Source organism: Microbispora sp. H13382, assembly GCF_014161445.1.
Taxonomy (GTDB): domain Bacteria; phylum Actinomycetota; class Actinomycetes; order Streptosporangiales; family Streptosporangiaceae; genus Microbispora.
The window spans coordinates 112,715-203,423 of the sequence record NZ_JABBXA010000016.1; the positions used below are offsets into that span (position 1 = coordinate 112,715).

At 72.2% G+C, this 90,709-nt stretch carries 84 protein-coding genes (1 of these 84 only partly in view); 51 read left to right on the forward strand and 33 right to left on the reverse strand.

Annotation, left to right across the window (positions count from 1 at the left end; translation table 11 throughout):
* The 5 genes from HHX41_RS27675 to HHX41_RS27695 form a co-directional block, all read right to left on the reverse strand.
* A protein-coding gene (locus tag HHX41_RS27675) for an FtsX-like permease family protein (protein ID WP_182908313.1) crosses the window boundary here: on the reverse strand, window positions 1–776 show its beginning. The gene continues 1,855 nt to the left of window position 1, outside the view; 776 of the gene's 2,631 nt are visible here — the first part of the coding sequence; its start codon is at window positions 774–776; the stop codon falls past the left edge of the window.
* A complete protein-coding gene (locus tag HHX41_RS27680) occupies window positions 773–1,606 on the reverse strand; it encodes an ABC transporter ATP-binding protein (protein ID WP_182908314.1) in 834 nt (277 codons plus the stop codon). The genes HHX41_RS27675 and HHX41_RS27680 overlap by 4 nt, the downstream gene beginning before the upstream one ends.
* Window positions 1,603–2,139 carry a PadR family transcriptional regulator gene (locus tag HHX41_RS27685; protein ID WP_182908315.1) on the reverse strand — a complete coding sequence of 179 codons (537 nt, stop codon included), beginning with the start codon at window positions 2,137–2,139 and terminating at the stop codon, window positions 1,603–1,605. Before HHX41_RS27685 ends, HHX41_RS27680 begins: the two co-directional genes overlap by 4 nt.
* A gap of 108 nt (window positions 2,140–2,247) precedes the next feature.
* A complete protein-coding gene (locus HHX41_RS27690) occupies window positions 2,248–2,454 on the reverse strand; it encodes a hypothetical protein (protein ID WP_169985145.1) in 207 nt (68 codons plus the stop codon).
* Window positions 2,444–4,381, reverse strand: a complete 1,938-nt coding sequence (locus tag HHX41_RS27695; protein ID WP_182908316.1) for a PspC domain-containing protein — start codon at window positions 4,379–4,381, stop codon at window positions 2,444–2,446. Before HHX41_RS27695 ends, HHX41_RS27690 begins: the two co-directional genes overlap by 11 nt.
* 143 nt (window positions 4,382–4,524) lie before the next feature.
* On the opposite strand from HHX41_RS27695, the gene HHX41_RS27700 reads away from it, so the two are divergent.
* The 6 genes from HHX41_RS27700 (at window position 4,525) to HHX41_RS27725 (ending at window position 9,712) form a co-directional block, all read left to right on the forward strand.
* A complete protein-coding gene (locus HHX41_RS27700; RefSeq protein WP_396795277.1) occupies window positions 4,525–5,700 on the forward strand; it encodes a PspC domain-containing protein in 1,176 nt (391 codons plus the stop codon).
* Entirely contained in the window at window positions 5,697–6,335 is a 639-nt protein-coding gene (locus tag HHX41_RS27705; RefSeq protein WP_169985309.1) for a response regulator transcription factor, read from the forward strand. Before HHX41_RS27700 ends, HHX41_RS27705 begins: the two co-directional genes overlap by 4 nt.
* Before the next feature lie 43 nt (window positions 6,336–6,378).
* Complete coding sequence (locus HHX41_RS27710; RefSeq protein WP_182908318.1) at window positions 6,379–7,839, forward strand: glutamate-cysteine ligase family protein; 1,461 nt, start codon at window positions 6,379–6,381, stop codon at window positions 7,837–7,839.
* Window positions 7,840–7,910: 71 nt separating this feature from the next.
* Window positions 7,911–8,600, forward strand: coding sequence for a neutral zinc metallopeptidase (locus tag HHX41_RS27715; RefSeq protein ID WP_169985313.1), 690 nt, complete (start codon window positions 7,911–7,913; stop codon window positions 8,598–8,600).
* A gap of 97 nt (window positions 8,601–8,697) precedes the next feature.
* Complete coding sequence (locus HHX41_RS27720) at window positions 8,698–9,450, forward strand: type II CAAX prenyl endopeptidase Rce1 family protein (RefSeq protein WP_182908319.1); 753 nt, start codon at window positions 8,698–8,700, stop codon at window positions 9,448–9,450.
* Between the two features lie 73 nt (window positions 9,451–9,523).
* Window positions 9,524–9,712 (forward strand): hypothetical protein, encoded by a 189-nt coding sequence (locus HHX41_RS27725; protein WP_182908320.1) that lies wholly within the window; start codon window positions 9,524–9,526, stop codon window positions 9,710–9,712.
* A 177-nt stretch (window positions 9,713–9,889) separates the two neighbouring features.
* Here the strand turns inward: HHX41_RS27725 and HHX41_RS27730 are convergent, their stop codons facing one another.
* From HHX41_RS27730 to HHX41_RS27745, 4 genes are all read right to left on the reverse strand, one after another.
* Window positions 9,890–10,714 carry a response regulator transcription factor gene (locus HHX41_RS27730; RefSeq protein WP_182908321.1) on the reverse strand — a complete coding sequence of 275 codons (825 nt, stop codon included), beginning with the start codon at window positions 10,712–10,714 and terminating at the stop codon, window positions 9,890–9,892.
* Window positions 10,711–11,901: a sensor histidine kinase gene (locus tag HHX41_RS41995; protein ID WP_182908322.1), complete on the reverse strand. Its 1,191-nt coding sequence runs from the start codon at window positions 11,899–11,901 to the stop codon at window positions 10,711–10,713. Before HHX41_RS41995 ends, HHX41_RS27730 begins: the two co-directional genes overlap by 4 nt.
* Window positions 11,902–11,910: 9 nt before the next feature.
* Window positions 11,911–12,405, reverse strand: coding sequence for a DUF1453 domain-containing protein (locus HHX41_RS27740; protein WP_169985323.1), 495 nt, complete (start codon window positions 12,403–12,405; stop codon window positions 11,911–11,913).
* Window positions 12,406–12,672: 267 nt separating this feature from the next.
* Window positions 12,673–13,407, reverse strand: a complete 735-nt coding sequence (locus HHX41_RS27745) for a PIG-L deacetylase family protein (RefSeq protein ID WP_169985325.1) — start codon at window positions 13,405–13,407, stop codon at window positions 12,673–12,675.
* Window positions 13,408–13,456: 49 nt separating this feature from the next.
* Here HHX41_RS27745 and pcrA point away from each other — a divergent pair, with 49 nt between their 5' ends.
* The gene (pcrA, locus tag HHX41_RS27750) at window positions 13,457–15,730 is read left to right on the forward strand and encodes a DNA helicase PcrA (protein ID WP_182908323.1); all 2,274 of its coding nucleotides are present in this window, start codon (window positions 13,457–13,459) and stop codon (window positions 15,728–15,730) included.
* 196 nt (window positions 15,731–15,926) lie between these two features.
* On the opposite strand, the gene HHX41_RS27755 is transcribed toward pcrA, so the two are convergent.
* Window positions 15,927–16,832: a hypothetical protein gene (locus HHX41_RS27755; protein ID WP_182908324.1), complete on the reverse strand. Its 906-nt coding sequence runs from the start codon at window positions 16,830–16,832 to the stop codon at window positions 15,927–15,929.
* Window positions 16,833–17,005: 173 nt separating this feature from the next.
* On the opposite strand from HHX41_RS27755, the gene HHX41_RS27760 reads away from it, so the two are divergent.
* From HHX41_RS27760 to HHX41_RS27780, 5 genes are all read left to right on the forward strand, one after another.
* Complete coding sequence (locus tag HHX41_RS27760; RefSeq protein ID WP_182908325.1) at window positions 17,006–17,452, forward strand: MarR family transcriptional regulator; 447 nt, start codon at window positions 17,006–17,008, stop codon at window positions 17,450–17,452.
* 76 nt (window positions 17,453–17,528) lie between these two features.
* Window positions 17,529–17,930 (forward strand): cobalamin B12-binding domain-containing protein, encoded by a 402-nt coding sequence (locus tag HHX41_RS27765; protein ID WP_169985333.1) that lies wholly within the window; start codon window positions 17,529–17,531, stop codon window positions 17,928–17,930.
* A gap of 157 nt (window positions 17,931–18,087) precedes the next feature.
* Window positions 18,088–19,269, forward strand: coding sequence for an ADP-forming succinate--CoA ligase subunit beta (gene sucC / locus HHX41_RS27770; protein WP_169985335.1), 1,182 nt, complete (start codon window positions 18,088–18,090; stop codon window positions 19,267–19,269).
* On the forward strand, window positions 19,269–20,141 hold the full coding sequence (sucD, locus tag HHX41_RS27775) for a succinate--CoA ligase subunit alpha (protein WP_169985337.1): 873 nt from the start codon (window positions 19,269–19,271) through the stop codon (window positions 20,139–20,141). The genes sucC and sucD overlap by 1 nt, the downstream gene beginning before the upstream one ends.
* Window positions 20,142–20,453: 312 nt before the next feature.
* Entirely contained in the window at window positions 20,454–22,118 is a 1,665-nt protein-coding gene (locus HHX41_RS27780) for a DUF6350 family protein (RefSeq protein ID WP_182908326.1), read from the forward strand.
* Here HHX41_RS27780 and HHX41_RS27785 read toward each other — a convergent pair.
* The 4 genes from HHX41_RS27785 to HHX41_RS27800 all read right to left on the reverse strand — a co-directional run bounded on the left by HHX41_RS27785 (window position 22,097) and on the right by HHX41_RS27800 (window position 26,282).
* On the reverse strand, window positions 22,097–22,492 hold the full coding sequence (locus HHX41_RS27785; RefSeq protein ID WP_182908327.1) for a MerR family transcriptional regulator: 396 nt from the start codon (window positions 22,490–22,492) through the stop codon (window positions 22,097–22,099). The genes HHX41_RS27780 and HHX41_RS27785 overlap by 22 nt on opposite strands.
* A gap of 11 nt (window positions 22,493–22,503) precedes the next feature.
* Window positions 22,504–23,526, reverse strand: coding sequence for an NADP-dependent oxidoreductase (locus HHX41_RS27790; protein ID WP_182908328.1), 1,023 nt, complete (start codon window positions 23,524–23,526; stop codon window positions 22,504–22,506).
* 103 nt (window positions 23,527–23,629) lie between these two features.
* Window positions 23,630–25,063 carry an APC family permease gene (locus HHX41_RS27795; RefSeq protein ID WP_211592642.1) on the reverse strand — a complete coding sequence of 478 codons (1,434 nt, stop codon included), beginning with the start codon at window positions 25,061–25,063 and terminating at the stop codon, window positions 23,630–23,632.
* 121 nt (window positions 25,064–25,184) lie between these two features.
* Window positions 25,185–26,282 (reverse strand): alcohol dehydrogenase catalytic domain-containing protein, encoded by a 1,098-nt coding sequence (locus tag HHX41_RS27800; protein WP_169985345.1) that lies wholly within the window; start codon window positions 26,280–26,282, stop codon window positions 25,185–25,187.
* A gap of 229 nt (window positions 26,283–26,511) precedes the next feature.
* Between HHX41_RS27800 and HHX41_RS27805 the strand changes: the two genes are divergently transcribed.
* Entirely contained in the window at window positions 26,512–27,990 is a 1,479-nt protein-coding gene (locus tag HHX41_RS27805) for a PucR family transcriptional regulator (protein WP_169985347.1), read from the forward strand.
* Between the two features lie 57 nt (window positions 27,991–28,047).
* Here the strand turns inward: HHX41_RS27805 and HHX41_RS27810 are convergent, their stop codons facing one another.
* Window positions 28,048–28,452 (reverse strand): hypothetical protein, encoded by a 405-nt coding sequence (locus HHX41_RS27810; RefSeq protein WP_182908329.1) that lies wholly within the window; start codon window positions 28,450–28,452, stop codon window positions 28,048–28,050.
* A 167-nt stretch (window positions 28,453–28,619) separates the two neighbouring features.
* Between HHX41_RS27810 and purN the strand changes: the two genes are divergently transcribed.
* From purN to HHX41_RS27830, 4 genes are all read left to right on the forward strand, one after another.
* A complete protein-coding gene (gene purN / locus HHX41_RS27815) occupies window positions 28,620–29,276 on the forward strand; it encodes a phosphoribosylglycinamide formyltransferase (RefSeq protein WP_169985461.1) in 657 nt (218 codons plus the stop codon).
* Window positions 29,273–30,814, forward strand: a complete 1,542-nt coding sequence (purH, locus tag HHX41_RS27820) for a bifunctional phosphoribosylaminoimidazolecarboxamide formyltransferase/IMP cyclohydrolase (RefSeq protein WP_182908330.1) — start codon at window positions 29,273–29,275, stop codon at window positions 30,812–30,814. Before purN ends, purH begins: the two co-directional genes overlap by 4 nt.
* Window positions 30,815–30,956: 142 nt before the next feature.
* Window positions 30,957–31,106 carry a hypothetical protein gene (locus tag HHX41_RS27825; protein WP_182908366.1) on the forward strand — a complete coding sequence of 50 codons (150 nt, stop codon included), beginning with the start codon at window positions 30,957–30,959 and terminating at the stop codon, window positions 31,104–31,106.
* A 26-nt stretch (window positions 31,107–31,132) separates the two neighbouring features.
* Window positions 31,133–31,978, forward strand: coding sequence for a bifunctional methylenetetrahydrofolate dehydrogenase/methenyltetrahydrofolate cyclohydrolase (locus HHX41_RS27830; RefSeq protein WP_169985355.1), 846 nt, complete (start codon window positions 31,133–31,135; stop codon window positions 31,976–31,978).
* A gap of 98 nt (window positions 31,979–32,076) precedes the next feature.
* Here HHX41_RS27830 and HHX41_RS27835 read toward each other — a convergent pair whose 3' ends face one another.
* Window positions 32,077–32,319, reverse strand: coding sequence for a hypothetical protein (locus tag HHX41_RS27835; RefSeq protein ID WP_169985357.1), 243 nt, complete (start codon window positions 32,317–32,319; stop codon window positions 32,077–32,079).
* 258 nt (window positions 32,320–32,577) lie between these two features.
* Between HHX41_RS27835 and HHX41_RS27840 the strand changes: the two genes are divergently transcribed.
* On the forward strand, window positions 32,578–34,416 hold the full coding sequence (locus HHX41_RS27840) for a phosphatidylglycerol lysyltransferase domain-containing protein (RefSeq protein WP_220504469.1): 1,839 nt from the start codon (window positions 32,578–32,580) through the stop codon (window positions 34,414–34,416).
* Window positions 34,417–34,473: 57 nt separating this feature from the next.
* Here HHX41_RS27840 and HHX41_RS27845 read toward each other — a convergent pair whose 3' ends face one another.
* Together HHX41_RS27845 and HHX41_RS27850 are read right to left on the reverse strand one after the other, a co-directional pair.
* Entirely contained in the window at window positions 34,474–35,148 is a 675-nt protein-coding gene (locus HHX41_RS27845; protein ID WP_182908332.1) for a hypothetical protein, read from the reverse strand.
* A 214-nt stretch (window positions 35,149–35,362) separates the two neighbouring features.
* A complete protein-coding gene (locus HHX41_RS27850) occupies window positions 35,363–36,025 on the reverse strand; it encodes an FHA domain-containing protein (protein WP_169985363.1) in 663 nt (220 codons plus the stop codon).
* A gap of 181 nt (window positions 36,026–36,206) precedes the next feature.
* On the opposite strand from HHX41_RS27850, the gene HHX41_RS27855 reads away from it, so the two are divergent.
* From HHX41_RS27855 to HHX41_RS27870, 4 genes are all read left to right on the forward strand, one after another.
* The gene (locus tag HHX41_RS27855) at window positions 36,207–37,328 is read left to right on the forward strand and encodes a citrate/2-methylcitrate synthase (RefSeq protein WP_169985365.1); all 1,122 of its coding nucleotides are present in this window, start codon (window positions 36,207–36,209) and stop codon (window positions 37,326–37,328) included.
* Window positions 37,329–37,370: 42 nt separating this feature from the next.
* On the forward strand, window positions 37,371–37,655 hold the full coding sequence (locus tag HHX41_RS27860) for a DUF3017 domain-containing protein (RefSeq protein WP_169985367.1): 285 nt from the start codon (window positions 37,371–37,373) through the stop codon (window positions 37,653–37,655).
* Window positions 37,656–37,762: 107 nt separating this feature from the next.
* Window positions 37,763–38,980, forward strand: a complete 1,218-nt coding sequence (locus HHX41_RS27865) for an NADP-dependent isocitrate dehydrogenase (protein ID WP_169985369.1) — start codon at window positions 37,763–37,765, stop codon at window positions 38,978–38,980.
* 189 nt (window positions 38,981–39,169) lie between these two features.
* Window positions 39,170–41,332 carry a serine/threonine-protein kinase gene (locus HHX41_RS27870; protein ID WP_182908333.1) on the forward strand — a complete coding sequence of 721 codons (2,163 nt, stop codon included), beginning with the start codon at window positions 39,170–39,172 and terminating at the stop codon, window positions 41,330–41,332.
* Window positions 41,333–41,354: 22 nt separating this feature from the next.
* On the opposite strand, the gene HHX41_RS27875 is transcribed toward HHX41_RS27870, so the two are convergent.
* Complete coding sequence (locus HHX41_RS27875) at window positions 41,355–41,891, reverse strand: PadR family transcriptional regulator (RefSeq protein ID WP_182908334.1); 537 nt, start codon at window positions 41,889–41,891, stop codon at window positions 41,355–41,357.
* A gap of 55 nt (window positions 41,892–41,946) precedes the next feature.
* On the opposite strand from HHX41_RS27875, the gene HHX41_RS27880 reads away from it, so the two are divergent.
* Both HHX41_RS27880 and HHX41_RS27885 read left to right on the forward strand, forming a co-directional pair.
* Window positions 41,947–43,374 carry an MDR family MFS transporter gene (locus HHX41_RS27880; RefSeq protein WP_259401358.1) on the forward strand — a complete coding sequence of 476 codons (1,428 nt, stop codon included), beginning with the start codon at window positions 41,947–41,949 and terminating at the stop codon, window positions 43,372–43,374.
* Window positions 43,375–43,504: 130 nt separating this feature from the next.
* Window positions 43,505–44,380 carry a CARDB domain-containing protein gene (locus HHX41_RS27885; RefSeq protein WP_169985377.1) on the forward strand — a complete coding sequence of 292 codons (876 nt, stop codon included), beginning with the start codon at window positions 43,505–43,507 and terminating at the stop codon, window positions 44,378–44,380.
* Window positions 44,381–44,409: 29 nt separating this feature from the next.
* On the opposite strand, the gene galE is transcribed toward HHX41_RS27885, so the two are convergent.
* A complete protein-coding gene (galE, locus tag HHX41_RS27890; RefSeq protein ID WP_182908336.1) occupies window positions 44,410–45,363 on the reverse strand; it encodes a UDP-glucose 4-epimerase GalE in 954 nt (317 codons plus the stop codon).
* 157 nt (window positions 45,364–45,520) lie between these two features.
* Between galE and HHX41_RS27895 the strand changes: the two genes are divergently transcribed.
* The 3 genes from HHX41_RS27895 (at window position 45,521) to HHX41_RS27905 (ending at window position 48,965) form a co-directional block, all read left to right on the forward strand.
* Complete coding sequence (locus tag HHX41_RS27895) at window positions 45,521–46,834, forward strand: hemolysin family protein (RefSeq protein WP_249350532.1); 1,314 nt, start codon at window positions 45,521–45,523, stop codon at window positions 46,832–46,834.
* A gap of 53 nt (window positions 46,835–46,887) precedes the next feature.
* Window positions 46,888–47,901, forward strand: coding sequence for a tryptophan--tRNA ligase (trpS, locus tag HHX41_RS27900; RefSeq protein WP_169985380.1), 1,014 nt, complete (start codon window positions 46,888–46,890; stop codon window positions 47,899–47,901).
* A gap of 101 nt (window positions 47,902–48,002) precedes the next feature.
* Window positions 48,003–48,965: a YihY/virulence factor BrkB family protein gene (locus HHX41_RS27905; RefSeq protein ID WP_259401359.1), complete on the forward strand. Its 963-nt coding sequence runs from the start codon at window positions 48,003–48,005 to the stop codon at window positions 48,963–48,965.
* A gap of 63 nt (window positions 48,966–49,028) precedes the next feature.
* Here the strand turns inward: HHX41_RS27905 and HHX41_RS27910 are convergent, their stop codons facing one another.
* Complete coding sequence (locus HHX41_RS27910; protein ID WP_182908337.1) at window positions 49,029–49,634, reverse strand: TetR/AcrR family transcriptional regulator; 606 nt, start codon at window positions 49,632–49,634, stop codon at window positions 49,029–49,031.
* Window positions 49,635–49,757: 123 nt separating this feature from the next.
* Here HHX41_RS27910 and HHX41_RS27915 point away from each other — a divergent pair, with 123 nt between their 5' ends.
* Window positions 49,758–50,621, forward strand: coding sequence for an SDR family oxidoreductase (locus HHX41_RS27915; protein WP_182908338.1), 864 nt, complete (start codon window positions 49,758–49,760; stop codon window positions 50,619–50,621).
* On the opposite strand, the gene HHX41_RS27920 is transcribed toward HHX41_RS27915, so the two are convergent.
* Window positions 50,618–51,889 (reverse strand): D-alanyl-D-alanine carboxypeptidase, encoded by a 1,272-nt coding sequence (locus tag HHX41_RS27920; protein ID WP_182908339.1) that lies wholly within the window; start codon window positions 51,887–51,889, stop codon window positions 50,618–50,620. The two genes, HHX41_RS27915 and HHX41_RS27920, sit on opposite strands and share 4 nt — an antisense overlap.
* Window positions 51,890–51,983: 94 nt before the next feature.
* On the opposite strand from HHX41_RS27920, the gene HHX41_RS27925 reads away from it, so the two are divergent.
* The 11 genes from HHX41_RS27925 to HHX41_RS27975 all read left to right on the forward strand — a co-directional run bounded on the left by HHX41_RS27925 (window position 51,984) and on the right by HHX41_RS27975 (window position 64,465).
* Window positions 51,984–52,184, forward strand: coding sequence for an SCO4848 family membrane protein (locus HHX41_RS27925; RefSeq protein WP_169985388.1), 201 nt, complete (start codon window positions 51,984–51,986; stop codon window positions 52,182–52,184).
* A 66-nt stretch (window positions 52,185–52,250) separates the two neighbouring features.
* Window positions 52,251–53,423: a glutamate--cysteine ligase gene (locus HHX41_RS27930; RefSeq protein WP_169985390.1), complete on the forward strand. Its 1,173-nt coding sequence runs from the start codon at window positions 52,251–52,253 to the stop codon at window positions 53,421–53,423.
* 237 nt (window positions 53,424–53,660) lie between these two features.
* Window positions 53,661–54,902 carry an amidohydrolase gene (locus HHX41_RS27935; protein ID WP_169985392.1) on the forward strand — a complete coding sequence of 414 codons (1,242 nt, stop codon included), beginning with the start codon at window positions 53,661–53,663 and terminating at the stop codon, window positions 54,900–54,902.
* A 37-nt stretch (window positions 54,903–54,939) separates the two neighbouring features.
* Entirely contained in the window at window positions 54,940–56,322 is a 1,383-nt protein-coding gene (locus HHX41_RS27940; protein ID WP_310742204.1) for a protein kinase domain-containing protein, read from the forward strand.
* A 99-nt stretch (window positions 56,323–56,421) separates the two neighbouring features.
* Window positions 56,422–57,450 carry a BMP family protein gene (locus HHX41_RS27945; RefSeq protein WP_182908340.1) on the forward strand — a complete coding sequence of 343 codons (1,029 nt, stop codon included), beginning with the start codon at window positions 56,422–56,424 and terminating at the stop codon, window positions 57,448–57,450.
* A gap of 168 nt (window positions 57,451–57,618) precedes the next feature.
* Complete coding sequence (locus HHX41_RS27950; protein ID WP_259401360.1) at window positions 57,619–58,689, forward strand: BMP family protein; 1,071 nt, start codon at window positions 57,619–57,621, stop codon at window positions 58,687–58,689.
* A gap of 101 nt (window positions 58,690–58,790) precedes the next feature.
* Entirely contained in the window at window positions 58,791–60,326 is a 1,536-nt protein-coding gene (locus HHX41_RS27955) for an ABC transporter ATP-binding protein (protein ID WP_182908364.1), read from the forward strand.
* The gene (locus HHX41_RS27960; RefSeq protein ID WP_169985395.1) at window positions 60,323–61,453 is read left to right on the forward strand and encodes an ABC transporter permease; all 1,131 of its coding nucleotides are present in this window, start codon (window positions 60,323–60,325) and stop codon (window positions 61,451–61,453) included. Before HHX41_RS27955 ends, HHX41_RS27960 begins: the two co-directional genes overlap by 4 nt.
* A 58-nt stretch (window positions 61,454–61,511) precedes the next feature.
* Window positions 61,512–62,783: an ABC transporter permease gene (locus HHX41_RS27965; protein ID WP_169985397.1), complete on the forward strand. Its 1,272-nt coding sequence runs from the start codon at window positions 61,512–61,514 to the stop codon at window positions 62,781–62,783.
* Window positions 62,780–63,169 (forward strand): cytidine deaminase, encoded by a 390-nt coding sequence (locus tag HHX41_RS27970; RefSeq protein ID WP_182908341.1) that lies wholly within the window; start codon window positions 62,780–62,782, stop codon window positions 63,167–63,169. Before HHX41_RS27965 ends, HHX41_RS27970 begins: the two co-directional genes overlap by 4 nt.
* 9 nt (window positions 63,170–63,178) lie before the next feature.
* On the forward strand, window positions 63,179–64,465 hold the full coding sequence (locus tag HHX41_RS27975) for a thymidine phosphorylase (RefSeq protein WP_182908342.1): 1,287 nt from the start codon (window positions 63,179–63,181) through the stop codon (window positions 64,463–64,465).
* Here HHX41_RS27975 and HHX41_RS27980 read toward each other — a convergent pair.
* Window positions 64,443–65,465, reverse strand: a complete 1,023-nt coding sequence (locus HHX41_RS27980; protein ID WP_182908343.1) for a helix-turn-helix transcriptional regulator — start codon at window positions 65,463–65,465, stop codon at window positions 64,443–64,445. The two genes, HHX41_RS27975 and HHX41_RS27980, sit on opposite strands and share 23 nt — an antisense overlap.
* A gap of 58 nt (window positions 65,466–65,523) precedes the next feature.
* Between HHX41_RS27980 and HHX41_RS27985 the strand changes: the two genes are divergently transcribed.
* Window positions 65,524–66,726: an MFS transporter gene (locus HHX41_RS27985; protein ID WP_182908344.1), complete on the forward strand. Its 1,203-nt coding sequence runs from the start codon at window positions 65,524–65,526 to the stop codon at window positions 66,724–66,726.
* Window positions 66,727–66,798: 72 nt separating this feature from the next.
* Complete coding sequence (locus HHX41_RS27990; protein WP_182908345.1) at window positions 66,799–67,617, forward strand: VOC family protein; 819 nt, start codon at window positions 66,799–66,801, stop codon at window positions 67,615–67,617.
* Window positions 67,618–67,635: 18 nt separating this feature from the next.
* On the opposite strand, the gene HHX41_RS27995 is transcribed toward HHX41_RS27990, so the two are convergent.
* Window positions 67,636–68,094, reverse strand: a complete 459-nt coding sequence (locus HHX41_RS27995) for a MarR family transcriptional regulator (RefSeq protein ID WP_310742205.1) — start codon at window positions 68,092–68,094, stop codon at window positions 67,636–67,638.
* A 103-nt stretch (window positions 68,095–68,197) separates the two neighbouring features.
* Here HHX41_RS27995 and HHX41_RS28000 point away from each other — a divergent pair, with 103 nt between their 5' ends.
* Window positions 68,198–69,616 carry an MFS transporter gene (locus HHX41_RS28000; RefSeq protein WP_259401362.1) on the forward strand — a complete coding sequence of 473 codons (1,419 nt, stop codon included), beginning with the start codon at window positions 68,198–68,200 and terminating at the stop codon, window positions 69,614–69,616.
* Between the two features lie 78 nt (window positions 69,617–69,694).
* On the opposite strand, the gene HHX41_RS28005 is transcribed toward HHX41_RS28000, so the two are convergent.
* On the reverse strand, window positions 69,695–71,359 hold the full coding sequence (locus tag HHX41_RS28005) for a hypothetical protein (RefSeq protein WP_182908348.1): 1,665 nt from the start codon (window positions 71,357–71,359) through the stop codon (window positions 69,695–69,697).
* 556 nt (window positions 71,360–71,915) lie between these two features.
* On the opposite strand from HHX41_RS28005, the gene HHX41_RS28010 reads away from it, so the two are divergent.
* From HHX41_RS28010 to HHX41_RS28025, 4 genes are all read left to right on the forward strand, one after another.
* On the forward strand, window positions 71,916–72,269 hold the full coding sequence (locus HHX41_RS28010) for a cupin (protein WP_182908349.1): 354 nt from the start codon (window positions 71,916–71,918) through the stop codon (window positions 72,267–72,269).
* Window positions 72,270–72,351: 82 nt separating this feature from the next.
* Window positions 72,352–73,440, forward strand: a complete 1,089-nt coding sequence (locus HHX41_RS28015) for an adenosine deaminase (RefSeq protein ID WP_169985417.1) — start codon at window positions 72,352–72,354, stop codon at window positions 73,438–73,440.
* Window positions 73,437–74,018, forward strand: a complete 582-nt coding sequence (locus HHX41_RS28020) for a PH domain-containing protein (protein WP_169985419.1) — start codon at window positions 73,437–73,439, stop codon at window positions 74,016–74,018. The genes HHX41_RS28015 and HHX41_RS28020 overlap by 4 nt, the downstream gene beginning before the upstream one ends.
* Window positions 74,019–74,074: 56 nt before the next feature.
* Window positions 74,075–76,243, forward strand: coding sequence for a histidine kinase (locus HHX41_RS28025; RefSeq protein WP_220504470.1), 2,169 nt, complete (start codon window positions 74,075–74,077; stop codon window positions 76,241–76,243).
* On the opposite strand, the gene HHX41_RS28030 is transcribed toward HHX41_RS28025, so the two are convergent.
* Window positions 76,240–76,848: a DNA-binding response regulator gene (locus tag HHX41_RS28030; protein WP_182908350.1), complete on the reverse strand. Its 609-nt coding sequence runs from the start codon at window positions 76,846–76,848 to the stop codon at window positions 76,240–76,242. The genes HHX41_RS28025 and HHX41_RS28030 overlap by 4 nt on opposite strands.
* A 98-nt stretch (window positions 76,849–76,946) precedes the next feature.
* Here HHX41_RS28030 and HHX41_RS28035 point away from each other — a divergent pair, with 98 nt between their 5' ends.
* From HHX41_RS28035 to HHX41_RS28045, 3 genes are read left to right on the forward strand one after another with little or no spacing between them, the layout of a single operon-like run.
* A complete protein-coding gene (locus HHX41_RS28035) occupies window positions 76,947–77,681 on the forward strand; it encodes an ABC transporter ATP-binding protein (protein WP_182908351.1) in 735 nt (244 codons plus the stop codon).
* Entirely contained in the window at window positions 77,678–80,065 is a 2,388-nt protein-coding gene (locus HHX41_RS28040; RefSeq protein WP_182908352.1) for an ABC transporter permease, read from the forward strand. Before HHX41_RS28035 ends, HHX41_RS28040 begins: the two co-directional genes overlap by 4 nt.
* Window positions 80,066–80,100: 35 nt before the next feature.
* Window positions 80,101–80,316 carry an alpha/beta hydrolase gene (locus tag HHX41_RS28045; RefSeq protein ID WP_182908353.1) on the forward strand — a complete coding sequence of 72 codons (216 nt, stop codon included), beginning with the start codon at window positions 80,101–80,103 and terminating at the stop codon, window positions 80,314–80,316.
* Between the two features lies 1 nt (window position 80,317).
* Here HHX41_RS28045 and HHX41_RS28050 read toward each other — a convergent pair whose 3' ends face one another.
* Genes HHX41_RS28050 through HHX41_RS28060 form a run of 3 tightly spaced genes read right to left on the reverse strand, consistent with a single transcriptional unit; the run spans window position 80,318 to window position 83,264 of the window.
* Window positions 80,318–81,952: a phospho-sugar mutase gene (locus HHX41_RS28050; RefSeq protein ID WP_182908354.1), complete on the reverse strand. Its 1,635-nt coding sequence runs from the start codon at window positions 81,950–81,952 to the stop codon at window positions 80,318–80,320.
* A gap of 8 nt (window positions 81,953–81,960) precedes the next feature.
* On the reverse strand, window positions 81,961–82,758 hold the full coding sequence (locus HHX41_RS28055; RefSeq protein WP_396705628.1) for a purine-nucleoside phosphorylase: 798 nt from the start codon (window positions 82,756–82,758) through the stop codon (window positions 81,961–81,963).
* Window positions 82,759–82,811: 53 nt separating this feature from the next.
* On the reverse strand, window positions 82,812–83,264 hold the full coding sequence (locus tag HHX41_RS28060; protein WP_169985433.1) for a gamma-glutamylcyclotransferase: 453 nt from the start codon (window positions 83,262–83,264) through the stop codon (window positions 82,812–82,814).
* Window positions 83,265–83,401: 137 nt separating this feature from the next.
* On the opposite strand from HHX41_RS28060, the gene HHX41_RS28065 reads away from it, so the two are divergent.
* On the forward strand, window positions 83,402–84,796 hold the full coding sequence (locus HHX41_RS28065) for an NAD(P)H-quinone dehydrogenase (protein ID WP_169985435.1): 1,395 nt from the start codon (window positions 83,402–83,404) through the stop codon (window positions 84,794–84,796).
* Between the two features lie 4 nt (window positions 84,797–84,800).
* On the opposite strand, the gene HHX41_RS28070 is transcribed toward HHX41_RS28065, so the two are convergent.
* Window positions 84,801–85,973 (reverse strand): MFS transporter, encoded by a 1,173-nt coding sequence (locus tag HHX41_RS28070; protein ID WP_182908355.1) that lies wholly within the window; start codon window positions 85,971–85,973, stop codon window positions 84,801–84,803.
* A gap of 46 nt (window positions 85,974–86,019) precedes the next feature.
* On the opposite strand from HHX41_RS28070, the gene HHX41_RS28075 reads away from it, so the two are divergent.
* Window positions 86,020–87,048: an ROK family transcriptional regulator gene (locus HHX41_RS28075; RefSeq protein ID WP_169985439.1), complete on the forward strand. Its 1,029-nt coding sequence runs from the start codon at window positions 86,020–86,022 to the stop codon at window positions 87,046–87,048.
* Window positions 87,049–87,121: 73 nt separating this feature from the next.
* On the opposite strand, the gene HHX41_RS28080 is transcribed toward HHX41_RS28075, so the two are convergent.
* The 3 genes from HHX41_RS28080 to HHX41_RS28090 all read right to left on the reverse strand — a co-directional run.
* Window positions 87,122–88,357 (reverse strand): pentapeptide repeat-containing protein, encoded by a 1,236-nt coding sequence (locus HHX41_RS28080; RefSeq protein ID WP_182908356.1) that lies wholly within the window; start codon window positions 88,355–88,357, stop codon window positions 87,122–87,124.
* 272 nt (window positions 88,358–88,629) lie between these two features.
* Complete coding sequence (locus tag HHX41_RS28085; RefSeq protein ID WP_220504488.1) at window positions 88,630–90,006, reverse strand: hypothetical protein; 1,377 nt, start codon at window positions 90,004–90,006, stop codon at window positions 88,630–88,632.
* 269 nt (window positions 90,007–90,275) lie between these two features.
* Window positions 90,276–90,709 (reverse strand): biotin/lipoyl-containing protein (locus HHX41_RS28090; protein ID WP_310742206.1); only part of this gene is annotated, 434 nt, incomplete at its 5' end.

Here is a 90,709-nt window from a genome sequence, read left to right on the forward strand (position 1 = left end):
GGCTCGGCCGCCGAAGCGCGCTCGACCTCCGCCCGGCTGACGACCAGGAGGCCGCGCGCGTTGAGCCGCCGGACGTCGGCCCACGACAGCGGGCGCGGTGCGTCCACGAGCCAGCTGTGCGTCATCTGACCCGGATCGGCGAGTTCGAAGGCGGATTCGGGCAGGCTGCCGGGAAAGGCGACGACGTCGGGCCACATCCCCGTCGTCGCGAACAGGGCGACGCCGACGATCCGCAGCGGCCGCCGGTCCTCCCCGGCGAGGAGCGTCGCGCCCGGCCTCACCTGCGCGTCGAGCTCCGGGGCGGAGATGACGGCCTCGCCGGGAGCGGCGGGAAGCCTGCCCTCGACGAGCCGGAAGGTGCCCAGGGACATCGGGTCGCGCAGATCCACCTGCCGGATGGTGCCCGTCTCGTAGCCTCCGGGGGCGAGATAACGGACGAACTGCTGTGACACCGGAATCAGACGGCTGCCGGGGAGGAGCCCGGCGACCTCCGCCCGCGTGTACGGCGTGACGTCCGTGCGACGCGCCCCGTGGATCTCCCCTCCCCACACGTCCTGGCTGATCCCCTCCAGCCCGTGGGCGCCCTGCACCAGCGCGTCGGCCCGGCCGAGTGGATAGTGCCCGTGCTGCTCGGCGAACATGGTGGCCAGGGCGGTCAGCGCGAAGGTGGCCACGGCGACGGGTAGCGCGAGCATCGCGAGGATCAGCGCGCTGCGTCCCTTGGAGCGCCAGGCGGTGCGGCGGGAGATTCGCAGCGCCGCGCGCAGGCCCCTCATCGGGCGCTCACCGCGCCCAAGCCGCCCGTGCCCTCCGCGTCGTCCGTGCCGCCCAAGCCATCCGCGTCGTCCGTGTCGTCCGTGTCGTCCGTGTCGTCCGTGTCGTCCGCGCCGGACGAGTCGGTGATCCGTCCGTCCCTGAGGAAGACGACGCGGTCGGCCCAGGCCGCGTAGCGGGGTTCGTGCGTGACCAGCAGCACGGCGGCCCCCGCGTCGGCGCGCTGCCGGAGCACCTGGATGATCTCGTCGCCGGTCCGGGTGTCGAGGGCGCCCGTCGGCTCGTCCGCGAGGAGCAGGCGGCGCTCGCCGACGAGCGCCCGGGCGATGGCGGCCCGCTGCCGCTGCCCGCCCGACAGGTCGTCGGGGAACCGGTCGCCCAGGTCCGCGAGGCCGATCTCCTCCAGCACCTCCAGGGCTTCCCGCCTGGCCGTACCGGTCCGGACGCCGTCCAGCTCGCGCGGCAGCGCGACGTTCTCGGCGACCGTCAGCGACGGAATGAGGTTGAGGTCCTGGAAGACGTAGCCGGCGCTCCGGCGGCGCAACTCCGCCAGCTGCCTGGGTGACAGTGTGCGCAGCTCGCGGCCTTCGAGGAGCACGGACCCCTCAGACGGCCGATCGAGCCCGCCCGCGAGGTTGAGCAGGGTGGACTTCCCGGACCCGGACGGGCCCATCACCGCGACCAGCTCGCCGGCGTGGACGTCCAGGCTGACGCCCCGCAGCGCGTGGACGGCCCCGGTCCCCTCGCCGTGGACGCGTACGACACCGGTCAGGCGGACGACCGGGTGGCCGCCCGGTTCGGGTAACCGGCCCGGAGATCGGTTTTCGGTCACGGATTCTCCTCGGAGGGACGGGCGAGGACGGCTTCGCAGTGGTCGAGCCAGCGCTGCTCGGCCTCGGCATGGAAGATCGTCGAGTCGACGACCAGGCGTTGTGCGGCCTCGGCGGAGGCGTCGAGGCTCCGCTTGGCACGGGTGAGCTCCTGCAGGCCCCGCATCGTCGCGGACCGCTGGGCCCGGATGACCGCCGCCACGTCGACGCCGGGCGTGGTGACGGCCATCGCGAGCTTGATGACGAGCTCGTCGCGGGGCCGGTCGGCCCGGGCGACGGGTTTGGCGAACCACCGGCCGAGCTCGTCGCGGCCTTCGGCGGTGATGGCGTACCGGACCCGGCCCTGCTCGTCCTGGCCGCCCTGGTCGTCGCGGGCCACCAAGCCGTCGCGTTCGAGGCGGGACAGCGTCGTGTAGACCTGTCCGATGTTCAGCGGCCAGGTCGTCGCGGTGGACGCCTCGAATTCGGCCCTGAGCTGGTAGCCGTAGCGCGGGCCCCGGCTCAGCAGGGCGAGCAGGCCGTGTCGTACCGACATGAATACTCAGTATGCATACTGAGTATGCCGCTGTCAGCGGATCACCGGGAAATGACGAACGGCCGGGACCGCGCGGACGCGGCACCGGCCGGAAGCGAGATCAGCGGATCAGCGGCGGATGACCTTGGCGAGGATGGCGACGAAGGCCGCGAAGCCCAGCCCTCCGACGAGGATGGGCGCCATGACGACCGCGTCGGGATCAGGGCCGGTCAGGTAGCGGATGCCCATGCCGATGAACAGCAGGCCGCACAGCAGGGACATCCAGTCCGTACGGTGCACCCGGCGCGGGCGCTCGGGCCGGGACTCACGCGGCACGGCGCACCTCCACGTCGCCGAGGCCGGCCTTGACGTGCAGCTCGATCGTGGGCGCGTCGCCCTCGACGGGCGCCTCCGGCTCCAGGATGCGGTCGAACCGCACGTCGGTGCCGTCCTCGACCTTGTGGTCGATCTTCACCTCGCCCAGCTTGGCCGAGCCGTGCACCTCGACGCGGGCGGTCGCCGGGACGATCACCGTGAGCTGTCCCAGCGACACCGAGGCGTCGAACCTGACCCGGCCGCCCGGCTTGAGCGCGACGTCGCTGAGGTCGAGCTTGCCCTCGCCGATCCCCAGCTCGTACGTGCCGGGCGACTGGACGGAGCCGACGGGGTGCCAGACGAAGCTGCCGATCTTGCGGGGGATGCCGTTCATCGTCGAGCTCCCCACCAGTACGAGGGCCACGATCGTCCCGGCGGCGACCAGCCCCGCGCCCCGGCCGAACCACGTCGCCACCAGCAGGCCCGCCCCGATCGTGACGAGGACCGCCCCGCCGACGACCGGTAGGCCGACCGTGCCTGAGCCGGTCCGCTCCATGGTGACCAAGATCCCTCCAACGATCAGGGCGAGGCAGATGGTGAGGCCGCCGACGAACGACCGGGGACGCCTGGGCTTCGCCGGCCGCGGGGGCGGCGGCGTCGGCGGCGTGTAGGGGTCCGGCGCGTAGGGCGAGCCGTAGGGCTGATGAGGCTCCCGCATCGTGTAGGGGCCGTGCGGGGCGAAGGGCTCTCCCGATCCGTATCCGTGGCCCCCGGCTCCGTGCCTGCGCGCGCCGTGCCGGGCGTCCTGGGCGCCGCCGGGGCCGTACGCGCCCTCCCGCGCCTCGCGGGCCAGGTCGGACAGCCGCCGGTAGCCGCCGCCGGCCGGATGCGCGGAGACGGAGGGCCCCGGTGCTCCGGGCGCCCAGCCGTCCGGCGCCCCGTGGCGGTCCGACCCCGGGGCGGCCTGGCCGGGAACGTTCGCGCCGGGGGCGACCTGACCGGGGGCGATCGGGCCGGGGGCGTTCGTGCCGGGCGGGGGCTCCGCGGCCAGACGGGCGACGGATTCGAAGGGCCGGGTCGGCGGGTCGCCGTCGGCGCGCCCCGCCGCGTCCTCGGCGACGGCCTCCTGGACGAGCGTGTCGTCCGCGACCGCCTCCATCACGGTCGTGTCCTTCCCCGCGGGCTCCTTCACAGCGGGGGCCACCGGGTCCGGGACGATCGTGTCGTGGATCGCGGTGTCGTCCGCTGCCGCGCCGGGGCCGGCCGGGCCGGGCTCCGCGGCGTCCGTCACGGGCGCCTGCCCGGCGGCGCCGGGCGGCGTCGGCGCGGGCGTCTCCCGCAGCGGCGTCTCCCGCAGCGGTGTCTCCGGCGTCGGCGCTCCCGCCCCGGGCACGCCGGCCCCGTACGGCTCCCGCGCGGGCGGCGGAGTGAAGGGCGCGAACGGCGCGAAGCCCGGGGCGGCGCGGGTCATGCCGCGCCGTCCGGTCGCCCGGTCGGGCATCGACTTGGCCATGGTCAGCAGGTCGACGCCGCGCGAGTGGGCGGCCATCAGCACGATGGCCAGCAGCGTGCCGACCACGATCGTGCCGCGGTTGATCCCCCCGGAGGCCACGTTGATGATCAGGCCGAACGCGAAGACCGCGGCGAGCAGCGCGAGCACGGTCTCGGCGTCGAACAGCCGCCGGGTCCACTGCTCCAGGTGGCCGGGGCCGCCGCCCGGCTGGCGCATCAGCAGGAACGCCGCGACGTACAGCAGGACGCCGGTGCCGGAGGCGAGGACCAGCACCGCGAAACCGACCCGGAAGAGCACGGGGTCCATGCCCGTGAACCTGCCGAGGCCCGCGCAGACGCCCGTGATCATGCGACCGTCCCGGGAGCGGCTCAGCACCTTCTCGGGCTCGGGCGGGCCGGCGGGGTCGGGAGCGGGGGTCGATGGTGCCTCGGTCATGGTCCCATCCTGGCGTCGCCCGCCGTACCCCTGCCATCGGGGGAACCCCTGACTCGTCCCCGACCCCTCAGGGACGGCGTCAGGGCATGCCCTGATGCGCTCATGGCCGGTGACGTGTGACGATGCTTCCCGAGATGTCTGAGATGCCTAACGCCCCCGCGGCGTTCCCCCGGATGGTCCGGCCCGTGTCGGGCCGGGTGGTCGCGGGCGTCGCCCAGGGCGCCGCCGCCCAGTTGCGGCTCGACCCCGTCGTGCTGCGCCTCGCCTTCGTGCTGCTCACCGTCGTCGACGGGCTGGGCCTCGTGGCGTACGCCGCGCTGTGGATGTTCACCCCCAAGGAGGAGGTGAAGGGCCGCGAGCCGGCCCGCGAATGGGGCCAGCTCGCCGCGTACGGCGTGCTGTGGCTGGCCCTGGCGAGCTTCGGGTGGCTGACGGGCGCCTCCAGCGGCGGGTTCGGCATGTGGCCGATCGCGGTCGGCGGAATCGGCGCGCTGATCCTGTGGCAGCAGGCCGACCCGGGACGGCGGCAGCGGTGGATGTCCGGCGCGGTCAAGCAGGTCAGCACGACCTGGGTGCGCACCGGCATCGGGGCGCTGCTCGTCGTCGTGGGCGCGATCGGCTTCCTGGCCGCGAGCGGCGAGCTGGCCAAGGCCAGGACCGGGCTCGTGTTCACCGCGGTCGTCGTCGGCGGCATGCTGATGATCGCCGCGCCCTGGCTGGCCTCGCTCGTCAAGGAGCTTCAGCGCGAGCGCACCGAGCGCATCAGGCAGGAGGAGCGGGCCGAGGTGGCCGCCCACGTCCACGACTCGGTGCTGCACACGCTCACCCTGATCCAGCGCAACGCCCACGACGCGCGGGAGGTCGCCCGGCTCGCTCGGTCGCAGGAGCGCGAGCTGCGCAACTGGCTGTACCAGCCCAAGCAGGACGCCGACGCCACTCTCGCCGCGGCCGTACGGCGGGTCGCGGCCGAGGAGGAGGACGCCCACGGCGTGCAGATCGAGGTGGTCTGCGTGGGCGACTGCGAGCTGAACGAGGGCCTGGTGGCCCTGCTGCACGCCGCCCGGCAGGCGATGGTCAACGCGTGCAAATACAGTGGGGCTCCGGTCGTCTCCGTCTACGCCGAGGTCGAGCCCGACGAGGTGACGGTGTTCGTCCGGGACCGGGGCAAGGGCTTCGTGCTCGACGACGTCCCCGGGGACCGGATGGGCATCCGCCAGTCGATCATCGGCAGGATGGAGCGCAACGGCGGAAGCGCCCGGGTCAGGACCGAGCCCGGCGACGGAACCGAGGTCATGCTGACGATGAAAAGAGAACCATGAAGACCGTACGCGTGCTGATCGTCGACGACCACCGGCTGTTCCGCTCCGGCGTACGGGCCGAGCTGGGGCCCTCGATCCAGGTGATCGGCGAGGCCGAGGACGTGGAGTCGGCCGTCAAGGCGATCGCCGAGCTGGAGCCCGACGTGGTGCTGCTCGACGTGCACATGCCGGGCGGCGGCGGCCAGGAGGTGCTGCGGCGCGTGCTCGGCTCGGGCTCCCAGGTGCGTTTCCTCGCCCTGTCGGTGTCTGACGCGGCCGAGGACGTGATCGGGGTCATCCGGGGCGGTGCCCGGGGTTATGTGACCAAGACGATCAGCGGCACCGAGCTGACCGACGCGATCATCCGCGTGTCGGAGGGCGACGCGGTGTTCTCGCCGCGGCTGGCCGGCTTCGTCCTCGACGCGTTCGCCTCGACGGAGGCCCCGCCGATCGACCCGGAGCTCGACTCGCTCACCCAGCGGGAGCGTGAGGTGCTGCGGCTGATCGCCCGGGGCTACGCCTACAAGGAGATCGCCAAGGAGCTGTTCATCTCGGTGAAGACCGTCGAGACGCACGTGTCGAGCGTGCTGCGCAAGCTGCAGCTGTCCAACCGCCACGAGCTGTCGCGCTGGGCCACCGCACGACGTCTGGTCTGAACCCGTCTGGTGCGATCGCCCTCCGGCGTGCGACGCTCGGTTAATGGGCCGTGACGTACCCTCCGTCTCCTTCACCCGGGAGGACCGCCGTCGCTACCGGGACAAGGTAAAGCTGTCGCTGGACGTCCTGGACGAGATGCTGCGGGAGTCGCGGTTCGGGTTCGACCGGCCCCAGATGGGTCTGGAGATCGAGCTGAACCTGGTCGACTCCCGGGGCGAGCCGGCGATGAAGAACGCCGAGGTCCTGGCCGCCATCGCGGAGCCCGACTGGGCGACGGAGCTGGGGCAGTTCAACGTCGAGATCAACATCCCGCCGCAGGTGCTGTCCGGCGAGGGCAGCCGCCTGCTGGAGGAGTCCGTACGGCTGCGCCTCAACCGAGCGCAGGAGCGGGCCGCGCGCGTCGGCGGGCAGCTCATGCTGGTCGGCATCCTGCCGACGCTGCGTGAGACCGACGTCAGCGAGGGGACGCTGTCGGCCAACCCCCGCTACAAGCTGCTGAACGAGCAGATCTTCGCCGCCCGGGGTGAGGACCTGCACCTCATGATCGAGGGGGTCGACCGGCTCGACACCTACGCCGACAGCATCACCCCCGAGGCGGCGTGCACGAGCGTGCAGCTCCACCTGCAGGTCAGCCCCGAAACGTTCGCCGACCACTGGAACGCGGCCCAGATCATCGCCGGTCCGCAGGTCGCGGTCGCGGCCAACTCGCCGTACCTGTTCGGCAAGGAGCTGTGGCGCGAGACCAGGATCAGCCTGTTCGAGCAGGCCACCGACACCCGGCCGGAGGAGCTGAAGGCCCAGGGCGTGCGGCCGCGCGTGTGGTTCGGGGAACGGTGGATCACGTCGGTCTTCGACCTGTTCGAGGAGAACGTCCGCTACTTTCCCGCACTGCTGCCCCTGTGCGAGGAGGAGGACCCGAGGCAGGTGCTGGACGAGGGCGGGGTGCCCGAGCTGCACGAACTGCGGCTGCACAACGGCACCGTCTACCGCTGGAACCGGCCCGTCTACGACGTCTCGGACGGCGTCCCCCATCTGCGGGTGGAGAACCGGGTGCTGCCGGCCGGGCCGACGGTGGCCGACATCGCGGCCAACGCCGCCTTCTACTACGGGCTCATGCGCGTGCTTCCCTCGGCCGAGCGGCCCGTGTGGACGCGCATGTCCTTCGCCGCGGCCGAAGACAACCTCCGCAACGCCGCGAGGTACGGCCTCGACGCCCGCCTCTACTGGCCGGGCCTGGGGGAGGTGCCCGCCGCCGAGCTGATCCTGCGCAGGCTGCTGCCGATGGCCTATCACGGGCTCGACCTGTGGGAGGTCGACCCGGTGCAGCGCGACCGGTTGCTCGGCATCATCGAGCGGCGCTGCGTGACGGGCCGTACGGGGGCGGACTGGCAGGTCAGGACGGCCCGCGCGTTAGGCGGCGACCACGAGGCGCTGCGCCGCATGACCCTGCGCTACCTGCAGCACATGCACACCAACGAGCCCGTGCACACCTGGAGTATGTGAAGTTCCCGGATCGGTGACGGGTATCGGCGGCGGCGCAAATTTTTGTCGCCTAAATGGGTATTCAGACGGAAATGACCCGCCGAGTACTCGCCGCCTTCCTGCTAGCAGTGACTCTGCTCGCCTCGTGCGGCACGCTCACCGGTTCCCCGCCCGATCGGGCGCAGCCGGGGAACGCGGCGTCCGGGGGGAGGACGCCGTGCGAGGGCGTCGGCGACGACTTCCCCGGCGACGTCAAGCTCGCCCGGTGCCTCACCGAGTGGTTCTGGTCGCGCCGCTTCCAGGAGAGCGGGGAGACGTACCGCCCGATCACCCGCTTCGTGGCCTACCGGGGGAGCGACGGTCCCGACTGCGGTGGTCAGCCGGCCGTGCCCGAGAACGCCTTCTACTGCCCGTACGGTCACTTCATCGCCTACGACGCGGCCTGGCTGGAGGCGATGTACGACCGGATGGGCGACGGGGCGGTCTACGTCGTGATCCCGCACGAACTGGGACACGCCGTGCAGGCGCAGCTCGTCGACGACTTCCGCTTCAACGTGGAGCGGGAGCTTCAGGCCGACTGCTACGCGGGCGCCTCACTGAGCGGCCTGATCCGCGTGGGGGTGCTGGGCACGGAGCAGGGCGACGAGGAGGAACTGCTCACCAACATCCGGGCGGCGGGCGACCCGACCGACGTCTGGTGGGCGCCGGACGCCCACGGATCGCCCGCGTTGCGCCAGCAGTACTTCGCCCACGGCTACAACGAGGGTGCGGGGACCTGCTGAGGCGGCATGTGGTCAGGCTGGACCGGAAGCAGAACGGGCGGCACCCTGGCAGCATGCCGACCGTCCGGGATCGTCACGGACGACGACTGGAGGACGGGTGAAGCCTGCGCTGGTGGGATGTCTCGGCGTGCTCGCCGCGGCGAACGTGTTGAACAACCGGGTCGCCAGGCGGTGGGCGCCGCTGACCTCGACGGTCGCGACGGGGGCCCTGCTGGCGCTCGCCCGGCGCGAGAGGCTGACCTTGCGGGAGCTGGGCTTCGACCGGGCGCGGCGGGGCGCGATCGCGGGCGCCGCGCTGGCAGGCGTTGTGGCGGCCGGATACGCGGTGGGCGTTGCCCATCCCCGGACCCGGGCGCTGTTCCACGACGAACGGGCGCTGGCGCTGTCGCGCCGCCGCGTGCTGGAGGAGGCCCTGGTCCAGGTGCCTTTCGGGACCGTGCTGCTGGAAGAGGTCGCCTTCCGCGGCGTGCTGCCCGCCCTGCTCGGCCGCTCACTCCCGGCGCGTACGGCCGTCGCCGCCTCGGCCGCGCTGTTCGGGCTGTGGCACGTGCTGCCCGCCATGGACATGGCCCGGGCGAATCCCGCTCTCGGCCGCCTGACCTCGGGCGAGTCAGCGCAGGAGCCCGGCGCCCTCGCGGAGACGGCAAGGCTGGTGGCGGGGACGGTCCTGTCCACCGCCCTGGCCGGAGCCTTCTTCCACGAGCTGCGCCGCCGCGCCGGACTGCTCGCCCCGTCGCTGCTTCACCTGGCGACCAACAGCCTCGGATACGTCGCCGCCCGGCTGGCCAGGCGGATCGGGAAGGCCGCGGAGACCTCCCGACCGGCAGGGGCCGCTGCGCTGCCGCGCTGAGCGGCCTCTGACCGATGCGTCTCGGTGAGCATCGATGGTGGACAAGTCATTGAATTTGTGGAGAGGCCATCATGTGAGGGGGTTTCAGACGGATCACCGCTGGGCCCGGCAGTTCAGGGCCTGGGGCCGGTCCTACCGGCCGATCCGGAGCTTCACGGCCTACATCGGCACCCGCGGACCGAGGTGCGACGGCGCGGCCTCCGACCCCGACAACGCGTTCTACTGCGTGCCGGGCCACTTCATCGCCTACGACGTGAGGTGAGCTCCAGGCCGACTGCCTGGCGGGCGGCACGTTGCGCGGCCTGGTCATGGCAGGTCAGCTCCGATGGGAGCCGGGTGATGTCCAGGCGATCCGCGACCTCTTCGAGGAGCTTGGGGACAAGGACATCCCCTGGACGGATCCGGACGCGCACGGCAGTCCCTGGCTCCGCGTGAGGTACTACTGGAAGCCGTCGTCCGGGTCGGCCAGGCCGGTCCGGTAGGCGTACGCGACCGCCTGGGCCCGGTCCCGGAGACGGGCCTTGGCGAAGAGGTTGTTGATGTGCGTCTTGACCGTGGCCTCGCTGATGAACAGAGCGGCGGCGATCTCGGCGTTCGACAGGCCACGGGCGATGAGCCGCAGGACCTCCGCCTCGCGTGGCGTCAGCCCGTCCGGCGGCGGTTCCCCACCACCCGGCGGCCTCCCGGCACTCGTCGGCCTCCCGGCATCCGGCGATCCCATGGCACCGCGTGGTTCCCCACCACCCGGCGTCCGGCCCGCTCGGGGCGCCTGCCGCGCGTGGCGCGGCGACAGACGCGACCGGGGAGCCGGCGCGGCGGCCGGGCCGGGCGGTTCCGGGGGCGGAGCGGCGACGGTGTTCAGGAGACGGCGCTGCACGCCGGGGTCGAGCTGGGCGTCGCCGTTCATCACCGTGGCCACGGCGCGGGCGATCTCCTCGGCGTCCGCGCTCTTGGTGAGGAAGCCGCGCGCCCCGGCCCGCAGCGCGGCGAAGACCGACTCGTCGTCGGTGTACGTCGTGAGCACCACGACCTGGGTGTCCGGGAAGCCTTCCCGGATTTCGCGGGTGGCCTCCACGCCGTCCATGCGGGGCATGCGCAGGTCCATGAGCACCACGTCGGGCCGTTCGTCCGCGACCAGGCGGAGCGCGGCCTCGCCGTCGGCCGCCGACCCCACCACCTCTATCTCCGGCAGCAGGCCGAGCAGCAGCACGAGCCCGTCGCGCACCACGGCCTGGTCGTCGACCACGAGCACGCGGGCGGTCACGCCGGCACCCGCAGCCTGACCCGGAAGCCGTCCTCCACCTCGCCGGCCTCCAGGGTGCCGCCGAGAAGCTCGGCCCGTTCGCGCATGCCCACGAGACCGTATCCTCCACCCGGCGTTCCCGGCGCGTCACTCGGGGGGTTGACGACCTCCAGCTCGCACTCTCCGCCGCGGAAGTCCAGCCGTACGGCGGCGGGGGAGCCGGGGGCGTGCCGCCGCACGTTGGTAACGGCCTCCTGCGCGGTACGGATCATCGCGAGCTCGATCTCCGGGGGAAGGCGGCGTCGCGGGCCACGGATGTCGAGCGTGCACTCCCTGCCCGTGGCCTCGCGGAACTCCTCGGCGAGCGCGTCCAGCGCGGCGGGGAGCGGCGGGGTGTCGTCCCGCAGCGCCGCGACGGCCCTGCGGGCCTCCTCCAGGCCGTTCTTGGCCAGTTCGCGGGCGCGTTCGACCCGGTCGAGCGCCTCCTGGGACCGGTCGGCGCGCAGCAGCAGCCGGGCGCCCTCCAGATGCACGATCTGCGCGGACAGGGAGTGCGCGAGGATGTCGTGGATCTCCCTGGCGATCCGGGCGCGTTCGGCCAGCACGGCCTCGCCCGCCTGCGCGGCGGTCGCGGCCCTGCGCTGCCTGATCGCGTAGGCGACCGTGAAGACCACGCAGAGCGAGACGCCCAGGCTGACGCCGCGATCGGCCGGTCCGGCGGGGGCCACGGGTGACATGAGGCCCATGGTGACCGCCCCGAGTCCCGTCAGGGCGAGCAGCAGGACCGGCAGCGATCGGCTGAGCGGATGCCGCACGGCCGCCGCTCCGATGGCGAACATGACCACGGCGACGGCCGGGCTGCCGCCCTTCGAGATCGCGTCGAGGACGAGGGCCGGCACGATGGCGAGGCCGAGAAGAACGGCCTGCACGCGCCCCGTGTCCCAGCGGCGCGGGAGCACGGCCGGCCGTAGCCGGAGCACGATCGTCATCGCCAGGACGACGGCGACGGCGGCGGTCAGCACGGTGACGGCGAGCCGCTCGCCCGCCAGGCCGAACCCCGGTGCGGAGGTCGCCTGCCCGCCGATCAGCATCGCGGTGACCGCCGCCAGCAGGCACACGCCGGCGATCGCGTTCCTGCGGTGGGCCTCCGAGCCTTCCCGGCTTCCGCCGGGGTGGCCGGGAGGATGCGAGGGGTCACGTCTGAGCACGTCCCGACGTTAGCGGGCCGTCTGGACACCGGGGACGGCGGTGCCGGGCAGGGCGCTCGCCCGGCGGGCGACCATGAGGAACTGCACGCCGAGGGTCACCCCGATGAACAGGAGCATGGAGCCCTGGGACGAGGTCACGCCGAGGAACGCGGTCAGGAAGATCATCGCGACCCGGACGGCGATGGAACCCACCCACGCGAGCAGCGTCGTAGCGGTGCCCTGCGACCACGCCACGCCGTGCTGGTCGAGCCAGACGCGCGTGGTCGCCGCCCGCAGCGCGCCGAGACCCGCGGCCACGAGGAGCCCCGCGGCGAGCAGGGCGACGGCGAGCACCGGGTGGAGGGGGTCGACGAGCTTGTCCCCGTCGGCGGCGAGTCCGGCCAGGACCATGGCCGCGGAGATGATCAGGCCGACGGGCCTGGCGGCGGGCCGCGGCGTCATCTGCCGGTAGATCACGAGGGCGACCGCGGCGAGGGCGATGACGATGATCTGCGCTGTCTGCATGCGTAAGACGGTAGGAAGAGCGGCCGCGGAGCGGATCGGCGCCAGGGTGGAAAGCGGGGGTGGAGAGCGGGGGTGGAGAGCAGGAGAGAAGCGGGGGTGGGGAGCGCCCATCTCCACCCCCGGGTGGACGTCCCACCCCTTCCCCGTGATCTCGAACTTTGCCGCACGGATGGCCTGTGTCCTGCGCCGGCCCTGTCCATGATCTTGCACTTTCTCCGGCACAGGCCCGCCCACCCGCGCGTTCGTCCCGCGTGATCGTGCGGTTCGTCAGGCGGTGGCGACCCGCTGGAACGCCTCCGCGTACGAGCCCTCGGGGAGGCCCGCGGCGGCGGCGTGGCCGGAGAGCCAGCCCTTGACCATGCCGTCCAGGTCGGGGATGTGCGCGGTCTGACTCTCGTGCGCGCGCAGCGCCGCGATCTTGCGGTCCACGGTGGAGGTGACGTCGACGTAGTGGTTGACGGTCATGCCGCCCGTGAGCCACACCTCGCGGACGGTCCAGGCCTCGAGCCCCTCGTCGGCCAGCAGCTCGGGGAAGGCGTACGGGTTGCGCGCGTCGGGGTAGACCGCGTCGAGGGTGGCGCCGCCTACCGCGCGGTGGTCGGGGTGGCTGGGGCCGAGCCGCTCGTAGTTCCGGTCGGGGCTCGAGGTGATGACCAGGTCGGGCCGCACCTGGCGGATCACCCGGGTGATGTCCCGCCGCAGGCCGAGCGTCTGCTCGACCACGCCGTCCTGGTAGCCCAGGAAGCGCAGGTCGCCGACGCCCACGCACTTGGCCGCGGCGGTCTGCTCGGCGCGGCGCAGCGCCGCCATGCCGCCGTTGTCCACCGCCCGGTCGAATCCGCCCGCGTCGCCATCCGTGACCAGGCAGTACACGACCTCCGCGCCGGAGTCGGTCAGTGTGGCGACCGTTCCCGCGGCGCCGAAGTCGATGTCGTCGGGGTGCGCGACGACCACCAAAACCTTTTTGATTTCCGCCTCGTCCAGCAAGAGCAGCCTCCTCATGGTGTGGCACATCACCTTAAACGTGACTTGCCGGGCGAGTGGGCTCCGGATGTCGGTGCGCGGCCATAACCTAAGGAGAGTGTCCACCCGAGCCGCCACTCATCCATTGCTCGACGGCCTCAACCCGCAGCAGCGGGACGCCGTCACCCACCAGGGCAGTCCGCTGCTGATCGTCGCCGGGGCCGGCTCCGGGAAGACCAGGGTGCTGACGCACCGTGTCGCGTACCTGCTGGCGGAGCGCGGCGTCCAGCCGGGGGAGATCCTGGCGATCACCTTCACCAACAAGGCCGCCCGCGAGATGAAGGAGCGGGTCGACAGGCTCGTCGGGCCGCGGTCCAGGGCCATGTGGGTCATGACGTTCCACAGCGCCTGCGTGCGGATCCTGCGGCGCGAGGCGAAGCGGCTGGGCTTCACCTCCAGCTTCTCGATCTACGACCAGGCCGACTCCCAGCGGCTCATGGCGATGGTGTGCCGCGAGCTCGACCTCGACCCCAAGCGCTATCCGCCGCGGTCCTTCTCGGCGCAGGTCAGCAACTTCAAGAACGAGCTGATCGACTACGAGACGGCGGCCGACCGGGCCTCGACCCATCTGGAGCGCACGCTCGCGGAGGCGTACCGCACCTACCAGCGGCGGCTCACCGAGGCCGGCGCGATGGACTTCGACGACCTGATCATGCTGACGGTCACGCTGTTCCAGCTCTTCCCCGAGGTGGCCGAGCACTACCGGCGGCGGTTCCGGCACGTGATGGTCGACGAGTACCAGGACACCAACCACGCGCAGTACACGCTGATCCGCGAGCTGGTCGGGCGGCCCGAGGTGCGCACCGCCGACGGCGACGTGGTGCGGGAGGGCGTCGAGCCCTCGGAGCTGGTGGTCGTCGGCGACGCCGACCAGTCGATCTACGCCTTCCGCGGCGCGACGATCCGCAACATCCTGGAGTTCGAACGCGACTACCCGGACGCGCGGACGATCCTGCTGGAGCAGAACTACCGCTCCACGCAGACGATCCTGAACGCCGCCAACTCGGTCATCTCCCGCAACGAGGGCCGCAAGCCGAAGAACCTGTGGTCCGACCAGGGCGCGGGGCCGAAGATCATCGGTTACGTCGCCGACAACGAGCACGACGAGGCCATGTTCGTCGCGCAGGAGGTCGACCGGCTTGGCGACGACCACGGGGTTACCCCCGGCGACGTGGCGGTCTTCTACCGCACGAACGCCGCGTCCCGGGTGTTCGAGGAGATCTTCATCCGCACCGGCCTGCCGTACAAGGTCGTGGGCGGGGTGCGGTTCTACGAGCGCAAGGAGGTCAAGGACCTGCTCGCCTACCTGCGGGTCCTGGCCAACCCGAACGACACGGTCTCGCTGCGGCGCATCCTCAACGTGCCCAAGCGCGGCATCGGCGACCGCGCCGAGGCGATGGTCGAGGCGTTCGCCAACCGCGAGCGCATCGCCTTCTGGGAGGCGCTGCGCCGGGCCGACGAGGCGCCGGGAGTGGCCACCCGCTCGCTCAACGCGATCCGCGACTTCGTCACCATGCTGGACGAGCTGCGGGCCAAGGAGCTTCCGCTGTCGGACCTGGCGGAGGAGGTGCTGAGCGCCACCGGCTACCGGACGGAGCTGGAGACCTCGGGCGACCCGCAGGACGAGAGCCGGCTGGAGAACCTCAACGAGCTGATCTCGGTGGCCGCCGAGTTCGAGGAGGCCAACCCGGAGGGCACGCTCGTCGACTTCCTCGAGCAGGTCTCGCTGGTCGCCGACGCCGACCAGATCCCGGACGGCGACGACCACGGCGGGGTGGTCACGCTGATGACCCTGCACACCGCCAAGGGCCTGGAGTTCCCCGTGGTGTTCCTCACGGGCATGGAGGACGGCGTCTTCCCGCACATGCGCTCGCTGAACGACCCGAAGGAGCTGGAAGAGGAGCGCAGGTTGGCGTACGTCGGCATCACCCGGGCCAAGCAACGGCTCTACCTGTCCAGGTCGGCGGTTCGCTCGGCGTGGGGCGCGCCGTCGTTCAACCCCGCCTCGCGCTTCCTGTCGGAGGTTCCGGGCGACCTGGTCGACTGGCGCGGCGACCCCGGCAAGACCGCCTGGTCCGCCGCGACCTCCCGCCCGGCCGCCCGTACGGCTCCCGCGCAGAAGACCGGCGGCCGGCAGATTCCGAACCTGTCGCCGGGCGACCGGGTCACCCACGACACCTTCGGACTCGGCACGGTGGTGGCGGTGGACGGCCAGGCCGAGAAAACGCGGGTGAAGATCGACTTCGGTAGCGAGGGCGAGAAGACCCTGCTGCTCGCCTACGCCCCGATCGACAAGCTCTGATCGGCGAGCTCTGACCCGTTCCCGCTCGCCGCGGGCGCTGCCGGAGGTCTCGGCGGTCGCCGCCTGACCGGGAGACGCGTCCGGCGGGATGGAGCGAAACGGCCGGTCCCGGGTGTGATCACCCGGGACCGGCCGCCTCTGGCCCTGCCGCGCGAGGGGCTCGGCCGCGCGGTTCAGTGCATGATCGTCCGCCGGTTCAGTCGTTGGGCAGGATGACGGGGCCCTGAGTGTCCGGCAGCTCGCTGTCGAGGTCGCTCAGGTTGGCGACCTGGCTCCTCGGCGGCGCCTTGACCGTGACCTTCCTGCCCCAGCCGGCGAACGTGGTGACGTCGGACAGGGTGAAGGTGACGGACTTGCCCTCGGCCTTCGTCTTCAGGTCGGCGGTGGCCGAGGCGCGGCGGACGAGCTGGTCGGAGCCGACCCACAGCTTCCAGGACACCACGGTCTTGCCGGGGTTGGACCCCAGGCTGGCGAGGCTGTACTTCAGGCCCGGGCTGATCTTCATGAGCTGCGCCAAGGTGATGGTGCCGCGGTAGAGCGTGGTCTTCGCGCCGTTGACGCTGCCGCCAGGCCCCTTGGCCTTGGTGGTCGTGAGGACCGTCTTGAGGGTGCGCCAGTCGGTGGCGTTGAAGAAGCCGCCCGTGGTCAGCGAAGAGTCGAACCGCTGGACGGGGACCCGCACCCAGGTCTTGCCCTCCGGGAGCAGATCCGCGTAGACGCCACCGGAGAAGTAGGCGGTCCTGCCGATGACGATCGTGCGGACCGGGTCCTCCGCACCCTTCAGGTCCTCGTCCTTCTCCTTCAGCAGGTCGCTGTACTTGACCTTCTGTGTGCTGTCGGCGGCGACGATGCCGGACCGGCCGAAGGCGTAGCCGCCGTTCGAGGTGACCTTGATGGCGGGGATGCCGAGGATGTTCAGCGTGCTCGTGGAGATGTACCGCACGCCGTGTCCGGCGACGAACTGCTTGCGCAGCGCCGCCGCCGGGTCGGCGGCGGGGGCCGGCGCCTGCGCCGAGGTCTGAGCCTGGGCGGGGGCGGCGACGGCGGGCGCCACGAGCGCGGCCGTCGCGGCGCACGCCAGCGCCATGATTGCTCGCTTCAAAGTGATTCCTCCCGTAAGTGCCCTCATGATCGAAAGGGCAGCCCGGAAATCTTCGCGGCTCATGATCACAAGAAAGTCACGAAAATCCACATTTCCTGTGAGTTTTCAGCTAGTGGGCCGGTATGCGGGCTGATTATTATTTCGCCACGAAATGTTCGTAGCGAAAGGACATCATGGAGGAGAACGCGGCGGTCGAGGAGATATCCCGGCTCTACCCCGCCGTCCACCGGCGTCTGCGCACGTCCGGTCGCCTGCTTCCGGGCCGCGACCTCACCGCCCGAATGGTGTCGGTCCTGCGTCACGTGGTGTCGTACGGACCGCTCACCGTGGGCGACCTGGCCGGGCGTCTGCGGCTGTCGCGGGCCGCGACCACCGAACTCCTCGACCGCGTCGAGAGCCGGGGTCTCGTCGCGCGGACGCGCGACCAGCGTGACCGGCGGCGCGTCTACGTCCGGATCACCGAGGCGGGGCGTGCCGCCGCCGACGGCGCGGGCCGCGACGACGCCGGGCGCGGCGACGACCCGCTCACGGCGGCCGTGCGCACGATGACCCCGCAGGAGAGGCAGGGGCTCGTGGACGGCCTGCGCGCGCTGCTCCGGGAGCGTCCGGCGGGCGGCTGACGAGGGGCCGTTCCGCGGGGAGGCGGCGCGCGGCGGTTACGCTTCGGGCAGCGAGCACCATCTGCGGGAGGTCTTCATGGCAGGCAGGATTCGGGTCGTCGTCGCGAAGCCGGGGCTCGACGGGCACGACCGCGGGGTCAAGGTGGTGGCGCGGGCGCTGCGCGACGCGGGCATGGAAGTCATCTACACGGGGCTGCACCAGACCCCGGAGCAGATCGTCCGTACGGCGATCCAGGAGGACGCGGCGGCCATCGGGCTGTCCATCCTGTCCGGCGCCCACATGACGCTGTTCGCCCGGCTCTTCGAGGTGCTGCGCGAGGAGGAAGCCGAGGACATCGTGGTGTTCGGCGGCGGCATCATCCCCGATGCCGACATCCCCGAACTGCACAAAATGGGAGTCGCCAGGATCTTCACGCCCGGGTCCACGACTCAGGAGATCGTGGAATGGGTCCGTTCGGCGGTTCCAGCCACCGTTTAGGTATTTTGCCCAACCTTGCCGTACTTGAGGGTTGTTGGCAAGGCTCCAGTGGGACCCGCTGACGTGGTCACGCCGCCACGGGGACTAGGCTTCATGCGCGGAAACGCCGGGCGGGACGACGGCGCCCGGCCTCGGACATCAAAAGGGACGGACCCTCGTGGACCTGTTCGAACATCAGGCGAAGGAGCTCTTCGCGGAGTACGGCATCCCGGTGCCGCGCGGAATCGTCGCGCACACCGCGGAGGAGGCGCGGGCGGCTGCCGAGCAGCTCACCGGACGCGTTGTCGTCAAGGCCCAGGTCAAGACCGGCGGGCGCGGCAAGGCCGGTGGCGTGAAGGTGGCCGACGACGTCGCCGACGCGCACGCGAAGGCGGCGCAGATCCTCGGCATGGACATCAAGGGCCACACGGTCCACAAGGTCCTGATCGAGGAGGCCAGCCAGATCGCGGAGGAGTACTACTTCTCCTTCCTCCTCGACCGCGCCAACCGCACCTTCCTCGCCATCTGCTCCGCCTCGGGCGGTATGGACATCGAGGAGGTCGCGCACACCGCGCCGGAGAAGGTGGCGAAGGTGCCGGTCAGCCCGCTGACGGGCGTCGACCGGGCCAGGGCCCGCGAGATCGCGGTGGCCGGCGGCCTGCCGCAGCAGGCGCTGGACGGCGCCGCCGAGCTGATCGAGAAGCTCTGGGCCGTGTTCGTCGACGAGGACGCCTCGCTCGTCGAGGTCAACCCGATGATCCTGTCGGCCGACGGCCAGGTGAAGGCGCTCGACGGCAAGGTCACCCTCGACGACAACGCGAACTTCCGCCAGGCGGAGCACGTCGCGTACGTCGACAAGGCCGCGGAGGACCCGCTGGAGGCCCGGGCCAAGGAGAAGCACCTCAACTACGTCAAGCTGGACGGCAACGTCGGCATCATCGGCAACGGCGCGGGCCTGGTCATGTCCACGCTCGACGTCGTGGCGTACGCGGGTGAGGAGTTCCCCGGACAGCCCAAGCCGGCCAACTTCCTCGACATCGGTGGCGGCGCCTCGGCCGAGGTCATGGCGAACGGCCTGGAGATCATCCTGTCCGACCCGTCCGTGAAGTCGGTCTTCGTGAACGTCTTCGGCGGCATCACCGCCTGCGACGCGGTCGCCAACGGCATCGTCTCGGCCTTCCAGCTCCTGCAGAGCCGGGGCGAGGAAGTGACCCACCCGCTGGTCGTCCGCCTGGACGGCAACAACGCCGCCCTGGGGCGGCAGATCCTGGCCGACGCCGCGCTGCCGCGGGTCGAGCTGGTCGACACGATGGACGAAGCGGCCAAGCGCGCCGCACAGCTCGCCGCGGTAGGTGCGTAATGGCTATCTGGCTCACCGAGAACAGCAAGATCATCGTTCAGGGCATGACCGGCGGTGAGGGCACCAAGCACACCCGCCGCATGCTCGCCGCCGGCGTCAAGGTCGTGGGCGGCGTGAACGCCCGTAAGGCCGGCATCACGCACGAGGGCCTGCCGGTCTTCGGCACGGTCAAGGAGGCCATGGAGCAGACGGGCGCCGACGTGTCCGTCGTCTTCGTGCCCCCGGCCGCCACCAAGGCCGCCGTCCGCGAGGCCATCGACGCCGAGATCCCGCTGTGCGTGGTCATCACCGAGGGCGTGCCGGTCCACGACACGACCGAGTTCTGGGCGTACGCCGTCTCCAAGGGCAACAAGACCCGCATCATCGGCCCGAACTGCCCCGGCATCGCCTCGCCCGGCGCGTCCAACGCGGGCATCATCCCGGCCGACATCACCACCAAGGGCCGCGTCGGCCTGGTGTCGAAGTCGGGCACGCTGACCTACCAGCTCATGTACGAGCTGCGCGACATCGGCTTCTCCACCTGCGTCGGCATCGGCGGCGACCCGGTCATCGGCACGACGCACATCGACGCCCTCCAGGCGTTCCAGGAGGACCCGGAGACCGACGCGATCGTGATGATCGGCGAGATCGGCGGCGACGCCGAGGAGCGCGCCGCGGCCTACATCGACGAGCACGTGACCAAGCCGGTCGTCGCCTATGTGGCCGGGTTCACCGCGCCCGAGGGCAAGACCATGGGCCACGCCGGCGCGATCGTGTCCGGCTCCGCCGGCACCGCCCAGGCCAAGAAGGAGGCCCTGGAGAAGGTCGGCGTCCGCGTCGGCCGCACCCCCAGCGAGACCGCCCGCCTGATGCGCGAGATCATGTCCTCGTGATCTTGTAGTTAGTCGCATGCGGGTCCACTGACCCGCACCACCACCGTTGGCGATCACGCGGTCGCCGGGCGACCGGCGCTCCTGCCGGCGGTTCCGCCATTCGTGACCTTGCACTTCCCGATGAAGTGCAAGGTCACGATGCGTATACGCCCAGGTCGCAGGGGTGTCCGCGGGCTTTCTGCACGATCACGAAGGCACCGTGCCCGGCTCGGGCGGCTGATGTGCGACAAACTGCAAGATCATGGCGAATTTGGATGGGTGGGCGGCGTGGCGGCGTGGAGGAAGGCGGCGGGGCTGGGATGATGCGGTAGCGTGACGGGCCTTCTCGATCAGTTCAGGACCGCTCCCCGCGCCGTGCTCGGCCGGGGCGGCGACGACGAGGAGACCCGCCGTCCGCTCCCCGTCTCCGGCATGCTGGCCGCGGTCGGGACGCTCGGCGTCGGCCTCGCCGTGCTCACCACGGTCACGCTCATCGGCTGGATGGCCGCGCCTCGCGGGCCGTTCGGAGAGGGCCTGCCCGGCGTCTTCCGTACGGCCTGCCAGCTCTGGCTCGCCGCCCACCACGGCGGTTTCGCGATCCCCGGCGGCCGGGTGGGCCTGCTGCCCATCGGGCTGATGATCCTGCCCGGGGCGCTGCTCTACCGGGCCGGCCTGTGGATGGCGCGCGACGCCGACCTGCGGGTGCGGATGCCGGCCCGGCTGCCCAAGGGCACGCCCCGAGACGTCGAGAATGCCCGGCGCCGCGCCCAGCTCGTGCTCATCGCCCAGGCCGGCATCTCGCTGGCCGCGCCGTACGCGCTGCTCGCCGGGGTGATCGCCCTCGTCTCCGGCAACGAGGTCATGCGGCCGTTCCTGGGGGAGGCGCTGGTCAGCCACCTTCTGCTGGCCTTCGTCACGGGGTCGGTGGCCACCGCCCGCACGATCGGGCCGTGGCGGTCGATGCTGCGCCTGCTGCCCGAGCGGCCACGGTCGCTCGTCTCCGGTACGGCCGTCGCGATCTCGCTGATGCTCCTGGCCGGGGCCGTGCTGGTCCTCGGCGCCGTGGTGGTCAACTTCGCCAGGATCCAGCAGATGTCGGAGGTCCTCAGCCCCGGAGTGGTCGGCGGCCTGCTGCTCCTGCTCCTGGAGGTCCTCTACTTCTTCAACGCCGTGATCTGGGGCATGGCCTACATCTCGGGGCCGGGTTTCGCGGTGGGCGCCGGGACGCTGGTCGCGCCCACCGGGGTCAAGCTGAGCGCGGTGCCCATGCTGCCGCTGCTGGGCGCCCTGCCGTCGTCCGGCGCGGCGCCCGCCTGGGTCATGGGCGTGATCGCGGTGCCGTTCGCGGCCGGCGCCGTCGCCGGCGTGGTGACGGCCCGCGTCGCGCCGACCCCGTCGCTGGAGGCCGCGCCCCTGTGGGGGTTCGTCTGCGGCGTCACCACCGGCCTCGTCGCCGGGACGCTCGCCGCGCTGTCGGGCGGCCCGCTCGGCGGGGCGGGCCTGGCCGCCGTCGGGCCGTCTCCCTGGGAGGTGGCGCTGTCGGTCACGCTCGAGGTCGGCGTGGCCGCCGGCATCTCGGCCGGCATCGCCAACTGGTGGCTGATCTCCCGGAGGCCGGCCACCCCGCCCGAGCCGGTGCGGAGGGCCGGCGCCGTGATCGCCAAGGCGGCCGGACGGGTGCGGCCCGCCCGCGGCGCCCATCTGCCGGGTCACTGGCTGGACGCCACCGAGGCGGAGACGCAGCCGATTCCCGTGATCAGGGACGACTGGACCGACGAGCACGCCGCCGCGGCCGCCGAGACGTTCGACGACATGAGCGCGCGGCGGGCCCGGGCCACCTCCCGTGATTCCGGCACTCCGCGCAAGCCCGCGGCCAATCCTCCGCGCAAGCCCGCGGCGATTCCTCCGCCGAAGCCGCGCACGGACATCGTGGACGAATCCGACGATCGCGGGGGGCACGTCATCTACGTCGATCCCTACGCCTGGGACCGCGACTGATCCGTCCCAGGCCGCTCGGCGACGGCCGAGGCGAGGCGGTCCCGCAGGTCCGTCAGGCGGGCGATCTCGGCGTCCAGGGCGGCGATCCGGTGCTGCACGACGCCGCTGCCGCCGGAGCAGCCGGGGCTGCCGTACGGCGGCAGCGTGTCGCCCTCCAGCAGGTCCAGGCGGTCGGCGCAGCGGGCCACGTCCTCGATGGTCAGGCCGAGGGCGAGCAGCTGCCGCACCAGGCGGATGCGGGCGACCTCCCGCGGGCCGTACTCGCGTTGGCCCGTCCGCGTACGCCGGGGTGGCGGGAGCACCCCGCGCTGCTCGTACAGGCGCAACGCGCGTGGGGTGGTCCCGGCCGCCGCCGCCGCGTCGCCGATTCGCACAGGGCCTCCTGCTAGCTCCAGGTCTCCACGACGACCGTTCCCACGTGCCGTCCGTCGAACAACTCGCGCAACGCCAGCGGCGCCCGTTCGATGCCCGCGATTCGGGTGTGCGGGAAGGTGACGGCGCCTGAGCGGAGCCAGGCGCCGAAGCGCTCCGTCCACTCCGCGCCGGTCTCGGCGTCGACGCCGGTGAATCCGCGGACAGTGATGTTCCTGGCGATGAGCTGGAAGGCGTCCAGCTCCACCGGGGCCGTCGTGCCGCCGGCCGCGGCCGACAACTGGGTGGCCAGGGTGCCGACCACGACGACGCGGGCGCCCGGCCGGGCCGCGGCCACCGCGGCCCGGAGCTGCTCGCCTCCGACGGCGTCGACGACCACATCGACGCCGTCGGGCGCCGCCTCGGCCAGCTGTGCGCCGATCGGGCCGCCGTCGCGGAGCACGACCGCGTCGTAGCCGAGCTCGGCGGTCATGCGCCCGGCCTTCGCCGGTGAACCGGTGCTGCCGATCACGCGTGCCGCGCCCAGCCGCCGGGCGATCTGCCCGGCGAGCGACCCGACGGCTCCGGCGCCCCCGGTCACGAAAACGGTCTCACCGGCGCGGAGGCGGGCGATCCGGGTCAGGGCGGCGTACGCGGTGGCGCCCGGCGCCAGATGCGCGGCCGGGTCGGGCAGGGACTCGCCCAGCGGCGCGGACGCGGGGACCGCGGCGTACTCGCGCCAGCCCCGGAAGTGCGCGACCAGGTCGCCCGGACGCAGGCCGCCGTCTCCGCCAGCGGTGACGACCTCGCCGACGGCGGGACCGAACAACGCGTCCCCGGGACGCAGCGGAGGGAAGGGCGTGCCCGGAACGCCTCCGGCGATCAGCGTCCGCAGTGAGGGGAAGACCTGGAACCAGCGGTTGCGCACCAGGACCTCGCCGGCCCCGGGCACGGGAATCGGGACCTCGGCGACGGTCAGGTGCTCGGGGCCGGGGAGGCCGGACGGAACCTCGACGAGCCGGATCTCCCGTGAGACGCGGGGCAGGGTTTCTGGCATTGGGAACTCCCACGGTGTCGGAGAGGACGGCGGCGCGGCCGCACGGCCCCGCGACGTTAACCCCTGACCCGCGCGTCAAAGGCAAGCGGGCACGGCGTGGTCGTCAGGCCATCTCGGCGAAGTCGGTTTCGGTTGTGCCGATGGTCTGGGCGACCGACGGCCGGGCCGCGCGGAGGTAGCCGTACCAGACGAGGGCCACGGCGACGGTGACGAGGAAGGCGAGGACCACGAAGTTCAGCGGCCAGGCCGGCCACGGCACGACGTTGACGTAGAAGACGTACGCCATGCCGACCACCGAGACGACCACGCACGGCCAGATGAGCCGCACCCGCGCGCGCTCCCGCCGCAGGAAGATCGGCGCGGCGAGCGCGACGACGGCGTAGGCCACCATGTAGCCGTACGTGCCGTAGGTGTCGACGTTGACGACGATCTCCATGCCGTCCACGCCGAGCGCGAAGAGCAGCGCGGTCAGTGCGACGGCGATCGGTGCGATCGCGAGGATCGCCCGATGCGGGGTCTGCTGGGTCCGGTGGGTCCGGCCGAGAGAGGCGGGCAGCACGCCCTCCTTGCCCATGACGAAGACGATGCGGCCGATCACGTTGATCGGGGCGACCACGACCGCGAAGAACGACGCCGTGACGCCGAGGCTGAGCACCGGGCGGAACCAGCCGGGCATGCCGACGGCCACCGCGAGCTCGTCCAGCGGGTTGCCGCTGGTGCCCAGGTCGCCCAGCGCGCGGTAGCCCGCGACCTGCGTGTAGGAGGCGAAGATGTACAGCAGGCCGACGCCCGCGGCGCTCCACATGATGGCCCGGGGAATCGCCTTGAACGGGTTGCGCGCCTCGCGGCCGAGGGCGTCGGAGCTGGAGAAGCCGACGAACCCGAGGATCGCCAGCACCATGCCGACCGCGATGCCGTGCGGCGTGGCGCCGTCGAGGGTGAGCTGGCTGCTGTCGAAGACCGGCCCGTCCCCGGCGAACAGCACGATGACCAGCATCACCGTGATGATCGCGATCGAGATGACCTCCAGGACGAGCGAGATGCGCGCCGACATCCGGATGCCCCACACGGTGAACAGCGTGGCGAGGCCGCCGATCACGACCGCGAGCACGACGTTCCACAGCGTGTTGTCGATCGTCAGACCGATCCCGGACAGGAAGGCGTTGAAGTGGTAGACGGCGCCCGCGAGGGAGCCGGACGCGATGCCGAAACACCCGATGATGAGCGTGATGCCGGTGACGTACGCGCCGAGCGGGCCGAGCCCCTGGGCGGCGTAGTTGTACAGCGAGCCGGCCGAGGCCCGGCGCTTGGCGAACTGGGAGATGCAGTAGCCGACGGCGAGGATGACCACGGTGGCGAGGGTGAACGACAGCCAGGACGCGTTGCCGGCACTGGCGAAGATTCCGGCCACGGAGAAGGCGATGACCGCGCTCGGGGCGATGTTGGCGATGGCCTGGGCGACGACCTCGCCGCCCGACATCGCCCCGCGCCGCAGCCCGTGCCCGTGCTGGCGGTGGGAGGCGGTGGTCTGTGTCATGCGGGGGTTCCTTGTACGAACGGGGCCTCGGCGATCCGGGGCCGGCGGCGCGAACGGGCGGCAGGGCCCGGACCCGCTGCGACGGACCCGGGCGCAGGGCGGTGAGTGACGGGGGAGGGGGTCAGGGGACGAGCAGGGTGCGCAGCGCCTCGCCACTGGCCAGGGCGTCCAGGGCGTGGCCGGCCTCGTCGAGCGTCGTGCGCCTACTGACGAGCTGGTCGAGCTGCAGGTGGCCGTCCATGTAGCGGTCGACCAGCGCCGGGATGTCGATGGCCGGGCGGACGCTCCCGTAGTTGGACCCGAGGATTCGCTGGTCGGCCTCGGCCAGGACGAGCGGGTCGAACCGGGCGAGCGTGCCCTTGGGCGGCAGGCCTACGGCCACCGCCGCACCACCCAGGCCGAGCATCTGGATCGCCGACTCCAAAGTGGCCTGGTGGCCGACCGCGTCGAAGGCGTAGTCGACGCCGTCCGGCAGGAGGTCGCGCAGCGCCTCGGGATCGGTCGCGCCGGCGCCGGAGAGCTGGTCGGTGGCCCCGAGCGTCATCGCGAGCGCCGTCTTCTCGGCACGGGTGTCGATCGCGACGATCCGCTCGGCCCCGGCCAGCTTGGCGCCCTGGACGACGGAGAGCCCGACCCCGCCGCAGCCGATGACGGCGACCGTGCTGCCGGGCAGGACGGCGGCCGTGTTGGTCACCGCGCCGACGCCGGTGGCCACCGCGCAGCCGACGAGGGCCACGGTGTCCAGCGGGGCGTCCTCGCGGATCTTGACGGCGCCGGACGCCGGTACCACGGCCTCCTCCGCGAAGGAGGACACCCCGAGGTAGTGGTAGAGGGTCTCCCCGCTCCGGCTCAGCCTGCTGGTGCCGTCCTGGAGGACGCCTCCGGGCGCGACCACGGTCGCCGCGAGCTGGCAGCGCGCCTCGTGCCCGGACCGGCAGTACCGGCATCGCCCGCACGGGGCGACCCAGGACAGGACGACGTGGTCGCCCTCCGCGAGGCTGGTCACCCCCGGGCCGAGCTCGGTCACCACGCCGGAGCCCTCGTGCCCCATCACCAGAGGGAGCGGCACGTCCCATTCGCCGCGGCGTACGTGCAGGTCCGAGCCGCAGACCCCGGCCGCGGCGATCTTCACGCGGACCTCGCCCGGACCCGGAGGGGCGAGCTCCACCTGCTCGACCCGGACGGGCCGGTCGGCGGATTCGAATACCGCGGCGCGCATGCTGCTCCCTTCCTCGGGGCCCGGGGAACAGCCCTGCCGTCACCCGGTGTTACTGAAACAAGGGTTCAGGCTAGGGACGCGGGCGTCGCCGCGGCAGCTGGCCAAATGTCCATCCACCTGCGATCAGTGCGCCGATCCGATACTTCGCGCCCGTCGCGGGCCGATGTCACGGTGACACTGCGTCAGTTCTGCGACGGATGTCGCGTGCTCCGGAGAGAGGAGATGCCGGGTGCTGGAGACGGCGGGCGACATCGCGCAGCGGTTCCGGCTGCGCGTGCCGACGGGGACGACGGGCCTGGATCGCCCCATCCGCTGGACGCACATATCCGAGCTGGCCGATCCGACGCCCTGGCTGCGCGGCGGCGAGATGATCCTCACCCTCGGCCTGGAGCTGGACAGGGCCGGCGACCTGGAGGCGTACGCGGCGAGGCTGGCCGGGGCGGGGGTGGCCGCGCTCGGCTTCGGCATCGGGGTGCGCCACCCGTCCGTCCCGCCGGCGCTGGTCGAAGGCGCCGGGAAGCACGGTATGGCCGTGCTGGAGATCCCCGGCGCCGTGGCGTTTCAGGACATCACCTACCACGTCAACGCCGACCTGCTGCGGACCGGAGCCGCGGAGGCGCGGCTGATCGCCGAGGGCGTCTCCAGCATGACGATGGTGGCGCGCAGCGCCGGGGCGCAGGGGGTCGTGGCGACGCTCGCCGCGCGCATCGAGAGCTGGGCCGTGCTGCTGGACCGGCACGGGAAGATCCACGCGGCCGTGGGCGCCGCACGGGTGCACATCGACGACGCCCGGGCCGCGGCGCTCGGCCAGCGCTCCCGCATCCGGCACCCCGCCCTGACCGTGTACGGCGTGGGCGACCCGGTCCGGCCCCGTGCCCACCTCGTGGTCGCGCCCCGCCCGGACCGGATCACGCTGACCCGGAAGCTGGCGCAGCATGCCGCGCTCCTGCTCGATCTCGCCCTCAACCCCTTGAGCGGTGGCGACACGTGGGGTCTGGCCAGGGCCGACGCGGTGGACGCGCTGATGTCGGGAGACCCCGCGCTCGTCGCGCGGGTGTCGGCCCGCTGGAATCTCCTCGCCGGGAACGTCGCCGTCGCGCTGCTGCGCTCGCGGTCGCGTGCCGTCCCGCTGGAGGACAACGTGCTGGAGTGGTGCGCGGAGCTGGATCTGCCTCCGCTGGTCAGCTCGGAGTCGTCAGTGGTCACCGTGTTGCTGCCGGAGGACGAGCTGGGCCGGTGGACCGCGCGGGTGTCCGACGCGGTCGAGCGGGAGGGCGTCCCGGCGCGGTGCGGCATCGGCGCTCCTCAGCCGCAGGTCTCCGGCCTGCTCAGCCGGCGGCAGGCCGAGCAGGCGCTCGCGGTGGCCGTGGCGGACGCCCGGCCCGTGGTCGAGTTCGCCGGGCTGCCGACCCAGCGGCTGATCCTCCAGCACCTCGATGCGGCCGCGCGCGGGGCGCTCACCTCGCCACTCCTGCCGCTGCTGGAGAACGACTCCACCCTGGTCCTGCTCCGCTCGCTGCGGGTCTTCCTGAGCGAGAACAGCAGCTGGGAAGCGGCGTCCTCGCAGCTCGGCATCCACCGGCACACGCTGCGCCAGCGTATGGCGCGGGTGGAGGAGCTGACCGGGCTGTCCGTCTCCGTGACCGAGGACCGCGTCATAGCCTGGCTCGCGCTCCAGGCGCTCCAGCTCGGCGACGCACCGTCCTAGAGGGTGCGACCTACGGCGCCGGATCCGGGCCGGCGACGGCCGGCAGGACCTGTCGCGTCAGGCGGGGGCGGGGACGCCGGCGGGCCAGGCCACCCCGAGCTTGCGCTCGAACGCCCGCATGAGCTGGTCGGAGCACTCCTGCTGGGCCGTCACCGTCCCCGCGCCCTTGCGGCACTCGGTGTAGGCGTTGAGCTCGTCGGAGAAGTAGAGCTGGAATCCCGTCGTCACCAGCCCGAGGACGAACGCGAGTGACGAGAGCACGACGGCTCCGGTCGCCATCCCGATCCCGCGTCGTGCCCGGTTCAGCAGGCGCAGGTCGTGGATCGCGATGACGATCGCGAAAATCGACAGCGCCAGCCCGGCGGCCGGCAGCATCAGCGTGAACACCAGCGCCATGAGGGCGAGGACCAGAGCCCTGCGCCCTCCGGTCGCAGGGGCCGGCGTCTCTAGGGGTGTAGTCACGGTCTCCTCGCCTCGCGTTCCGCATAGCCCGTCGTCAGTCGTGATGGCCGGCGCCCGATACGCTTTAGCTGCGTTGAGGGACGGCCCTCCACGCTCGACCACTCTCTAAGGAACCATCTCCCGGCAATCACCTGCAAAACGAAGGCAGCTCACGAAGGAGTTCCGTCCTGTCGTTCCGGCTCGTCGTCCTCGTCTCGGGTTCGGGGACCAACCTGCAAGCGTTGCTGGACGCGGCGGCAGACGACGCGTTCGGCGCGACCGTCGTGGCCGTCGGGGCCGACCGTACCGGCATCGAGGGCCTGATCCGGGCCGAGCGTGCCGGCGTACCCACGTTCGTCGAGAGGGTGGGCGACCATCCCGACCGGGAGCGGTGGGACGAGAGTCTGGCCGAGCGCATCGCCGAGCACAAGCCCGACCTGGTGGTCTCCGCCGGGTTCATGAAGATCCTCGGCCCTCGCGTGCTGGGCGCGTTCCCGGTCGTCAACACCCACCCGGCGCTGCTGCCCGCCTTCCCCGGTGCGCACGCGGTGCGTGACGCCCTCGCGTACGGCGTCCGCGTCACCGGCTGCACGGTCCACCTCGTCGACGCGGGCGTGGACACCGGCCCGGTGATCGCCCAGGAGGCGGTGACCGTACGGGAGGGAGACGACGAGGAGTCGCTGCACGAACGCATCAAGGGCGTCGAGCGCGGCCTCCTCGTCGAGACGGTGGGCCGCATGGCCCGCGAGGGCTGGACCCTGACCGGGCGGACCGTCCGCCTTGGGCCGGGACGAGTCGCAGGAGAGGCCGGACACGGCCCGACACCAGGAAGGACGACGAAGTGACCCGCATCGCCATCCGCCGTGCGCTGATCACCGTTTACGACAAGACGGGTCTCGAAGACCTGGCGCGGGGGCTCGAGGCCGCGGGCGTGGAGATCGTGTCGACCGGCGGCACCGCCGCCGCGATCGCCTCCTACGGCGTGCCGGTCACGAAGGTGGAGTCGCTCACCGGATTCCCCGAGTGCCTGGACGGACGGGTCAAGACCCTCCACCCGCGGGTCCATGCCGGGCTGCTCGCCGACGGCGCCAACCCCTCCCACGTCAAGCAGCTGGAAGAGCTGGAGATCGAGGCGTTCCAGCTCGCGGTGGTGAACCTGTATCCCTTCGCCGCCACGGTCGCCTCCGGCGCCTCCGACGCCGAATGCGTCGAGCAGATCGACATCGGCGGTCCCGCCATGATCCGCGCCGCCGCCAAGAACCACGGCACGGTGGCCGTGGTCGTCGATCCCGCGGCGTACGGCGAGGTCCTGGCCGCGGTCGCCGAGGGCGGCTTCACGCTGACCGAGCGCAGGAGGCTGGCCGCCGCGGCGTACGCGCACACCGCCGCCTACGACGTCGCGGTCGCGTCCTGGTTCGCGAACGTGTACGCGTCCGAGGGTGACTGGCCGTCCTTCATGGGCGCGGCGTGGAAGCGCAAGGCCGCGCTGCGGTACGGCGAGAACCCGCACCAGGGAGCGGCCCTCTACACCGGCGGCGAGGACGGCCTGGCCAACGCCGAGCAGCTCCACGGCAAGGAGATGTCCTACAACAACTACGTCGACGCCGACGCGGCCTGGCGGGCCGCCTGGGACTTCGACGAGCCGTGCGTGGCCATCATCAAGCACGCCAACCCCTGCGGCATCGCGGTGGGCGCCGACGTGGCCGAGGCACACCGCAAGGCGCACGAGTGCGACCCGGTCTCCGCGTACGGCGGAGTGATCGCGGTGAACCGCGAGGTGACCCGCGCGCTGGCCGAGCAGATCGCGCCGATCTTCACCGAGGTGGTGGTCGCGCCGTCGTTCGCGGCGGACGCGCTCGAGGTGCTCAGGGAGAAGAAGAACATCCGCCTGCTCGCCTGCCCGCAGGGGCCCTCGAACGCCGCCGAGTATCGCCGCGTCGACGGCGGCCTGCTCGTGCAGACGGTCGACCGGGTGGACGCGCCCGGCGACGACCCCTCCACATGGGAGCTCAGGGCCGGCGAGGCGGCCTCGCCCGAGGTGCTCGCCGACCTGGCCTTCGCCTGGCGGGCCTGCCGTTCGGTGAAGTCCAACGCCATCCTGCTGGCCTCCGGCGGCGCGACCGTCGGCGTCGGCATGGGCCAGGTCAACCGGGTCGACTCGGCCCGGCTGGCGGTGTCCCGGGCGGGTGAGCGCGCGACCGGGTCGGTCGGCGCCTCCGACGCGTACTTCCCGTTCCCGGACGGCCTGCAGGTGCTGGCCGAGGCCGGGGTGAAGGCGATCGTCGAGCCGGGCGGCTCGATCCGCGACGACGCGGTCATCGAGGCGGCCGAGGAGGCGGGCATCACGCTCTACTTCACCGGGACCCGGCACTTCTTCCACTGATAAGTCCGGACGTACCGCCAGGGAGGGGCGGCCACTGGGATGGATGGGGCGAGAACGGCACGATCACCCCTTTGGGGCGGTTAGCCTGAAGCGCTCACCCCACCCTCTTCACGGAGCCCCTTCCATGCCCCTTGATATGATCATGAGCTCCTTCGCGACGATGAACGGCATGTGGAACAGCCCCATCGCGCTGCTGCCCATCGCCGCCCTGGCCGCCTACTTCGGCTGGCGGATCGTAGAGTTCATCCCCTTCACCCGGCGGATCATCGAGCGCCGCGAGGGGGGACAGTAACGCACCTGGAAGGGACGGGAAGTGCCATGACCGCGCTGGTTCTGGACGGCAAGGCGACCGCCGCCAAGATCAAGAGTGAACTGGCGGAGCGGGTGAAGGCCCTGGCGGCCCGGGGAATCACCCCCGGTCTGGGCACGATCCTGGTCGGTGACGACCCCGGCAGCCAAATCTACGTCGGGGGCAAGCACCGCGACTGCGCGGAGGTCGGCATCACCTCCATCCGCAAGGACCTGCCGGAAAGCGCCACCCAGGCGGACGTGGAGGCCGCCGTCGACGAGCTGAACGCCGATCCCGCCTGCACGGGCTACATCGTCCAGCTGCCGCTGCCGCGTCACCTGGACACCCAGGCGCTCATCGAGCGCATGGACCCGGCCAAGGACGCGGACGGTCTCCACCCCGTCAACCTGGGCAGGCTCGTGCACATGGTCGAGGCCCCGCTGCCGTGCACCCCGCGGGGCATCGTGGTCCTCCTCCAGGAGTACGGCGTGCCGCTCAAGGGCGCCGAGGTCGTCGTGGTCGGCCGGGGCATCACGGTGGGTCGGCCGCTGGGCCTGCTCCTCACCCGCCGGACGGAGAACGCCACCGTGACGCTCTGCCACACCGGCACCCAGGACCTGGCCTCCCACGTGCGCCGGGCGGACATCGTCGTCGCGGCGGCCGGGGTGCCCCACCTCGTGACCGCCGAGATGGTCAAGCCCGGCGCGGCCGTGCTCGACGTGGGCGTCTCCAGGGTCGACGGGAAGCTCACCGGCGACGTCGCCCCCGACGTACGCGAGGTCGCGGGCTTCGTCGCCCCCAACCCCGGCGGGGTGGGGCCGATGACCCGGGCCATGCTGCTGGCCAACGTCGTCGAGGCCGCCGAACAGCGCTGATTCACGGATTTTTCGGCGGAGCGTGATCCACCGGACCCGCCCGGCCGGTCCTTCCGCGGCTCCTCGCCGCGGGGCGACGGCCGGGCCGAGTCCGCCGATCACGGGACGTAGAGGTACCAGCGGCCGTTCCGCAGGAAGCAGTACGAGCCCGCGTACACCTTCGTCTGGGGCACGCAGTAGCGCAGGTCCGAATAGGGGCCGTAGACGGCCGACGCGGTGGTGGAAGCGGCGGAGGCCGGCGGTGTCGCCGCGTGCGCGGTGGTGGCGGGGACGGCGAGAGCGGACAGGACGAGAGCGGCACCCGCGGCCGCGCGGCGGAACGCGTTCGTAGTGGAAATCATGGATCGAACAGTAGGAACGGCGCCCCCGCACGGTCGTCAAAGCTGTCCTTGATCCGGGGTCCGCCGCCGGGAGGATTCCGCGGCGCCGGCACCTCCTCTCCTCGGCGCATCGGCCGTCGACCCGGAGAAGAGCCGACCCGGAGAAGAGCCGACCCGGAGAAGAACGCGCGGCGTATGCCGTCGGTCCGCGTCAAGCCCGGTCCAAGGATCGGAATCCCGGCTGCTGGCCCGGCAAACCATGACATATCGTCACTGTGTGTGAGCTATCGGACGCGGAACGCGCATTCTCTGCGGTCTCGGGTCCCGGGGCTGGCGGCCTGGGCCGCGCTGCTGATCGGCATCCTGGACATCGTCAGGGGCCTGGCGCCGGGCCTGCGCGCGAGCAGGATCGGCGTGATCGCGAGCGTCCTGCCGGGCGCCGTCACGACGCTCGCCGAGACGGCGTCGCTGCTGGTCGGAATCCTGTTGATCATGCTCGCCCACGCACTCAGGCGGCGTAAGGCGCGGGCCTGGCGCGCCGTCGTGGTGCTGCTGCCGGTGGACGCCGTGATCGAGGGACTGCGCTGGCGGCATCCGGTCGCCGCGTCGGTGTCGCTGCTCCTGTTCGCGGTGCTGGTCGCCGGCAGAGGGGAGTTCTACGCCCTGTCCGATCCGCGCTCACGCTGGCGGGCGCTGTGGAACCTGCTGGCGCTCGGCGCGTTCGACGTCGCGATCGGGTGGATCCTCGTCGCGTCACATCACCGCACGGTCGTCGGCCGGCCGAGCTTCGGCGACCAGATCCGGCACGTCGTGCTCGGTCTGTTCGGCCTGGAGGGGCCGGTCGTGTTCACGTCCGAGCGCGCCGGCGACCTCGTCTACTTCTCGCTCGCCGGGCTCGGCGCGCTCACCGCCGTCACCACGATCTACCTGGCCCTGCGGCCGGAACGGCCGGTCGCGGCGCTCAGCGAGGACGACGAACGGCGCCTGCGCGCCCTGCTCGACCGGTACGGCCGGCAGGACTCGCTCGGATACTTCGCGCTCCGCAGGGACAAGAGCGTGATCTTCTCGCCCAGCGGCAAGGCCGCCGTCGCCTACCGCGTCGTCGCGGGGGTGATGCTGGCCGGCGGCGACCCGATCGGCGACCCGGAGGCCTGGCCCGGCGCGATCAGGCGGTTTCTGGAGGAGGCCAGGCGGCACGCGTGGGTTCCCGCCGTCATCGGATGCGGCGAGGCGGGTGGCCAGGCGTGGACGAGGGAGGGCGACCTCGACGCGCTGGAGATCGGGGACGAGGCCGTCGTGGACGTGGCCGGCTTCACCCTGGAAGGCCGGGCCCTGCGCAACGTGCGTCAGATGGTCAAGCGGGTGGAGCGCCTCGGCTACACCTGCCGAGTGCGGCGCGCCGGGGACCTGAGCGAGGCGGAGCGCGAGCACATCGGCGACGCGGCCGACCTCTGGCGCGGCACCGAGACCGAGCGGGGCTTCTCGATGGCGCTCGGCCGGTTCGGCGACCCCGCCGACGCCGGCTGCCTGGTGGTCACGGCCCACCGGGCGGCCACGCCGGAGGGCGAACAGACACCGGACGGGGACATCCGGGCCGTCCTGCATTTCGTGCCCTGGGGAGCCGACGGCATCTCCCTCGACCTCATGCGGCGCGACCGCGAGGCGGACCCCGGGCTCAACGAACTGCTGATCGTGCGGGCCCTGCAGGCCGCACCGGACTTCGGCGTGACCAGGGTGTCGCTGAACTTCGCGATGTTCCGCTCCGCGCTGGCGCGGGGGGAGCGGCTGGGGGCGGGACCGGTGCTGCGCGCCTGGCGCGGCGTCCTCGTCTTCCTGTCCCGCTGGTTCCAGATCGAGTCGTTGTACCGCTTCAACGCCAAGTTCCAGCCCGTGTGGGAGCCGCGGTTCCTGGTCTACCCGGCCGCCCGGGATCTGCCGCGCATCGGCGTCGCCGCGCTCCGGGCGGAGGCGTTCCTCACGTCGCCGGGCCTCCGGTGGGCGGGCGGCCTGCTCCGGCGCCGCCGGCGGCAGACTCCCGTTCCCCGCCCCCTCTCCGACGCTGTCGTCGGCGGGAACGGCGGCCCGGACGGCGCGCCGGAGAGCCGCAGAACGGCGTGACCCCACCCGCCGCGGCGGGAACTGAGCCGGCGCCCGTCCGGTGCACGGCCGCCGGGCCTACCGGCAGACGCCGGGAAGGTCGCAGAGCTTGGCGGCCATCGTGCGGGCGTCCTTGATCAGTGGGCGGAACTGGGAGACCGGGAGGCTCTTGGTCACCAGGCCGGTCCTGACATAGACCGCCACCGCGCTGCCCCTGCGGACGATGACCGAGCGGGACCGGTTCTCGAAGAAGAAGCCGCCGACCCGGAGGGCCTCGTCGCCGATGCCGGTGCTCTTCCAGCGGTAGGAGTAGCGGTCGTGGCCGCGGCCTCCCGTGCCGCACCTGGCCAGGTCGTCCCGTACGGATCGCATCGCCGCCTTCGCGGCCCGCTCCGACGGGTAGAGCACGACCTGCTCGCTCCGGTAGACGGTCTCCGCCAGGTAGGTGAACGTACGGCTCGCGCCGCGCCCGTCGTGGGCGGCCCGGTGGCCGCAGGGGTTCACCTCAAGGGGCTTCGTCAGGCTGTCGGTGAGCTTCAGGTGCTCCCACGGCCTGCGTGGACCGTCCACCTTGGCCTCGTCCAGCAGGAACCCCTTGGGCAGCTTCACCGGTGCCGCCGACGCCGCCCGGGCGGCGTCCATCCGCCCCGCACCGTTCCCGGTCACCGCCGCACTCGCCTGCCCCATGCCTGCCACGGTGCCGGTCGCGGTCACCGCCGCGGCCGCCGCCAAAGACACCAGAACTTTGCGCATCGCGCGCCCCCTCGCCAATCGGTCGACGTTCCGTTCGACGGCGGTTTCGCGCTTTTTGTTCGGCACGTTATGCCGCCCACGCTCATATGGGCCCGGGCGGCTGGACACGCGAGGTCAGACCCGCGGCCGTACGTCGGCGCGGGCCGTGGGAACGCTCCAGCCGCAGCCGGGGGTGGGACGGCTTCCACCCTCCGGCGGCGGATGTGGCGCGGCTTCAGGACGCCCGGCGGCCCGCCGGGGTCCGCGGCTGCGGCTGTGGTTCCGGCTCGGCCGGTCCGCCGGCCCGCTGCGGCGGCACGACCGGCGTGGGCCGCACCAGGCCGAGGGCGACGACCTCGTTGGCGAGCCGGGTGCGCCGGTTGGTGCCCTCCGGGATGCGGAACTTCTGGTACAGCCGCAGCAGGTGCTGCTTGACCGCCGCCTCGGTCACCACGAGGTCGTCGGCGATCTCCCGGGCCGTCGCGGGCGCGACGAACGCCTCGTCGGACAGCGCGGGGCGGCACAACGACGTGAGCACGTCGACCTCCCGGCGGGTGAGCTCCGGCGCGGCGGCGCGGCGCAGCTCGACCTCGGGGGCGAGGTCCTCCCGCGGGATCCCGCCGACCCGGGCCCGGGCGGCCCCGAAGGAGACGACGTCGCCGTCGTCCAGAACCCTTCTGGCGATCGGCCTGCCGTTCACCCGTGTGCCGTTGCGGGACAGGCCCAGGTCCACCACGTACAGGTAGGGCCCTCGACGGACGAATTCGGCGTGCAGCCGTGACACGCTCGGATCCGTCAGCCGGATGTCCACGCCCCGGCCGCGGCCGATCGTGGTGACGTCGGGGCGCAGCGGCACCACCTCGCCGCTGTCCTCGATCCGTATGAACGGCCCCTCCACGGCAGTTCCTCCCCAGGTAGCCCGCCGTTACTTTCCCTATAGCTGCGGCTTACCCACCCGTGGCGAGGGGGAATCGCCTTTGCCGCGAGCAGAATCAATCCCGAAATTGGTCTGGACCTTTGAGAGGTGGTTTACCTGCTCACGGGTAGACTTCGCACGGAGATAAGCGGAGGAAACACCTATGGCGGACAAGCCCACCAAAGGCCTCGCCGATGTCGTCGCCGCATCCACAGCGATCAGCGACATCGACGGCAAAGCCGGTCGTCTCTTCTACCGGGGATACGACATCCACGACCTGGCCGGCCGCGCGACGTTCGAAGAGGTGGCCCACCTGCTCCAGCGCGGCACTCTGCCGACCCGCGAGCAGCTCGCCGGTTACGGCGCGGAACTGGTCGCAGGCCGCACCCTGGGCGCGCTCGTCGAGAGCGACATCTCCGAAATCGCGGCGAAACAGGCGCCCATGGAGGCGCTGCGCACGCTGGTCTCGCTGGCCGGCGCCGACGATCCGGACAAGGATTCCAACGCCGCCGACGCCAACCGCCGCAAGGCCGCCAGGCTCACGGCCCAGCAGCCCGTCCTCGTCGCCCGCTACCACGCGGCCAGGACGGGAGCGGACAAGCCGGAGCCCGATCCCGAGCTGAGCACGGCCGCGAACTTCCTGCTGCAGATCACCGGCCGCCGCCCCGAGCGGCGCGAGGTCGAGATCTTCGACACCTGTCTGGTGCTGCACGCCGACCACACGATGAACGCCTCCACCTTCGCCGCCCGTGTCTGCGCCGCGACGCTGTCCGACATGCACTCGGCGATCGTCGCGGCCATCGGCACGCTCAAGGGCCCCCTCCACGGAGGTGCGAACGAGCAGGTCATGCGTACGCTGGAAGCGCTGGACCCTCGCGGCGTCGCCCAGGCCGTGCGGGACAGGCTGGCGGCGGGCGAGAAGATCATGGGATTCGGGCACCGCGTCTACAAGACCGAGGACCCCCGGGCGACGCATCTGCGGCGGATGTCGCAGGAGCTGGCCGAGGCCTCGGGCGACGACACCTACTACCGGATGTCCCGGGAGATGGAGGAGGTCGTCTTCGCGGACAAGCACCTGTACCCGAACGTGGACTTCTACGCGGCGACCGTCTACCACTATCTCGGCATCCCGACGGACCTGTTCACGCCCGTGTTCTCGGTCAGCCGGATGTCCGGGTGGACCGCCCACGTGATCGAGCAGCACGCCGACAACCGGCTGATCCGGCCGGACAGCGAGTACATCGGCGAGCACGACCGGAAGTGGGCGCCCATCGACGAGCGGTGACAGGGAGGCGCCGAGGACCGCAGTGGCAGGCTTGGGAGAGACGTGAGAACGAGTGAGAGCACGGCCTGGGGGCCGTGGCTGCTGGTGGCGGCGGGAGCCGCCGCCGGGCTGGGCGCGATCGGCCTGGGTGCGCCGGCGCCCGCGGGTGGTGCGATCATGGGATTCGGCTTTCTCTTCGGATCCCTGATCCGGGTGACGGTCGCCGAACGCCGGGCGGGCGCGCTCGCGGTGCGCGGCAGGCGGGTGGACGCGCTCACACTGGCGGCGTTCGGCGCGGCGCTCGTCATCGGCTCGCTGCTCATGCTGCTGCGGCTGCACGACTCGTAGGGACACGACCTCGTCGCGGACTTACCACACCCGTCCGATAGCCTCAACGGCCAGTGAGCCTCAAAAAGGACGTGCTGGCCAGTTAATTCAGAAGGGGAACCCCACGCATGCCCAAGATCAAGGTAGCGGGCCCGGTCGTCGAGCTCGACGGCGACGAGATGACCCGGATCATCTGGCAGTTCATCAAGGACCAGCTGATCCTTCCCTACCTCGACGTCGACCTGAAGTACTACGACCTCGGCATTGAGCACCGCGACGCCACCGACGACCAGGTCACGATCGACGCCGCCAACGCCATCAAGCAGCACGGCGTGGGCGTGAAGTGCGCGACCATCACGCCGGACGAGGCCCGGGTCGAGGAGTTCGGCCTGAAGAAGATGTGGAAGTCCCCGAACGGGACCATCCGCAACATCCTCGGCGGTGTCATCTTCCGCGAGCCGATCATCATGTCGAACATCCCGCGGCTCGTGCCCGGCTGGACCAAGCCGATCGTCGTCGGCCGTCACGCCTTCGGCGACCAGTACCGCGCCACCGACCTGAAGATTCCCGGCGAGGGCACGCTGACGCTGACGTTCACGCCGAAGGACGGCAGCGAGCCGATCGAGCTCAACGTCTTCGACTTCCCCGGCTCCGGCGTCGCCCTGGCGATGTACAACCTGGACGAGTCGATCCGCGACTTCGCCCGCGCCTCGATGCGGTACGGCCTCAACCGCGGCTACCCGGTCTACCTGTCGACCAAGAACACGATCCTCAAGGCGTACGACGGCCGGTTCAAGGACATCTTCGCCGAGGTCTACGAGACCGAGTTCAAGGCCGACTTCGAGGCCGCCGGGATCATCTACGAGCACCGCCTGATCGACGACATGGTGGCCGCCTCCCTGAAGTGGGAGGGCGGGTACGTGTGGGCCTGCAAGAACTACGACGGCGACGTCCAGTCGGACACGGTGGCGCAGGGCTTCGGCTCGCTCGGCCTCATGACCAGCGTGCTCATGACCCCCGACGGCCGCACCGTCGAGGCCGAGGCGGCGCACGGCACGGTGACCCGGCACTACCGCCAGCACCAGCAGGGCAAGCCGACCTCCACCAACCCGATCGCCTCGATCTTCGCGTGGACCCGTGGCCTGCAGCACCGCGGCAAGCTCGACAACCAGCCCGAGGTCATCGACTTCGCCGAGAAGCTGGAGCAGGTCTGCGTCGAGACCGTCGAGGGCGGCCAGATGACCAAGGACCTCGCGCTCCTGGTCGGCGGCGACGCCGAGTGGCTGACCACGCAGGACTTCCTCGCGGCGCTCGACGAGAACCTCAAGAAGAAGATGGCGCAGTAACGCCGCTTCGTCGGCGGGGCCGTCCGGAGTCGTTCCGGGCGGCCCCTTTCCCGTTACCTTCGGGTACGGACCGCTCGCCGCTTTGTCACGACTTCCTGACGTCACGGCGCGGTATCAGGCCGCGGAACCGTCGCGCCGGGGCCGTAAAGTTCTGCTGGCCGGTAGTTTGCCGAATCGTGGGGAACGGGGATGCCGCAGATCGCGCCGCTACAACCGGGGGATCCGACCAGGCTCGGTCCCTTCGTGCTGTCCGGCCGTCTGGGCGAGGGCGGGCAGGGCGTGGTCTACCACGGCCAGGACCAGGCCGGCGGACGGGCGGCGGTCAAGCTGCTGCACGTCAAGTTCTCCGGTGACGCGACCGCCAGGTCCCGCTTCGCGCGGGAACTGCGCGCCGCCCAGCGGGTGGCGAGCTTCTGCACCGCCCGGGTGCTGGCGGCCGACCTGGAGGGCGACACGCCGTACATCGCGAGCGAGTTCATCGACGGGCGGTCGCTGCGCGAGACCGTCGAGGCGGACGGGCCGCTGACCGGCTCAAGCCTGGAGCGCCTGGCGGTCGGCACGGCCACCGCGCTCACCGCGATCCACCAGGCGGGCATCGTCCACCGCGACTTCAAACCGGACAACGTGCTGCTGGCCGTCGACGGCCCCCGGGTGGTGGACTTCGGCATCGCCCGCATCCTCGACTCGACCGCCACGATCACCAGCCGGGCGATCGGCACGCCGGCGTACATGGCGCCCGAACAGATCTCCGGCGGCAAGGTCGGGCCCCCGGCCGACGTGTTCTCCTGGGCCGCCACGATCGCGTACGCCGCGACCGGGGACGTCGTGTTCGGCGGGACCTCGATCGCGGTCGTGCTCAACCGCATCCTCAACCACGACATCGACACCCGCATGCTGCCCGAGCCGCTCGGCGGGGTGGTCCGGGCGTGCCTGCGCAAGTCGCCGGACGAGCGGCCGACGGCCGACCAGATCCTGCTGAGCCTGCTGGGCCGTGCGGCGTCGGGCGACGCGTCGGCGGTCGTGCTGTCGGAGGGGGCCGCGCACGCGGCCGACCCGGACGCCACACGGTTCGCGCGCACGGGTCCGGGCCGCGTCCCGGCGACCGGCGCGGGCCCGCTGCCGCCCGGCGGCGTACGAAGTGGGAGCGGCGCACCGGCCGGAACCGGCGCTGGCTCCCTGCCGCCCGGCGGCGTACGAACCGGCAGCGGCGCACCGGCCGGGAACGCCGCGTGGACCGGCGTCGGCGCGTGGACCGGGACGACAGGACAGGCGGGCAGCACCGGGAACGACGTGCCGACCGGGGCGTCCCCGGCGTTCCGCCCGTCTCCCGGCCCCACCGACCCGAGGCCGGTCGGGCTCGGCATGGCGGGCGGCGCCCCAGTAGAAGCCGGGCCAGGAGAAGTCGGGCCAACCGGGGCCGGGCCGGCGCGGCGCCGCCGGAAGGGTCCTCTCATCGGTGCGATCGCGGCCACGCTCGCCGTCGTGGCCGCAGCGGCCGCGATCCTGGCCGCCAGGATCGGTTTCGCGTTCGGCGGCGCGCCCGCGGAGAGCGGCACCGGCGACGCCACCGTCACGTCGCGATCCCCGCGCCCGAGCACGACGTACGCCTCGGTGTACGAGAAGGCGCTGAAGACCAGGCGGCTGACGATCGGCGTGCGGGGAGACGTGCCCGGGGTCGCCCTGCAGCAGTCGAACGGGTTCAGCGGGTTCGACGTGGACGTCGCCACGTCCATCGCCAGAAGCCTCAAGGTCCCCGCGAAGGGGATCACCTTCCGCAGGGTGGGCGTCGGAGACCGGGTGCGGGCGCTGGCCGACGGCACCGTGGACATGGTCGTGGCGACCTACGCCTACGACGACAACCGCGGCGACGCCGTCACCTTCGCCGGGCCGTACTACACGGCCCACGCCGACCTGCTCGTGCTCGCCGGCTCGCGCATCAAGAAGCTGGAGGATCTGGCCGGACGCCGGATGTGCGCGCCCAACGGCAGCAGCATCGCCCGGCTCGTCGCGGACAAGGCGGAGGTCGAGCAGGTCCCGGTGGGCGACTACGCCGAGTGCATGAACCTGCTGACGCGAGGCGAGGTCGACGCGGTCCCCGGCGACGACCTGATCATCGCCGGCTTCGGCAACCGGGTGGCGAGCCTGAAGCTGTCGGTGCTCGGCCTGCGGCTGACCGACCAGCGCTACGCCGTCGGCCTGCCCAGGAAGGACGTGCGCACCTGTAAGGCCGTGGCCGACGCGATCAGCCGTATGTACGACGACGGCACGATGCGCGGCCTGCTGCGCAAGCACTTCGGCAACGTCGACTTCGACCCCGAGCGGGACGCGCCGCCCACGCTCGCCTGTCGCTGAGCCCTCCGCCCGGCGGGGGGAGTCAGGCCCGGCGCCCGATCGCGGCGATGGCGTCGTTCGCCCACTCGAGGGTCGTGCGGGTCTGCCGGATGCCGAGGTCCAGGGCGAGGTTGCCGAACCTGACGCCGGTCGCCCCCTCGGGGACGGGCGACGCGCGCTTGACCGCCCAGAGGGCCTCCAGCTCGGCCAGCTTGTGCTCCACGTACGCCTTCAGCCGCTCCAGGACGGCCAGCGCCTCCCCGGGGTCGAGGAGCGGGAGCAGGAACGCCTGGAGCGCGACCTCGTTGCGGGCCGGACCCGTGGGGTCGTGCCCGACCAGCCAGGCGCGCAGCTCCGTGCGGCCCTCCGGCGTGATCGCGTAGATCTTGCGCCCCCGTGCGCCCTCCGCCTCGACCGTCACCAGCCCGTCCGCGGTCATCTTCGCCAGCTCGGGATAGATCTGGCTGTGCCCGGCCTGCCAGACATGGGCCACCGACTTCTCGAACGCCTTGGTCAGGTCGTAGCCGCTCGCCGAGCCGTATGCCGTCAGAAGACCGAGTAGAGCGATGCGCAGGGACATGCCCCCACTATATATCTGGATTGACATGTCTATCCTTACATGTCACCTTCGACACATGCGATCCAGAAACGGACTCCTCCTGTTCGCCGTGCTCGGCGGCATGTTCCTGGCGATGCTCGACCAGACGATCGTCGGCACCGCGCTGCCGAGGATCACCGCCGAGCTGGGCGGCACCGGCCTCTACACCTGGGTGGTGACCGCCTATCTCCTCACCTCGACCGTCACGGTCCCGCTGTACGGCCGGCTGTCCGACGCGTACGGGCGCAAGCCGCTCCTGCTGATCGGGGTGGTCCTGTTCCTGCTCGGCTCGATCCTGTCCGGGGCGGCGCAGAGCATGGGGCAGCTCATCGCCTTCCGCGGCGTGCAGGGGCTCGGCGCGGGCGCGCTGCTGCCGCTGTCGCTGGCGCTGGTGATCGACCTGTTCCCGCCGGAGCGCAGCGGGCGGGTGCAGGGCGCGCTCGGCGGCGTGATGGCGCTGAGCTACATCGCCGGCCCGTTCCTCGGCGGGCTGTTCACCGACCACGCGAGCTGGCGCTGGGCCTTCTACGTGAACGTCCCGATCGGCGCCGTCCTGGTGGCCATCATCGTGTGGCGGCTGCCGTACCGGCCGGGGCACGGCGGGGCGCGGCCCGACTACCTGGGCATCGCCGTCTTCAGCGCCGCGATCAGCGCGCTGCTCGTCGGCCTGACCGAGAAGGGGGTCGACGGCCACACCTGGACGAGCGGGCCGGTCGCCGGGCCGATCGGCGCGTCGCTGGCGCTGCTCGTGGTGTTCGTCTTCGTCGAGCGGCGGGCCGCCGAGCCGATCGTGCCGCTCCACCTGTTCGCGAACGGCACGTACTCGCTGGTCAACGTCGCGTCGTTCTTCACGGCGTTCTGTATGTACGCCGGGGTGGTGTTCCTGCCGCGCTACTTCCAGGAGGCGCACGGCCTGAGCGCCACCTCCTCCGGGCTGCACATCTACCCGCTGATGCTGGCGATGGTCGTGGGCAGCGCCGTCACCGGCGCCCTGATCTCGCGTACGCGCCGCTACAAGCCGTGGCTGGTGATCGCGCCGTTCTTCCTGGTCGCGGGCACGGCGCTGTGCGCGAACCTCGCGGTCGGCACCTCGACCCCGATGCTTGTCGCCTGGATGGCACTGATCGGGCTCGGGATGGGGCCCATGCTGTCCGGACTCACCGTGGCGATCCAGTCGGCCGTGCCGCCCCGGTACATCGGCACGGCCAGTGCGAACCTGACCTTCTTCCGGCAGATCGGCGGCTCGGTCGCGCTGGCCCTCGCCGGCACGGCGTACACGTCGGTGGTGACGCGGGAGGCGCCGGCGCACGGACTTCCGGCGGCCCACGCCGCCGCGACCGCGACCGTCATCCCCTGGCTCGGGGTCGTGGGGGCGGTCGTCGCCCTCCTCGCGCTCGCGCTGCTGCCACGGGGCGGTGTGCGCGTCGACAGGCCCGCACCCCAGCAGGACCTCGTCGCCGCGTGAGACGGGAAGTGAGGCGGGCGTGACACGGGCGTGGGACTCCAGTTCAGCGACGCCGTGAGCGGCGTGTCGGACGGTGCGCGGGGCACGTCCGGCACGGTTGAATTGATCTCAAGCGTTCGGGGGAGCGGCAGTGGGTCGTAGGGTCGTCACGGGTTTGGTCTGTGTGTTCGTCGCCGGAGCGCCGCAACCGGCGCTCGCCTTCTCCGGGGAGGCGCCCCGGCCGGCGCCGGTGAAGGAACCGTTGCAGAATCCGTGGGGCACGGCCGACCTCGAGGTCGGCATCACCGCCTCGCCGAAGGTGGCGCAGCCGGGGCAGCCGTTGACCTACCACGTCACCGTGCACAACAAGGGGCCGGGGGACGCCGTGCTGCCGACCCTGCGGGTGCGGCTGCCCAGGGACTTCCAGGTCGTCAACGTCGGCGTGGCCGAGTGCGAGCCCGGCGGGGCGCGCAACCGGGTCGTCTGCCGCTCGTCCGACGACGTCCTGCCCGGCGGCTCGGGCGACATGACGATCACAGGGGTGATCGCGCCGGGCGCGCACGGCCCGCTGCGGGCGCGGGCCGACCTGACCTCCGAGGTGATCGACCAGGACGAGACCGACAACACGGCCGAGGCCGTGACCAGGGTCGACGAGGGGGCCGACCTGGCGATGCGGTTCCGCTCCTCGACCCGGTTCGTCCGCCCGGGCCACTGGTTCTCCATACGGGCGGAGGTGCGCAACCGCGGGCCGCGCGTAGTGCGGGACGCGTACGTGTTCTTCCAGCCGCGCGAGGCCCGGCTGGAGTCCGCGAGGGGCGGGCGCTGCCGGGGGAACCGCCAGTTCGTCGGGTGCTCGCTGCCGCCGATCAGGTCGGGGTCGCGCGGGCTGCTCGAACTGGTCTTCCGGGTGCCGTCCCGGGCCTCCCACGCCGTGGCCACGATGGCCACCGTCTATTCACGCCGCTACGGCGACCGCCGCCCGGCCAACAACAAGGCGAGCGTACGGGTGGCCCTGCGCCGCGCCTGAACGCCGCCGGGGCAGGCCGCCATCGGGGCTCAGGCGGGTTTCGCGCAGGCGGTCCAGGCGTCGGCGACCATGTCCCGCAGCGTCGTGTGGACCGGCTTCCAGCCCAGCTCCCGCTGGATCTTCTCCGACGACGCCACCAGGACGGCCGGGTCGCCGGGACGGCGCGGCGCGACGGTCGTCGGGATGGGGTGCCCGGTCACCTCGCGGCAGACGTCCACGACCTCCTTGACCGAGAAGCCCGTGCCGCTGCCGAGGTTGTAGATCCGGTGCTCCCCGGGGGCGCAGGCGTCCAGGGCGAGCAGGTGCGCCCGGGCGAGGTCGGCGACGTGGACGTAGTCGCGGACGCAGGTGCCGTCGGGCGTGGGGTAGTCGGTGCCGAAGACGCCGACCGACTCGCGCTCGCCGAGCGCCACCTTGAGGACGTTGGGGATCAGATGGGTCTCGACCGTGTGCCGCTCGCGGAACTCGCCGTACGCTCCCGCCACGTTGAAGTAACGCAGGCTGACCGCGCCCAGGCCGTACAGCCCGGCGAAGGCGGTGAGCGCGGTGTCCACGGCGAGCTTGGACGCGCCGTAGGGGTTGCCCGGGCGGGTCGGGTCGGTCTCCAGGATGGGCGTGCGCTCCGGCTCGCCGTAGGTGGCGGCGGTGGAGGAGAACACGATCCGGCTCACCCCGGCCTGCCGCATCGCGTCGAGCAGCGCCAGCGTGCCGCCGAGGTTGTGCGACCAGTACAGCCCCGGCTTCTCGACCGACTCGCCCACCAGCGACTTCGCCGCGAAGTGCAGCACGGCGTCGTACCCGTCGGCGAGCACGCCGCCGGCCTCGGTGATCGACGCCTGCACGAACGAGGCTCCGGACGGCACCGCGTCGGCGTGCCCGGTCGACAGGTCGTCGAGCACCGTCACCTGGTGCCCCTCCTCCAGGAGTTGCGCCGCCACGACGCTGCCGATGTACCCGGCTCCACCAGTAACCAGCAGCTTCACTGTTTGCTCCTGTTCGAGCTTGTTGGATTATGTACGTACAGGCCCTAGCTTACGCGCTTCCCATGAGGAGCGGGTTAAATGCCACCAGTACCGCAATCCCAGCAAGTCGCGGGGGTTGCGACGACCGGTCTGGCACGCCTGACACCCGAACGGACTGATGACGTTGAGCAACGTCGCGGTGACCATCGCCCTTGTCCTGATATTCATCCTGATCGGCGGATTCTTCGCCGCGGCCGAGATGGCGATGGTCTCACTGCGGGAGAGCCAGATCCGCCGCCTGAGCCGCGAGGGACGCCGAGGCGCGCGGGTGCAGAAGCTCGCCCGCGACCCCAACCGCTTCCTGTCCGCCATCCAGGTCGGGGTGACCGTGGCGACCGTGCTGTCGGCCGCGCTCGGCGCCGACGCGCTCGGCCCGCGGTTCGCCCCGGTCCTGGAGGCGTGGGGCCTGCGCAAGAGCGTGGCCGCGCCCGTCGCGTTCGTGGCCGTCACGATGTCCATCTCGTACGTGACGCTGGTGCTCGGCGAGCTGGCGCCCAAGCGGCTCGGCCGGCAGCGGGCGGAGAGCCTGTCGCTCATGACCGCCCCGCTGCTCGACCGGATCGCGACGCTGTCGAGGCCGGTGATCTGGCTGCTGTCCAAGTCGACCAACGGCATCGTGCGGCTGCTCGGCGGCAACCCGTCCGCCGACAGGGCGGCCATGACCACCGAGGAGCTGCGCGACATGGTGGTGGGCCACTCGGAGCTCACCCAGGACGAGCGCGACGTGATCGCCGAGGTGTTCGCGGCGGGCAAGCGGCAGCTCAGGGAGGTCATGCTGCCCCGCACGGAGGTCGAGTTCATGGCGGCGGACACCCCGCTCGCCGAGGCGGCCGTGCTCGCCGCCGCCATGCCGCACTCCCGGTTTCCCGTCTACCGCGACACCTACGACGACGTCATCGGGTTCGTCCACGTACGGGACCTGCTCGACCCGGTCCGCACCGGGCGCCTGGAGCCGATCAGCGAGGTCGTGCCGATCCGCCCGGTCAAGCTCGTGCCGGCGAGCAAACGGGTCCTCGCCACGCTCGCGGAGATGCGCGACGAGGGCCACCACCTCGCCATCGTGGTGGACGAGTACGGCGGCACCGACGGCATCGTGACGCTGGAGGACCTGGTCGAGGAGCTCGTGGGCGACATCCGCGACGAGTACGACGAGAGCGGCGACGCCGTACGGATGATCGCCGGGGACGTGGAGGTCGAGGGGCTGGTCAACCTCGACGAGTTCCACGCGCAGACGGGCGTGCGGCTGCCCAGCGGGCCGTACGAGACCCTGGGCGGTTACGTCATGGCCGCCCTCGGCCACCTGCCCCAGCGCGGCGAGGTCGCCGAGGCGCCGGGCGTCAGGCTGACCGTCACCGAGATGGACGGCCGCCGCGTCTCCCGCGTCCGCGTCACCCGCAATCCCCCCGAGGACGCGGCGGCGGCGGCCGGCTGAGCCCCGGGCCGCGTCTGTCGCGGGCAGCCCGCGACTGCTGACAGAATTGCCGTATGGCTCTTGCTCGCGTCCTGTCCGGTATCCAGCCCACCGCAGACTCGTTCCACCTGGGCAACTATCTCGGCGCCATCCGCCAGTACGTCGCGCTGCAGGACACCCATGAGGCCTTCTTCTTCATCGCCGACCTGCACGCGCTGACCGTCGCGCCCAAGCCCGAGGAGCTGCGCCGGCGCACCAGGATCGCCGCCGCCCAGCTGTTCGGCGCGGGGCTCGACCCGGAGCGCGCCGCGGTCTTCGCGCAGAGCCACGTGCGCGAGCACAGCGAGCTCGCCTGGTATCTGATCTGCCAGACCGGCATGGGCGAGGCCGGACGGATGACGCAGTTCAAGGACAAGTCCGCGCGGTACGGCGAGAGCTCGGCCAGCGTCGGCCTGTTCACCTATCCCATCCTCCAGGCGGCCGACATCCTGATCTACCAGGCCGACCAGGTGCCGGTCGGGGTGGACCAGAAGCAGCACCTGGAGCTCAGCCGCGACCTCGCGCAGCGCTTCAACAGCCGCTACGGCCAGACGTTCAAGGTGCCGAGCCCGTACATCCTCAAGGAGGTCGAGAAGATCACCGACCTCCAGGACCCGACCGCGAAGATGTCCAAGTCGTCGTCGAGCCCGCAGGGCATCCTCGACGTGCTCGAGGAGCCGGGCGCCCTGCGCAAGAAGGTCATGCGCGCGGTGACCGACACCGGCAGCGAGGTCGTCGCCGACGAGGAGAACAAGCCGGGCGTCACCAACCTGCTGCGGATCCTGTCCGCGCTGACCGGCACGCCGATCCCCGAGCTGGAGACGCGGTTCGCCGGGCAGGGATACGGCGCCTTCAAGAAGGAGGTCGCCGAGGCCGTCGTCGAGACGTTCTCCCCGATCCGGGAGCGTACGGAGAAGCTGCTGGCCGACGAGGCCGAGCTCGACCGGCTGCTGGTCGCCGGCGCCGCCCGTGCCCGCGCGGTGGCCCGCGAGACGATGGAGCAGGTCCGCGAGCGCCTCGGCCTTCTCCCCACACCGCACTTCGAGTAGACCGCGCCCGAGCGCGGCCACGGCACGGTCACGGCATGGTCACCGCCCCGGGCCGCGTCCGCCGCAGGCATCGGAACGCCCTCTACGGGTAGACAAAGCCGATGAGGATGGCGTTGGTCGACCAGGTCACGCGGCGCGTCGACGCGGTCCGCGCGTGGGGCCGGATGCGGATCGAGCATGACCGGATCCGCTTTTCCTGGCTCGACCACCTCATCCGGACGGTGCAGCGTTACCAGGTGCAGGCGGGGGACCGGCTGGCGGGCGCGATCACCTACTTCGCGTTCCTGTCGTTCTTCCCGGTGATCGCGCTGGCGTTCGCCCTGTTCGGATACGTCGTGACGATCCGCCCGGACGCGCTCGCCACGCTCACCGAGGCCATCAACAGCCAGCTTCCCGGGCTCGCGGACCAGCTCCACATCGACCAGCTCGCCGGGGCCCGGATCCGGGCCGGGGTCATCGGCCTGCTCGGCCTGCTGTACGCCGGGCTGGGCGCCATGGACGCCCTGCGCGGGGCCCTGCGCACCATCTGGATGACCTGCGAGCCGCCGCTCAACTACTTCCTGGGCAAGCTCCGCGACCTCGTCGCGCTCGTGCTCATGGGCCTCGCCATGCTGATCTCGGTGATCGTGAGCGGGTTCGCCACCGGGGCCACGAGCACGGTCGCCGGGTGGCTCGGCCTGGGCTCCTCGCCGCTGGCCGGCGCCGGGGTCTGGGTCGCCGGGATCGCCGGGAGCCTCGTCGCCGATCTGCTGCTCTTCCTGGTCATCCTCGGCTGGGTGGCCAAGCCGTCGCAGCCGTTCCTCGTCGTGCTCAAGGGCGCGCTGCTGGGCGCGGCCGGCTTCGGGGTGCTCAAGCAGCTCGCGGCGCTGATCCTGGCCGCCACCCTGCGCAACCCGGTGTACGGCACGTTCGCGGTCGTCGTGGGGCTGCTGCTGTGGATCAACCTGTCGGCCCGGGTCATCCTCTACGCCGCCGCGTGGACGGCGACGGCCACGCTCGGCCCGCCGCCCGAGCCCACCCCGCTCCCGTCACCGGCGACCACGCCCACGAGCGGCCCCGCCTGACCCCGGTCCTCAGCGGGTCCTCAGCGGGTCCTCAGCGTGTCCTCGCCGCGCCTCAGTGCGTCCTCACCGCGGGCGCAACCCGTTGAGCGCGGTCTCCACGACGCTGTCGGCGTACTCGGGGGTGAGCGGGCCGCTGCGCTGGAGCCACCGGTTGAGCAGCGGTCCCCACAGCATCTCGATGGCGACGTCCAGGTCCAGGTCGCCGGACAGCTGCCCGGCCCGCTGCGCGCTGCGCAGCCGCTGCTTCTTCAGCTCCTTCATCGGCCGGTCGAGCCGTTCCGCGTAGATCGCGGCGAGCGCGGGGTCGTGCAGGATCTCCGTGTTGAGCGCGCGCATCGGCTCGTCGTAGCGCGGGTCGTTCAGCTCGGCCACGGTGGCGCGCAGGACCGTCTTCAGGTCGGCCTCCAGGTCGCCGGTGTCGGGCAGGGCCGCCGAGTCGTCCTCCCCCTCGGAGAGCATGAGGAACGCGTCGAAGAGCACCGCTCCCTTGGAGGGCCACCATCGGTAGATGGTCTGCTTGCCGACCCCGGCCCGGGCGGCGATCCCCTCGATGCTCAGCTTCGCGTAACCGACCTCGCCGACGAGTTCGAACGCCGCGGTGAGGATGGCCCGCCGCGAGGCCTCGCTGCGGCGTCTGGTGCCGGGGGCCGTGGCGTGCTGTGCCGTCATGGCCACGAACCTACCAGAAGCGAGACGAGACGATTCGTCTTGACAAATGCCGGCGGCGGCACGAGGATCAGCGAACAAGACGAGACGTATCGTCTAGCTATCGCAAAATCGATTGGAGCCGCCATGCGTACGCCGACGCCCACAGGCCAGGGACGGGTCTGGTTCATCACCGGAGCGGGACGGGGTCTCGGCCGCGCCTTCGCCCGGGCCGCCTTGGAGACCGGGGACCGGGTGGTCGCCGCGACCAGGACCGTGGCGCCGCTGGCGGACCTGGCCGCCGGCCACGAGGACAGGCTGCTCGTGCTCCCTCTGGACGTCACCGACCGCGCCGCGGTCTTCGCGGCGGTCGCCCGGGCGACCGAGCGCTTCGGCCGGCTCGACGTCGTGGTGAACAACGCCGGCGTCCTGTCCATGGGGATGGTCGAGGAGTTCACCGAGGTCGAGGCCCGAGCGCAGATGGAGACGAACTTCTTCGGCGCGCTGTGGGTCAGTCAGGCCGTCCTGCCCTGTCTGCGCGCCCAGAGGTCCGGGCACATCGTGCAGATCTCCAGTATCGGAGCGCTCGGCGGCTTCCCCACCACGGGGCTGTACAGCGCGAGCAAGTTCGCCCTGGAGGGCATGAGCGAGGCGCTGGCGATGGAGGCCGCGAGGTTCGGGGTCAAGCTCACCATCGTCGAGCCCGGCGGCTACTGGACCGGCCTGTACACCGGCATGACCACGGCCACGCCGCTGCCGGACTACGCCCCTCTGCGGGCCGAGCTGGACAAACAGTGGGCCGAGGGGTCGGTGGACAGCGATCCCCGGCTGGCCGCCGAGGCCGTGCTGAAGCTCGTCGGCAGCGACGACCCCCCGCTGCGGCTGCTGCTGGGCGGCACGGCCTACGACCTGGCCTTCGACGTCTCCCGGCAGCGCATGGAGACATGGGCCCGCTGGGAGGAGGTCAGCCGCGCGGCCGAGCACGCCATCCCCGCCCCTCCCGATCTCTAGTCGGGCGCGTCGCCGGGCGTCCTGCGGCGCCGGCGCAGGCCGTACGCACCGGCGGCGAGGACCACGAGGGCGCCGCCGCCGATCAGCAGGGGAGTGGTCACGCCCGAGCTCTTCGCGGCGGGGTCCTCGCCACGTGCCCTGGCCGCCCCCGCCGTGTCCGCGCCCGGCGTCGGAGAGCCGGGCCGTACGGCCAGGGGGGAGGACGAGGGCTTGGCGTCGGGCACGGGCGCGACCAGCTGGCCCACGGGCGTCACCTTGCCTCTCGCGGCGAAGCCCCAGTCGAGCAGCTTGGAGACCTCCTCCCAGAAGCCGCCGGGGTGATGCATGATCGCGACGATGACGGTGTGGCCGTCGCGCCTGGCCGCGCCCACGAAGCTGCCCAGGGCCTTGGACGTCCAGCCGTTCTTGACGCCGAGCATGCCCTTGTAGCGGCCCAGGAGCCTGTTGTGGTTGGCCATCTCGTAGTAGGCGGGCCGGGGAGACTCGCTGGCCTCGGCGTCGTCGCGGCGCTTCTTCCTGTCCTTCTTGAGGTAGTCCTTGGGCGCGGGGAACTTGGCGACCTTCGTGCTGACGTACTCGCGGAAGTCCGGCATCGCCAGCCCGGCCCGCGCGATCAGCGCGAGGTCGTAGGCCGAACTGCGCTGGCCCGGCTGGTCCAGGCCGTTCGGCGTCTTGGCCACCGTGTCGTACGCCTGGAGCCTGCGGGCCTCCTTGTTCATGTCGGCGAGCGTCTTCTTCAGGCCGCCGTTGGCCTCGGCCAGCGCGACCGCCGCGTCGTTGCCGGAGACCATGAGCAGCGCCCGCATGAGGTCGTCGACCTTGTAGATCGGCTCGGGAACGATGCCGACGGCGCTGCCCTCCACGTTGCAGGCCTCCTCGCTCGGCTTGACCTTGCGGTTCTTGTCGAGCCTGGGGATCAGCGTGACGGCCGTCAGCGTCTTGAGCGTGCTCGCCGGCAGGTAGTGCCCGTGCGGGTCCTTGGCCGCGAGCACCTGGCCGGTCTCGGCGTCGGCGACGACGTACGACGAGGCCTCGGTCTTGGGCGGCGCCTTGACTCCCGCGGGGGCGATGATCCCGTGGCCGGCGAGCAGGTCCCCGCCGACGGTGCCGTTTCCCGTGCCGTTCTCCGCCACGGCCGTGCCGATCTCCCGCGGCGCCAGGTCCGGTACGGCCGGCGCGCCCGCGGCGGGAGGGGCGCCGAGCAGCGCCGTCGTCAGCACACCCGCCGTCGTGACGGTGGCGGCGAGGACACGATGATTCGTCCGCATAGGTGGCTCAGCCTAGCCTCGACTGCCTTCGCATGAAGCGACATATGCCCCATATGCCACAGGGCCACGCGGGGGGTCGCCGATACTGTGAGCCATGACGAGACGTGTATCTGTCTTTCTCGTGGCACTCGCCGCCTTCATGATCTTCGAATGGATCAATCTCGCCTTCAACCTCGCCGACGGGCATGAGACGTCCTTCTACGTCGTCCACGGCGTGCTCGTCGCGGTGAACATCCTCCTGGCACTGGCGCTCGGTGCCGTCGGCGTGCGGGGATGGATGAGGGGTAGGGCCTGATCTGGAAACGACCTTGTCCGATGTGACCTGAGTGTCCACAGGGACCGAACGTGATGGAGGCAAGCTTTGGCGATCGACTTCAATCCCTCGCGTGGCGCGACGCTCGGCGTGGAGTGGGAGCTTCAGCTCGTCGACAGGCACACGCGTCATCTGCGCCAGGACGCCAAAGAGGTGCTCGCCGCGGTGCCCGACCTCAGTGAGGGGCAGCGGCCCAAGGCCATGCACGAGCTCATGCAGTCGCAGATCGAGATCGTCACGGACGTCTGCCACACCGTGGCGGAGGCGGTGCAGGACCTGAAGAAGAGCCTCGGGCGGCTGGCCGAGGCCGTCGAGCCGCGCGGCACCGGGCTCGCCTGCACGGGGACCCACGCGATCAGCGACTGGCGCGACGCGGTCTACGCGCCCAACCAGCGCTACGTGGAGCTGGTCGAGGAGATGCAGTGGCTCGCCTGGCGGATCCAGACGTTCGGCGTGCACGTCCACGTGGGGGTCAAGGAGCGGGACAAGGTCATTCCGATCGTCAACGCCCTCGCGGCGTACCTGCCGCACTTCCTCGCGCTCACCTCCTCCAGCCCCTACTGGGGCGGGCAGGACACCGGGCTGGCGTCGAGCCGGGCCATCGTCTTCGGCTCGCTGCCCACGGCCGGGCCGCCGCACCTGCTCGCGGACTGGGCCGAGTTCGAGGAGTACATGGACACGCTGCTGCGGGCGGGCACGATCCGCAGCATCAAGGAGGTGTGGTGGGACATCCGGCCGCATCCCGACTTCGGCACCATCGAGATCAGGATGTTCGACGGGATCCCGACGCCGCGCGAGGTCGGCATGGTGACCGCGCTGTCCCAGTGCCTCGTGCAGCAGTTCGACCAGCAGCTCGACCGGGGGTACAAGCTGCCGCATCCGGCGGCGTGGGTGGTGCGCGACAACAAGTGGCGCGCCACGCGGTACGGCCTCGACGCGGACGTCATCACCGACGACCACGGCTCCACGGCGCCGGTGCGCGACGTATTGTATGAACTTCAGCGCGAACTCGAACCGGTCGCCGAGCGGCTCGGCTGCGTCGACGAACTGGCGGTCGTGACCGAGGTGCTGGAGCAGGGCAGCTCATCCGAGCGCCAGCGGGCGATCCTCGCCGACGGAGGGACCCTCCAGGACGTGGTCGACGCCACGCTCATCGAGCTCGCGGAGGACAGGTTCGTGACCTCGAACCCCAACCGCGAGATCGGACAATCGGGCAGCTGACTGGGTAGGGCCTGATATGTCCGGCAACAGTGCCCCAGTTCTGGCAACGTGCGGAGGCCGGCGTAAATACTGGGCAATTCGCCGTATCGGAGGGTCGCGGCGTGAAAGGATTGTGATTGAAGGGTCGGTGGAGGCGAGGCGCCCGCTCGACCCTTTTGGGCTTTTTTGTGACTTTTAATGATCATATGGTGATCCGGCGACCCGTGGCGGGACGGCTCGCCGGAGAAGGGAAGTTCCGTGGCCACCTCATCGAAGCTCGCAACGCCGGACGCGGCCGTGCCGGGAAGCAACGACCTGGCCGGGCAACTGGCGGAATTCCTTCGCGGGCACAACGATGAGCTGATCGAGTTCCGGCGCGACGTACACGCGCACCCGGAGATCGCCTTCAGCGAGCATCGCACGACAGAGAAGATCGCTGAGCGGCTGACGGACGCCGGGCTCACCCCGCACCCGCTGTCGCGCGGCACCGGCCTGTGGGTGGACCTCGGCAGGGACGAGGGCCCCACGGTCGCCCTGCGCGCGGACATCGACGCGCTGCCCATGGAGGACGAGAAGGACGTCCCCTACCGGTCCACGAACTCGAACGCGTGCCACGCCTGCGGTCACGACGTGCACACGGCGATCGTCCTCGGCGCGGGGCTGTTCCTGGCGTCGCAGGCCGACGCGGGAGCCCTCCCCGGCCGGGTGCGGCTGATCTTCCAGCCGGCCGAGGAGGTCGCGGGCGGCGCGCTGGAGGTCATGCGCGACGGCGGCCTGAACGAGGTCGACCGCATCTTCGCGGTGCACTGCGACCCGCGTCTCGACGTCGGTCACGTCGGCCTGCGGACCGGCCCGATCACCGGGTCCTGCGACAGCCTGCGCATCCGCGTCGCCGGTCCGGGCGGGCACACCGCCCGGCCGCACCTGACCGTGGACCTCGTCTACGCGCTCAGCAAGATCGTCACCGAGCTGCCGGCCGCGCTGTCACGCCGCGTGGACCCCCGCTCCAGCCTCAGCCTCGTGTGGGGTCAGATCTCCGCGGGCTCGGTGGCCAACGCGATCCCGGACGTCGGGGTCGCCCAGGGCACAGTCAGGTCGCTCGACGAGGAGGCCTGGCACCAGGCTCCCGACCTGGTCAAGGCCCTGCTCGACTCGGTCGCCGGCGCGTACGGCGTGGAGGCCGAGATCGACTACCGGCGCGGCACTCCGCCCACGGTGAACGAGGCCACCAGCATCCAGATGCTGCACGACGCGGTGACCCAGATCGTCGGCGACGGGGCGGCCGTGCCCACGCCGCAGAGCCTCGGCGGCGAGGACTTCTCCTGGTACCTCGAGTCGGTGCCCGGCGCGCTCGCCCGGCTGGGCACCCGCCCGGTGGGGGCCGTCGACGAGGTCGACATCCACCGGCCGCAGTTCGACGTCGACGAGCGGGCGATCGGGATCGGCGTGAAGGTACTCGCCGCCACGGCGCTGACCGCGCTGTGGGGCGGCGCCCGCTGACCCGCGCCCGCCGAACCGGCCGAGTAGTACAGCGCCCGTGCCCGACGCATCCCCCCTGCGCCCGGAAGATCCCCGGCATCTCGGGGACTACCGTCTCACCGGCCGCCTTGGAGTAGGCGGCCAGGGAGTGGTCTTCCTCGGCGCGGCCGGCGCGTCGGGCGGGCCGGTGGCCGTGAAGCTCCTGCACGCGCGGCTCGACGACGTATCCGCCCGGCGCGGGTTCGCCCGGGAGATCGAGGCGGTGCGCCGGGTGGCGCCCTTCTGCACCGCGCAGGTCCTCGACGCCGACCTGGACGGCGACCGGCCGTACATCGTGAGCGAGTACGTCGACGGCCCCTCCCTGCGCGAGCACGTGCGGGCGGCGGGCCCGCGGACGGGCGGCGACCTCGACCGGGTCGCCGTGGGGACGGCCACCGCGCTGGCCGCGATCCACCGGGCGGGGGTCGTCCACCGCGACTTCAAGCCGGGCAACGTGCTCCTCGGCTCCGACGGGCTGCGGGTCGTCGACTTCGGCATCTCCCGCCTTGCCGACGCCACCGCGACGACGGGAGACCCGGTCGGCACCCCGGCCTACATCGCCCCCGAGCAGCTCCAAGGGCGGCCCGCGGGACCGGCGGCGGACCTGTTCTGCTGGGCGCTCACGCTCGTCTACGCGGCGAGCGGCAGGCAGGCCTACACCGGTGACACGCACGCGGCCGTGATGGCCCGCATCCTGTACGGCACGCCGGACCTCGGGCCGCTCACCGGCCTGCTGAAAGACCTCGTCGTGGCGTGCCTGGCCGCGGAACCGGCCGACCGGCCGGACGCGGGACAGGTGCTGAGCGCCCTGCTCGGCCGAGTCCCGGCGCGACCGGGTCCGGCCGCGCCGAATCCTCCCGTGTCCACTGCCACCGAGTCCACTGCCACCGAGCCGGTTCCGGCCGGACCCGAGCGGACGGAGCCCGAGCGGACGGAGCCTGAGCGGACGGAGCCCGACGGGGTGGCGAACGACCGGACCGGCGGACGGCGTCCCGGGCGAGCGCGCGTGGTCGCACTGGCCGCCTCGATCTCCGCGGTCGCCGTCCTCGCCGCGCTGGGCGTCGTGTGGGCGCTGACGGACCGCGGGCCCGGACGCCTCGACGGGACCTGGACAGGCGTCGCCACCCACCCCTCGGCCGGCCGGGTCTTCCCGGTCGAGATCCGTCTCGCCGAGCCGGCGCGGATGCGGTGGGGCGCCGACCTGCACTGCTCCGGCCGTCTCACCCCCGCGGGCGGGTCGGACGCGGTGCTCGTGCTGACCCTCGACCGGGTGAGAGGCGACGCCTGTCATCCGGGAAACGTCACGATCACGTGGCGGGGCGAGAGCGCCGCCGGCTTCGAGGTGACGCGCGAAGGGGAACAGGCCGCCCGCTATTCGGGATCCCTTACCCGCACAAACTAACTCAATTGGGATGAACCTGTCATGAGATGCGGCGCGTTCCCCGCCCTCGTCGAGGGGTATCGCGGACAGTGGGACCACCCTCCTGGTTAGGAGGTCCGATTGCGGGCGTTCCGGGCGGTGACGGCGGGCGCCGTCGCCGCCGCCGTCGCCGCCGCCGCGGGCTGTCACGGCGGGGCGGACGCCGCGCCGCCGCGCACCGGCCCACTGCGGGTCGGGCTCGCGTACGACATCGGCGGACGGGGCGACAAGTCGTACAACGACGCCGCGGCCGCCGGGATCGACGAGGCCGCGCGCAACCTGAGCGGCATGCGGGTGAAGGAGGTGGCGGCCGCGCGGGGCGAGCCCGCCGGCCGGAAGGTGGAGCGGGTGCGGGCGCTCGCCGAGGCCGGGTACGACCCGATCATCGCCGTCGGCTACGCGTACGCTCCGGCGCTGAGGCGGATCGCTCCGCGGTTCCCCCGGACGCGCTTCGCCATCCTGGACGAGCCGTCCGTGTCGGGTCCCAACATCACGAATCTGCTGTTCGCCGAGGAACAGGGCTCGTTCCTGATGGGCGCGGCGGCGGCCATGAAATCACACACCGGCGACGTCGGCTTCGTCGGGGGCAACCGCTCCCCCCTGGTCAGGAAGTTCGAGGCCGGCTACGTCCAGGGTGTGAAGCACGTGAACCGGCGGGCGCGGATCAGGATCGCCTATCTCAGCGGCCCCCACGACCTCCGCGGATTCGAGAGCCCGGCGAAGGCGCGCAGGGCCGCCCGGCGCATGTACCGCGCGGGCGCCGACGTGGTCTACCAGGTGGCCGGGGCCTCGGGGGCCGGGGTGTTCCGGGCGGCGAAGGACGCGGGGGCGTGGGCGATCGGCGTCGACTACGACCAGGCCAAGAGCGCCGACCCCGCGGTGCGCGACGTGATCCTGACCTCGATGATCAAACGGATCGACGTCGCCGTCTACGACTTCCTCGCCGACGTGGCCGATCGGACCGTCACCAGCGGTCCGGTGGTGTACGACCTCAAGCTCGGCGGCGTCGACTACACCCTCACGGGCGGCCACATCACGGACATCCAGCCGCGCCTGGAACAGCTCAAGCAGGAGATCATCCACGGCAGGGTCAAGGTTTCCCCAGGCTGACGCCCCGGTCACGGTGCGGCGTGGGCTCAATAACGGACATGTTGCGGACTGGTGTGCGGGTTTGGTCTATGCAGGTCAAACAACTATCTTCCGTGCAGGGTTGCCGTGCGTTCCTGCGTGCGTGCGACGAGAGTCAGACGGGCGGGGAACGGAAGGGGAGTCACGACCTTGCTCCACAATCGAATCAGCAGACTGGCCGCCGCCACCGCGGGCGGCGCCTTGCTCATGGCCGCCGCCGCGTGTGGAGGTGGTGGCGAAGGCGCCACGACCGAGGCCTCGGCCAGCGCGTCCTCCGCGCCGCCCGCCGCCGCACAGGCCAAGGTCGGCCTGGCGTACGACATCGGCGGCCGCGGCGACGGTTCCTTCAACGACGCGGCCGCGGCCGGCCTGGACAAGGCCGTGTCGGAGCTCAAGGTCGAGAAGAAGGAACTGGAGGCGACCGCGGGCGAGACCGACGCCCAGAAGGAGGAGCGGCTGCGCCTGCTCGCCTCCGGGGGCTTCAACCCGATCATCGCGGTGGGCTTCGCCTACTCCGGTTCCGTGGCGAAGGTCGCCAAGGAGTTCCCCGAGGTCAAGTTCGCCATCGTGGACGACGACGCCGCGAAGGGCGACAACATCACGAACCTGATGTTCGCCGAGGAGCAGGGGTCGTTCCTCGTCGGCGTCGCGGCGGCGCTGAAGTCCGAGAAGGGCAACGTCGGCTTCGTGGGCGGCGTCGACGTGCCGCTGATCCACAAGTTCGAGGCGGGCTTCGAGGCCGGCGCGAAGGCCGTCAAGCCGGACATCAAGATCCAGAGCAAGTACCTCACCCAGCCCCCGGACTTCAGTGGCTTCGGTGACCCGGCCAAGGGCAAGACGGCCGCGCAGGGCATGTACGACGCCGGCGCGGACGTGGTCTACCAGGCGGCCGGCGGTTCCGGCGCGGGCGTCTTCGAGGCGGCCAAGGCCGCGAAGGCGACGGCCATCGGCGTCGACTCCGACCAGGCGGCGCTCCCGGCGTACGCCGGCTTCAAGGACGTGATCATCACCTCGATGATCAAGAAGGTCGACGTGGCGGTCTTCGACTTCCTGAAGAACTACAGCACCGGTGCGGTCAAGTCGGGCCCGTCCGTCTACGACCTCAAGGCGGGCGGCGTGGACTACTCCACGACCGGCGGCAAGATCGACGACATCAAGTCGAAGATCGACGAGTACAAGCAGAAGATCATCAACGGCGAGATCTCGGTCCCGACGTCCTGACCTGCGTAATCGAGGGGCCCGGGGGCACCCGCCCCGGGCCCTTTGCTCTACGCTCACTACCACTTGACCGTCACCGGGCACTCCGCGAGGAGGAGGCCGACATTACCGCCGCGACCGTTACGGAACCCGCAGTAGAGCTCACCGGGATCACCAAGAGGTTCCCGGGAGTCGTCGCCAACAGCGACATCCACCTCCGCGTCGCCAAAGGGCACATCCATGCCATCGTCGGCGAGAACGGCGCGGGGAAGTCCACGCTGATGAAGATCCTGTACGGGATGCAGCGCCCCGACGAGGGTGAGATCCGCGTCGAGGGGAAGCCCGTGGGCTTCCACACCCCCGCCGACGCGATCGACGCGGGCATCGGCATGGTCCACCAGCACTTCATGCTGGCCGACAACCTGACCGTGCTGGAGAACGTGGTCCTGGGCAGCGAGCCGCGCCGCGGCGGCGTCGCCCTCGACTTCGGCGCCGCGCGGAAGAAGATCAAGGAGATCTCCGACGCGTACGGGCTGGGCGTGCGGCCCGACGTGCCGGTCGAGGACCTGGGGGTCGGCGACCGCCAGCGGGTGGAGATCCTGAAGGTGCTCTACCGGGGCGCCCGCATCCTGATCCTGGACGAGCCGACCGCCGTGCTCGTGCCCCACGAGGTCGAGGAACTGTTCGACAACCTGCGCGGACTGGTCCGCGAGGGGCTGACGATCCTGTTCATCTCCCACAAGCTGGACGAGGTCCTGCGGGTCGCCGACGAGATCACCGTCATCCGGCGCGGGACCACCGTGGCGACCGTGGACCCCCAAGAGGTGACCTCCCGCAAACTCGCCGAGCTCATGGTCGGCAGCGAGCTGCCCAGCCCCGAGACCCGCGAGTCGACCGTCACCGACGTCGTCGCCCTGTCCGTACGCGATCTGACCGTGCGCACCGGCGACGGGCGGCCGGTGGTCGAGAACGTGAGCTTCGACATCCGCAAGGGCGAGGTGCTCGGCATCGCGGGCGTCGAGGGCAACGGCCAGGCGGAACTGGTCGAGGCGATCATGGGCATGCGCCCGTGTGAGGTCGCCACGCTCACCCTCGGCGGCGCCGACATCTCCCGGTGGCCGACCCTGAAGCGGCGCGCGGGCGGCATCGGCTACATCCCCGAGGACCGCCACCGGCACGGCCTGCTGCTGGAGTCGCCGCTCTGGGAGAACCGCATCCTCGGCCACCAGACCCGCAAGCCCAACATCAAGGGCCCGTGGATCGACCGCGCCGGCGCGCGGGCCGACACCCGGCGCATCGTCGAGGAGTACGACGTGCGCACCCCCGGCATCGACGTGGACGCGGCCACGCTGTCCGGCGGCAACCAGCAGAAGCTGATCGTCGGGCGGGAGATGAGCGGCGACCCCGTGCTGCTGATCGCCAGCCACCCCACCCGGGGCGTGGACATCGGCGCGCAGGCGGCGATCTGGGACCACCTGCGCACCGCGCGCGCCGCGGGTCTGGCCGTGCTGCTGATCTCCGCGGACCTCGACGAGCTGATCGGCCTGTCCGACACGCTCAAGGTGATCCTGCGCGGCAGGATCGTCGCCGACGTCGATCCCGCGAACGTGACCCCCGAGCAACTGGGCTCGGCGATGACCGGCGCCGGGGAGGGCGTATGAACGGGTTCGTCGACCGGCTGCTCGGCCGGGTGCGGCTGGGCGGCTGGCTCGCCGTCGCCGCGCCGGTCATCGCGGTCGTCTTCGCGGTGCTGATCACCTCGGTGGTCCTGCTCATCGCGGGCAAGGATCCGGTCGAGGCCTTCACCACACTCGCGGACTACGGCACCCAGCCGCGGTCGATGGCCATGACTCTCAACACCGGGGTCATGTACTACATCTCCGCGCTCGCGGTGGCCGTCGGCTTCCGGATGAACCTCTTCAACATCGGCGTGGACGGCCAGTACCGCCTCGCGGCCGTGGTCGCCGCCGCGGTCGGCGGCGCCGCCGTGGTCCCCGGCGTGCTCAACATCGTCCTCGTGGTGGTCTCCGCGGTGGTCGTCGGCGCCCTGTGGGCCGCGATCGCCGGGCTGCTGCGGGTCTACCGGGGCGTGAGCGAGGTGATCTCGACCATCATGCTGAACGCGATCGCCACCGGCCTTGGTTCTTGGCTGGTCAGCGAGCACTTCGGCGTGCTGACCGGCAACGACCTCGGCACCCGGCCGATTCCCGACGACGCGCACATGCCGGGCATCCCGCTCATCGCGGGCACGCCGGTGCTGGTCAACGGGTTCATCGTGGTCGCGGTCCTGCTCGGCGTCGCGTACTGGGTCGTGCTCAACCGCACCCGGTTCGGCTTCGAGCTGCGGGCGACCGGCAAGTCCGAGTCCGCGGCGGTGGCCAGCGGCGTCAGCGTGAAGAAGATGATCGTCGTCACGATGGTCATTTCGGGAGCGGTCGCCGGTCTGATCGGCATGCCGGAGCTGCTCGGCGCCTCCTACAAGTACAGCAACAACTTCCCGACCGACCTCGGCTTCACCGGAATCGCGATCGCCCTGCTCGGGCGCAACAACCCGGTCGGCATGGCGATCGGCGCACTGCTGTGGAGCTTCCTGTACAACTCCTCCAACCAGCTTCAGCTGCTCGACATCCCCAAGGAGATCGTTCAGATCATGCAGGGCGTCGTCGTGCTCTCCGTGATCATCGCGTACGAGCTGGTCCACCGGTACCGGATGGTGGCGGAACAGCGCCGGGTCGGCCGCCAGCTCGCCGCGCCGCAGGAGGCGCCGAAGACAGAGGCGGCGGCATGAGCGAGCGAAGCGAGCGAGACGGTGAACGCGGCGGGCCGGACGTAATCGAGGAGACGGCATGACGGCGACGGATCTCCCGGTCGACCGCCCGGTCGAGACGCCCCCGGCGCGTCGCTTCCGGCTGTCGGCGCCGGTCCTTCTGCTCGGCCTGGCCGGGCTGGTGGTGCTGCTGTCGGTCGCGCGGCTGGTGACCGGGGCGAACGACATCACCTCGGCGGGCACGGTCAGCGCCGCGCTCGGTCTCGCCGTGCCGATCGGGCTCGCCGGTCTCGGCGGTCTGTGGTCGGAGCGGGCCGGCGTGGTCAACATCGGCCTCGAGGGCATGATGGTGCTCGGCACCTGGTTCGGCGCCTGGGGCGCCCTCCAGTTCCACAGCCCCTGGGCGGGCGTGGTCGCCGGGGCCGTCGGCGGGGCACTGGGCGCGGTGATCCACGCCGTCGCCACCGTGACCTTCGGCGTCGACCACATCATCTCCGGCGTGGCGATCAACATCGTCGGCGTCGGCTTCACCCAGTACCTGTCCCAGCTCGTCTTCGACGGCATGCCGGGCGGCGGGACGAAGAACTCGCCGCCGCTGCCCAAGATGGGCACGGTGAGCCTGGGCTTCCTCGACGACCCGCTGCGGACCGTCGAGGCCAAGCACTGGTTCGTGCTGTCGGACTTCGCGGGCGTGCTGCGGGGCATCACCCAGGGCGTGTCGTGGTTCACGATCCTGGCGATCCTGCTGGTCCCGCTGTCGTTCTACATCCTGTGGCGCACGCCGTTCGGCCTGCGTCTGCGGGCGTGCGGCGAGCGTCCGGTCGCGGCGGAGTCGCTGGGCGTCAACGTCTACCTGTACAAATGGGCCGCCGTGATCATCTCCGGCGTGCTCGCCGGGCTCGGCGGCGCGTTCCTGTCGATCGTGGCGGCGGGGATCTACCGGGACGGGCAGACGGGCGGCCGCGGGTACATCGGCCTGGCCGCCATGATCTTCGGCAACTGGCGTCCGGGCGGGCTCGCCGGAGGCGCGGCGCTGTTCGGCTACACCGACGCCCTCCAGCTCCGCCAGGGCGGCATCTCGGTGCACGCGCTGCTGCTGGTCGTCGCGCTGCTGCTCGCCGCCGTGGCGGTCTACCAGCTCGTACGGCAGCGGCGCGGGGTCGCGGCCCTGCTCACCGGGGTCGTGGCGATCGCGGTGTTCGCGGTGTTCGCGGTGACGGACACCGTGCCGGAGCAGTTCACCTCGTTCACCCCCCACCTGACCACGCTGCTGGTGCTGTCGCTGGCCTCGCAGCGGCTGCGCATGCCGGCGGCGGACGGCGTCCCGTATCGAAGGGGGCAGGCGAAATGAGCATCGACTGGGAGGCGCTGCGGGTCGCGGCCCGCGAGGCCATGACCCACGCGTACGCGCCGTACTCGAAGTTTCCCGTGGGGGCGGCGGCGCTCGTCGACGACGGCCGGATCGTGACCGGCTGCAACGTGGAGAACGCGTCGTACGGCGTGGGCCTGTGCGCCGAGTGCGGGCTCGTCTCGGCGCTGCACGCGAGCGGCGGCGGCAGGCTGGTGGCCTTCACCTGTGTGGACGGCCACGGCGAGCTGCTGATGCCGTGCGGCCGCTGCCGCCAGCTGCTGTTCGAGCACGGCGGGCGGGATCTGCTGGTGGAGACGCCCGACGGGCCGATGCGGATGGCCGACTTCCTGCCGTTCGCCTTCGGACCCGAAGATCTGTCGAGATAGGGGACAAGCGTGGGGTTCGACGCGATCGAGGTCATCATCGCCAAGCGTGACCGCGGTGAGCTGTCGACCGCCCAGATCGACTGGGTGATCGACGCGTACACGCGGGGCGAGGTGGCCGACGAGCAGATGTCGGCGCTGCTGATGGCGATCCTGCTCAACGGCATGGACCGCAGGGAGATCGCGGACTGGACCCAGGCCATGATCAGGTCGGGGGAGCGGATGGACTGGTCCGCCCTCGACCGGCCCACCGCCGACAAGCACTCCACCGGCGGGGTCGGCGACAAGATCACCCTGCCGCTGGCCCCGCTCGTCGCCGCCTGCGGCGCGTACGTGCCGCAGCTGTCCGGGCGGGGCCTCGGGCACACCGGCGGCACGCTGGACAAGCTGGAGTCGATCCCCGGCTGGCGGGCGTCGCTGTCGAACGACGAGATGCTCGCCGTGATCCGCTCGGCCGGGGCGGTCGTGTGCGCGGCGGGTGCGGGCCTCGCCCCCGCCGACAAGAAGCTCTACGCGCTGCGGGACGTCACCGGCACGGTCGAGTCGATCCCGCTGATCGCTTCCTCGATCATGTCCAAGAAGATCGCCGAGGGCACGGGGTCGCTCGTGCTCGACGTGAAGGCCGGCTCGGGCGCGTTCATGAAGAACGTGGACGACGCGCGCGAGCTGGCCCGGACGATGGTCGAGCTCGGCACCGACGCCGGGGTGCGCACGGTGGCCCTGCTGACCGCCATGGACCGGCCGCTGGGCCTGAAGGTGGGCAACGCGCTGGAGGTCGAGGAGGCCGTCGAGGTGCTCGCCGGCGGCGGCCCCGCCGACGTGACCGAGCTCACCGTACGGCTGGCACGGGAGATGCTGGAGGCCGCCGGGGTGCCGGGCGCCAAGGATCCCGAGGAGGTGCTGAAGGACGGCTCGGCGATGGACGCCTGGCGGCGCATGATCGCCGCTCAGGGCGGCGACCCGGACGCGCCGCTGCCGAAGGCCGCCGAGTCGGCCGTGGTCACCGCCCCCGCCTCGGGCACGCTGCGGACGCTCGACGCGCTCAAGGTCGGCCTGGCGGCCTGGCGGCTGGGGGCCGGGCGGGCCCGCAAGGAGGACCCGGTGTCGGCGGGCGCGGGCGTCGTCCTGCACGCCAAGCCGGGCGACGCCGTACGCGAGGGTGCGCCGCTGATGACCCTGTACGCCGACGAGGCCGGCCGGTTCGACCGGGCCCTCCAGGCGATCGAGGGGGCGTACGAGATCGGCGAGGACGGCGGCGCGGACCTGCTGCCGCTGGTCATCGACCGCCTGACGGCCTGAGCGTTCCTCCGGGCCCTTCCCCGGCGGTGCGGGCCTCGGCGTCGCTCGCCGCGAGGGCGTCGCCGAGGGGCGTGCGGTAGTACAGGACCGACCGACCCGCCCTGCGGTGCCGTACGAGACCGGCGTCGAGGAGCACCCTGAGGTGGCGGCCCACCGATCCCAGCCCCTGGCCGGTCAGCGCCACGAGGTGGGTCGTGCTCTTGGGAGCGGCGAGCAGCACGAGCACCCGCGCCCTGGCCGGGCCGAGCAGCCGGCCGAGCGCCTCCGGCGCCGGCGCGCGGTCCGGCTCGGCCAGTGTGCCCGAGCAGGGGTAGACCAGGGCGTAGTGCCGGTCCGAGGTCCAGGCGGTCCAGGCCTGGCGCTGGGTGACCGGGACGAACATCAGCCTGGCCCCGCCGATCCGCCTCGGCGGGTAGTCGTAGGTGTTGATCTGCAGCCGGTTGCCGCCGAGCCAGCGCATCCCCTTGCACATGTCGTTCAGCGCGGCGGCCCAGCCGCCCTGGCTCAGATGGCCGACGCGGGCGACGACGTCGGCCTCCATGATCCGCCGACGGCGCGGCCAGTCGGGCAGCACGGTCCGCGTCCACACCCACTCCAGCAGACCCGCCGCGCGTTCGGGCAGGTCGTAACGGCGCAGCGCCGTGGGCAACGGGCCGCGCAGCGCCACCTCGATGTCCGCGTGCGCGATCTCGGGCGGTGTCGCGCGGACGCGGGACAGTTCCTCCTCGAACGCCGGGTCGCCCTCGCCGGTCGGGGCGGGCGTGAGGAAGTCGGCGGTCCAGTTGCGTCCCCGCGCGGCCTTCAGCAGCAGCGCCGTGATCGGGTCGCCGGCCAGGCGGGCCCGGTAGGCGGGCAGATGCTCGTCGAGCCACTCCCGCTCGCCCGGATGCGCCCCCGACGCCTTCTCCAGCGTCCAGAGGCAGGCGGTGGCCTCGGCCAGCGGGGAGATCACGAACCGGCTCTCCGCGAGAGTGTCGGCGTTGACTAGCCACCAGCCCATGTTTCGCCTCCCCGCGAAACATTACCGGCGGCCCGTGAAGGTGATCGACGCTCACGTCATGCGCACGTATCGGGAACTGTTCCGCACCCCCGAATTCACGCCGTTGTTCACCGTGGCGTCCGCGCAGGTGGCTGCCTCGACCGTGAGCGGCCTGGCGCTCGGCACGCTCGTGTACGGGACGACACGGTCGCCGCTGCTGTCGGCCCTGAGCATGTTCGGCGCGTCCTTCGCACAGGTGCTCGGGGCGACGGTGCTGCTGTCGGCCGCCGACCGGCTGCCTCCGCGCGCAGCGATGACAGGTCTGGCACTGGTCTTCTGGGCCGGCACGGTCGTGCTCGCCCTGCCCGGCCTGCCGCTGTGGGCGCTGTTCGCCGTCGTCCTCGGCATGGGGCTCGCCGCGTCCCTCGGCGGCGGGGTCCGGTTCGGGCTGCTCAACGAGATCCTGCCCAAGGACGGCTACCTGCTCGGCCGATCGGTGCTCAGCATGTCGGTCGGTGTGCAGCAGATCATCGGATTCGGCGCCGGAGGTGCGCTCATGACCGCGCTGTCCCCGCGCGGCACCCTGCTCGCCGCGGCGGGGCTGTACCTCGTCGCCGCAGTCGTCGCCCGGTGGGGACTGTCAGCGCGCCCGCCCCGCGCCCAGGGACGGCCCTCGCCCGCGCAGACCTGGCGGACCAACCGCACGCTCTGGTCGTCGGGGGTGCGCCGCCGCCTGTACCTGGCTCTCTGGGTGCCGAACGGCCTGATCGTCGGGTGCGAGTCGTTGTACGTGGCCTACGACGCCTCGCACGCGGGGCTGTTGTTCGCCTGCGCCGCCGCCGGAATGCTCGCGGGCGACACGCTGATGGGGCGGTTCGTCCCCAAGCGGTGGCGCGAGCGGCTGAGCGCTCCGCTGCGCCTGCTGCTCGCCGTGCCGTACCTCGTCTTCCTCCTCCACCCGTCCCTGCCGGTCGCGGTGGCCGCCGTCGTCCTCGCCTCGGCCGGATACTCGGCCGGACTGCTGCTCCAGGAACGCCTCATGGCCGTCACCCCGGAGGAGATGAGCGGGCAGGCGCTCGGGCTGCAGTCGTCGGGCGTGCTCACCATGCAGGGGGTGGGCGCCGCGATCGCGGGGGCGGTGGCCCAGTTCACCTCGGCCGCGGCCGCCATGGGCGTGATGGCGGTGGCCTCCGTCGCGGTCACCCTCGCGCTGGCGCCCGGCCTGCGAGCCGATGCGGCCGTGGAGGTCCGCTCCCGCGCGCCCGCCGGCAGGGCGGCGTGATCGGTCGTACGAGAACGTATGTCAGGGTGGTCGCGCCGTACCGGACCGGCCGGACGCGCAGAGGGGAGAACCGTGTCCGATCATCGAGGCATCCGGCATGTCGAGATCGGCGTCGCCGACCTGGCCCGCTCGCTCGGCTTCTACCGCGACCTGCTGGATCTCACCCCGGTGGACGGCCCGGCCGGGGGACCGGGCATCGCATGGCTGCCGGCGGGGCCCGTGCTGCTCAAGCTGGTCGAGACGGGCGACGGCGATCTCGGCGGCTGGGTGAACGACGACCTCCAGCGCGGCATCCGGCACATAGGCTTTAAGGTCGGCGACGTCGACCTGCGGGCGGAGCGCGTGCGCGACGCCGGCGTGCCCTTCACGCTGCCGCCGCTCGACGCGGTCGGCGGCGTGCGCATCGCGTTCTTCCAGGACCCGGACGGCACCCATCTGGAGATCACCGACAACTACCTCCGGTATCACCGGGTCGCCTCGCCCGAGCCGGCCGAGCGGGAACGGCTGGCCGCCCTGGCCAGGCCGCGTACGGCGCCGCCGGTCTTCGACCACGTGGCGGTCACGTCCGCCGATCTCGGCACGGCGCTGGCCTTCTACCGGGACACGCTCGGCTACGAGGTGATCGGCCAGATAACGCAGGACCAGGACCCCCGCGGCTTCCTGATCACGTATCTGCTGGCCGGGGACGCGGTTCTGGAGGTGTTCACGTTCACCGCTCCGACGACCGCGAGCCCGTGGACCCCCGATCCGTGCCGGCAGGGCTTCCGGCACATCGCGGTCGCCGTCGAGAACCCGGACAAGGAGGCCGCGCGGCTGGTGGCAGCCGGGGCACGGGTCGCGGCGGACGGCCTGCTCGTCGACCCCGACGGCGTTCCCCTGCGCCCCTCCTGACCGTCCGGCGCTCGTCGATCAGGCGGGGCGGGGCGCGTCGTCCGGGACGGGAGGCGCGTAACCGGCGTTGACGAGGTGCGGAAACAGGTGCGCGGACAGGACGGCCCGATGGGTGGGGATCGCCTCCGCGTGCCGCCGCCGGCCTTCCTCGGTTACGTGGACGAACACGCCGCGCCTGTCCGCCTCGCACATGGCGCGGGCCACCAGCCCTTCGCGTTCCAGCCGGGCGATGAGGCGCGACAGCGCGCTCTGGCTCAGGTGGACCTGGCCGGCGAGCTCCTGAACGCGGAACTTGGCCGCCGCCGGCTCCGCGCACGGCGACTGCGCCTCCACCAGGCGCTCCAGCACCTCGAACTCGCTCACACCGAGCCCGTGCCTGTCGCTCAGCTCCCGCTCCAGCGCACACGACACCTCGGCGTACCGGGCGAGCAGTTCGCGCCAGGCCATCACCACGAAGCCGGTGTCGGTGTCGTTCACGTGAGACCGCCTTTCTCCGCGCGACCATACCATGCGTACGCAATAGATGCAAACGCATTAATTGCTTGTGCATTGAATGCATGTGCATGTAACTTCCCTTGCCATGACTTCCTCCACTCAGGACGAGCGCTGGGGGGCCCGCCTGTGGGGTGCTCTCACCGTCCTCTGCGCCGTCGTGTTCCTCGACGCCCTCGATGTGTCGATGGTCGGGGTGGCGCTCCCGTCCATCCAGGCTGATCTCGGGATGTCCACCTCGTCACTCCAGTGGGTGGTGAGCGGCTACGTGCTGGGGTACGGCGGTCTGCTGCTGCTCGGGGGCCGGACCGCCGACCTGCTCGGGCGTCGCCGGGTGTTCCTGTCCGCACTGGCCGTCTTCGCGGTCGCCTCGCTGCTCGGCGGGCTGATGAGCGACGGGACGCTGCTGATCGCGGCCCGCTTCGTGAAGGGCGTCAGCGCCGCGTTCACCGCGCCCGCCGCGCTGTCCATCATCACCACGACCTTCGCCGAGGGCCCCGCCCGCAACCGGGCCCTGAGCATCTTCACCGCCTGCGGCGCCAGCGGATTCTCACTCGGGCTGGTCCTGTCCGGCCTGCTCACCGAGATCGGCTGGCGCTGGACGTTCTTCATGCCGGTGCCTGTCGCGATCATCGCGCTGGCCGCCGGGGCGCGGCTCCTCGATCGGGGCGAGGAGCGCGGCGAGGGCGGCCACGACCTCCTCGGCGCCGCGACCATCACGGCGGCCATGCTGCTCCTGGTCTTCGCCGTGGTGGAGGCGCCCAAGGTGAGCGTGGTGCGCACCGTGCTGTCGCTCGCCGGGGCCGCCGCCCTGATCGGGCTGTTCGTCTGGCTGGAGCGCCGGGTCCGGCACCCGCTGGTCCGGCTCGGCATCCTGCGCGCCGCGCCGCTCGTCCGGGCCAACATCGGCCTGGTCATCCTGTTCGGGTCGTACGTCGGCTTCCAGTTCGTGGCGATGCAGTACTTCCAGAACCTGCTGGGCTGGAGCGCGCTGCAGACCGCACTCGCGTTCCTGCCGGCGGGGCTGCTGGTCGCGGTCACCTCCACCACGATGGGCGGGTTCGCCGACCGCTTCGGCACCGCGCGGCTGATCGTGGTGGGCTCGGTGGCGCTGCTCGCGGGATACGGGGTGTTCCTGCGGGTGGACCTCCACCCCGGCCTGCTCACGATGGTGCTGCCGGGCATGGTGCTGCTCGGCGTCGCGTTCGCGCTGTCGTTCCCGTCGCTCAACATCCAGGCGACCGCCGGAGTCGACGACGAGGAGCAGGGGCTCGCCTCGGGCCTGCTGAACACCTCCGGCCAGGTCGGCGGAGCAGTGGTGCTGGCGATCGTCACCGCCGTCCTGACCTCGGGGGCGGACGGCGGCGACCCGATCGCCCGATTCCGTGCCGCGATCGTGGTCTCGGCCGGGTTCGCCCTTGTCGGCCTGGCCGTCGCCCTCAGTGGGCTCCGGTTCAGGCGGCAGCCGGTCGAGGCGCGGGAGGAACCGGTGCTGGAGGCGGTCTGACCCGTCCACCGGTTCGGAGGGGCGTCCCGGTCACCGGGGCGCCCCTTTTCCACGGTCCGCGCGGCGCGGGGACGCGAGTCAGCGCAGCGCGCCGGGCACCCAGAGGGCGGGCACGCCGCCCGCCTCGTCCAGAGCGATCGGCCGGGCGGCCCCGGTGCGCACATCGACGGCGTGGACCGAGTATTCCTCTCCCTCGTCCTCGTCGTCGCCGGCCCGCTCCGCCTCGACGATCACCTCGTGCTCGCTCGCCCAGCCGCGTACGGCGGCGACGTGCGCGTCCGCCGGAAGGGCCGCCTCACGCCGGGTGAGCACCCGGCCGGTGGCGGTGTCGAGGGTGGCCAGCAGGCCGTGGTCGTCCTCGCGGGGGTGGGCGCGCTCGCCCGCGACGGCGAGGGCGTGTCCGTCCGGGGAGACCGCGACGCCGGACTCGAACAGCGCCGGGTCGATCGGCGTACGGCTCAGTGTGCGCCCGTCCGGCCGCACCCGCAGCAGGACGGTGGTGGTGAGGCGGCCGGGAGCCACGTCGGTGTCCCACGTGGCCGTGCCCGTCACCGTGCCGTCGTCCCCGACCGCCAGGATCCGCATCCGCCGCGGCAGCGTCGAGACCCGATAACTGGTGAGGCTCTGCACCCGGGGTGAGGGCGCCTGCGCGGCCGAGCCGAAGTCGGCGGCCATCCACCGCCCTCCGGGTGAGATGACCAGATGGGTGTCCTCCGGCGACGCGTCCCCGCCGAGCGGGAGCATCCCGCTTCTCTCCGCCCGGGCGCGACGCCGGTCGAGGACCATGAAGTCGGACGACGTCTCGCTGTAGTAGGCCATGCGGTTGCCGTCCCCGCTGATCGCGAGGAGGGGGTTCCAGCCGTCGCCGAGGTCGCGGGTCACGTCCGGAACGCGCCACTGCTCGCCCGTGGCCGTCACCAGCCGCCACTGGTCGCAGCCGTTGTCCGCGTACTCCTCGGCGACCGGGTCCCAGTCGTCCCTCGTGCAGAACCCCCGGTAGGCGAAGCGCACGGGGTCGGGCAGGGAGGCGGGCAGCGGGCCGGGGATCGTCGCGCTCACGTCCGGGGAGGCCGGGGCGCCGCGGGCGTCACCCGCGCCGCGCGTCGCGCGCTCGGCCAGGCCCGCCGCGGCGAAGGCGAGGGGGACGACGACCAGGGCGGTGAGCGTGACGCTCATGCCGGTGACCAGGGCACGGCGCCGTGTCCCGTGCCGCCGGCCGGCCCGCGCGGCCTCGGCGGCGAGCGGGAGGGGGTCGAGCGCGGGCATCGCCGCGGACAGGGCGGCCAGTTCCCTGCGCAGCGCGGCTTCCCACGGATCGTCGTCCCGTTCGTCCGCGCCGGTGTTCCCCGACGAGGGGGCGGGTGCCGACGGGGCCGTGTGCGGCACGGGCGTGGCGTGGTACGGCGCGGTATGGCCCGGGGCTTCGGAGGCCTGCCCCGCCTCGTAGGGCGGGGGCCAGGGGACGTGGGAGGGGGCGGCCGCCTCCGACGGCGGGGCCCAGGAGGTCGGCGAGGGCCCGGCGGCCTGCGACGACGAGATCCAGGCGCTGGGCGAGGAGAGGGCTGTCTCCGACGGTGCCGGCCACGAGGCCGGCGAAGGGCCCGTCGCCGCGCCGCCGGTGCCGCCGCCCGCGTCCCCGGTCCGAGGGGCCGGCGCCGTCCCGGTGACGAACGAGGCGGGAAGGCGATTGCGCAGTTCGGCGACGGCGAGCACGGTCTCGGTCTTGGCCGGTGCCGCGTCCATGCGGCACAGGCCGGCCGCCTGCCAGGTGGAGTGCCCGTCCTGGAAGCAGGCCACGACCAGGGCGCGCCGGTGCGGCGTCAGCCCGGTCAGCGCATCCAGGAGAGCCGCCGCGTCCGTGCCGGAACTGAAGGCCGGATGCGCGTCGTGCCCGCGGGCGGCCCGGGGGGGTTCGCGGACGCTTCGGGTGGGCCCGGCTCAGGTAGGCCCGGTAGAGCGCCTCACGGGCGGCATGGACGGGGAACGACCAGCGTACGGCGCTCCACCTGGCCGCGACGGCCGAGAGCGCGGTCACCACGAGAGTGCGGGCGGCCGCCGGGTCTCCCGTCAGCGACAGGGCCGTACGGGCGAGCGGCTGGGCCTGGTCGGCGGCGAAGGCGTCGAAGGCCGGCAGATCTCTCACCACGGCTCCCCGTCCGCGCGGCGACGGGTACCGCGTCGTGTCTGGTTCACGTATCACCCCGGCCCTGCGGTCCCTCCCGCCTCCGCAGCCGCTCAAGCCTAGTGCGGATGCGGGCAAATGACAGGATTTCGGGGAACGACTGACAGACTGGTCGGCATGGTCAGGAGGATCGACGGCCCCACCCGCATCCCGGTGCCGGGCGGCAAGGTCATTGACGAGTACGTCGGCCGCGTCAACAGCGGCGACGAGCAGGTCTCCATCGCGCACATGGTGGCCCCGCCCGGCTGGGAGGAGCCCGCGCAGACCCCGGAGTTCGCCGAGTACACGCTCGTGCTCAAGGGGTCGGTCGTCGTGGAGCACGAGGGCGGCACGACCGTGGTCGAGGCGGGCCAGGCGTTCGTCAGCGAGCCCGGCGAGAAGATCCGCTACAGCTCCGGGCCGTCCGGCGCGGAGTACGTGGCCGTCTGCCTGCCCGCGTTCTCCCCGGATACCGCCAATCGCGAGGAGTGAGAATCGGCAGGTCTCGGCGATCCGAAGCCGTTCCGTCCCTGGCTAGGATTGCCGGACGGACGACCGTGGGGAGGAGGGTGGCATGAGTAAGCTGCCCGATTTGGAGGAGATTCGCAGGGCGCCCAAGGTGCTCCTGCACGACCATCTCGACGGCGGGCTGCGTCCCGCGACGATCGTCGACCTCGCCCGCGAATGCGGCCACACGCTGCCCACGTACGACCCCGGTGAGCTGGGGGCCTGGTTCAGGGACGCCGCGGACTCGGGTTCGCTGGAGCGCTACCTGGAGACGTTCTCGCACACCGTCGGGGTGATGCAGACGCGCGAGGCGCTGGTCAGGGTGGCCGCGGAGTGCGCCGAGGACTTGGCGGACGACGGCGTGATGTACGCGGAGGTGCGGTACGCGCCGGAGCAGCACACCTCCCGGGGCCTGTCGCTGGACCAGGTCGTGGAGGCCGTGCTGGAGGGCTTCCGGCTCGGCTCGGCCGGGCCCGACGGCCGCCCGCGGATCAGGGTGGGCACGCTGCTGACGGCCATGCGCCACCAGGCCCGCTCGATGGAGATCGCCGAGCTCGCCGTACGCTACCGGGACCTCGGCGTGGTGGGGTTCGACATCGCCGGCGCCGAGGCCGGTTACCCGCCCACCCGGCACCTGGACGCGTTCGAGTACCTCCAGCGGGAGAACGCCCACTTCACGATCCACGCGGGGGAGGGCTTCGGGCTGCCCTCGATCTGGCAGGCCATCCAGTGGTGCGGCGCCGACCGCCTGGGCCACGGCGTGCGGATCATCGACGACATCAGGGTGTCGGACGACGGCGAGGCCAAGCTCGGCAGGCTGGCGGCCTACGTCCGCGACAAGCGGATCCCGCTGGAGATGTGCCCGACGTCGAACCTGCAGACCGGGGCCGCCCCGTCGATCGCCGAGCATCCGATCGGCCTGCTGCGGCGCCTCTACTTCCGGGTGACGGTCAACACCGACAACCGGTTGATGAGCGGGACGAGCGTGTCGCAGGAGTTCGCCAAGCTGGTGGACGCCTTCGGCTACGACTGGGACGACCTGCAGTGGTTCACGGTCAACGCGATGAAGTCGGCCTTCATCCCCTTCGACGAACGGCTCGCGCTGATCAACGGCGTCATCAAGCCCGGTTACGCGCAGATGAAGTGGCGCGCATGAAACCTCAGGTCTACCGGTCGAGGCTGGCCTGGATCTGCGGCTGGGCCTGGATGCTGTTCGCCGCCTGGAACGTGTGGGACCTGGTCGCCCACGGGAGCATCCCCAGCGCGCTGATCGCGGGCGCGGTGCTGGGCGTCATCACGGCGCTGGTCTTCGTGATGGCGCTGCGGCCCGCCATCGTGGCCGAGGAGGGCGGCGTCCGCGTGCGCAACGTGCTGAGGAACGCCTACGTCCCCTGGAGCGGCGTGGACGACGTGTCCGTGGCCAGTGCCATCGTGATCGAGTCCGGGGGCACCACCGTACGCTGCTGGACGCCCCAGGCGACGGCCCGTGAGCGGGCCAGGGCCGCCGGGCGGGCCGCCAAGGCGGCCAAGTCGGCGAACCGGGCCGAACGGGCGGCGGCCGAGGCCGTCGGCGCCCGCACCCACGCCGACTGGGTGGCCGCCCAGCTCACCGAGATGAGCCGGTCCCGCCGGGAGAACTCCTCCGGTGAGACCCGCGTCACCTGGTCTCCGTCCGCCCTGGCGGCCGTCGCCGCCGCGCTCGCCCTGGTCGCGGCCGCCTTCGTCGTCTCCTGACCTCGGAGACGAACCCGGCGGCTCCGGGATGGTCACCGTCTGCCGAAGGGGTCTGAGTGCGTCTGGCGCGAGTGATCGTCGTCGTTGTGCTCGCCGCGCTCGCGAGCGTCTACGTGGTCGCCGGTGCGCCGATCGCGCTGGCGGTGTTCGGCGTGCAGGTCCTCTACCTGCTGAAGGTCAGGACGTGGTGGCTGCTCGCCGCGCAGGCCGTCCTCGTCTACACGGTGAGCGTCGCCGGCGGGGTCTCCACCGGGATCCTCGGCTTCCTGGCCGGATCGCTGCTGCTGACCCGTGCCCATCGTGATACCGCGCGCGTGCTCGCGCCGCTCGTGGTGGTGAGCGCGGCGCTGATCGACGCCGCCCGCGGCGGGGCGACGGCCGACGCGACGATCACCGTGGTGCTGGTCTCGCTGGTCGTCTTCGGCCTCACCCGGCTCGTGGAGCGCGCGGGTGAGATGCACGCCGCCCGGCTCTCGCTGGCCGCCGCGGCCGTGGCCGCCGAGCGGCTGCGCCTCGCCGCCGAGCTGAACGACGGCCTCGGGCGGAGCCTCGAGGTGATCGTCGAGGGCGGTCGCCGCGCGCTCGCGGAGCCGCACGGCGCGGCCGAGGTGCTGGCCTCGGTGACGGCCACCGCGCGCGCGGCGCTGACCGACGCCCGCGCCGCCTCCGCGAACTACCGCGCGACCTCCCTCGCTCCCGAGCTGGTCACGGCGCGGGCGATGCTCGACGCCGCGGGAATCGCCGTCGAGGTGCGCGGCGGCCACACCGAGCCGCTCGGCCCGGGCGGGGCGCTGCTGGCGGGTGTGCTGCGGGAGGCCGTCACCGACGTCGTACGGCGGGGCACCGCCCGGCTGTGCGTCATCGAGACGGGCGAGCAGGGAGACGAGCGGGGAGACAGGGTGCGGCTGCGCGTCGTCGACGACGGCCACCGCACCGCCGAGGGCGCGGACTTCGACGGCCTCCGGCTGGAGGAGGCGGGCGGCACCCTCGCCACCGGTCTGACCCCCGCCGGGCACTTCGTGGTTGAGGCGACCCTTCCCCGCGGGCCGTCGGCGGAGACGGCGTCCGGCGAGGCGGGCACCGGCGCCGGCGCGGGGAAGAGCCAGGCGGGCGGAAGGCGGCGGTGGCTTCTGCCGGAGCCCGCGCACGACACGTCGTACGCGGTGTCGGCCACGATGTCGGTCACGGTGTCGGTCACGGTGCTCGCGGCCGTCCTCGTGGGCTTCAGCGTCAAGGCGCTGCTCCAGCTCCCCGGCGCCCTCGTGCTCCCGGCCGCGGCGTGCCTCGCCGTGATCGTCGTCATGCAGCTCCGCTCCGTCGACGGGCGTCACATGGTGGCGCTGGCGGTGATGGCGGTGCTCACTTACGCGCCCATCCCGGTGTTCGGACCCGTATGGCTCGGAGTGGCGGGCTTCCTCGCCGGGCCGGTCCTGCTCGCGTTCCCGTGGCGGGTGGCGTGGCCGGCGGCGGCGGCGATCGTGGCGAGCGTCGCCGGGGCCGGGACGCTGTTCGGCCTGCCCGCTTCCGTCCTCGCCAACAGCACGATCAGCGCGCTCGTCACCGGGCTCGTGGTCTACGCCCTGCTCCGCCTGGCCCAGATCGTGAAAGAGCTCCAGGCCGCGAGGGAGAGCCTGGCCCGCTCCGCGATCGTCGAGGAGCGTCTGCGCGCCGCCCGCGACCTGCACGACCTGCTCGGGCACTCCCTGGCCGCGATCCTCCTCACCTGCGAGCTGGCCCGTCGCCTGCGGAGCCCCCGGGAGCGGATCGAGGAGATCGTCACTATGGCGGAGGGCGCGCGGGCGGACCTGCGCTCGGTGTCGGGGGAGCAGCGGGAGCTGTCCCTGGCGGCCGAGGTGGAGTCGGCGCGCACGGTGCTGTCGGCCGCCGGGATCCGGGTGACCGTGGAGCCGATCGAGCCGGACCTGCCCGCCGAGGTCGAGACCGTGCTGGGCACCGTGCTCAGGGAGGCCGTGACGAACGTGCTCAGGCACAGCGAGGCCCGCCACTGCGCGATCACGATGCGCGCCGACGAGAGCGGGCTGCGGCTGCGGGTGCGCAACGACGGAGTACGCCCGGGGAACACCAGGCGCGGGTCGTCCGGCATCGGCAACCTGACCACCCGCCTCGCCGCCCTGGACGGCCGGCTGACCTCGCACGTGGACGGCGACCGGTTCACGCTCGACGCCTGCGTGCCGCATCCCGCCCCGGCGCCCGCGCGAGCCTAGATCCAGCCGGCTTCGGTGGCGATGCGCACGGCGTCGGTCCGGTTGCGGGCGTTGAGCTTGGTGACGATCCCGGTGAGGTAGTTGCGCACGGTGCCCGCGGCCAGGTGGAGCCGCGCGGCGATGTCCGCGGCGTCCGCGCCGGAGGCCGCCAGGCGGAGCACGTCCGCCTCGCGCGGGGTGAGCGGGTTGTCCGACAGGTCCCAGGCGGTGACCGCGAGCGAGGGGTCGAGCACCCGCTCGCCGGCCGCGACCTTGCGGATGGCGGCCACGAGTTCGTCCGGCGGCGCCGTCTTCAGCACGTATCCGGCGACACCGGCGCCGAGGGCGCGGCGCAGGTGCCCCGGCTTGCCGTACGCGGTCAGCATCAGGGCGCGGCAGGCGGGCAGACGCGTGCGGAGCTCGGCCGCGGCCGCCAGGCCGTCCAGTCCGCCGGGCATGTCGATGTCGAGGACGGCGACGTCGGGGTGGTGGACCAGCGCGGCGGCCAGGGCGGCCTCTCCGGACTCCACGGTCGCGACGACTTCCAGGTCCTCCTCCAGCCCGAGCAGGGCCGCCAGGGCGCTCCTGACGACGTGCTGGTCCTCGGCAAGGAGTACGCGAATCACGCGGATATGTCTACCAGTGTCCGGATCATGACGAGGTCATGGTCACGAGGTGAGGCCGTCTCTGGGAAGCGGCACCGCTGATCAGCAGGCTTGAGCACATGACAGAGGTGCTCCGCCTTGACGCGGTGAGCAAGGTGTATGGGAAGGGACAGGGCGCGGTGGCGGCCCTGCGCGAGGTCTCGGTGGACATCCCCGGCGGGAGCTTCACCGCGGTGATGGGACCGTCGGGTTCGGGCAAGAGCACGTTCCTGCACTGCGCGGCGGGGCTGGACACGCCCTCCTCCGGCTCGGTGCGGCTGGGCGGCACCGAACTGTCCGGCATGGACGAGACCCGGTTGACGGAGCTGCGCAGGCAGCGGATCGGTTTCGTGTTCCAGGCGTTCAACCTGGTCTCGTCCCTGACCGTGCTGGAGAACATCACGCTGCCGATGCGGCTGGCCGGCGCGCGGGCCGACCGGTCGTGGCTCGAGGAGATCGTCGGGCGGGTGGGGCTGACCGACCGCACCGGGCACCGCCCCGCCCAGCTGTCCGGCGGGCAGCAGCAGCGGGTGGCCATCGCCAGGGCGCTGGTGACCCGGCCGCAGGTGGTCTTCGGCGACGAGCCGACCGGCGCGCTCGACACGATGACCGCCCGTGACGTGCTCCGGCTGCTGCGGGAGGTGGTGGACGGCCTCGGCCAGACCGTGGTGATGGTCACCCACGACCCGGTGGCCGCCTCCTACGCCGACACCGTCCTGTTCCTCGCCGACGGCCGGATCGTGGACGCGATGGCCGCGCCGAGCTCCGAGAGGGTCGCCGAGCGCATGACCAGGATGGGGGCGTACGCGGCATGATCACGGGGCTCGCCCTGAAGACCCTGCGGCACCGCAGGGCGGCGTTCGCGGGGGCGTTCGTGGCGCTGGTGTGCGCCGCCGCGCTGGTCTGCGCGTGCCTGATGCTGCTGGAGACCGGCCTGCGGGGCGGGGTCGCCCCGGAGCGCTACGCGGGGGCGCCGCTGATCGTCGCCGGCGACCAGAACGTCCACGAGACCGTGACCAAGTCCTCCGGGAAGGTCAAGACGAAGGCCAAGCCACTGTCGGAGCGGGTCTGGATCCCCGAGGCGACGGCAGCGAGACTGCGCGGCCTGCCCGGCGTCTCGAAGGTGCTGACCGAGGTCACGTTCCCCGTGAACGGGCACGCTCTCGGGCACGGGTGGGAGTCCGCGGGGCTCACGCCGTTCGCCATCGCACAGGGACGCCCGCCGCGCGCGGACGGCGAGGTGGTCGTGGACGCCCGCTCCGGTTCAACCGTGGGTGCGGCTCTCGACGTCCGGGGGAAGGCCTACCGGGTCGTGGGGGTCACCGCGCAGGCCCTGCCGAGCCAGGACACGGTGTTCTTCTCGACGGCCGAGGCCCGGCGGCTGGCCGGGCGCCCGGGGCTGGTGACCGCGATCGGCGTGTTCCCCCGCGTGGATGTCTCACCGGTGCTGACCGATCGTCTCGTGGCCTACACCGGGGACGAGCGCGGCACGGTGGAGTTCCTCGACGCGGAGCGGGCGCGGGTGCGGCTGATCAGCCTGGGCGGTGCGCTGGGCGGCACGTCCCTGCTGGTGGCGATCCTCGTCGTGACCGGCACCGCCGCCCTCGCGGTCCAGCAACGGCGGCGTGAGATCGCCCTTCTCCGCGCGGTCGCCGCCACGCCCGGTCAGGTACGCACGCTACTGGGCGGCGAGGCGCTGCTGGTCGGTCTGGCGGCCGGCGTCATCGGATCGGCCGCCGGCATCGGCCTCGGGTTCTGGCTGCACGGCCGGTTCGTCGAGCTGGGCGCCATGCCGGCGAACCTGCGCCTGGTGGTCAGCCCGTTCCCGGCCGCGGCCGCCCTGCCGGCCACCGTGGCGGCGGTCTGGGCCGCGACCCGGCTCTCGGTGCGCCGCACCGCGCGGATCCGCCCGGTGGAGGCGCTCGGCGAGGCCGCCATGGGCGGGGGCCTGCCCCTCGGCCGGTCGATCGCGGGCGTCCTGTGCGTCGCCGGCGGGATCACGCTGACGCTGGTGCTGTCGGGACTCGAGACCGAGGCGGCGTCGAGCCCCGTGACGATGCTGACCGCGCTCGTCTGGACGGTGGCCTTCACCCTGCTCGGACCGGTGCTCGCCCGCGCCGCGACCGCCCTGCTCGGCGTCGCGCTGCGTGCCTCCCGCGCCGGATATCTGGCGGCGCGCAACCTGCGGACGGGCCCGGGGCGGATGGCCTCCGTGATGGCGCCGCTGACCCTTCTGGTGGCCATGACCTGCACCATCCTGTTCACCCAGACGACGATGGGGCACGCGTCGGCCGCGCAGGCCGCCGCCGGCACCCACGCCGACTACGTGGTGAGCGGCACGACGGCCGGCGCGGTGCGCCGTGTGCCGGGCGTGAAGGCCGTCACCTCGGTGGTGCGCACCTCCGTGCGCGTCGGGCTGGACAAGTACGGCGCGCAGGGCGTCGACGGCGGCGAGCGGCCGATCGGGCAGGCCGTGGACCTCGGCGTCGTGTCCGGCTCGCTCGACGGGTTCGGCGCCCGGTCGGCCGCGCTGAGCGAGCCGGCCGCCACCAGGCTCGGGCTGTCGGTCGGTGAGACGCTCAAGCTCACCCTGGGCGACGGCACCCCGGCGGAGCAGAAGGTCGTGGCGATCTACTCCCGCGGCCTCGGTTTCGGCGACCTGACCCTGCCGTACGCGCTGATCGCAGACCATGTCGACGATCCCTCGGGCACCCTGCTCGTCGAGGCCCCCTCGGTCCCGCGTGCGGTCCTGGCCGCCGTGGCGCCGGTGGTGACGCCGGCGGAGGGGACCGGGACGCAGACCCCGAACGCCGAGGTCAACTATGTGGCGATGGGCCTGATCATCGCGTTCAGCGCGATCGCGGTGGTCAACACGCTGGCCATGTCCACCATGGACCGGTCGCGGGAGCTGGCCCTGCTCCGCCTGGTCGGCGCGACCCGGCGGCAGGTGCTGCGCATGCTCCGCCTGGAGACCCTGACCGCGCTGGTCGTCTCCGTGCTCGCCGGGACCGGCATCGCGCTGGTCACGCTGTCGGCCTTCAGCAGGGGGATGACCGGGTCGGCCCTGCCGTACGTCCCCCCGGCCGGCTACGCGCTGGTGATCGCCGCCGTGGCCGCGCTCGCCCTGGTCGCCACGAGCCTGCCCGCGCGTCTCGCCCTGCGCGCCCGCCCGGCCGAGACCATCGGCGCCCGCCAGTGAACCCTCTTCCGCCGACAACCTCCACGGCTGGAATCATGAACCGGGGGGTGCTGCAACCTGCGCGACCCGGCGACGCGTACAGCGGCGCCCTGCGGATGCGCGAGGCACTCGGGAGCCGGGCGCGCGTGGTCGCCGTCGACTCGGGTGGGCACGGGTCCTACCTGGTCAACGGCAACGCCCGCGGTGACGGCGCCGTCACCGCGTTCCTGGTCACCGGCGAGCGGCCGGCGCGGGACATCGTCTGCGGGTAGGTCACAGGCCGAGCGCGACGGAGAGGTCCTTCTTCAGGGCCTCCAGGTCCTGCGCGGCCCTGGCCCGGGCGGGCGCGACGTCCTCGCCCTCGACCGGTACGACGACCTCCAGGTAGCACTTGAGCTTGGGCTCGGTGCCGCTGGGCCGGACGACGACCCGGGCGTCGCCGGACAGGCGGTAGCGCAGGCCCTCGGTCGGCGGCAGCCCCGCCACCCCCTGGGACAGGTCCTCGGCGGACTCCACGACCCGGCCGGCCAGCTGCACCGGCGGCTGCGTGCGCAGGCGCTTCATGGCCTGCGTGATCAGCGACAGGTCCTCGACCCGGACCGACAGCTGGGCGGTCGCGTGCAGGCCGTACCGCCGGGCCTGGTCGTCCAGCAGGTCGAGCATCGACCTGCCGTCCCGCTTGGCGGCGGCGGCCATCCCGGCGACGACGAGGGCGGCCCCCACGCCGTCCTTGTCGTGGACCGGCAGGCCGGTGTCCGACCCGACGCTGTAGCCCAGCGCCTCCTCGTAGCCGAAGACCAGCCCGGGACCCGACTTCATGATCCACTTGAATCCGGTCAGGGTCTCGGCGTGCCGCACGCCGTGCTCGGCGGCGATCCTGGCGAGCAGCGACGACGACACGATCGAGGTGGCGACCAGCCGGTCGTCTCCCGAGGTGTGCCGCAGCACGTGCTCGGCGAGCAGGCCGCCCACCTCGTCGCCGGTGAGCATGCGGTAGCCGCCGCCGGGCAGCGGGACGCCGACCGCACACCGGTCCGCGTCGGGGTCGTTGGCGATCACCAGGTCGGCGCGGGTCGCGGCGGCGAGTTCGAGCGCGAGGTCCATGGCGCCCGGCTCCTCCGGGTTGGGGAACGCCACGGTGGGGAAGCCGGGGTCGGGCATCGCCTGCCGGCTCACCATGACCGGCACCTCGAAGCCCGCCGCGCGGAACGCCTCGGAGACGGTCGTGCCGCCGACGCCGTGCAGCGGCGTGTACGCGACCGCGATGTCGCGGGCGTCGCCGATCGGGAGCGCGGCCAGGGCCCGCAGGTACGGCACGACGATGTCGTCGTGGCCGAGGGTCCGCCAGCCCTCGCCCAGCGGCAGCGCGTCCACCCGGCCGGCCGCGTCGATGGCGGCCGAGATCTCCTCGTCGATCGGCGGCACGATCTGCGCGCCGTCGCCCCAGTAGACCTTGTAGCCGTTGTCCTCGGGCGGGTTGTGCGAGGCGGTGACCATGACGCCCGCGTCCGCGCCCAGGTGGCGCACGGCGAACGCCAGGACCGGGGTGGGCCATCTGGCGGCCATGACCGAGGCGCGCAGGCCCGCCCCGGTCAGCACGCGGGCCGTGTCGGCGGCGAACACGTCGGACTTGTGCCGCCCGTCGTAGCCGATGACGACGTGGCGTCCGGGGCCGAGCACACGGGCCAGCCCCGCCGCCGCCCGCATCACCGTGACCCGGTTCATCCGGTTCGGCCCGGCCCCCAGCGCGCCGCGCAGGCCCGCCGTGCCGAACTCCAGCTTGGCGCCGAAGCGGTCCTCCAGCGCGGCGAGATCGTTCCGCTCCAGGAGCGCGTCGAGCTCCTCCCGCGTCTCGGGGTCGGGGTCCTGCTCACGCCACTCTTCGGCGAGCCGTACGAGATCGGTCATGGGTCCCCCTACAGCTTGTCGACGACCTGGGCGAGCAGGACGCCCATGCGGGCGGCCGTGACCCGGCCGACCTCCAGGACCTCCTCGTGGTTGAGCGGCTCGCCCACCAGGCCCGCGCCGGGGTTGGTGACCAGGGAGATCCCGAGCACCTCGGCCCCGGCCTCCCGGGCGGCGATCGCCTCCAGCACGGTGGACATGCCCACCAGGTCGCCGCCGAGCGTGCGCAGCATGCGGATCTCCGCGGGCGTCTCGTACGTCGGGCCGCGGAAGGCGACGTACACCCCCTCGGCCAGCGTGGGGTCCACCCCGCGGGCGAGGTCGCGCAGGCGCTTGGAGTAGACCTCGGTGAGGTCGATGAACGTCGCGCCGGTGATCGGGTTGTCGCCGGTGAGGTTGATGTGGTCGCTGATCAGGACCGGGTCGCCCACATTCTGGGTCTCCGGGCGCAGCCCGCCCGCCGCGTTGGTCAGCACGACCGTGCGCACCCCGGCCGCGACGGCCGTGCGCACCCCGTGGACCACCGGCTCCACCCCGCGGCCCTCGTAGAGGTGCGTACGCCCGAGGAAGATCAGGGCGTTGAGCCCGGCCGAGGTGCGCACCGCCCGCACCGTGCCCGCGTGACCGGCGACCGCGGGCGGGGAGAACCCGGGCAGTTTCGTCACCGCGAGTTCGGCGACCGTCTCACCGATCGCGTCCGCGGCCGGGACCCAGCCCGAGCCCATGACGAGGGCGACGTCGAAGGAAGAGATGCCGGTGAGGTTCCTCAGCGTGGTCGCGGCCTCGGCCGCCAGGTCATATGGGGTCACTTTGCTGAGGGTACAGAAGCGCATGAACCCGGCCGATAAGTGCCGGGGCCGTGTCAGTCGCCGAGCTTCTTGCAGGGCCGGGTGCGCAGCCACGTGACGTAGTCGTCGGGCGCGCCCGCCTTCTCCGCGGACTCGGCCAGGATGCCGATGTACCGCGCCGACGGCAGCCCTCCCTCGTAGGAGTCCAGCACGTACGACCAGGCGAGCACGTCGCCCTCCAGCGTCGCGACGCGGAGCCGGACCTTGCGGTAGAGGCCGAGGTCGGTGCCCATCCAGCGGTCGAGGGACGCCTCGTCCCACTCCGGCACGTCGTACAGGACGACGAATACCTGCTCGTCGGCGTCCTCGACTATCGTGGCGAGAGCGCCCTCCCAACTGACGTCCTCGCCGCCGAAGGTGAGCCGCCAGCCCGGGAGCCAGCCCGTTCCTCGCATGGGCGAGTGGGGCGCCCACTCCGCCATCTGCTTGGGGTCCATGTTGCTGCCGTAGGCCGCGTAAACAGGCACGGCACACAAGCCTAAACCAAGATCCCGGAAGTTGGACGGGTAGCGCGCACCGGGTGTGGCGAGAGAAATCCGCGTAGTCAGCCCGTTACGCGCCCCTCGCCGGGAATGCGAAGCCAGGATGCGTGACAATGGAGCATGTGACAAGGATCGTGATCATCGGTGGTGGCCCCGGCGGATACGAGGCGGCCCTGGTCGCCGCGCAACTGGGCGCCCAAGTCACCGTCGTGGAGGAGGAGGGCCCCGGCGGGGCGTGCGTGCTGACCGACTGCGTGCCGTCCAAGACCCTGATCGCCTCGTCCGTCCGTAAGCAGGCGCTTCTCGACGCCTCGTCCCTCGGGGTCCACTTCGACGGCGGTCCCGACGGCGACGCCGGCGGGGTGGCCGTGGACATGATCGACGTGAACAAGCGCGTCAAGGAACTCGCGCTGGCGCAGTCGAACGACATCGCCGCCCGGCTGGCCGCCGAGGGCGTGGAGGTCATCCGTGCCCGGGGCCGTCTGGTCGATCCCCAGGTGGTGCGGGCGGGGGACCGTACGATCCGGGCCGACGTGGTCATCGTGGCGACCGGCGCCCACCCCCGCGTGCTGCCCGGGGCGGAGCCCGACGGCGAGCGCATCCTCAGCTGGCGGCAGCTGTACGACCTGGAGGAGCTGCCCGAGCACCTGATCGTGGTCGGCTCCGGCGTCACCGGCGCCGAGTTCGCCGGCGCCTACCGCTCGCTCGGGTCGCAGGTCACGCTGGTCTCCTCGCGGGACCGGATGATGCCCAACGAGGACGCCGACGCGGCCGAGGTGCTCGAGGAGGTCTACCGGCGGCGCGGCATGAACGTCATGGGCCGCTCGCGCGCCGCCTCCGTGAAGCGCACCGAGCACGGCGTCGTCGTGACGCTGGAGGACGGCCGCACCGCCGAGGGCAGCCACTGCCTCATGACCGTCGGCATGGTCCCCAACACCTCCGGGCTCGGGCTGGAGGACAACGGCGTGCGGCTCGACCGCAACGGCTTCATCGAGGTCGACAAGGTGTCGCGGACATCCGCGCCCGGCGTGTACGCCGCGGGAGACTGCACCGGCGTCCTGATGCTCGCCTCGGTCGCCGCCATGCAGGGCAGGATCGCGGTCTGGCACGCGCTCGGCGAGGCCGTGCAGCCGATCCGGCTGGCGACGGTCGCCGCCAACATCTTCACCGACCCGGAGATCGCCGCCGTGGGCGTGTCGCAGCGGCAGATCGAGGCGGGCGAGATCGAGGCGAACGTCGTCAAGCTGCCGCTGGCCACCAACGCCCGGGCCAAGATGCAGGGCTTCAACGACGGTTTCGTGAAGCTGTTCTGCCGTCCGAACACCGGCATCGTGCTCGGCGGCGTCGTGGTCGCCCCGCGGGCCTCGGAGCTGATCCTGGCCGTGTCGCTGGCCGTCCAGCACCGCCTGACCGTGGACCAGATCGCCCACACCTTCGCCGTCTACCCGTCGTTGTCGGGCTCGATCACCGAGGCCGCCCGCCGCCTCATGTCCCCGCTGACCGCCGGGGGCATCTGACCCGTCAGTCCGCACACGCCGCGCCCACGGGGACGCGGGCGGCGGCGCCCGGACGCGGCCGCAGGGCCCGCGCCGGCCAGATCATCGCCGCGACCATGCACGTCACCAGGGCGAACGCGAACGGGAAGGCGAACGCGCCGGCCAGCCAGCCGGTGACGGGAGGAGCCACGAGCCCCGACATCCAGGTGATCGTCGCGACCCCCGCGACGCCCTCGGCGGGTGTCCGGGCGACCTGGCCCGCCGCCGCGAACACCAGGGGCACGACGACGGCGATGCCGGCGCCGAACAACGCGAACCCGGCGATCACCGGCACGGGAGTGCGGGAGGCGACCACGATCACGCCGCCGAGGACCGCTGTGACGGCCCCCGCGCGCACGGTCGCGACCGGCCCGAGCCCGCGCACCACGAAGTCTCCGCCGAGCCGCATCGCGACCATGCACGCGGTGAACACGGCGTAGCCGGCCGCGGCGACGCCCGCTCCGGCCCCGGCGACGTCCGTGAGGTAGATCGCCGCCCACTGGCCGCTGGCCCGCTCCGCGAAGGTGGCGAAGAAACCGATCAGGCCGATCAGCAGGACGGCCCTCGGCGGCACCGTGAATCGCGACGGCGGCTTCTCGTCCGGCGCGGGCCCGTCGTCGAGGAGCGCACGGCTTCCCGCCGCGCCCGCGGCCACCAGCGACACCGCCACGAGGATGAGATGAGCACGGGCGTCCAGCCCCGCCTGCGCGGCCACCGCCCCGACGCCCGCGCCGCAGAGGTTGCCGACGCTCCACATGCCGTGCAGGCCGGACATGACCGAACGGCCCAGCCGCCGTTCGACGAGCACGCCCTGGGCGTTCATCGCCAGGTCGGACATGCCGGCGGCGGCGCCGGACAGGAGGAACGCGGGCACCAGCCACAGGGGTCCCGGCGCGAGCACGGGCAGGGCCAGCGACGCGCACCACAGGGCCAGGAGAGTCCGGGTCGTGGCCCTGGCTCCGAACCGGTAGGCCAGCCGGGCGGTCAGCGGCATCGTGAGGAACGAGCCGACCGGGGGGCAGAGCAGGATGAGCCCGAGGACTCCGGTGTCGATGCCGTGGTGCTCCTGGAGCCACGGCATCCGGGTGGCGAGGGTGCCCGCCACCGCTCCGTGTACGGCGAAGACGAGGGCTGTGGCCCGTTGATGTCTGTCTCGCATGGGGATAAATTAATAGGTAGGGTTCCTGATAAAAAGTGGGTTCTTCATGAAGACCGCGACGCCCCAGCTCGCACGGGCCATCAACGACCGGCTCGCACTCGATCTGCTGCTGGAACGTGGCCCGCTGACCGCGCCGCAACTGCGCGCGCTCACCGGCCTGTCCCGCCCGACCGTGTCGGACCTGATCGAACGCCTCCAGGTCAACGGACTGATCCGGGTCACCGGGGAGAGCGGCGGCGACCGGCGCGGCCCCAACGCCCGGCTCTACGGCATCGTCGCCGACCGGGCCTTCGTGGGTGGTGTGGACGTGCGGCGTGACGTGGTCAACGTGACGGTCGCCGACATCACCGGCGCGACCGTGGGCTCGGCGACACGGCCGATCGGCGAGAACCTTCCCGCGCTGGTCGCGGAGGCGCTCACCGAGGCGGCCGGCTCACGTCCCCTGCACGCGGTCGTGATCGGCGCGCCCGGCATGGTCGACCCGCAGACCGGAGACCTGTCGGCGGGGAACGCCGAGCCCGCCTGGCGGCCCGGGCTCCTCCCGGCCCTGCGCACGCTGGTCGACGCGCCGGTCACCGTGGAGAACGAGGTCAATCTGGCCGCCGTCGCCGAGCACACCACCGGGGCGGCCGCCGGGCGGGACGACTTCGCGCTGCTGTGGCTCGACGACGGCGTCGGCGCGGCCGTCGTGCTGGACGGCAGGCTCCGCCGGGGCGCCTCCGGCGGAGCCGGCGAGATCGGCTTCCTGAGCCGGCTCGACATCACGGTGTGCGACCTGCTGGGCGCACAGGCCGTACGCGGGGTCGGCCTGCCGGCCCTCGCGGACAGGGTCGCGACGGCCGCGTTCACGCTCGTCGCCGTGCTCGATCCGGGCCTCGTCGTGCTCGGCGGCGCCACCAGCCTGGCGGGCGGCGACCCGCTGGCGGCCCTGGTCGCCGAGCGCCTGACGGAGGTCTCGCCCGTCCCCGTGCACGTACGCGTGAGCGGCATCCCCGACAACCCCGTGCTGCGGGGCGCCGTCTCCACCGCTCTCTCGATCGCCCGCGACGCCGTCTTCGGACAGGGCCGCCGCTGACCGGCGGACCCGAGCCCGCCCGGTGACCCGCGGGGGCGGTCGCCGGGCGGGCCCGCCTGCCGGCGGGGGACGGTCAGTGGTGGCCGCTCGTGCCGGACAGCCCCGATCTGACCGTGTGCAGGGCCTGCCGCCCCCGCGCCACCGCCACGGCCGCCGCCTGCAGGTCGTACGGCGTCTGGGCGACGTGCAGCGCCTGCTTGGCCGCCTCGTACGCGTCGAGCGCCGCGCGCCATTCGTAGGTCGGGCCGCTGACCTGGTTGATCTTCATCTCGAAGTCGAGGGCGTCGATCTCCTCGCCGAACCGGGTCACGTCCTCCTCGGCGGCGTGCCTGGCCACCGCCATCTCGGCCACGAACCGCTCCTTGCGCCGGTGCGCGACACCCCACAGGATCAGCGTCAGGCTCAGGCCGAGTCCGGACAGGATGACGAGGATGAGCGCGGGCGACGGGCCCTTCGGGCGGACGACGTTCCCGGGCACGTCCCGCGCCCCGGTCGTCTCGTCCGCGGCCGTGACCTCCCCGCCGGCCGCGTCCTCTTCGGCGGGCGCGCCGGGCGCGACGGCGTCGTCGGGGAGGTCGGCAGGCGTGCCCCGGGCACCGGTGAGGTCCACGTCGTCGGCCTGGGTGAAGGAGGCCTTGTCGACGTTCGCCCCGTGGAAGTCCGCGCCGTCCAGTTCCGCCTGGGTGAACTCCGCCTCCGACAGGTCGGCGTCCCTGAGCACGGCATGCTCCAGGTGGGCCTGGCCGAGCTTGGCCTCGCCGAGCTTGGCCCGGGTGAAGTCGGCCGTACGGCCCTTGATCTGCCCGAGCGTGGCGTCCTTCAGATCGGCGTCAACGAGTTTGGCGTCGGTGAGGTTGGCCTGGGTGAGCACGGCCCGGGTGAGGACCGCGCCGGTCAGGTCGGAGTGCGGGAACTCGGCCTGCACGGCGTCCGCGTCGGCGAGGATCGCCCCGCGCAGGTTCGCCTGCTTGGCCCGCATCTGACCCATGTCGGCCTCGGTGAGGTCGGCGCCGCGCAGGTCGGCGTAGTCGAGATGCGCCTGGCCGAGGTCGGCCTCCTTCAGCGAGGCCTTGCGCAGGACGGCCCCGGTGAGGTCCTTGCCCGTGAGATCCACCGTGTCCAGCTTCGCTCCCGTGAGGTCGGCACACCGCAAGCTGTAAGGCAGCGTCGCGCTGGTGAGGTCCTTGCCGCGCAGGTTGGCGCCGCTGCCCGGCTTGCAGGGAGCCGACGCCGCGTGAACGGCGGTCGCGGGAAGTGAGAGGAACGCGAGCGACAGGGCGGCGACGAGGGCAGGGACGAGACGACGCACGGGGGGCCTCCTGAGGGGAACGCCCCGAGTGTCCCACGCGATCTTTACCCCTGCTTGCAATCCGCTTGCCCATGTGCATGGTCACGTACGGCACAAGCGTGGGCGAGGGGTGACGCCTGGAGTTTTCCGTATGATCACGCACCGCATCGACCCAGGTCGCGTGGCACCTGTGCGACAAACTGCGAGATCACGACGTAGGGCGGGTGGGAATGACGAAGGGGCGGGCCATCGGGCCCGCCCCTCGTCGATGCCGCGCCGGTAGCGCTCAGGCGTTACCAGTCGCCTCCGCCGAAGTCCCCTCCGCCGAAGTCGCCGCCGCCGCCCCAGTCGCCGCCTCCGCCGAAGTCTCCGCCGCCGCCGCCCCAGTCGCCGCCGCCTGCGTCCACGCCCGCGGCGTAGCCGGAGTCGTACCCGGCGCCGTAGCCGCCGTGGCCCCAGCCGCCGAAGGCGCCGCCGAGCATCGTGCCGACCATCATGCCGGTGAGCAGGTCGCCGCCGAAGCCGCCGTAGTAGCCGTACGCGTAGGGCTGGTAGGCGGGACCGGCGTCCCAGTACGGCCGGCGCTGGCCGTTGACCATGACCTCGCGCATCTGCGGGTCGAAGCCGCGCTCCACCGCCTCGGCGTCCGCCGCGCAGGCGGGGACGTCGCGCACCGCGCCACCGGGCGGCGCCCAGCGCACGTTGCGCACCGACGGGCCGTGCTGGGGGTTGAAGAAGCAAGGGGGCAGCCGCTCGGGCAGCGGCTGGTCGTTCACGCGCGCCTTCACGCAGGCCAGCGCGTAGCGCCCGTCCTCCAGGGTGGAGGTCACCGTGCGCAGCTCGTCCGCCCGCCGGACCGCGGCCAGTTCGTTCTTGGCCCGCTCGTAGGAGTCGAGCGCCCGCTGCCAGTCCGTCGTCGTCTCGGACTGCGGGAGCATCTTGACGTCCATGTCGAGTGCGGTGATCTCCTCACCGAACTTCGTGACGTCCTCCTCGACCGTCTGCTTGACGGCGGCGAGCTCGGCGGCCTCGCGCTCCTCGCGCTTGCGCTTGTTGCGGCGTCCGACGATCCACAAACCGGCACCTCCCACGACCGCGATGCCCAAAATCCCGACGAGGACCCCCGAACCGCCGCCACCGCCGACGGTGCTGCCCTTGGCGCGGGCGGCCTTGACGTCGCCCTCGCGCACCAGGTTCACCCGGTTGACGAAGTCCTTCATGCCGGTGACCACGTCGCTGTTGGAGCTCGTGGACAGCCGGGTCAGCGTTCCTGCCGCGTTCTTGGGCAGCTCGCTCGATCCGGCGAACAGGCTGTTGCCGTCGAGGAGCGCGACGGTCGCGCTCGACCGGCCGGCCTTGTCGAGTTCGGTCAGGAGCTGCGGGATGTAGGTGCTCACCTGGCTCGTGGTCACGGTGCCGTCGGGCATCGCGACGACGTAGATCTTGGACTTCGAGTCCTCCAGCGCTTGGCGGATCTCGTCCTGCTGACTGGACGACAGCGGGGTGCCGCTCATGGCGTACAGCGGGTTGCCGCTCTTCCAGGACGACAGGACCGTGGCCGGGTCCGGGGGAGCCGCCGCCATCGCGGCCGGGGCGAGTGCGAGCATTGTGATGAGCCCGGCGAGCAGCGCCGCCAGGGCGGCCCCCACCCGGCCGAGCGGTGTCTTCATGGTCACGGCTTCAAGCCTCCTTCGCCCTACTGGACGAACGGCAGGGCGTGATGGTTCCTCCACAAAAACCTATCGTTCCGCATAGGCGACGGGGCATGCGTCCTTCCGGCCGGCAAGTGGCCCTCGCGCCGCTCGCCGAACCGTCTGTCCCGATCCGCCGCCGGCCGCCGCAAGGCGATCAAGTCGCGACGGAGGAGAGGTGCGTCATGGTGCTCCGTCGCGGTACGGCCCGTCACTTCTCGTGAGAGGTGACGGCCGGGGCGCCCCGCTCAGGCGTCCTTGATCTCGCACAGGACGGCCCCGGCGGTGACCGTCTGGCCGACGGAGGCGGCCAGGCCGGTGACCGCGCCGCCCTTGTGGGCGGTGAGCGGTTGCTCCATCTTCATCGCTTCCAGGACGACGATCGTGTCGCCGGGCTCGACGGTGTCGCCGTCGGCGGCGACGACCTTGACGATCGTGCCCTGCATCGGGCTCACCAGGGAGTCACCGCTCGCCGCGGCCTTCTTGGCGCCGCCTGCGCCCGGCCGTCTCGGCGCGGTCTTCCTGGCCGGGCCGGAGCCGCCCGCACCGCCCACCGCGCCCAGATGCGGCGAGCCCAGCCCGGCGGGCAGGACGACCTCCAGGCGCTTGCCGCCGACCTCGACCGTGATGCGTTCCCGCTCGGCCGGCTCCGCGGCGCCCATCTCGCCCTCATACGGCGCGA

What these genes read in the sequence shown, in the direction of transcription:
- HHX41_RS27790 (WP_182908328.1), bottom strand. Translation starts at nt 23,526, where the DNA reads ATGCCAGAAACCCTGCCCCGCGTCTCACGGGAGATCCGGCTCGTCGAG.
- HHX41_RS28035 (WP_182908351.1), top strand. Translation starts at nt 76,947, where the DNA reads ATGACAGAGGTGCTCCGCCTTGACGCGGTGAGCAAGGTGTATGGGAAG.
- HHX41_RS27920 (WP_182908339.1), bottom strand. Translation starts at nt 51,889, where the DNA reads ATGCGGACGAATCATCGTGTCCTCGCCGCCACCGTCACGACGGCGGGT.
- HHX41_RS28015 (WP_169985417.1), top strand. Translation starts at nt 72,352, where the DNA reads ATGAGTAAGCTGCCCGATTTGGAGGAGATTCGCAGGGCGCCCAAGGTG.
- HHX41_RS28085 (WP_220504488.1), bottom strand. Translation starts at nt 90,006, where the DNA reads ATGAAGACACCGCTCGGCCGGGTGGGGGCCGCCCTGGCGGCGCTGCTC.
- HHX41_RS27745 (WP_169985325.1), bottom strand. Translation starts at nt 13,407, where the DNA reads ATGAGGAGGCTGCTCTTGCTGGACGAGGCGGAAATCAAAAAGGTTTTG.
- HHX41_RS28075 (WP_169985439.1), top strand. Translation starts at nt 86,020, where the DNA reads ATGAAGACCGCGACGCCCCAGCTCGCACGGGCCATCAACGACCGGCTC.
- HHX41_RS27905 (WP_259401359.1), top strand. Translation starts at nt 48,003, where the DNA reads ATGAGGATGGCGTTGGTCGACCAGGTCACGCGGCGCGTCGACGCGGTC.
- HHX41_RS28040 (WP_182908352.1), top strand. Translation starts at nt 77,678, where the DNA reads ATGATCACGGGGCTCGCCCTGAAGACCCTGCGGCACCGCAGGGCGGCG.
- sucD (WP_169985337.1), top strand. Translation starts at nt 19,269, where the DNA reads ATGGCTATCTGGCTCACCGAGAACAGCAAGATCATCGTTCAGGGCATG.
- HHX41_RS27865 (WP_169985369.1), top strand. Translation starts at nt 37,763, where the DNA reads ATGCCCAAGATCAAGGTAGCGGGCCCGGTCGTCGAGCTCGACGGCGAC.
- HHX41_RS28005 (WP_182908348.1), bottom strand. Translation starts at nt 71,359, where the DNA reads ATGGACGCGGCACCGGCCAAGACCGAGACCGTGCTCGCCGTCGCCGAA.
- HHX41_RS27965 (WP_169985397.1), top strand. Translation starts at nt 61,512, where the DNA reads ATGACGGCGACGGATCTCCCGGTCGACCGCCCGGTCGAGACGCCCCCG.
- HHX41_RS27845 (WP_182908332.1), bottom strand. Translation starts at nt 35,148, where the DNA reads ATGCGCAAAGTTCTGGTGTCTTTGGCGGCGGCCGCGGCGGTGACCGCG.
- HHX41_RS28050 (WP_182908354.1), bottom strand. Translation starts at nt 81,952, where the DNA reads ATGACCGATCTCGTACGGCTCGCCGAAGAGTGGCGTGAGCAGGACCCC.
- HHX41_RS27875 (WP_182908334.1), bottom strand. Translation starts at nt 41,891, where the DNA reads ATGTCCCTGCGCATCGCTCTACTCGGTCTTCTGACGGCATACGGCTCG.
- HHX41_RS27960 (WP_169985395.1), top strand. Translation starts at nt 60,323, where the DNA reads ATGAACGGGTTCGTCGACCGGCTGCTCGGCCGGGTGCGGCTGGGCGGC.
- HHX41_RS28070 (WP_182908355.1), bottom strand. Translation starts at nt 85,973, where the DNA reads ATGCGAGACAGACATCAACGGGCCACAGCCCTCGTCTTCGCCGTACAC.
- HHX41_RS27700 (WP_396795277.1), top strand. Translation starts at nt 4,525, where the DNA reads ATGCCTAACGCCCCCGCGGCGTTCCCCCGGATGGTCCGGCCCGTGTCG.
- HHX41_RS27705 (WP_169985309.1), top strand. Translation starts at nt 5,697, where the DNA reads ATGAAGACCGTACGCGTGCTGATCGTCGACGACCACCGGCTGTTCCGC.
- HHX41_RS27835 (WP_169985357.1), bottom strand. Translation starts at nt 32,319, where the DNA reads ATGATTTCCACTACGAACGCGTTCCGCCGCGCGGCCGCGGGTGCCGCT.
- HHX41_RS27895 (WP_249350532.1), top strand. Translation starts at nt 45,521, where the DNA reads ATGACGTTGAGCAACGTCGCGGTGACCATCGCCCTTGTCCTGATATTC.
- HHX41_RS27870 (WP_182908333.1), top strand. Translation starts at nt 39,170, where the DNA reads ATGCCGCAGATCGCGCCGCTACAACCGGGGGATCCGACCAGGCTCGGT.
- HHX41_RS28020 (WP_169985419.1), top strand. Translation starts at nt 73,437, where the DNA reads ATGAAACCTCAGGTCTACCGGTCGAGGCTGGCCTGGATCTGCGGCTGG.
- HHX41_RS28045 (WP_182908353.1), top strand. Translation starts at nt 80,101, where the DNA reads ATGAACCGGGGGGTGCTGCAACCTGCGCGACCCGGCGACGCGTACAGC.
- HHX41_RS27880 (WP_259401358.1), top strand. Translation starts at nt 41,947, where the DNA reads ATGCGATCCAGAAACGGACTCCTCCTGTTCGCCGTGCTCGGCGGCATG.
- HHX41_RS27970 (WP_182908341.1), top strand. Translation starts at nt 62,780, where the DNA reads ATGAGCATCGACTGGGAGGCGCTGCGGGTCGCGGCCCGCGAGGCCATG.
- HHX41_RS27710 (WP_182908318.1), top strand. Translation starts at nt 6,379, where the DNA reads ATGGGCCGTGACGTACCCTCCGTCTCCTTCACCCGGGAGGACCGCCGT.
- HHX41_RS27685 (WP_182908315.1), bottom strand. Translation starts at nt 2,139, where the DNA reads ATGTCGGTACGACACGGCCTGCTCGCCCTGCTGAGCCGGGGCCCGCGC.
- HHX41_RS27825 (WP_182908366.1), top strand. Translation starts at nt 30,957, where the DNA reads ATGAGCTCCTTCGCGACGATGAACGGCATGTGGAACAGCCCCATCGCG.
- HHX41_RS27800 (WP_169985345.1), bottom strand. Translation starts at nt 26,282, where the DNA reads ATGCGCGCCGCGGTATTCGAATCCGCCGACCGGCCCGTCCGGGTCGAG.
- HHX41_RS27915 (WP_182908338.1), top strand. Translation starts at nt 49,758, where the DNA reads ATGCGTACGCCGACGCCCACAGGCCAGGGACGGGTCTGGTTCATCACC.
- HHX41_RS27765 (WP_169985333.1), top strand. Translation starts at nt 17,529, where the DNA reads ATGGCAGGCAGGATTCGGGTCGTCGTCGCGAAGCCGGGGCTCGACGGG.
- HHX41_RS27910 (WP_182908337.1), bottom strand. Translation starts at nt 49,634, where the DNA reads ATGACGGCACAGCACGCCACGGCCCCCGGCACCAGACGCCGCAGCGAG.
- HHX41_RS27740 (WP_169985323.1), bottom strand. Translation starts at nt 12,405, where the DNA reads ATGCAGACAGCGCAGATCATCGTCATCGCCCTCGCCGCGGTCGCCCTC.
- HHX41_RS27795 (WP_211592642.1), bottom strand. Translation starts at nt 25,063, where the DNA reads ATGACACAGACCACCGCCTCCCACCGCCAGCACGGGCACGGGCTGCGG.
- HHX41_RS27695 (WP_182908316.1), bottom strand. Translation starts at nt 4,381, where the DNA reads ATGACCGAGGCACCATCGACCCCCGCTCCCGACCCCGCCGGCCCGCCC.
- trpS (WP_169985380.1), top strand. Translation starts at nt 46,888, where the DNA reads ATGGCTCTTGCTCGCGTCCTGTCCGGTATCCAGCCCACCGCAGACTCG.
- HHX41_RS27855 (WP_169985365.1), top strand. Translation starts at nt 36,207, where the DNA reads ATGGCGGACAAGCCCACCAAAGGCCTCGCCGATGTCGTCGCCGCATCC.
- HHX41_RS27985 (WP_182908344.1), top strand. Translation starts at nt 65,524, where the DNA reads ATGCGCACGTATCGGGAACTGTTCCGCACCCCCGAATTCACGCCGTTG.
- HHX41_RS27980 (WP_182908343.1), bottom strand. Translation starts at nt 65,465, where the DNA reads ATGGGCTGGTGGCTAGTCAACGCCGACACTCTCGCGGAGAGCCGGTTC.
- HHX41_RS28000 (WP_259401362.1), top strand. Translation starts at nt 68,198, where the DNA reads ATGACTTCCTCCACTCAGGACGAGCGCTGGGGGGCCCGCCTGTGGGGT.
- HHX41_RS27760 (WP_182908325.1), top strand. Translation starts at nt 17,006, where the DNA reads ATGGAGGAGAACGCGGCGGTCGAGGAGATATCCCGGCTCTACCCCGCC.
- HHX41_RS27715 (WP_169985313.1), top strand. Translation starts at nt 7,911, where the DNA reads ATGACCCGCCGAGTACTCGCCGCCTTCCTGCTAGCAGTGACTCTGCTC.
- HHX41_RS27925 (WP_169985388.1), top strand. Translation starts at nt 51,984, where the DNA reads ATGACGAGACGTGTATCTGTCTTTCTCGTGGCACTCGCCGCCTTCATG.
- HHX41_RS28010 (WP_182908349.1), top strand. Translation starts at nt 71,916, where the DNA reads ATGGTCAGGAGGATCGACGGCCCCACCCGCATCCCGGTGCCGGGCGGC.
- pcrA (WP_182908323.1), top strand. Translation starts at nt 13,457, where the DNA reads ATGTCGGTGCGCGGCCATAACCTAAGGAGAGTGTCCACCCGAGCCGCC.
- HHX41_RS27830 (WP_169985355.1), top strand. Translation starts at nt 31,133, where the DNA reads ATGACCGCGCTGGTTCTGGACGGCAAGGCGACCGCCGCCAAGATCAAG.